The organism is Drancourtella sp. An12 (assembly GCF_002160935.1).
GTDB lineage: Bacteria > Bacillota > Clostridia > Lachnospirales > Lachnospiraceae > Sellimonas > Sellimonas catena.
Genome location: NZ_NFLO01000003.1, coordinates 173,014 through 288,356, shown reverse-complemented (window position 1 = coordinate 288,356; position 115,343 = coordinate 173,014). Strand labels below are relative to the sequence as shown.

Annotated in this window: 102 protein-coding genes, 1 tRNA gene, 1 other RNA gene, 1 pseudogene and 2 other annotated features (1 of these 107 running past the window's edge); of the genes and pseudogenes, 88 read left to right on the top strand and 17 right to left on the bottom strand. The window is 46.2% G+C overall.

The annotated features are described in order from the left end of the window. The first annotated feature begins 183 nt into the window (after positions 1-183). The 4 genes from ftsH to B5E64_RS05395 all read left to right on the top strand — a co-directional run bounded on the left by ftsH (position 184) and on the right by B5E64_RS05395 (position 6,099). Complete coding sequence (ftsH, locus tag B5E64_RS05410) at positions 184-2,253, top strand: ATP-dependent zinc metalloprotease FtsH (RefSeq protein ID WP_087167500.1); 2,070 nt, start codon at positions 184-186, stop codon at positions 2,251-2,253. Positions 2,254-2,330: 77 nt separating this feature from the next. Then, positions 2,331-4,175 (top strand): excinuclease ABC subunit UvrC, encoded by a 1,845-nt coding sequence (uvrC, locus tag B5E64_RS05405; RefSeq protein ID WP_087167499.1) that lies wholly within the window; start codon positions 2,331-2,333, stop codon positions 4,173-4,175. 54 nt (positions 4,176-4,229) lie between these two features. Then, positions 4,230-5,147: an HPr(Ser) kinase/phosphatase gene (gene hprK / locus B5E64_RS05400; RefSeq protein ID WP_087167498.1), complete on the top strand. Its 918-nt coding sequence runs from the start codon at positions 4,230-4,232 to the stop codon at positions 5,145-5,147. A gap of 19 nt (positions 5,148-5,166) precedes the next feature. Further along, entirely contained in the window at positions 5,167-6,099 is a 933-nt protein-coding gene (locus tag B5E64_RS05395; RefSeq protein ID WP_087167497.1) for an ROK family glucokinase, read from the top strand. Positions 6,100-6,189: 90 nt separating this feature from the next. Here B5E64_RS05395 and B5E64_RS05390 read toward each other — a convergent pair whose 3' ends face one another. Further along, positions 6,190-8,781 (bottom strand): PBP1A family penicillin-binding protein, encoded by a 2,592-nt coding sequence (locus B5E64_RS05390; RefSeq protein WP_087167496.1) that lies wholly within the window; start codon positions 8,779-8,781, stop codon positions 6,190-6,192. A gap of 162 nt (positions 8,782-8,943) precedes the next feature. Between B5E64_RS05390 and B5E64_RS05385 the strand changes: the two genes are divergently transcribed. Next, positions 8,944-9,600, top strand: coding sequence for a YigZ family protein (locus tag B5E64_RS05385; RefSeq protein ID WP_087167495.1), 657 nt, complete (start codon positions 8,944-8,946; stop codon positions 9,598-9,600). 39 nt (positions 9,601-9,639) lie between these two features. On the opposite strand, the gene raiA is transcribed toward B5E64_RS05385, so the two are convergent. The 3 genes from raiA to typA all read right to left on the bottom strand — a co-directional run bounded on the left by raiA (position 9,640) and on the right by typA (position 13,122). Next, on the bottom strand, positions 9,640-10,179 hold the full coding sequence (raiA, locus tag B5E64_RS05380; protein ID WP_087167494.1) for a ribosome-associated translation inhibitor RaiA: 540 nt from the start codon (positions 10,177-10,179) through the stop codon (positions 9,640-9,642). Between the two features lie 209 nt (positions 10,180-10,388). Beyond that, on the bottom strand, positions 10,389-11,267 hold the full coding sequence (locus B5E64_RS05375; RefSeq protein ID WP_087167493.1) for a phosphatase PAP2 family protein: 879 nt from the start codon (positions 11,265-11,267) through the stop codon (positions 10,389-10,391). 25 nt (positions 11,268-11,292) lie between these two features. Continuing rightward, on the bottom strand, positions 11,293-13,122 hold the full coding sequence (typA, locus tag B5E64_RS05370) for a translational GTPase TypA (RefSeq protein ID WP_087167492.1): 1,830 nt from the start codon (positions 13,120-13,122) through the stop codon (positions 11,293-11,295). A gap of 212 nt (positions 13,123-13,334) precedes the next feature. Between typA and B5E64_RS05365 the strand changes: the two genes are divergently transcribed. The 11 genes from B5E64_RS05365 (at position 13,335) to B5E64_RS05315 (ending at position 25,012) form a co-directional block, all read left to right on the top strand. Further along, positions 13,335-13,970, top strand: a complete 636-nt coding sequence (locus B5E64_RS05365; RefSeq protein WP_087167491.1) for a single-stranded DNA-binding protein — start codon at positions 13,335-13,337, stop codon at positions 13,968-13,970. 128 nt (positions 13,971-14,098) lie between these two features. Beyond that, on the top strand, positions 14,099-14,986 hold the full coding sequence (gene dapA / locus B5E64_RS05360) for a 4-hydroxy-tetrahydrodipicolinate synthase (protein WP_087167490.1): 888 nt from the start codon (positions 14,099-14,101) through the stop codon (positions 14,984-14,986). A 70-nt stretch (positions 14,987-15,056) separates the two neighbouring features. After that, entirely contained in the window at positions 15,057-15,815 is a 759-nt protein-coding gene (dapB, locus tag B5E64_RS05355; protein WP_087167489.1) for a 4-hydroxy-tetrahydrodipicolinate reductase, read from the top strand. A gap of 72 nt (positions 15,816-15,887) precedes the next feature. After that, complete coding sequence (locus B5E64_RS05350) at positions 15,888-16,157, top strand: hypothetical protein (protein WP_087167488.1); 270 nt, start codon at positions 15,888-15,890, stop codon at positions 16,155-16,157. Between the two features lie 129 nt (positions 16,158-16,286). Next, complete coding sequence (gene hisA / locus B5E64_RS05345) at positions 16,287-17,072, top strand: phosphoribosylformimino-5-aminoimidazole carboxamide ribotide isomerase (RefSeq protein ID WP_087167487.1); 786 nt, start codon at positions 16,287-16,289, stop codon at positions 17,070-17,072. Positions 17,073-17,191: 119 nt separating this feature from the next. Further along, positions 17,192-19,762, top strand: coding sequence for a preprotein translocase subunit SecA (gene secA, locus B5E64_RS05340; protein ID WP_087167486.1), 2,571 nt, complete (start codon positions 17,192-17,194; stop codon positions 19,760-19,762). Positions 19,763-19,785: 23 nt separating this feature from the next. Then, positions 19,786-20,896, top strand: a protein-coding gene (gene prfB / locus B5E64_RS05335) for a peptide chain release factor 2 (RefSeq protein ID WP_118637721.1) whose coding sequence is annotated in 2 segments (ribosomal slippage) — positions 19,786-19,860 and positions 19,862-20,896 — 1,110 coding nt in all. Because the reading frame shifts where the segments join, the coding sequence is not laid out codon by codon here. Then, a complete protein-coding gene (locus B5E64_RS05330) occupies positions 20,889-21,329 on the top strand; it encodes an ACT domain-containing protein (protein ID WP_087167484.1) in 441 nt (146 codons plus the stop codon). Before prfB ends, B5E64_RS05330 begins: the two co-directional genes overlap by 8 nt. 2 nt (positions 21,330-21,331) lie before the next feature. After that, on the top strand, positions 21,332-22,549 hold the full coding sequence (locus tag B5E64_RS05325; RefSeq protein ID WP_087167483.1) for a homoserine dehydrogenase: 1,218 nt from the start codon (positions 21,332-21,334) through the stop codon (positions 22,547-22,549). A 39-nt stretch (positions 22,550-22,588) separates the two neighbouring features. Then, a complete protein-coding gene (locus tag B5E64_RS05320) occupies positions 22,589-23,794 on the top strand; it encodes a cofactor-independent phosphoglycerate mutase (RefSeq protein ID WP_087167482.1) in 1,206 nt (401 codons plus the stop codon). 9 nt (positions 23,795-23,803) lie between these two features. Next, positions 23,804-25,012 carry an aspartate kinase gene (locus B5E64_RS05315; RefSeq protein WP_087167481.1) on the top strand — a complete coding sequence of 403 codons (1,209 nt, stop codon included), beginning with the start codon at positions 23,804-23,806 and terminating at the stop codon, positions 25,010-25,012. A gap of 47 nt (positions 25,013-25,059) precedes the next feature. Here the strand turns inward: B5E64_RS05315 and B5E64_RS05310 are convergent, their stop codons facing one another. After that, entirely contained in the window at positions 25,060-25,440 is a 381-nt protein-coding gene (locus tag B5E64_RS05310) for a helix-turn-helix transcriptional regulator (protein WP_087167480.1), read from the bottom strand. Between the two features lie 103 nt (positions 25,441-25,543). Then, the gene (locus B5E64_RS05305; RefSeq protein WP_087167479.1) at positions 25,544-25,987 is read right to left on the bottom strand and encodes a CYTH domain-containing protein; all 444 of its coding nucleotides are present in this window, start codon (positions 25,985-25,987) and stop codon (positions 25,544-25,546) included. 139 nt (positions 25,988-26,126) lie between these two features. On the opposite strand from B5E64_RS05305, the gene B5E64_RS05300 reads away from it, so the two are divergent. The 22 genes from B5E64_RS05300 to B5E64_RS05195 all read left to right on the top strand — a co-directional run bounded on the left by B5E64_RS05300 (position 26,127) and on the right by B5E64_RS05195 (position 52,942). Continuing rightward, complete coding sequence (locus B5E64_RS05300) at positions 26,127-26,801, top strand: HAMP domain-containing histidine kinase (RefSeq protein ID WP_087167478.1); 675 nt, start codon at positions 26,127-26,129, stop codon at positions 26,799-26,801. 162 nt (positions 26,802-26,963) lie between these two features. Next, entirely contained in the window at positions 26,964-28,250 is a 1,287-nt protein-coding gene (tig, locus tag B5E64_RS05295; RefSeq protein ID WP_087167477.1) for a trigger factor, read from the top strand. Positions 28,251-28,279: 29 nt separating this feature from the next. Beyond that, positions 28,280-28,861 carry an ATP-dependent Clp endopeptidase proteolytic subunit ClpP gene (gene clpP / locus B5E64_RS05290; RefSeq protein ID WP_087167476.1) on the top strand — a complete coding sequence of 194 codons (582 nt, stop codon included), beginning with the start codon at positions 28,280-28,282 and terminating at the stop codon, positions 28,859-28,861. A 91-nt stretch (positions 28,862-28,952) separates the two neighbouring features. Next, entirely contained in the window at positions 28,953-30,203 is a 1,251-nt protein-coding gene (gene clpX, locus B5E64_RS05285; protein WP_087167475.1) for an ATP-dependent Clp protease ATP-binding subunit ClpX, read from the top strand. A gap of 63 nt (positions 30,204-30,266) precedes the next feature. Next, on the top strand, positions 30,267-32,615 hold the full coding sequence (gene lon / locus B5E64_RS05280; protein WP_087167474.1) for an endopeptidase La: 2,349 nt from the start codon (positions 30,267-30,269) through the stop codon (positions 32,613-32,615). Beyond that, a complete protein-coding gene (yihA, locus tag B5E64_RS05275) occupies positions 32,609-33,214 on the top strand; it encodes a ribosome biogenesis GTP-binding protein YihA/YsxC (RefSeq protein ID WP_087167473.1) in 606 nt (201 codons plus the stop codon). The genes lon and yihA overlap by 7 nt, the downstream gene beginning before the upstream one ends. Position 33,215: 1 nt before the next feature. Next, complete coding sequence (gene ytvI / locus B5E64_RS05270) at positions 33,216-34,361, top strand: sporulation integral membrane protein YtvI (protein WP_242959064.1); 1,146 nt, start codon at positions 33,216-33,218, stop codon at positions 34,359-34,361. Between the two features lie 179 nt (positions 34,362-34,540). Then, positions 34,541-36,148 (top strand): FGGY-family carbohydrate kinase, encoded by a 1,608-nt coding sequence (locus tag B5E64_RS05265; RefSeq protein ID WP_087167472.1) that lies wholly within the window; start codon positions 34,541-34,543, stop codon positions 36,146-36,148. Positions 36,149-36,195: 47 nt separating this feature from the next. Next, complete coding sequence (locus tag B5E64_RS05260) at positions 36,196-36,699, top strand: 8-oxo-dGTP diphosphatase (protein ID WP_087167471.1); 504 nt, start codon at positions 36,196-36,198, stop codon at positions 36,697-36,699. Between the two features lie 167 nt (positions 36,700-36,866). Further along, a complete protein-coding gene (locus tag B5E64_RS05255) occupies positions 36,867-37,943 on the top strand; it encodes a GntR family transcriptional regulator (protein WP_087167470.1) in 1,077 nt (358 codons plus the stop codon). 28 nt (positions 37,944-37,971) lie between these two features. Beyond that, complete coding sequence (gene araA, locus B5E64_RS05250) at positions 37,972-39,471, top strand: L-arabinose isomerase (RefSeq protein ID WP_087167469.1); 1,500 nt, start codon at positions 37,972-37,974, stop codon at positions 39,469-39,471. A gap of 156 nt (positions 39,472-39,627) precedes the next feature. Continuing rightward, a complete protein-coding gene (locus tag B5E64_RS05245; protein WP_087167468.1) occupies positions 39,628-41,247 on the top strand; it encodes a response regulator in 1,620 nt (539 codons plus the stop codon). Continuing rightward, complete coding sequence (locus B5E64_RS05240; RefSeq protein ID WP_087167467.1) at positions 41,244-42,731, top strand: sensor histidine kinase; 1,488 nt, start codon at positions 41,244-41,246, stop codon at positions 42,729-42,731. The genes B5E64_RS05245 and B5E64_RS05240 overlap by 4 nt, the downstream gene beginning before the upstream one ends. A gap of 143 nt (positions 42,732-42,874) precedes the next feature. Then, positions 42,875-43,972, top strand: a complete 1,098-nt coding sequence (locus tag B5E64_RS05235; protein ID WP_182466579.1) for an ABC transporter substrate-binding protein — start codon at positions 42,875-42,877, stop codon at positions 43,970-43,972. A gap of 125 nt (positions 43,973-44,097) precedes the next feature. After that, entirely contained in the window at positions 44,098-45,615 is a 1,518-nt protein-coding gene (locus B5E64_RS05230) for a sugar ABC transporter ATP-binding protein (protein ID WP_087167466.1), read from the top strand. Beyond that, on the top strand, positions 45,608-46,672 hold the full coding sequence (locus B5E64_RS05225) for an ABC transporter permease (protein WP_087167465.1): 1,065 nt from the start codon (positions 45,608-45,610) through the stop codon (positions 46,670-46,672). Before B5E64_RS05230 ends, B5E64_RS05225 begins: the two co-directional genes overlap by 8 nt. Positions 46,673-46,680: 8 nt before the next feature. Next, positions 46,681-47,712, top strand: coding sequence for a sugar ABC transporter permease YjfF (locus B5E64_RS05220; protein ID WP_087167525.1), 1,032 nt, complete (start codon positions 46,681-46,683; stop codon positions 47,710-47,712). A gap of 134 nt (positions 47,713-47,846) precedes the next feature. After that, a complete protein-coding gene (locus tag B5E64_RS05215) occupies positions 47,847-48,887 on the top strand; it encodes an aldose epimerase family protein (protein WP_087167464.1) in 1,041 nt (346 codons plus the stop codon). Between the two features lie 110 nt (positions 48,888-48,997). Then, positions 48,998-49,441, top strand: coding sequence for a DUF6465 family protein (locus B5E64_RS05210; protein WP_087167463.1), 444 nt, complete (start codon positions 48,998-49,000; stop codon positions 49,439-49,441). A gap of 435 nt (positions 49,442-49,876) precedes the next feature. Next, positions 49,877-50,596 (top strand): hypothetical protein, encoded by a 720-nt coding sequence (locus tag B5E64_RS05205; RefSeq protein WP_087167462.1) that lies wholly within the window; start codon positions 49,877-49,879, stop codon positions 50,594-50,596. Between the two features lie 113 nt (positions 50,597-50,709). After that, positions 50,710-51,561 carry a PHP domain-containing protein gene (locus tag B5E64_RS05200; protein WP_087167461.1) on the top strand — a complete coding sequence of 284 codons (852 nt, stop codon included), beginning with the start codon at positions 50,710-50,712 and terminating at the stop codon, positions 51,559-51,561. 16 nt (positions 51,562-51,577) lie between these two features. Further along, entirely contained in the window at positions 51,578-52,942 is a 1,365-nt protein-coding gene (locus tag B5E64_RS05195) for an aldehyde dehydrogenase (protein WP_087167460.1), read from the top strand. A 66-nt stretch (positions 52,943-53,008) separates the two neighbouring features. On the opposite strand, the gene feoB is transcribed toward B5E64_RS05195, so the two are convergent. Together feoB and B5E64_RS05185 are read right to left on the bottom strand one after the other, a co-directional pair. After that, positions 53,009-55,057, bottom strand: coding sequence for a ferrous iron transport protein B (gene feoB / locus B5E64_RS05190; protein ID WP_087167459.1), 2,049 nt, complete (start codon positions 55,055-55,057; stop codon positions 53,009-53,011). Beyond that, the gene (locus B5E64_RS05185) at positions 55,057-55,281 is read right to left on the bottom strand and encodes a FeoA family protein (protein WP_087167458.1); all 225 of its coding nucleotides are present in this window, start codon (positions 55,279-55,281) and stop codon (positions 55,057-55,059) included. Before B5E64_RS05185 ends, feoB begins: the two co-directional genes overlap by 1 nt. A gap of 247 nt (positions 55,282-55,528) precedes the next feature. Here B5E64_RS05185 and leuC point away from each other — a divergent pair, with 247 nt between their 5' ends. From leuC to queA, 15 genes are all read left to right on the top strand, one after another. Further along, positions 55,529-56,800: a 3-isopropylmalate dehydratase large subunit gene (leuC, locus tag B5E64_RS05180; protein ID WP_087167457.1), complete on the top strand. Its 1,272-nt coding sequence runs from the start codon at positions 55,529-55,531 to the stop codon at positions 56,798-56,800. Between the two features lie 3 nt (positions 56,801-56,803). Further along, positions 56,804-57,298, top strand: coding sequence for a 3-isopropylmalate dehydratase small subunit (gene leuD / locus B5E64_RS05175; protein ID WP_087167456.1), 495 nt, complete (start codon positions 56,804-56,806; stop codon positions 57,296-57,298). A gap of 119 nt (positions 57,299-57,417) precedes the next feature. Beyond that, entirely contained in the window at positions 57,418-58,725 is a 1,308-nt protein-coding gene (locus tag B5E64_RS05170; protein WP_087167455.1) for a Na+/H+ antiporter NhaC family protein, read from the top strand. A gap of 67 nt (positions 58,726-58,792) precedes the next feature. After that, positions 58,793-60,286: a threonine synthase gene (thrC, locus tag B5E64_RS05165; protein ID WP_087167454.1), complete on the top strand. Its 1,494-nt coding sequence runs from the start codon at positions 58,793-58,795 to the stop codon at positions 60,284-60,286. A 5-nt stretch (positions 60,287-60,291) separates the two neighbouring features. Then, positions 60,292-60,633, top strand: coding sequence for a hypothetical protein (locus B5E64_RS05160; protein WP_138372741.1), 342 nt, complete (start codon positions 60,292-60,294; stop codon positions 60,631-60,633). Between the two features lie 123 nt (positions 60,634-60,756). Then, entirely contained in the window at positions 60,757-61,719 is a 963-nt protein-coding gene (locus B5E64_RS05155) for a MoxR family ATPase (protein WP_242960092.1), read from the top strand. Beyond that, on the top strand, positions 61,716-62,783 hold the full coding sequence (locus B5E64_RS05150; protein ID WP_087167452.1) for a DUF58 domain-containing protein: 1,068 nt from the start codon (positions 61,716-61,718) through the stop codon (positions 62,781-62,783). Before B5E64_RS05155 ends, B5E64_RS05150 begins: the two co-directional genes overlap by 4 nt. Before the next feature lie 13 nt (positions 62,784-62,796). Continuing rightward, the gene (locus tag B5E64_RS05145) at positions 62,797-65,028 is read left to right on the top strand and encodes a transglutaminase-like domain-containing protein (protein ID WP_087167451.1); all 2,232 of its coding nucleotides are present in this window, start codon (positions 62,797-62,799) and stop codon (positions 65,026-65,028) included. Between the two features lie 39 nt (positions 65,029-65,067). After that, positions 65,068-65,250: non-coding RNA, 6S RNA (ssrS, locus tag B5E64_RS05140), on the top strand. Positions 65,251-65,521: 271 nt separating this feature from the next. Then, positions 65,522-66,781: a SpoIID/LytB domain-containing protein gene (locus tag B5E64_RS05135; RefSeq protein WP_242960091.1), complete on the top strand. Its 1,260-nt coding sequence runs from the start codon at positions 65,522-65,524 to the stop codon at positions 66,779-66,781. Positions 66,782-66,821: 40 nt separating this feature from the next. Further along, the gene (locus B5E64_RS05130) at positions 66,822-67,652 is read left to right on the top strand and encodes a YihY/virulence factor BrkB family protein (RefSeq protein ID WP_087167449.1); all 831 of its coding nucleotides are present in this window, start codon (positions 66,822-66,824) and stop codon (positions 67,650-67,652) included. A gap of 352 nt (positions 67,653-68,004) precedes the next feature. Further along, positions 68,005-69,558, top strand: a complete 1,554-nt coding sequence (gene abc-f / locus B5E64_RS05125; protein WP_087167448.1) for a ribosomal protection-like ABC-F family protein — start codon at positions 68,005-68,007, stop codon at positions 69,556-69,558. Between the two features lie 15 nt (positions 69,559-69,573). After that, positions 69,574-69,800: a binding site (T-box leader), on the top strand. Positions 69,801-69,906: 106 nt separating this feature from the next. Next, the gene (gene pheS / locus B5E64_RS05120) at positions 69,907-70,926 is read left to right on the top strand and encodes a phenylalanine--tRNA ligase subunit alpha (RefSeq protein WP_087167447.1); all 1,020 of its coding nucleotides are present in this window, start codon (positions 69,907-69,909) and stop codon (positions 70,924-70,926) included. A gap of 21 nt (positions 70,927-70,947) precedes the next feature. Continuing rightward, a complete protein-coding gene (gene pheT, locus B5E64_RS05115; RefSeq protein WP_087167446.1) occupies positions 70,948-73,365 on the top strand; it encodes a phenylalanine--tRNA ligase subunit beta in 2,418 nt (805 codons plus the stop codon). Between the two features lie 18 nt (positions 73,366-73,383). Further along, positions 73,384-74,409, top strand: coding sequence for a tRNA preQ1(34) S-adenosylmethionine ribosyltransferase-isomerase QueA (gene queA, locus B5E64_RS05110; RefSeq protein WP_087167523.1), 1,026 nt, complete (start codon positions 73,384-73,386; stop codon positions 74,407-74,409). A 226-nt stretch (positions 74,410-74,635) separates the two neighbouring features. On the opposite strand, the gene B5E64_RS05105 is transcribed toward queA, so the two are convergent. Together B5E64_RS05105 and B5E64_RS05100 are read right to left on the bottom strand one after the other, a co-directional pair. Further along, positions 74,636-75,478 carry a YitT family protein gene (locus B5E64_RS05105; RefSeq protein ID WP_087167445.1) on the bottom strand — a complete coding sequence of 281 codons (843 nt, stop codon included), beginning with the start codon at positions 75,476-75,478 and terminating at the stop codon, positions 74,636-74,638. A 139-nt stretch (positions 75,479-75,617) separates the two neighbouring features. Beyond that, positions 75,618-75,704 (bottom strand) — tRNA-Ser (locus B5E64_RS05100). 256 nt (positions 75,705-75,960) lie between these two features. On the opposite strand from B5E64_RS05100, the gene tdh reads away from it, so the two are divergent. From tdh to B5E64_RS05080, 4 genes are all read left to right on the top strand, one after another. Continuing rightward, positions 75,961-76,998: an L-threonine 3-dehydrogenase gene (gene tdh, locus B5E64_RS05095; RefSeq protein WP_343215524.1), complete on the top strand. Its 1,038-nt coding sequence runs from the start codon at positions 75,961-75,963 to the stop codon at positions 76,996-76,998. A gap of 37 nt (positions 76,999-77,035) precedes the next feature. Beyond that, positions 77,036-78,238: a glycine C-acetyltransferase gene (locus B5E64_RS05090; RefSeq protein WP_087167443.1), complete on the top strand. Its 1,203-nt coding sequence runs from the start codon at positions 77,036-77,038 to the stop codon at positions 78,236-78,238. A gap of 185 nt (positions 78,239-78,423) precedes the next feature. Then, entirely contained in the window at positions 78,424-79,782 is a 1,359-nt protein-coding gene (gene trkA / locus B5E64_RS05085; RefSeq protein ID WP_087167442.1) for a Trk system potassium transporter TrkA, read from the top strand. A 33-nt stretch (positions 79,783-79,815) separates the two neighbouring features. Beyond that, positions 79,816-81,255, top strand: coding sequence for a TrkH family potassium uptake protein (locus tag B5E64_RS05080; RefSeq protein ID WP_087167441.1), 1,440 nt, complete (start codon positions 79,816-79,818; stop codon positions 81,253-81,255). A 7-nt stretch (positions 81,256-81,262) separates the two neighbouring features. On the opposite strand, the gene B5E64_RS05075 is transcribed toward B5E64_RS05080, so the two are convergent. Genes B5E64_RS05075 through B5E64_RS05060 form a run of 4 tightly spaced genes read right to left on the bottom strand, consistent with a single transcriptional unit; the run spans position 81,263 to position 85,318 of the window. Continuing rightward, positions 81,263-81,967: a DUF5714 domain-containing protein gene (locus B5E64_RS05075; RefSeq protein WP_087167440.1), complete on the bottom strand. Its 705-nt coding sequence runs from the start codon at positions 81,965-81,967 to the stop codon at positions 81,263-81,265. A 32-nt stretch (positions 81,968-81,999) separates the two neighbouring features. After that, positions 82,000-82,869, bottom strand: coding sequence for a radical SAM protein (locus tag B5E64_RS05070; RefSeq protein ID WP_242960090.1), 870 nt, complete (start codon positions 82,867-82,869; stop codon positions 82,000-82,002). A 25-nt stretch (positions 82,870-82,894) separates the two neighbouring features. Further along, positions 82,895-84,196, bottom strand: a complete 1,302-nt coding sequence (gene aroA, locus B5E64_RS05065; RefSeq protein ID WP_087167438.1) for a 3-phosphoshikimate 1-carboxyvinyltransferase — start codon at positions 84,194-84,196, stop codon at positions 82,895-82,897. Between the two features lie 30 nt (positions 84,197-84,226). Further along, entirely contained in the window at positions 84,227-85,318 is a 1,092-nt protein-coding gene (locus tag B5E64_RS05060) for a prephenate dehydrogenase (RefSeq protein WP_087167437.1), read from the bottom strand. Between the two features lie 409 nt (positions 85,319-85,727). On the opposite strand from B5E64_RS05060, the gene B5E64_RS05055 reads away from it, so the two are divergent. Together B5E64_RS05055 and B5E64_RS05050 are read left to right on the top strand one after the other, a co-directional pair. Continuing rightward, positions 85,728-87,803 (top strand): elongation factor G, encoded by a 2,076-nt coding sequence (locus tag B5E64_RS05055; protein ID WP_087167436.1) that lies wholly within the window; start codon positions 85,728-85,730, stop codon positions 87,801-87,803. 139 nt (positions 87,804-87,942) lie between these two features. Continuing rightward, positions 87,943-89,622: a hypothetical protein gene (locus B5E64_RS05050; protein WP_087167435.1), complete on the top strand. Its 1,680-nt coding sequence runs from the start codon at positions 87,943-87,945 to the stop codon at positions 89,620-89,622. 110 nt (positions 89,623-89,732) lie between these two features. Here B5E64_RS05050 and B5E64_RS05045 read toward each other — a convergent pair whose 3' ends face one another. Beyond that, positions 89,733-90,155 carry a hypothetical protein gene (locus tag B5E64_RS05045; protein ID WP_087167434.1) on the bottom strand — a complete coding sequence of 141 codons (423 nt, stop codon included), beginning with the start codon at positions 90,153-90,155 and terminating at the stop codon, positions 89,733-89,735. Between the two features lie 120 nt (positions 90,156-90,275). Between B5E64_RS05045 and B5E64_RS17970 the strand changes: the two genes are divergently transcribed. The 11 genes from B5E64_RS17970 to B5E64_RS04990 all read left to right on the top strand — a co-directional run bounded on the left by B5E64_RS17970 (position 90,276) and on the right by B5E64_RS04990 (position 100,439). Beyond that, positions 90,276-90,428, top strand: a complete 153-nt coding sequence (locus B5E64_RS17970; RefSeq protein ID WP_158099245.1) for a hypothetical protein — start codon at positions 90,276-90,278, stop codon at positions 90,426-90,428. Continuing rightward, positions 90,405-90,625, top strand: a binding site (T-box leader). It overlaps the preceding gene by 24 nt. Before the next feature lie 122 nt (positions 90,626-90,747). Then, complete coding sequence (gene leuS / locus B5E64_RS05035) at positions 90,748-93,171, top strand: leucine--tRNA ligase (protein ID WP_087167432.1); 2,424 nt, start codon at positions 90,748-90,750, stop codon at positions 93,169-93,171. A 251-nt stretch (positions 93,172-93,422) separates the two neighbouring features. Continuing rightward, entirely contained in the window at positions 93,423-94,073 is a 651-nt protein-coding gene (locus B5E64_RS05030; protein WP_087167431.1) for a sugar O-acetyltransferase, read from the top strand. Positions 94,074-94,351: 278 nt separating this feature from the next. Continuing rightward, positions 94,352-95,242 carry a proline iminopeptidase-family hydrolase gene (locus B5E64_RS05025; RefSeq protein ID WP_087167430.1) on the top strand — a complete coding sequence of 297 codons (891 nt, stop codon included), beginning with the start codon at positions 94,352-94,354 and terminating at the stop codon, positions 95,240-95,242. Positions 95,243-95,513: 271 nt separating this feature from the next. Continuing rightward, positions 95,514-95,669, top strand: a complete 156-nt coding sequence (locus B5E64_RS18735) for a hypothetical protein (protein WP_330677587.1) — start codon at positions 95,514-95,516, stop codon at positions 95,667-95,669. A 31-nt stretch (positions 95,670-95,700) separates the two neighbouring features. Then, on the top strand, positions 95,701-96,600 hold the full coding sequence (locus tag B5E64_RS05015) for an NAD-dependent epimerase/dehydratase family protein (RefSeq protein ID WP_087167429.1): 900 nt from the start codon (positions 95,701-95,703) through the stop codon (positions 96,598-96,600). Between the two features lie 122 nt (positions 96,601-96,722). Beyond that, complete coding sequence (locus B5E64_RS05010; protein WP_087167428.1) at positions 96,723-97,385, top strand: aldo/keto reductase; 663 nt, start codon at positions 96,723-96,725, stop codon at positions 97,383-97,385. Between the two features lie 52 nt (positions 97,386-97,437). Beyond that, positions 97,438-97,623, top strand: a complete 186-nt coding sequence (locus B5E64_RS05005) for a hypothetical protein (RefSeq protein WP_087167427.1) — start codon at positions 97,438-97,440, stop codon at positions 97,621-97,623. Continuing rightward, positions 97,596-98,186, top strand: a complete 591-nt coding sequence (locus B5E64_RS05000; protein WP_140398823.1) for a hypothetical protein — start codon at positions 97,596-97,598, stop codon at positions 98,184-98,186. Before B5E64_RS05005 ends, B5E64_RS05000 begins: the two co-directional genes overlap by 28 nt. A gap of 123 nt (positions 98,187-98,309) precedes the next feature. Continuing rightward, positions 98,310-99,227 (top strand): LysR family transcriptional regulator, encoded by a 918-nt coding sequence (locus tag B5E64_RS04995; RefSeq protein WP_087167425.1) that lies wholly within the window; start codon positions 98,310-98,312, stop codon positions 99,225-99,227. Between the two features lie 108 nt (positions 99,228-99,335). Next, on the top strand, positions 99,336-100,439 hold the full coding sequence (locus B5E64_RS04990; RefSeq protein WP_087167522.1) for a 5-methyltetrahydropteroyltriglutamate--homocysteine S-methyltransferase: 1,104 nt from the start codon (positions 99,336-99,338) through the stop codon (positions 100,437-100,439). Positions 100,440-100,502: 63 nt separating this feature from the next. Here B5E64_RS04990 and B5E64_RS04985 read toward each other — a convergent pair whose 3' ends face one another. Then, the gene (locus B5E64_RS04985) at positions 100,503-100,955 is read right to left on the bottom strand and encodes a GNAT family N-acetyltransferase (RefSeq protein ID WP_087167424.1); all 453 of its coding nucleotides are present in this window, start codon (positions 100,953-100,955) and stop codon (positions 100,503-100,505) included. A 165-nt stretch (positions 100,956-101,120) separates the two neighbouring features. On the opposite strand from B5E64_RS04985, the gene B5E64_RS04980 reads away from it, so the two are divergent. The 18 genes and pseudogenes from B5E64_RS04980 to B5E64_RS04900 all read left to right on the top strand — a co-directional run bounded on the left by B5E64_RS04980 (position 101,121) and on the right by B5E64_RS04900 (position 114,550). Next, entirely contained in the window at positions 101,121-101,309 is a 189-nt protein-coding gene (locus tag B5E64_RS04980; protein WP_087167423.1) for a DUF6472 family protein, read from the top strand. 50 nt (positions 101,310-101,359) lie between these two features. Then, a complete protein-coding gene (locus B5E64_RS04975; RefSeq protein WP_087167422.1) occupies positions 101,360-101,893 on the top strand; it encodes a putative ABC transporter permease in 534 nt (177 codons plus the stop codon). A gap of 127 nt (positions 101,894-102,020) precedes the next feature. Then, positions 102,021-102,551 carry an N-acetyltransferase gene (locus tag B5E64_RS04970; RefSeq protein WP_343284046.1) on the top strand — a complete coding sequence of 177 codons (531 nt, stop codon included), beginning with the start codon at positions 102,021-102,023 and terminating at the stop codon, positions 102,549-102,551. A 27-nt stretch (positions 102,552-102,578) separates the two neighbouring features. Further along, positions 102,579-103,262 carry a 4Fe-4S double cluster binding domain-containing protein gene (locus tag B5E64_RS04965; RefSeq protein WP_087167421.1) on the top strand — a complete coding sequence of 228 codons (684 nt, stop codon included), beginning with the start codon at positions 102,579-102,581 and terminating at the stop codon, positions 103,260-103,262. Positions 103,263-103,310: 48 nt separating this feature from the next. Further along, complete coding sequence (locus B5E64_RS04960; RefSeq protein ID WP_242960089.1) at positions 103,311-103,754, top strand: GNAT family N-acetyltransferase; 444 nt, start codon at positions 103,311-103,313, stop codon at positions 103,752-103,754. A 129-nt stretch (positions 103,755-103,883) separates the two neighbouring features. Continuing rightward, entirely contained in the window at positions 103,884-104,270 is a 387-nt protein-coding gene (locus B5E64_RS04955; RefSeq protein WP_087167419.1) for a type II toxin-antitoxin system MqsR family toxin, read from the top strand. A gap of 25 nt (positions 104,271-104,295) precedes the next feature. Then, positions 104,296-105,303, top strand: a complete 1,008-nt coding sequence (locus B5E64_RS04950; RefSeq protein WP_087167418.1) for a type II toxin-antitoxin system antitoxin SocA domain-containing protein — start codon at positions 104,296-104,298, stop codon at positions 105,301-105,303. A gap of 32 nt (positions 105,304-105,335) precedes the next feature. Next, complete coding sequence (locus B5E64_RS04945) at positions 105,336-105,935, top strand: DNA-3-methyladenine glycosylase I (RefSeq protein WP_087167417.1); 600 nt, start codon at positions 105,336-105,338, stop codon at positions 105,933-105,935. A 19-nt stretch (positions 105,936-105,954) separates the two neighbouring features. Next, on the top strand, positions 105,955-106,191 hold the full coding sequence (locus B5E64_RS04940) for a hypothetical protein (protein ID WP_087167416.1): 237 nt from the start codon (positions 105,955-105,957) through the stop codon (positions 106,189-106,191). Between the two features lie 110 nt (positions 106,192-106,301). Continuing rightward, positions 106,302-107,693, top strand: coding sequence for an asparagine--tRNA ligase (gene asnS, locus B5E64_RS04935; protein ID WP_087167415.1), 1,392 nt, complete (start codon positions 106,302-106,304; stop codon positions 107,691-107,693). Positions 107,694-107,724: 31 nt separating this feature from the next. Beyond that, positions 107,725-108,387 (top strand): annotated as a pseudogene (locus B5E64_RS18345) (HAD family hydrolase); the annotation flags it as partial. A gap of 78 nt (positions 108,388-108,465) precedes the next feature. Beyond that, positions 108,466-108,921, top strand: a complete 456-nt coding sequence (locus B5E64_RS18340) for a GNAT family N-acetyltransferase (RefSeq protein WP_343284047.1) — start codon at positions 108,466-108,468, stop codon at positions 108,919-108,921. Between the two features lie 12 nt (positions 108,922-108,933). Further along, on the top strand, positions 108,934-109,404 hold the full coding sequence (locus B5E64_RS04925) for an LURP-one-related family protein (RefSeq protein WP_087167413.1): 471 nt from the start codon (positions 108,934-108,936) through the stop codon (positions 109,402-109,404). Positions 109,405-109,436: 32 nt separating this feature from the next. Further along, on the top strand, positions 109,437-109,892 hold the full coding sequence (locus B5E64_RS04920) for a YrvL family regulatory protein (protein WP_087167412.1): 456 nt from the start codon (positions 109,437-109,439) through the stop codon (positions 109,890-109,892). Then, positions 109,879-110,670, top strand: coding sequence for a nitroreductase family protein (locus B5E64_RS04915; protein ID WP_087167411.1), 792 nt, complete (start codon positions 109,879-109,881; stop codon positions 110,668-110,670). The genes B5E64_RS04920 and B5E64_RS04915 overlap by 14 nt, the downstream gene beginning before the upstream one ends. A 213-nt stretch (positions 110,671-110,883) precedes the next feature. Beyond that, entirely contained in the window at positions 110,884-111,303 is a 420-nt protein-coding gene (locus tag B5E64_RS04910) for a hypothetical protein (protein WP_087167410.1), read from the top strand. A 232-nt stretch (positions 111,304-111,535) separates the two neighbouring features. Beyond that, positions 111,536-113,701, top strand: coding sequence for a PTS transporter subunit IIABC (locus tag B5E64_RS04905; RefSeq protein ID WP_087167409.1), 2,166 nt, complete (start codon positions 111,536-111,538; stop codon positions 113,699-113,701). 21 nt (positions 113,702-113,722) lie between these two features. Continuing rightward, positions 113,723-114,550, top strand: a complete 828-nt coding sequence (locus B5E64_RS04900) for a PRD domain-containing protein (protein ID WP_087167408.1) — start codon at positions 113,723-113,725, stop codon at positions 114,548-114,550. A gap of 105 nt (positions 114,551-114,655) precedes the next feature. Here the strand turns inward: B5E64_RS04900 and B5E64_RS04895 are convergent, their stop codons facing one another. Next, positions 114,656-115,343, bottom strand: partial view of an ABC-F family ATP-binding cassette domain-containing protein gene (locus tag B5E64_RS04895; RefSeq protein ID WP_087167407.1) — the end only. Its footprint extends 869 nt past the window's final position; only the last 688 of its 1,557 coding nucleotides appear in the window; the start codon falls outside the window, past its right edge; the stop codon is at positions 114,656-114,658.

Sequence of the window (115,343 nt, the reverse complement as noted above, 5' to 3'; positions counted from 1 at the left end):
ATTTATTTCTTGTCCTATATTTTGAAAATACTACCTGAATAGTATACTACAATTTACGGGAATTTTACAATATTTAATATGTAGAAAAGGAAGCTGGATCCTCACTAAAATTTCACAATGTTTTTATTGATTTGTATGAAGATCAAACTTATAATAAAATAGATAGCATGTAGGAGGAAAAGAATGGACAATCAGAATAATAAAAAGAACGATAACAATAATCGGCAGAATTATGGGATTATTATTATAACCACAATAATTGCTGCTGTTTTTGTCATGTTTCTCTATCAGCTCATGCAGGACACGCCATCTCAGGAGATTTCCTATACGAAATTTATGGATATGGTGGAACAGGGCGAAGTCAGGGAAGTCACTATTGACTCGGAAAAGATTACGATCATACCGAAAACGGAAGCGGAAAAGCAGCAGGATTCCCAGTCGGGAAGCAGTGACGGACAGGATACACTCACTCAGGGCAGTAACTGGTTTACACAGTTTAATACCGGATCTCAGGTAGAGTATTATACCGGGATTGTAGATGATCCGGAAATGTACAATAAGCTGGAGAAAGCGGGAGTTGAGGTCAGCAGGACGATTCCGGATTCGACATCCATGATGATTTTAAATCTTGTATTCAGTGTCATTCTTCCGTTTGCGCTAGTATTTATTCTGCTCAGTTTCCTGATGCGGCGAGTATCCAAAAGCAGCGGGGGCATGATGGGGATTGGAAAGAGCAATGCCAAGATGTATGTGGAAAAGACCACGGGCGTAACATTTCGTGATGTGGCCGGTCAGGATGAGGCGAAAGAGTCTCTGCAGGAAGTGGTAGATTTCCTTCACAATCCGGGCAAATACACGGGAGTCGGAGCGAAGCTTCCGAAAGGAGCGCTTCTGGTAGGCCCTCCGGGAACAGGTAAGACGCTGCTTGCAAAGGCAGTGGCAGGAGAGGCGAATGTGCCGTTTTTCTCTCTGTCGGGTTCTGCGTTTGTGGAAATGTATGTCGGAGTCGGAGCATCCCGTGTAAGGGATCTGTTTAAACAGGCACAGCAGATGGCGCCGTGTATTATTTTTATCGATGAGATCGATGCCATCGGAAAAAGCAGGGATTCGCAGCTCGGGGGAAACGATGAGCGTGAACAGACACTGAATCAGCTGCTGGCGGAGATGGATGGATTTGATACAAACAAAGGTCTTCTTCTACTGGCAGCAACGAACCGTCCGGAGATTCTGGACCCGGCTCTGTTAAGACCGGGACGGTTTGACCGCCGGATTATTGTGGAAAGACCGGATCTGAAAGGCCGTGTTGATATCCTGAAAGTACATGCAAAGGATGTGCGGATGGATGAGAGCGTTAATCTGGAGGAGATCGCACTTGCGACGAGCGGCGCGGTAGGATCAGATCTTGCGAATATGATCAATGAAGCGGCGATTAATGCAGTAAAGCATGGACGTCACGCGGTGAGTCAGTCCGACCTTTTTGAGGCCGTGGAAGTGGTTCTTGTAGGAAAGGAAAAGAAAGACCGGATCATGAGCCAGGAAGAGCGCAGGATTGTTTCCTACCATGAGGTGGGACATGCACTTGTGAGTGCGCTTCAGAAGGATTCCGAGCCGGTTCAGAAGATCACGATTGTTCCGCGTACGATGGGTGCGCTTGGATATGTCATGCAGACACCGGAGGAAGAGAAATTCCTCAACACCAAGAAGGAACTTGAGGCGATGCTGGTAGGGCTTCTTGCCGGACGTGCTGCGGAGGAGATCGTATTTGATACAGTTACGACAGGAGCTTCCAATGATATCGAGAAGGCGACCAAGGTTGCCAGAGCGATGATTACCCAGTATGGTATGTCCGAGAAGTTCGGTCTGATCGGACTGGAATCCATCCAGAACCGGTACCTTGACGGAAGGGCAGTCATGAACTGCGGTGAGGCGACAGCGGCTGAGATTGACTCTGAGGTCATGCAGATGCTGAAGGTTGCCTACGATGAAGCAAAACGTCTTCTGATGGAGAACAGGGAAGCACTTGACAAGATTGCAGCGTTCCTGATCGAGAAAGAGACGATTACCGGAAAAGAGTTTATGAAGATCTTCCACGAGGTCAAAGGAGTGTCCGAAGGGGAAGTCAAAAAAGAGGAACGGATCGCAATGAAGCCGGTAGAATTTCCGGATCATCCGGAGATCGAAGAAACTGTTCAGGCACCGGAGGAGACTGCAAACGAGGAAGAAAGCACAGGCTTTGGACCGACAGAAGAATAAAGACAGGAATTCAGCGTATGGGGATTGTCCATACGCTGTTCTTTTGCTAAAATAGATGGGGTTAAAGAGGTGAAGCGATGTTTGTAATTGAAGAAGAACTGAAAAAACTGCCGGCAAAGCCTGGAGTTTATCTGATGCATGATGAGAAGGACGAGATCATCTACGTGGGAAAAGCCATCAGCCTGAAAAACCGGGTGAGGCAGTATTTTCAGAGCAGCAGAAATAAGGGCGTCAAGATCGAACAGATGGTCACGCACATCCGGCGGTTTGAATACATTGTCACAGATTCGGAACTGGAAGCTCTGGTACTGGAATGTAATCTGATCAAGGAACACAGGCCGAAGTACAATACCATGCTGATGGACGATAAGACATATCCCTTTATCAAGGTGACCGTCCAGGAACCGTTCCCGCGGATTATGATGGTGCGCAGGCAGGCAAAGGATAAGGCAAAGTATTTTGGACCGTTTACGAGTTCTCAGGCGGTGAAGGATATCATTGATATGGTAAGAAAGCTGTATCATTTAAGAAGCTGCAGCAGAAATCTGCCGAGAGATATCGGGAAAGAACGTCCGTGTCTGTACTACCACATCAAACAGTGTGATGCTCCGTGCCAGGGATATATTTCCAGCGAACAGTACAGGGAGTCCATTGACGAGGTCGTGAAATTTTTATCCGGGCATTATGACGGGATTCTGAAAGAACTGGAAGAAAAGATGATGGAAGCATCCGGGCAGATGGAGTTTGAAAAGGCAATCGAGTACCGGGAGCTGATCGGAAGTGTCAAGAAGATTTCGGAAAAGCAGAAGATCACCGATGCGGGAAAACCGGGAGAAGACCGGGATGTTCTGGCGGTTGCAAGGGAAGAGGGGGATGCTGTGGTACAGGTCTTCTTCATACGTGGAGGCCGCCTGATCGGACGGGATCATTTTTATCTGCGGACCGATCCGGACGAAACGAAGGCGGAGATCCTGACGAGCTTTATCAAGCAGTTTTATGCCGGGACACCGTATATTCCAAGAGAACTGCTGCTTCCGTACGAACTGGATGAAGCAGATATACTGATGGAATGGATGACTCGCAGAAGAGGACACAAAGTAACCTTTACAGTGCCGAAAAAGGGCGAGAAGGAAAAACTTTGTGAACTGGCGCAGAAAAATGCGGCGATGGTACTTGCAAAAGATAAAGAACACCTGATCCGGGAAGCCAACAGAACTACAGGAGCAGTCCGGGAACTGGAGGGAATTATCGGTGTTACCGGAATCCGCAGGATGGAGGCGTTTGACATCTCCAATACGAACGGGTTTGCATCGGTTGGTTCCATGGTAGTCTACGAGGATGGAAAACCGAAGAGAAGCGACTACCGGAAGTTCCGTATCAAGGGCGTAGTGGGAGCGGACGATTACGCAAGTATGCGGGAAGTGCTGACAAGGCGGTTCACACATGGACTGCAGGAAAAAGAAGAAGGAAAAGAGTTCGGAAGTTTTACTGTCTTTCCTGATCTGATTCTGATGGACGGCGGCAAGGGACAGGTGCATATCGCGGAGGAAGTGCTGGAGGAGCTGCATATCAGCATACCGGTCTGCGGCATGGTGAAGGATGACAGGCACCGCACGAGAGGACTTTATTACCACGATGAAGAACTCCCAATCCGGGCAGATTCAGAGGCGTTTAAACTGATTACACGTGTACAGGATGAGGCTCACCGGTTTGCCATCGAATTTCACCGGAAACTGCGGGGACAGGGGCAGGTTCACTCGATTCTGGATGATATTCCGGGAGTGGGACCGAAGCGGAGAAAAGATCTGATGAAACATTTTCAGAGTCTGGATGCGATCCGGCAGGCGGAAATCGAAGATCTGAAAAAACTTCCTACCATGAATGAAAAATCTGCCAGAGACGTGTACAATTTTTTCCACTGATATGATATACTATTCACAAAATGATTTTAACTGAGAAAATAAAGGAGAACAAATATGGGTGTGAAGCTTGAAAAACTAATTGAGAAGATGAACCTGAAGAATCTGACTCCGGATCTGGACCTGACCCAGTCGGAAATTCAGGTTCCGGATATCAACCGTCCGGCATTGCAGCTGACGGGATATTTTGACCATTTTGATTCTGAGCGTGTCCAGATTATCGGATATGTGGAGTATACGTATCTGGAAACACTGTCAGATGAGAAGAAGAAAGAGATGTATGCGCAGCTTCTCTCCTATGGAATTCCATGTATTGTATACTGCCGGAATATGGAGCCGGATGCGATGTTTCTTGAGATGGCCAATGAAATGAAAGTGCCGATTTTTCAGTCCTGTAAACAGACCTCTGCCTTTACTGCGGAAGTGATCCGTTGGCTGAATGTGGAACTGGCTCCATGCATTTCTATTCACGGGGTACTGGTTGATGTATATGGAGTTGGTGTTCTGATGATGGGTGAGAGCGGTATCGGAAAGAGTGAAGCAGCACTGGAACTGATTAACCGCGGCCATCGTCTTGTGACAGACGATGTTGTTGAAATCCGGAAAGTCAGCGATGATACTCTGGTTGGAAAAGCTCCCGATATCACCAGACATTTTATCGAGCTTCGCGGAATCGGTATTGTCGATGTCAAGAGTCTGTTTGGTGTACAGAGCGTCAGAGAGACACAGACGATCGATCTCGTGATCAATATGGAAGAGTGGGACAAGAACCGGGAGTACGACCGTCTTGGACTGAAAGAGGAATATACAGAATTTCTCGGAAATAAAGTCGTATGCCATTCGATTCCGATCCGTCCGGGAAGAAATCTGGCGATCATTGTGGAATCAGCGGCTGTCAACCACAGACAGAAACAGATGGGGTATAATGCGGCAGAAGAGTTATACAGACGTGTACAGGAAAGTCTGGCAAAATAAGAGGAAGGAAAGAACAGAGATGAATTATTGTTTTGGAGTTGATATAGGAGGTACCACCGTCAAGATCGGATTATTTCAGGAAGACGGAAACATTCGGGAAAAATGGGAGATAAAAACCAGAACGGAAGAGAAAGGCTGCAGGATTCTTCCGGATATTGCCAAATCTCTTTTGAACAGTCTGGAAAAGAATGGAATTCCGAAAGAGAATGTGGCCGGAATCGGAATCGGGGTCCCGGCTCCGATTACAGAAGACGGAGTTGTAAAGGCAACGGCAAATCTTGGATGGGAATATAAAAATGTGAAAGAAGAGATGGAGGAGCTGACAGGAATCCGTACTGCTACAGGCAATGACGCCAATGTGGCAGCACTTGGAGAAATGTGGCTCGGCGGCGGACGAGGCTGTAAAAATATGATTATGGTCACGCTGGGAACCGGTGTCGGAGGAGGAATCCTGATTAATGGAAAGATCCTGACAGGGGAACATGGAGCCGGCGGTGAGATCGGTCATCTCTGTGTCAACTACGAGGAAACGGACAGCTGTGGATGCGGAAATCATGGATGTCTGGAGCAGTACGCATCTGCGACAGGAATTACACGTCTTGCAAAGAAAAAGCTGGATTCCACTGACAGGGAGACTTTGTTGAGAAAAGGACCGGTCAACGCAAAGACCGTCTTTGATGCGGTAAAAGCAGGAGATGAAGTTGCCGATGAGATTGCTGTGGAGTTTGGAACATATCTGGGATATGCGCTCGCAAATCTTGCGGCTGCAGTAGATCCGGCTGCCATCGTGATCGGAGGCGGGGTATCCAAGGCAGGAGAAGTGCTTCTCCCGTACATCAAAAAGCCATATCAGGAGAGAGCGTTTTTTGCTGACCGCGACGTGAAATTTACACTTGCGGAGCTTGAAAATGATGCGGGGATCTGCGGAGCGGCAAAACTCGTTTTAGATTAATCATCTGAATAACAGAACATAAAGAAGGCCTCTGCGGCAGATAATATCTGCTGCAGGGGCCTTAATGCTGCGTTTTTTGTCCGGAACTATCTACTCGGAAGCGCTGTCTCCGCCGGAATCATCACTCTGAGCTCCTCCACTGTTTGAATCGGAGGAAGTATTGTCAGATCCCTGAGTGCTGTCAGAGGAACTGCTGTTTCCGCTGTCGGAAGAGGATTCACTGTCCGAAGAATTACTGCTGTCGGAACTTTCGGAAGACTGGCTGTCTTCTGACTGATCAGAACTGTCTGAGCTTTCAGAATTACTGCTCGTAGAACGCCGTGTGGTTCTGTGTCCGGAACAGCTTTCGGTAGGTGCGGTATCTTTGTCAAAATATTCTGTCACAGAAGGACATCCGGATACAGCAAGTTTACCGGTGCTTGTGCAGACAGTCCGCTCAACAACAGAGTCCGGTGTTTCGAAGTCTGTGTAGGAAAGACCTTTTGTTGTATTGATCTGATCCATGATCTTTTTCCACATTCTTAGATGATAATTCCACTCCTGATCTGCGAGCGGGGTATTGTCATCATAACCGGTCCAGATCGTACAGGTATAATATGGAGTGTAACCTGCAAACCAGAGATCAACGTTGTTGGATGTTGTACCGGTCTTACCGGCAGCTGCCATATTGGAAAGACGGGCCGGAGTACCGGTTCCTTCTGTCAGAACGCCTTCCATTGCGCTTGTCAGAAGATATGCGGTGGATTCTTTCAGGACAGTACGCTTTTCCTGTGTCTGAGTACGGTCGAGCAGGACATTGCCGTCATGATCCAGAATCTTGGTGTACATGATCGGCTCCTGGTAAACACCGCCGTTTGCGATTGCGGCGTATGCCGCACACATTTCGTAGTTATACACACCGTCTGTGATACCGCCAAGGGCAAGAGACTGGTGAATATCTGTAAATACCTGACCCTCATCTGTAGTCCGGCTTTCAACCAGAGTGGAGAGTCCAAAGTTCTGACAGTAGGTAAAGCCAAGCTGCGGCGTAATCTCTGTCAGTGTCTTGACAGCGCAGATATTGGCGGACTGCTCAATCGCCTCCCGCATGGTCATATCACCGCGGTAATAATCGCCCCACCAGTTGGATACCGGAGTACCATCCGCGTATTCATAAGGTTCATCCTTGATGATTGTTGCCAGTGTTTCACCGGCGCTGTCAAGGGCAGGAGCGTAGGTAGACAGAATCTTAAAACAGGAACCAGGCTGTCTTGTAGATCCGGTGTATGCACGGTTCAGACTCATGCTGGAGGACTTGGTTCCACGGCCGCCGACCATGGCCTTGATCTGTCCGGTAGCCTGATCAATGACGGTCACTGATGCCTGAGGCTGCGGTGACAGATCGATTACTTCATCATATGTGTCCCCCTCCTGAGCAATAGAAGCCTTAAATTCTTCGATCACCTGGTACGCTTCTTCCTCCGAATCAAAAGTCAGTCCGTATTTCATATTCCGGAACTGCTTGATATGTCCGGAACTGTAGTTTTCCTGTGTCCCATCGGCACGGGTAACAGTCAGAGCATAGGACAGTCCATACTCTATGTTGGAAGGATAATTGCTGTCATCGTTGACGATCTGGTCACAGATTCCCTGGATTTCCAGATCCTGTGTGGAATAAATACTCAATCCGCCTTTATATAATGTATTGTAGGCCTGAGTTTCGCTGTAGCCAAGTCCGATATCCGGATCTTCCAGATCATTCAGAATCTGTTCTGTCAAAGCGTCCACAAAATAGCTCTGGGGAGTGGTGCTCTGTGTGATGTTCGTATTGACATTCTGAATACGGGAATATACATCATCCGCCAGTGCTTCATCATGCGCCTCCTGGGAAATATATCCCTGATCAAGCATGTTGTCGAGAACCTGCTCGCGGCGTTTCGCATTGTTGTCAGGATGTGTAATAGGATTGTAATAACTTGGACTCTGGGTAATCGCAGCGATGACCGCGCATTCCGAAAGAGTCAGCTGAGACACATCCTTGTTAAAGTACCGCTGGGAAGCAGCCTGTACCCCGAGTGTATTCTGGCCAAGGTTGATGGTATTCAGATAGTTTTCCATGATTTCGCTTTTTGACATCTGCTTTTCAAGCTTGAGTGCAAGATACTGTTCCTGAATTTTACGTTCCAGTCTGTCAAAGAACGTATCTTCCGACATGAAGTCAAAAATATTATTTTTGATCAGCTGCTGTGTCAGGGTCGATGCGCCTTGAGAAAAATCTCCGGTGGTGATACCGATGATTCCTGCACGGATGATACCTTTTGGATCGATACCGTTATGCTCATAAAAACGCTCGTCCTCGATTGCAACAAAAGCATGCTGAAGATCCTTTGGAATCTCGTCGATTGTCTTATAAACACGGTTGGAACCGGCTGAGGTCAGCCGCTCGGTTTCGGTCTTATTATCCGACGCGTAAATAACGGAAGTATATCCTGTTGGCTTTACGTCTTCCGGGGTGACATCCGGGGCATCATTGATGACTTTTTTGATAAAAATTCCGCCGCCCACACATCCGGCTACGACAAGAAGCAGGAGCGTCAGAAGAACTCCTTTGAAGATCCGTACGCCGAGACGTTTCTTTTTCAGTTTTGATTTTGAGGTAATGTCTTTTCGTTTCTTAGCAGCCTTTTTTCTACCATAGTTCATGAGCATATGCCTCCTTTTATACCAAACCATTATAGCAAATTTCAATATTGAAATAAAGAAAAAAATGCAATCTTCAGTATTCGCTGATAAAAATTTAAGAAAAAGTTTTGAAAATGTTGAAATTCCTGTTATAGTAGAAAAGAAGATACAGGAGGAACGAACATGGTCGAAGAATACAGGACAGTGCTTGAAAACGGGGAAGCGGAAATTGTTGAAAAGAGATCTCGTTTTCTGGCGGCGGTTTCCCATATTGACACGGAGGAAGAGGCGCTGGAATTTATAGAGAGCATCCGGAAAAAGCATTACAATGCTACGCACAACTGCTATGCCTATGTTCTGGGAGAGCGGTTTGAACTGCAGCGTTTCAGTGATGATGGAGAGCCGGGAGGAACCGCCGGGAAGCCGATTCTCGATGTATTGACAGGAGAGGACATCCATGACTCCGTGATTGTCGTGACCCGTTATTTTGGAGGAACGCTTCTTGGAACCGGCGGGCTTGTCAGGGCCTACTCCGGAGCAGCAAAAGAGGGACTTCTTGCAAGTGCTATTATTACCAGAAAACGAGGGATTAAACTGAAAATCCGGACTGAATATACCGGACTGGGGAAGATCCAGTACATCCTTGCCCAGAATGGGATTCATGTTCTGGACACCCGGTATACGGAAGCTGTCTGCATGGAGTGTCTGATTCCTTACAGAGAAAAGGGAAAAATGGAAAAAGAGCTGACAGAAGGGACAAACGGACAGGCGAAACTGGAGTGGGGCGAAGAGTGCTTTTTCGCAGTGCATAAGGGAGAAACGATGCTGTTTGAGAAATAGGGAAGGGGCTGTGTTTTACAGCCCCTTGCTTTTATAATACTACTGGAATTCCGGTTCGATCAAACCGTAAGTATTATTCTTTCTCTTGTATACAACATTGACTTCATCTGTCTCAGCGTTGGTAAATACATAGAAATTATGACCGAGAAGTTCCATCTGAATGCATGCGTCTTCCGGAAACATTGGTTTGATACCAAAGCGTTTTGTACGGATAATCTGAATAGAATCGTCTTCCACGCTGTCGTGATCATGATCTTCCACAAATGATTTGCTGAAATCCACACCAGCCTGATGTTTTTCAACCAGCTTGTTTTTATATTTGCGGAGCTGACGTTCGATGATCTCTTCGACAAGGTCGATAGAAACATACATATCGTTGCTGGACTGTTCGGAGCGGATAATATTTCCCTTGAGAGGGATAGTGACTTCAATTTTCTGCTCTTCCCTTTCCACACTGAGTGTAACGTGTATCTCGGTTTCAGGAGTGAAATATCTTTCCAACTTTCCAAGTTTGTGCTCGATTGTTTCCTTTAAAGCAGGCGTCACATCGATATTTTTTCCTCTGATAATAAATTTCATAAGCCCAACTCCTTTTTCCTGTATTTTCTGCCCGGCTGCGAAAGCAGTTCAATCTGGCAGAAGATCTGTTTTCAAATCATAGATTTGAATTCCTGCCCTTATTATACTACGAAGACTTTGGACATGCAATTATAAATAACTAAAAAAAATATTAAAAGTAATAAGTTTACTGACAAAATCTGAGAAGTACAAACAATAGAATGAAAAAACTATGCTTTTTTCTGGACGAATACAAAGAGGGCAGGATATAAAAACAGAATCCAGAAAACGAGGAAAGCGTAAACAAATGCTTTCCAGAGCAGGGCGGAGCCAAGGCCCGAGAGGAACAGCTTGAACAGGAGTGTGGAAAAAAGACCTGCAAGCAGTTTTATGGCCTGTGCGGTACGGGTGCGTGCCGCGGTGGAAAACCGGAGTCGTGTCTGTTCCAGATAAAGTCCTGCGGCGAAACCAAGTCCGGCTCCGGCGGCTTTGATACAGTCTGCGGCATATCTGACAGCCAGCCGGTCAAGGTGCATTAGAAGACAGGCGTAAAGAAGCACTGCAAAAGCACAGATGGCCAGGACGATACACAGTGTCCGGATATGGTCAAAAAGCCTGGAAGAAAATCTGGAGAAAAACCAGGAAAAGGCAAGGGAAACTGTCAGGGCAGCAAGCACATCCTTGGGTGTATGGACGCCCAGGTACATTCTTGAAAAACCGATCAGAAGAAATGCTGCGGTAAATAACACTTTCAGAATCCTGTTTCCGGCTTTCATTGCAAGGGGAGCAAACAGACAGGTGCCGCCTTGCGTGTGACCGCTTGGAAACGAATAACCGGTGGCATGGGAAACGGCACTCTTTACCGGCGGAAAATCCGGGTCCAAAACCCAGGGACGCGGAATCCGAAACGTAATCTTCATACTCTGTACGAAAAGCCCGGATGAAAAATAGGTCAGGCCCAGCTGACAGGCGAATGTTTTATTATCGCACCAGTAAAAGCAGCAGATTAATGCAAGAAGAAAGGTTTCCTGACCAAAACAGGTAACGAACTGAAAGAATTCGTTACCTGCAGGAGTCCGGATGCCTTCTAAAAACCATAAAAAATCCATATAGACACCTCAGAATAATTCACTTTTATTTTTTCGCGCTGTCACGTCTGCGCATTCTGGAATCCAGAATCTTTTTACGGATCCGGAGACTCTTCGGAGTCACTTCCAGAAGTTCATCTGTATCAATGAAATCCAGCGCCTCCTCCAGACTCAGGATACGCGGAGGAGAGAGTTTTAATGCGTCATCAGAACCGGAAGCACGAGTGTTGGTCAGGTGCTTCGCCCGGCAGACATTGATTTCGATATCATCGGTCTTTGCATTCTGGCCGACTACCATTCCGGCATAGACACGTTCCCCCGGAGTGATAAATAATGTTCCGCGTTCCTGGGCATTGAAAAGACCGTAGGTCAGAGCCTCGCCTGTCTCGAAAGCGATCAGAGAACCGTTTTTACGATACTGAATTTCGCCTTTGTACGGAGCGTAGCCGTCAAAGGCAGTGTTCATGATTCCGTTCCCCTTTGTATCGGTCAGAAAGTCGCCGCGGTATCCGATCAGGCCCCGGGACGGGATGGAAAATTCCAGTCTGGTGTAGGCACCGTTTGACATTCCCATATTCCGGAGTTCGCCCTTTCTCTGGCTCAGCTTGTCGATGACGGTTCCGGTAAACTCGTCCGGAACATCGATGTAGACAAGCTCCATCGGCTCTAACAGTTTTCCGTTTTCGTCTTCTTTATAAAGAACCTCTGCCTTGCTGACAGCAAATTCGTAGCCTTCGCGTCGCATGTTCTCGATCAGGACGGAAAGATGGAGCTCGCCTCGTCCGGACACTTTGAAGCTGTCCATGTCATCGGTATCTTCCACGCGGAGACTGACATCCGTATTCAGTTCACGGAACAGACGGTCGCGGAGATGACGGGAAGTTACAAATTTTCCTTCCTGCCCTGCAAACGGGCTGTCGTTAACCTTGAACTGCATGGAGATCGTAGGCTCGGAAATTTTCTGGAACGGGATCGGATCCGGATGTTCAGGGGAGCAGATCGTATCTCCGATGGAAATATCAGCGATACCGGAAATGGCAACAATAGAACCGATTCCAGCCTCTTTGACCTCGATTTTGTTCAAACCGTCAAACTCATAGAGCTTGCTGATTTTTACCCGTTTCTGTTTGTCCGGCTCATGATGGTTGACAACGACGACATCCTGATTGACACGGATTGTTCCGTTGTCAACTTTTCCTACACCGATACGTCCCACATATTCATTATAATCGATTGTACTGATGAGCACCTGGGTGGCGGCGTCCGGATCTCCTTCCGGGGCAGGGATGTATTCCAGAATCGTCTCGAAAAGCGGGATCATATTTTCCGGTTTGTCATCCAGCTCCAGAATCGCGTACCCGCCTTTGGCAGAAGCATACACAAACGGGCAGTCCAGCTGGCTGTCATCTGCGTCCAGATCCATAAAGAGCTCCAGTGTCTCGTCAATCACTGCATCCGGACGTGCTTCCGGACGGTCGATTTTGTTGATGCAGACAATGACCGGCAGCTTTAATTCCAGCGCTTTTTTCAGAACGAATTTGGTCTGCGGCATCGGCCCTTCAAAGGCGTCCACAACAAGGACAACACCGTTTACCATTTTGAGGACACGTTCTACCTCGCCGCCAAAATCGGCATGTCCCGGTGTATCAATAATATTGATTTTCGTATTTTTGTAGTGTACGGCTGTATTTTTTGAAAGAATGGTGATGCCGCGCTCACGCTCGATGTCATTGGAGTCCATGACACGCTCTTCAACTTCCTGATTCTCACGGAAGACGCCGCTCTGTTTTAAAAGCTCGTCAACCAGAGTTGTTTTCCCGTGGTCTACATGGGCGATAATGGCAATATTACGAATATCTTCACGTTTTATTTTCATATCGTTATATCCTTCTTTCTACTTATATAATGTAGCAACTTATATAGTCTACCATATTTTTTGGATTTTACAAGCATTTCTATCCATATTTATCGGAATATGTCGATCGAAATTTATGGAAAATCTTCCGGAATGGTCATATCCTTTCAAGGAGGGGCATAAAGTATTAAAGATAAAAAACTACGTATCAGAGGAAGGGAGAATTACATTTCATGTCAGATAAGATCATTGAAAACAACCAGGTAACGATTATGGGACAGGTGGCGACAACATTCGAATTCAGCCACGAAGTATTTGGAGAGGGCTTCTACACGATGGAAGTGCTTGTGAAGCGCCTGAGCAACTCGGAGGACCGGATCCCGGTCATGATCTCTGAGCGTCTGATCGATGTGACCCAGGATTATGTGGGAGAGTATATTATCGTTCAGGGACAGTTCCGGTCCTATAATCGGCATGAGGAACAGAAAAACAGACTTGTGCTGTCCGTCTTCGCAAGGGAAGTGTCCTTTGTGGAGAGCGATGAGGATATGGACGGTGTCAAGACAAACAGCATTTTTCTGGACGGCTATATCTGTAAAGCACCGGTATACAGAAAGACTCCGCTTGGAAGGGAAATTGCGGACCTTCTGCTGGCCGTCAACCGACCGTACGGGAAATCAGACTATATTCCATGTATCTGCTGGGGACGTAACGCAAGGTTTGCCTCCTCGTTTGAAGTCGGCGCGCATGTACATATTCTCGGACGGGTACAGAGCCGGGAATATATAAAAAAATTATCGGAGACGGAGACAGAGAAAAGAACCGCTTATGAAGTGTCGGTAAGCAAGCTGGAATGCCAGGAAGAATAAGGACCCAATGCTGGCAGGACTCGTTGAATTGATGTTTGACACATGTTGGGAATAGTGATAAACTTTCAGTAATGACGATTTAATGTTCTAAAGTGTGAAAAGGAAACAAACGAGTTGGAGGTAATATTATGTCGATATTTACAGGGTCAGGTGTAGCGATTGTGACACCATTTTTACCGGATGGTTCCGTAAACTATGATAAGCTCGATGAACTGATTGAGTATCATATTGATCATAAGACGGATGCGATTATTATCTGTGGTACGACCGGTGAGTCATCCACGTTGACAGAAGAAGAGCATATGGAGTGCATCAAATTTACGATTCAGCAGGTGAAAAAGAGAGTCCCGGTCATTGCAGGAACGGGGTCAAATGCGACATTTACGACAATCGAAATGTCAAGAGAAGCGGTTGAGTACGGCGCGGATGCTCTGCTTCTTGTAACGCCTTACTATAACAAGGCGACACAGAAAGGACTGGTTGCCCATTACAAGGCGGTAGCCGATGAGGCGAAGGCACCGATTATTCTCTACAGTGTAGCAAGCCGGACCGGTCTGAATATTGCACCGGAGACGGCAGCAGAGCTTGCCAAAATCGATAACATCGTGGCAATCAAAGAAGCATCAGGAAATATTTCCCAGATTGCGAAAATCATGCAGCTGACGGACGGAAAGCTGGATCTGTATTCGGGCAATGACGACCAGATCGTCCCGCTTCTGTCTCTTGGAGGCAAGGGAGTCATCTCCGTTCTTGCCAATATTGCACCGGAGTACACCCATGACATCTGCCGGAAGTTCTTTGACGGCGATCTGAAAGGAAGTCTGAAGATGCAGCTGGATGCGTTGCCGCTGATCGACAAGCTGTTCTGCGAGGTCAATCCGATTCCGGTAAAGACGGCGATGAATCTGCTTGGAAAAGAAGTTGGAGGTCTGAGAATGCCGCTTTCCCCGATGGAGGAGGCTCACAAACAGGCTCTTGCAGAAGAGATGAAAAAGTTTGGAATGAAACTGGCTTAACAGAATCAGGAAAAGAAAAGAGGGAGCCGAAAGGCGCCCTCTTTGGATATGCGAAAGGAGAAGAGCGAAGATGGTAAGAATAATTATGCATGGCTGTAATGGGAAAATGGGACAGGTGATCACCCGGCTCGCGGCAGAAGACGGCAATTGTCAGATTGTGGCAGGAATTGATACATTCCGCGGGATTGAAAATACCTATCCGGTATTTGACAATCTGAAAGACTGTGATGTGGAAGCAGATGTTGTGATCGATTTTTCAAACGCAAAAGCGGTGGACGGGCTTTTGGAAGCCTGCTGCGAAAAGAAACTTCCGGTAGTGCTTTGTACGACCGGTCTTTCCGAAGAGCAGCTTCAGAAAGTGGAAGACGCGGCAAAAGAGACGGCTGTTCTTAAATCTGCCAATATGTCTCTCGGCATCAATCTGCTGATGCGTCTTTTGAAGGATGCTGCCAAAGTCCTTGCCCCGGCAGGATATGATATTGAAATTGTTGAAAAGCATCATAATAAAAAGGTAGACGCGCCAAGCGGAACAGCGCTTGCACTTGCCGATGCCATCAATGAGACCCAGGATCCACAGTACGCATACTGTTTTGACAGAAGTCAGGAGAGAAAGCCAAGGGAAAAAAGAGAGATCGGAATCTCGGCTGTCCGCGGCGGAACGATCGTCGGGGAACACGAGGTGCTCTTTGCGGGAGAGGATGAAGTGATTGAGTTTAAGCATACCGCTTATTCCAAAGCGGTGTTCGGAAAAGGAGCACTGGAAGCGGCAAAATTCCTGGCAGGGAAGCCGGCAGGAAGATATGAAATGAGCGATGTGATTTCATTTTAATTCTTACATGAATAAAATCTGATTTTCTGCAGATAGTAAGTAGTGCAAATTCTATTTGCAGGAGGGAAAAAGATGAAATCTTGGAAACGAGCCGCTCTTGTTCTGCTGAGTGTGTTCATGCTTGGCTGCATGACTGCATGTTCAGGAGAAAACCGTGTCAATGATGCGACAAACGGAAGTAATACCGGGAACACGCTGGAGGAAGATATCAATAATGGAGCTGACGCCCTGGAAGACGGTGCCGAGGACTTAAAAGACGGTGTCGAAGACGGTGCCCGGGATATCAAAGATGGCGTGGAAGATGCGCTGGATGGAAACAGCAGAACAGATATGGACAGATAAGAGAGCCTTTTTGGCTCTCTTATCTGCGATTATGGAGGAGATATTTGGCTTGACGGAAGAGAGGAACCTGTGTTAATGTAAGAAAATAAATTGACGTGGTAAAGTAAAAAAGTGTTGGGAGGTAAAAAGATGCGGTTCCGTCCTTGTATTGATATACATAATGGCAAAGTAAAACAGATTGTAGGCGGAAGCCTCACCGACCGGGGGGACAGGGCCAGCACCAATTTTGTGGCGGATAAACCGGCAGACTGGTTTGCGGGCAGATATCAGGAGGACGGCCTTTATGGAGGTCATGTTATTCTTCTGAATCCGGCATCGTCTCCGTATTTTGAGGAGACAAAAAAGCAGGCACTTCGGGCCCTTCAGGCATTCCCCGGAGGACTTCAGATCGGAGGCGGTATCCGGGCGGATAATGCCGGAGATTATTTAGATGAGGGAGCGAGTCATGTCATTGTTACATCTTATGTTTTTTCCGACGGCCGGATCCGGTGGGATCATCTGGAACAGCTGAAAGATGCCGTGGGAAAGGAGCGGATTGTTCTGGATTTAAGCTGCAGAAAACGAGATGGAAAATATCTGGTTGTCACAGACCGGTGGCAGAAATTTACGGACACTGAAGTGACCCGGGAACTTTTGAATATGCTGGCCGGTTTCTGTGCCGAGTTTCTGATTCACGGTGTTGACGTGGAGGGACGCTCTGCGGGAATCGATCAGGAGCTTGCCGGAATCCTTGGAACATGGGAGAAAGCCGGCGAAATACCTGTGACGTACGCCGGCGGAATTGCATCCATGGAGGATATAAGGATATTGCAGGAAGCAGGAAAAGACAGGGTGGATTTTACCGTGGGAAGTGCTCTGGATCTTTTCGGAGGAGAGCTAAGCTACGATGAAATCAGACAGAAGTATCATGGCTAACGTTTGTGAACACGGTGGAAAGAGTTTGTGAACACTTTAGAAACAGGTTGAACAAGCCCGTGGATAGTGTTAAAATGAGGAATGGATTAATTTTTTAGAACGATAAGGAGCAGTAAAAAATGGGACTGATACAGAAAGTGTTTGGTACACACAGCCAGCATGAGTTAAAGAGAATCTATCCGATCGTAGATCATATCGAAGCTTTGGAACCTGAGATGCAGAAGCTTTCTGATGAAGAATTAAGAGATAAAACGAGAGAATATAAGGAACGGTACGCAAAGGGAGAAACTCTGGATGACCTGCTTCCTGAGGCATTTGCCACAGTAAGAGAGGCAGCAGTAAGATCCATCGGAATGAAACATTACCGTGTACAGCTGATCGGCGGTATTGTCCTTCATCAGGGACGTATTTCCGAGATGAAGACCGGTGAAGGAAAGACACTTGTATCCACACTGCCGGCTTACTTGAATGCCCTCACGGGAGAAGGTGTTCATATCGTTACTGTCAACGACTATCTGGCAAAGCGTGACGCCGAGTGGATGGGAAAAGTACACGAATTTCTGGGACTGAAAGTCGGAGTCGTATTAAACGATATGGACAATGACCAGAGAAGAGCGGCCTATGCCTGTGATATTACATACGTCACCAACAATGAACTTGGATTTGATTATCTGAGAGATAACATGGTGATCTATAAAGAGCAGCTTGTACAAAGGGGACTGAAATACGCCATCATCGATGAGGTCGACTCCGTTCTGATCGACGAGGCAAGAACCCCTCTGATTATTTCCGGCCAGAGCAGTAAGTCCACAAAGCTCTACGAGGCGTGTGATATTCTTGCGCAACAGATGGAGCGTGGAGAAGCAAGCGGTGAATTCTCTAAGATGAATGCAATTCTTGGTGAAGAGATTGAAGAAACCGGGGACTTCATCGTCAACGAAAAAGAGAAGGCCATCAACCTGACGGAAGACGGTGTAAAGAAGGTTGAAAACTTCTTCCATATTGAAAATCTGGCAGATCCGGAAAATCTGGAGATCCAGCATAATATCATCCTGGCCCTGAGAGCACACAACCTGATGTTCCGTGACAAGGATTATGTAGTAAAAGACAACGAAGTGCTGATCGTCGATGAGTTTACAGGACGTATCATGCCGGGAAGAAGGTATTCCGACGGACTTCATCAGGCAATCGAGGCAAAAGAGCATGTAAAAGTCAACCGGGAGAGTAAAACACTTGCAACGGTTACCTTCCAGAACTTCTTTAATAAGTATGAAAAGAAATGTGGTATGACAGGTACCGCCCTGACAGAAGAAAAAGAGTTCCGCGATATCTACGGAATGGATGTTGTGGAAATTCCGACCAACAAACCGGTTATCCGGAAGGATCTGGACGATGCTGTTTACAAGACCAAGAAAGAGAAGTTTAACGCAGTATGCGATGCTATTGAGGAAGCACATGCAAAGGGGCAGCCGGTTCTGGTTGGTACGATTACCATTGAGACCAGTGAGCTTTTAAGCAAAATGCTCAGAAAACGAGGTATCCGCCATAATGTCCTGAATGCCAAGTTCCATGAGCTGGAAGCACAGATCGTAGCTGAGGCCGGACAGCACGGCGCGGTTACGATTGCGACCAATATGGCGGGCCGTGGTACCGATATCAAGCTGGATGAAAAAGCAAGAGAAGCCGGCGGCTTAAAGATCATCGGTACAGAGCGTCATGAATCCAGACGAATTGACAACCAGCTCCGCGGACGTTCCGGACGTCAGGGCGATCCGGGTGAATCCCGTTTCTACCTTTCTCTGGAAGACGACCTGCTCCGCCTGTTCGGCTCTGAAAAGCTGATGTCCGTATTCAATGCGCTGGGCGTGGAAGACGGAGAACAGATTGAACACAAGATGCTTTCAGGAGCGATTGAAAAGGCGCAGAAGAAGATCGAGTTCAACAACTATGGTATCCGTAAGAATCTTCTGGAATATGACCAGGTTATGAATGAACAAAGAGAGATTATCTACGAAGAACGCCGCCGTGTGCTTGACGGGGAAAGCATGAGAGATTCCATCTATCATATGATTACAGAATATGTGGAAGATCTTGTTGACAGATATGCTCCGGCTGACAGATCCGGTGATGAGTGGGATCTGGAAGGCATGGATGTGGCGCTTCATGAGACCATTCCGATGATTCAGGCTGTGACCGGGGAAGATGTGAAGAAAAAGCAGCAGAAAGAGCTGAAGCATCTTCTGAAAGAACGTGCTGTCAAAGCATACGAGGCAAAGGAAGCAGAATTCCCGGAACCGGAACATTTAAGAGAAGTAGAGCGTGTCGTACTGCTCAGAGCGATTGATGGCAGATGGATGGATCATATCGACGATATGGACCAGCTTCGTCAGGGAATCGGTCTTCAGGCATATGGGCAGAAAGATCCGCTCGTGGAATACAAGATGCTTGGATACGACATGTTCGGTGAGATGACAAAGGCTATTGAGGCGGATACGATCCGTGTGCTCTTCCATGTCAAGATGGAACAGAAAGTGGAAAGAGAACAGGTTGTAAAAGTAACAGGAACAAACAAGGACGACTCGGCATCCCATGCGCCGAAAGTCCGCACAGAAAAGAAAGTTTACCCGAATGATCCGTGTCCATGCGGAAGCGGCCTGAAATACAAACAGTGCTGCGGGAAAAAGAAATAATAAAAATAAAAGAGGTGAGAACAGTGGTTGAGCTTGAACAGCTGAGACTGGAACTGCAGGCATTCGAGGAACCTCTTAAGGAAGTAAGGGATTCACTTTGACCTGCCGGGCAAAGAAAAAAGAGTAGAAGAACTGGAACGTAAAATGGAAGAACCGGATTTCTGGGAGGATACGGAAGGCTCCCAGAAAGTCATGAAAGAACTCAAAATGCTGAAAGATACACTGAAAACGGCGGAAGAGCTGAATCAGCAGTATGAAGATACCGGAGTCCTTCTGGAAATGGCAGAAGAAGAACAGGATGAAAGTCTTATCGGAGAGATCCGTGACGGAGTCAAAAGGCTGGATGAGCACCTGGAGGAGGTACGGATCAGTACGCTCCTCGGGGGAGAGTATGATAATTGTGATGCGATCGTGACACTCCATGCCGGAGCAGGAGGCACGGAGGCCTGTGACTGGAACCAGATGCTTTACCGGATGTATTCCCGGTTTGTGGAGCGTCATGGATTTTCGATGGAGGTTCTGGATTATATTGACGGTGACATTGCGGGAATCAAAAACGTGACCTTTGAAGTTCACGGGGAAAATGCGTATGGATTTCTGAAATCCGAGAAAGGGATACATCGTCTGGTACGGATTTCACCGTTCAATTCGGCGGGAAAACGTCAGACATCTTTTGCGTCCTGTGATGTGATTCCGGATATTGACAAAGAGATCGATATCGAGATCAATGAAGATGATCTGAAGATCGATACCTACCGGTCAAGCGGGGCAGGAGGACAGCACATTAACAAGACGTCCTCCGCAGTCCGGATCACGCATCTTCCGACCGGGATTGTCGTACAGTGCCAGAATGAGCGCTCGCAGCATCATAATAAGGATAAAGCGATGCAGATGTTAAAGGCAAAACTGTATTTGATGAAAGAACAGGAACAGGCGGAGAAGATGTCCGGTATCCGCGGAGAGGTCAAGGATATCGGATTTGGAAATCAGATCCGCTCTTATGTTATGCATCCATACAGTCTTGTCAAGGATCACAGGACAAACGAAGAATCCAGTAATGTAGGAGCAGTGATGGACGGCGAGATTGACAGATTCATCAATGCATATCTGAAACAGGAGAGTGTACATGGATAAGACGAAATACTATGTGCTGAACAGAAAAGCGGTTCCGGAAGTCCTGTTGAAAGTTGTGGAGGTCAAGCATCTGCTTGCGACACAGAAGGGACTTACGATCGGCGAAGCGGCAGAACAGGCAGGAATCAGCAGAAGTTCCTTTTATAAATACAAAGATGATATTTTCCCGTTTCATGAAAATGAAAAGGGACAGACTATTACCATGGTCCTGCAGATGGAAGATATTCCAGGGCTTTTGGCAGAGATTTTGGGTGAAGTTGCACAGTGCAGGGCAAACATTCTGACTATTCACCAAAGTATTCCGCTCAATGGAGTGGCAACGCTTACCATGAGTGTGGAAGTCCTTTCCACAACAGGAAATCTCTCGGAAATGGTTGCGAAAATCGAAGAAAAAAACGGAGTTCATTATCTGAAAATAGTAGGGAGGGAATAAAAATGATAAGTGTTGCGGTACTGGGCTATGGTACAGTCGGATCCGGAGTAGTGGAAGTGTTCCGGCAAAATCAGGAGAAGATTGACCGGTGCGCAGGAGATCAGGTGCGGATCAAATATGTTCTGGATCTGCGTGATTTCCCGGAGGATCCGGTGCAGGAACTGATTGTGCATGATTTTGAAAAAATTGTCAGTGATGAAAGTGTGGATATTGTCGTAGAGGTAATGGGCGGTCTGGAACCTGCTTACACCTTTGTGAAGAGAAGTCTGGAAGCCGGGAAAAATGTGGTAACCTCCAATAAGGCGCTTGTGGCTGCGCATGGAGCGGAGCTGTTGAAGACCGCAAAAGAGAACCATGTCAACTACCTCTTTGAGGCGAGTGTGGGAGGCGGTATTCCGATTATCCGTCCGCTTGTCTCTTCGCTTACGGCGGATGAGATTGAAGAGATTACGGGAATCCTGAATGGGACAACGAACTATATGATGACGAAGATGTTTTATGAGGGAGCCGATTACGATGAAGTATTGAAAGAAGCACAGGCAAATGGATTTGCAGAACGGAATCCGGAGGCGGACGTGGAAGGTATGGATGCCTGCAGGAAAATAGCGATTCTGTCTTCCATTGTGTCCGGAAAGCAGGTGGATTTCCGCGATATTTATACAGAAGGCATCACGAAGATTACTGTCCAGGATATGCGCTACGCAAAACAGATGAATGCGGTAATCAAACTGCTTGCTACGATGAAGCGGGACGAAGAGAAGCTTGAGGCGGTTGTAGCCCCGTTCATACTTCCGGCAGAGCATCCGCTTGCAAGTGTGAATGGAGTGTTCAATGCGATTTTCGTGCATGGCAACGCTTTGGGGGATGCAATGTTCTATGGAAGCGGCGCAGGAAAGATGCCGACGGCCAGCGCAGTAGCGGCAGATATCGTGGAAGCTGCGAAATACAGAAACGAGACAATCTGCGAATACTGGTCCGGAGAGCGTCTGGAACTTGAAAGCCGCCTGGATGTAAAAAGAAAGTTTTTTGTCCGGATGTCCGGAAGCAGGGCAGCATATGAAGAACGGATCAGAGATACTTTTGGCAAGGTTGAATTCGTGGAGGCTGATGGCTGCGAAGGAGAATTCGGATTTATTACAGATGTCATGAAAGAAGGGGAATACGAAGACGCGGCTGCAAGGTTTGACAATGTCATTCACATGATCCGTGCAGCATCATAAGATAGATTATAAGACGAAAACAGAAGGGAATGATTGCGGATGAAATATATTATCATTCTTGGGGACGGTATGGCAGGAGAGCCGCTGGAGTGTATTGGGGGAAAGACGACGCTGGAACAGGCTTTGACGCCTGAGATGGATCGCCTTGCAAAGATGAGCGAAATCGGGCTCGTCTCAATGGTGCCGGAGGGGATGGCACCTGGAAGTGATACGGCCAACCTGTCGGTCCTTGGCTATAATCCCGAAGTATATTATACCGGAAGGTCGCCTCTTGAGGCGCTCAGTATCGGAGTAGGGATGGAAGAGGATGATGTATCGTTCCGCTGCAATCTGGTCACGCTGACCGAGGATGCATCACTCTCTTATGAAGATCAGAGAATTGTGGACCACAGCTCGGATGAAATTAATACCAGAGATGCAGGTGTCCTTCTGGAGGTTCTGAAGGAGGAAGTGTTAAAACCGGGATTTGAGCTGTACCGCGGGACATCCTACCGCCATCTTCTGCTTTGGAAGAATGGACACGAAATGGAACTGACGCCGCCCCATGATATTCTGACAAATCAGATCCGGGAATATCTTCCGGGGGATCCGATGCTTTTGGCAATGATGAAAGAAAGCTATCGAGTTTTAAAAGAGCATCCGGTTAATCTAAAACGGAAAGCCCAGGGGCTTCGACCGGCCAATTCCGCCTGGTTCTGGGGAGCGGGAAAAAGGCCAAAACTGCCGGATTTTCAGGAAAAGACCGGAAAAAGAGGCGTGATGATTTCGGCGGTGGATCTCCTGAAAGGGATTGCCGCCGGAAGCGGAATGAAAATTGTTCATGTAGAAGGAGCGGACGGCGGCCTTCATACGAATTATGAAGGAAAGGCACAGGCGGCAGTCCGTGCGCTGCTTGATGAAGGCTACGATTTCGCCTATATCCATGTGGAAGCGCCGGATGAAATGGGACATCAGGGCAGCGTGGAAAAGAAGGTCCGGGCAATCGAATTTCTGGATCAGAGGCTGATCCGGATTGTCAGGGAGGCGATGGATGCATCGGGAGAACCGTACAGACTGCTGATTCTGCCGGATCATCCGACACCGATTGCTGCCAGAACACATACCGCGGATCCGGTTCCCTATCTTCTCTACGACAGAAAAAGACCTGAAAACGGGGCAGAGAGCTACTGTGAAAGGACGGCTGTGCAGTCAGGAAGATGGGAAAAAAATGGATATCATCTGATCGAACACTTATTTGAATACTAGGAGGAAATTATGCTGATAGTAAAGAAATTCGGGGGAAGCTCTGTCGCAAACAGAGAAAGAATCTTCAATGTGGCAAGGCGCTGCATTGAGGATTATAAAAAAGGGAATGATGTAATTGTAGTACTTTCAGCTATGGGAGATACAACAGACGAACTTCTGGAACTGGCGCAGAGCATCAATCCAAACGCGCCGAAAAGGGAGCTGGATATGCTCCTGACTACGGGAGAGCAGGTATCCGTTGCGCTGATGGCGATGGCATTTCACTCATATGATGTCCCGGCAATCTCTTTGAACGCTTTTCAGGTGCGGATGCACTGTACGGCAAGATATGGAAATGCAAGATTCAAACGGATCGATACTGAGCGGATCCAGCATGAACTGGAAGCGAGAAAGATTGTAATTGTGACCGGATTCCAGGGAATTAACAAATACGATGATTACTCTACCCTGGGACGAGGCGGTTCCGATACTACTGCGGTTGCGCTTGCGGCAGCACTTCATGCTGACAAGTGCGAAATCTATACCGATGTGGACGGTGTCTACACGGCAGATCCGAGAATTGTAAAAAATGCAAGAAAAATTGACGAGATTATTTACGATGAAATGCTGGAACTTGCGACTTCGGGAGCAAAGGTGCTTCATAACCGGTCCGTTGAGATGGCGAAGAAGTATGGCGTCGAGCTGGTTGTACGCTCCAGTCTTACATCAGAAGAGGGAACCGTAGTCAAGGAGGTAGTAAAAATGGAAAAAATGTTAATCACCGGTGTGGCGGCTGACAGAAATACAGTAAGAATTTCTGCGATTGGAGTAAAAGATGAGCCGGGAATCGCGTTCAAAATCTTTAATACACTTGCGAAAAACAACATCAATGTGGATATCATCCTGCAGTCTGTAGGAAGAAACGGAACAAAGGATATTTCTTTTACCGTATCCGAGGAAGATCTGAAAGAAGCACTTGCTATTCTTGAAGAGAAAAAAGAAGTTCTTACGATCAAAGAGCTTACATACAGCACCGATGTGGCAAAGGTATCCATTGTAGGAGCCGGTATGCTCAGCAATCCGGGAGTTGCGGCAAAGATGTTTGAATCTCTGTTTAACTCCAACATCAATATCAACATGATTTCCACATCTGAAATCCGTATCACTGTTCTGATCGATGAAAAAGATACAGAAAAAGCAATGATTGCAATCCATGACGGATTTGGACTGAATGATTAAAAAACAGAAAAATAAGAAATCCCCTTTCCGTTAGTACGGTTAGGGGATTATTTGTCTTTCAGAAATCCACGAACAATCTGACGGTCATTTTCAGAGGAGTACCGGTATTTCATAATAAGGTCGATTTCCGGATCCGTTAAGCAGATTGAGTGTTTCTGATCTTCTGTTTCGCAAAGATGATACTGATAGACCGGAAAGGATTCTTGAATCTGATCGGCATCAATGACACCGGCGACCAGTTCATCAAGCGTGATTTTATAAAAATCAGAAAAACGGATCAAAGTAGACAGGTCCGGTTCTCTGAGCGCCTGTTCGTAGTGAGAGTACGCCTGTCTGGTAAAGTTCAGGATAGAGCTGAGTTGTTTTTGTGTGTAGTTGTATTTTTTGCGAAGAGTCCTGAGATTCTTTGCAAGCTGTACATTTGCCATGGCATACCTCCATTTTTAGAAACAGTATATCAGTTTCTATGTAAAAATTCAGATAATGCCACAAAATGTATCTATGGAAAGAAAAGCAACAAAACGTTGCTATTTATAATTTACTTAATGTGCTGTTGTGATAAAGAACAGAAAACGTTACATCTTCTGAAAACCAGGAGGGCGGAGTAAAGGAATCGGCCATCTCTACAGAAGGAAATTCTACTTCTGCCAGCATAAGCGGAGCCAGGTCTCCCTTAAAACAGTCGAGTTCGATTGTCAGTCCGCATTCGAGAGGAATCAGATAACGTCTTTTCTGAATCAGTCTTCCGTCAATTTTGGTAAGAAGATGTTCATAGGCCTCCTTTGTAAGAGGAAGGTTATATTCTTCGCGGACCATCAGGCCTTTGGATTTATAGGTCAATGTATAATCCTCGTCCGACCGGCGGATACGAACAACGGGACTGGTATTCAGATAGCCCTGCTCCATCTCATGATATGGAAAATCTTCCAGAGGCAGAGGGCAGGATTCGATGAGGTATTTACGTTCAATTTCCACAAATGTTTCCTCCTTGTAATAGTATGATCTGTTCTTTCAGTATAAATGTACTGCGGAAGGAAAACAAGGGAAAACGGACTTAGGTTGCTTTTTTTTATAGAGTCTGATAGAATCAAAAACGAACAAGGAGGAGAAAATCATGAGAAAAAAAGCCTGTGCTTTGGCGGCTGCGGTCCTTGCCGGCATGATGGCCTTTGCCGGATGCGGTGGAGACTTTGATGCAGCAGGGTATGTACAAGCCGTACTCGATGAGAGACTCCAGGGGGAATTTACGGAGGCGTCCAGAATCATGGATACATCCGAATATGAACTGAAACAGGATTATGAGGCGGCTGTCGATCAGTTTGTCTATGATTATCTGACATCCGGTTATGATGAACTCAGTGATTATACATTGTATGAGTACGAAACACTTGTAAAAGAGATTTTCAGTGTGATGAAATATGATGTGCAGAAAGCGGAGAAGACAGATTCAAAAGAGTACGAAGTATCTGTGGAGATTCAGCCGGTAGATCTGTTTGTCAATTACGTACCTGCGCTGCAGGAGGCATCAAAGGAAATTGAACAGTCCGCGCAGAACGGAGGATATGAAGGAACAGAAGAAGAAATTCAGGAGATGATGCAGTATGATTATTTATTCAGAGCATATGATCTTCTGGAAGAAGCGTACCTGAATATGCAGTACTCCGATCCGGAGACCGTGATTGTGAAAGTGGAGGCAGATGACGGAAACACCTATTCGGTCAGTGAGGAAGAATACCAGACACTTCTGGAACAGTTTTTCCGAATGGACGAAGTCGGCAGCACGGACTAAGAGTCAAAATGCGGCTTCCGGCAGAAAACGGCGAAAATATGAGGAAAAGTAAAGGTAAGACTGGAAATTCGAATAAGAATATGGTATACTCATACAATCAGTGTAATGTAGATAAGTCTGCCGACTTTTCGCATATACGATAAGATTTAGGAGGAAATGTAAATGAGTTTACAAGTAGAGAAACTGGAACACAACATGGCGAAACTGACGATCGAAGTTTCTGCCGAAGAACTGGAAAAAGCACTCCAGGGAGCTTACAACAAGCAGAAGAAAAACATCAGCATCCCAGGATTCCGTAAAGGAAAAGTGCCGCGCCAGATGATCGAAAAAATGTACGGACCGGAAGTTTTCTATGATGACGCTGCAAACCAGCTGATTCCGGAAGCATACGGAAAAGTATATGATGAAGAGGATCTTGAGATCGTATCACAGCCGAAGATTGATATCGTACAGATTGAAAAAGGCAAACCATTTATTTTTACAGCTGAGGTGGCTTTAAAGCCGGAAGTTACATTAGGAGAATACAAAGGATTAAAGGTTGAAAAGATTTCCAACCGTGTGACACAGAAAGAGATCGAAGCAAAACTTGTTGAAGAACAGGAAAAGAACGCAAGAACAGTTTCTGTGACAGACCGTCCGGTTCAGGATAAAGACGAAGTTGTACTTGACTTTGAAGGATTTGTAGACGGTGTTGCTTTTGAAGGCGGAAAAGGAGAAAACTACCCGCTGACAATCGGCTCCGGAGCATTCATCCCGGGATTTGAAGAGCAGCTGATCGGCGCAAACCTGGAAGAAGAAAAAGAAGTGAATGTAAAATTCCCGGAAGAGTACCATGCAAAAGACCTGGCAGGAAAAGAAGCAGTCTTCAAATGTACAGTGCATGAGATCAAAGTAAAAGAGCTTCCGGAACTGGATGACGAGTTCGCATCCGAAGTTTCCGAGTTTGAAACTCTGGACGCTTACAAAGCAGACATCAAGGCAAAGATCAAAGAGCAGAAGATCGCAGAAGGCAAGAGAAAACAGGAAGACAAAGCAGTAGAAGAAGCTGTTGCAAACGCGCAGATGGATATTCCGGATGCCATGGTTGACACAGAAGTAAGACAGATGGCAAATGATTTTGCTCAGAGATTACAGCAGCAGGGGCTGACTCTTGATCAGTACTTCCAGTTTACAGGAATGACAGCTGAGAAGATGACAGATGAGCTGAAACCGCAGGCATTAAAGAGAATTCAGACAAGACTTGTTCTGGAAGCGATCGTAAAAGCGGAAAACATCGAAATCAGCGATGAGAAAATCGACGAGGAAATCCAGAAGATGGCTGATGCTTACAAGATGGAAGCAGACAAGCTGAAAGAATTCATGGGAGAAAAAGAAAAAGAACAGATGAAACTGGACATGGCTGTTCAGGAAGCTGTTACATTCCTTGTTGATAATGCGGTAGAAGAATAAGAGACATAAATAATAAGGAGGCATATTGCATGAGTTTAGTACCTTATGTCATTGAGCAGACAAGCCGTGGAGAGCGTTCATACGACATCTACTCAAGACTTTTAAAAGACAGAATCATTTTTCTGGACGGTGAGGTAAATGATGCTTCAGCGAGTGTGATTGTTGCACAGCTCCTGTTCCTGGAAGCAGAGGATCCGGGAAAGGATATCAATTTATACATCAACAGTCCGGGCGGTTCTGTGACGGCAGGTCTGGCAATTTATGATACGATGCAGTACATCAAGTGTGATGTGTCTACGATCTGTATTGGAATGGCTGCAAGTATGGGATCTTTCCTTCTCTCCGGAGGGAAAAAAGGGAAGCGTCTTGCGCTTCCGAACGCTGAGATCATGATTCATCAGCCATCAGGTGGTGCACAGGGTCAGGCATCAGAGATACAGATTGCTGCAGAGCATATTCTGAAAACCCGCCGGAAATTGAATGAAATTCTGGCAGCGAATACCGGGCAGACACTGGAAACGATCAGCCGTGATACGGATCGTGACAATTTCATGTCTGCTGAGGAAGCAAAAGAATACGGTTTAATTGATGAGGTCATCACGAGCCGGTAAAGGGGAAACAAGGGGCTGTCCCATGTGCTTGGGGCATCCCCTTTCCGTGTTTCATAATACAATGCGGAAAGTATATAAATGAGGTGTGAGAATGGCTTTAAAAGAAGATGTGGTAAGATGTTCCTTCTGTAATAAGACACAGTCACAGGTGCGCAAGCTGATTGCGGGACCAAACGGTGCTTACATCTGTGATGAATGTATCGAGATCTGTGCCGAAATTATAGAGGAAGAATTCGAATATGAGAACGAAGACAACGGGCTTGGAGAGATTAATCTCTTGAAGCCGGAGGAAATAAAAAGCTTTCTGGATGACTATGTCATTGGTCAGGAGGAAGCAAAAAAGGTTCTTTCCGTTGCTGTATATAATCATTATAAACGGATTAAGGCGGAAAAAGATCTGGGAGTGGAACTGCAGAAAAGCAATATTCTTATGCTTGGACCGACCGGAAGCGGAAAGACGCTTCTTGCACAGACGCTTGCAAAAGTGCTGAATGTGCCGTTTGCGATTGCGGATGCCACGACGCTGACAGAAGCGGGATATGTCGGAGAAGATGTGGAAAACATTCTTTTGAAGATTATTCAGGCTGCTGACGGTGATATAGAAAGAGCAGAATACGGAATTATTTATATCGATGAGATTGACAAGATTACAAGAAAATCCGAAAATCCATCCATTACAAGAGATGTATCAGGAGAAGGGGTACAGCAGGCGCTTCTGAAAATCATTGAAGGTACGATTGCATCCGTGCCTCCGCAGGGCGGAAGAAAACATCCGCATCAGGAGCTGTATCAGATTGATACGTCCAATATCCTTTTCATTTGCGGCGGAGCGTTTGAGGGGATTGACAAGATCATCGAAAAGAGAATCGACCAGAAATCCATAGGATTTAATGCGGAAATTGCAACCAATCATGAAGACAATCTGGACAGACTGTTAAATCAGGTACTGCCGCAGGATCTTGTTAAATTCGGCCTTATTCCGGAATTCGTCGGACGTGTTCCGGTGATTGTCGCACTGGAATCTCTTGACAGAGAGGCACTGATTCAGATTTTGACAGAGCCAAAGAGCTCGATTGTGAAGCAGTATCAGAAACTGATGGAACTCGACGGAGTCAGCCTGCAGTTTGATAAAGATGCGCTTGAGGCGATTGCGGACCGTTCGATTGCAAGAAATACCGGAGCCAGAGGATTAAGAGCGATAATGGAAAACGTCATGATGGACATCATGTACAGGGCTCCATCGGATGAGACGCTGAAAACATGCATCATTACCAAAGATGCTGTTGAGGGAAAGAGCCTGCCAAAGACCGAGCATGAAGAACGTGAATCTGAAAGTGCATAATAGACAGAATGAGAGAGGTGCAGGTAATTATACCTGCACCTTTTGTAAAATACGGAGGAATTAATGACAGAACAGATCAATCATATACCAATGGTGCCGATCCGGGGCCTGACCGTCTTCCCGGGTATGGCAGTACATTTTGATGTTGTCAGGATCAAATCCATGGAAAGTGTTCAGCAGGCAATGCTTGCAGGACAGAAGGTGTTCCTGATCAGACAGAAAGAAGATAAAACTGAAGAGCCGCAGAAAGAGGAACTATGCCGTACCGGTGTGCTGGCGGAAGTCCGGCAGGTTGTACGGGTGCCTCAAAAGGGTCTCAGAGTGATGGTTTACGGTGAAAAGAGGGCAGTGTTAAGAGAGATGCGTGAGGTGGAAGGATACTGGGAGGCAGATATTTCCATTTGTCAGGAAAAGCGTCCGGACCTTCCGGAAGGGGTATCTCTGGAGGGAATGAAAAAAATTCTGACAGATGCCCTGAAGATTTATGTAAAAAAGACACGGCGTGTTCCGGAAGGAGTGATCCGGGATATCCTGAAGCTTGATGATGTCTATGAAATGGCAGGAGAAGCGGCGGCAGGGATCGGACTGGATTCCGTTGTACTTCAGAAACTGCTGGATGAAGATGATCTTCTGGAACGCTACTATACGCTTGTAGCCAGGATCGAGGAAGATACACGGGCGGCAGATATTACCGCAGAAATTGAAAAGAAAGTCAGAGAGCGGATCGACAAAGGCCAGCGGGAATACATTCTGAGAGAACAGTTAAAATATATCCGTGAAGAGCTGGGAGAGGACGGAACATTGTCCGACGCGGAAGAATTCGAAAAAGCAGAAAAGAAAATGCAGGCTCCGGAGGAAGTACACGAGAAAGTGGCAAAAGAAATACGCCGGTTTAAAAATACAGTAAACAACCCGACCGAGGCAGGAGTCATCCGTACCTATCTTGAGACAATGCTGGAGATGCCCTGGGATAAAAGGGCGGAGGAATATACCGATATGAAACATGCCAAGGAGATTCTTGAGGCAGAGCATTATGGTCTGAAAGAAGTCAAAGAACGGGTGCTTGAATATCTGGCGGTCAGAGAACTGACAAAACGCAGCGGATCTTCTATTTTGTGTCTTGTGGGACCTCCGGGAACTGGAAAAACATCCATTGCGAAATCCCTTGCGGAGTCCATGAAAAAGCCTTATGTAAGAATCTCTCTCGGAGGTGTCAGAGATGAGGCGGAGATCCGGGGACACAGAAAGACCTATGTAGGAGCGATGCCGGGAAGAATCGCGGATGGGCTTCGGAAAGCGGGGGTCAAAAATCCCGTGATGCTTTTGGACGAGATTGACAAGGTGAGCACTGATTATAATAAAGGGGATACCTTTTCCGCGCTTCTGGAGGTTCTGGATTCGGAACAGAATAAAAAATTCCGGGATCATTATCTGGAAGTACCGCTGGATCTCTCGGAAGTTGTCTTTGTGACAACCGCCAACACCCTTCAGACGATTCCAAGACCGCTTCTTGACAGAATGGAAGTGATTTCGGTCTCCAGCTATACGGAAAATGAAAAGATGCACATTGCGAAAGAGCATCTGATGAAGAAACAGCTGGAGCGTCACGGGCTGGAAGGTGGACTTCTCAGTATTTCGGATGGAGCATTGTGGAAAATCATCCGCAATTACACGAAAGAGGCCGGTGTCCGTACCTTGGAGCGAACCATTGGGGAGCTTTGCAGAAAGGCGGCCAAGGAGATTCTGGAGTCGGGAAAAAAGCGGGTACGTATCACGGAACGGAATCTGGGACAGTATCTTGGAAAAGAAAAATACCACTATCATATGGCAAACAGCCAGGATGAGGTGGGAATTGTGACAGGTCTTGCATGGACAAGTGTCGGAGGGGACACACTTCAGATTGAGGTCAATGTTCTTTCTGGAAAGGGGAATCTCCTGCTGACAGGACAGATGGGTGACGTCATGAAAGAGTCTGCGCAGGCCGGAATCAGTTATATCCGTTCCATCAGCGGCCGCTGTGGAATCGAAGAAGACTTTTTTGAGAAGCATGACATTCATGTACATATTCCGGAAGGGGCAGTGCCGAAGGATGGACCATCTGCGGGCATTACGATGGCCACGGCGATCCTTTCCGCGGTGACCGGGAAAAAAGTCCGTGCGGATGTGGCGATGACCGGAGAAATTACGCTTCGCGGAAGGGTGCTTCCGATTGGAGGATTAAAAGAAAAACTGCTGGCAGCGAAAAACGCAGGCGTGCGTTGTGTGCTTGTACCGGCTGAAAATCAGGCGGATGTGGAAGAAATTTCCAGGGAAATCACAAAAGGACTGGAGATCCGGTTCGTTTCACGGATGGAAGAAGTACTAAATACGGCACTTGCAGAAAAAATAGAACAGGAGGGAGAACAATGGTAATTAAAGAGGTTGCTCTGGAGACAGTGTGTGGAATTACCAGTAAACTTCCGGTCAATGACAAGCCGGAGATTGCATTTGCAGGCAAATCCAATGTAGGGAAATCCTCCCTGATCAATGCTTTGATGAACCGGAAGTCTCTGGCCCGGATTTCGGCTACGCCCGGAAAAACACAGACGATTAATTTTTATAATATCAATGGGGAAATGTATCTGGTTGACCTTCCGGGATATGGATACGCCAAGGTTTCCGAGAAAGAAAAGGAAGCGTGGGGAAAGATGATTGAGCGCTATCTGCATCAGTCTGCCATGCTTAAGGCGGTGTTCCTTCTGATTGATATCCGGCACGAACCGTCAAAAAATGATAAAATGATGTATGACTGGATTTTACATCAGGGATATGAACCGGTAATTATTGCTACGAAGCTTGATAAAATCAAGAAAAGTCAGCTGTCAAAACAGCTCAAGGTGATCAGAGAAGGGCTGAATCTGGTAAGCGGCACAAAGGTGATTCCATTTTCCGCAAAAACAAAGCAGGGGAGAGAGGAAATCTGGGAGTTTGCCGAGACCAGAATGTTCGGGGCTGACAGTAAGGAGGAGTAGGATGCAGGAAGACGCAGATGGAATGAAAACAGATAAAAGGCCGTACTGGAAAGTTGCCGCAAGTCTTTTTTTCAGTCTTCTGGGGACGATCTTGTTTATTGTGATCGGTGTACGGGCAATCGGATTTTTCATGCCATTTGTTATCGGGTGGTTTATTGCGTATCTGGCGTATCCGCTTGTGGGGTGGCTGGAGAGCAGAGTGAAGATCAAGAAAAAACTGGGATCTGCCCTGATTATCATTCTGGTGATCGCTATTGTGGCAGGACTCGGATATCTGGGAATCGTAAAGCTGGCCCGGGAAATACAGATGGCGCTTAACAATGCTCCGGATCTTTATCAAGATCTGGAAGCGGGATTTCGGGAGATTGGAGAACGGTTTCAGGGAGTTTACAGGATGCTGCCCGAGAATATTCAAAACGGCTGGAACAGTCTGATTCAGAATATGGATGAAAGAGTAGGCGGTGTGATCGCAGGGATAGGAAACCCGGCGGTGGAAGCGACGGGAAATGTAGTCAAACGGATTCCGGGGATTCTTGTGTCTGTTATTGTAGCACTTGTATCGGCTTACTTTTTTACAGCCCAGAGGGAGGAAATCATACAGTGGAGTAAAAAAGTGGCACCCAAAGCGATTGAAGCAAGAATGTCAATGGTTATGTACAATCTGAAGTATGCGGTCGGAGGTTATTTTAAAGCGCAGTTTAAAATTATGGCGGTTGTAGGACTGATTCTATTGTGCGGCTTTCTGATTCTTGGTGTGGATTATGCTTTCTTACTTGCGATTTTAATCGCCTTTCTGGATTTCCTTCCGTTTTTCGGAACCGGAACCGCTCTGATCCCGTGGGCTGTATATAAGTTTTTTGTAATGGATATTAAAATAGCGATAGCACTTTTGATCATTTATGGAATTACACAGCTGGTGAGACAGATCATACAGCCAAAACTGGTCGGTGACAGCATCGGACTCAGTCCGCTTCTTACGTTGATTCTTTTATATGTCGGATACCGGGTAGGGAGTCTGCTTGGCATGATTCTGGCAGTTCCGATCGGAATGATTATTCTAAATCTGTACAAAGCAGGAGCCTTTGATTATATTCTGGATGATGTCAGAATTCTGATGCGGGGAATTGCATCACTGAAAGAACCTTAGTCCGGCAGAAATAGACGAAAGAGTAAGACAGGAGTTTTTCAGTACAACTTGAAAACCTCCTGTCTCTTTTTTCGGCATTTATCCGAATTTGGGCAGGATGCACAAGTTTCATTGCTGGGGAGAATTCGGAATGATATAATAGTACAAAATGGAAGTGATTCTTGAAGGAGGAAAGGCATATGGCATTCGATGCTCAAAATACAAAACAGATGATTGAAGACGGAAAGGCGGTGCTTGGAATCGAATTTGGATCGACACGGATCAAGGCGATTCTGATTAATGAAAAAAATGAACCGGTGGCATCCGGGAGCCACGACTGGGAAAACCGTTATGATCATGGGATCTGGACCTATACGCTGGAGGATATCTGGACAGGACTGCAGGACAGTTACCGGAGCATGACGCAGGACGTATCAGAAAAATACGGAACAAAGATCACAAATCTTGCTGCAATCGGATTCAGCGGTATGATGCATGGATATATGGCATTTGATAAAGAAGGGGAACTTCTCGTGCCGTTCCGCACCTGGAGAAACACAATCACAGCGGATGCATCGGAAAAGCTGACGGAGCTGTTCCGGTACCACATTCCTCAAAGATGGAGCATCGCCCACCTTTACCAGGCGGTTTTAAACGGGGAAGAACATGTAAAAGACGTAGCGTTTTTTACAACGCTTGCAGGATATGTTCACTGGAAACTGACCGGTAAAAAAGTACTTGGAGTCGGGGAAGCGTCTGGCATGTTCCCGATTGATGTCAAAGAAAAGCAGTTTCATAAAGGAATGATCGACACATTTGATGCCCTTGTTGCGGAGAAAGGATATCCGTGGAAATTAAGCGGAATTCTTCCGGATGTACTGCTGGCAGGCGAGGATGCAGGCGCTCTGACAGAAGAGGGGGCAAAGCTGCTGGATCCGTCGGGGAACCTGAAGGCAGGAGTACCGCTCTGCCCGCCGGAAGGAGATGCCGGCACGGGAATGGTGGCAACAAACAGTGTAGCGCCAAGGACAGGAAATGTATCGGCAGGAACCTCCGTTTTTGCCATGGTAGTACTGGAAAAAGAACTTTCCAAAGTATATCCGGAGATTGATCTTGTGACCACCCCGTCCGGAGATCCGGTGGGAATGGTACACTGCAACAACTGTACTTCTGACCTGAATGCATGGGTATCTGTATTTAAAGAGTTCGCAGAGACTTTTGGAATGGAAATTGGCATGGATGATCTCTATGGAACCCTGTATCGCAAAGCAATGGAAGGGAACAAAGACTGCGGAGGACTTCTCGCATACAATTATTTCTCAGGAGAACATATTACAAACTTTGAAGAAGGGCGCCCGCTATTTGTCCGGACACCTCAGAGCAGCTTTAATCTCGCAAACTTCATGAGAGTACATCTTTACACCTCTCTTGGAGCATTGAAAGTCGGAATGGACATCATGCTTAAAGAAGAGCATGTAGAACTTGACCGGATTCTGGGACATGGCGGACTTTTCAAGACAAAAGGAGTCGGTCAGAGTATTCTGGCCGGAGCAATTGACACACCGGTTTCCGTTATGGAAACCGCGGGAGAAGGCGGAGCCTGGGGAATTGCCCTGCTCGCATCCTATATGGCGCATCGTGAGGAAGATGAAAATCTGGCAGATTTCCTGGCAGAAAAAGTATTTGCAGGAGAAACAGGAATTGAGATGCAGGCGGATCCGGAAGATGTGGCAGGTTTTAATACCTTTATTGAACGGTACAAAGAAGGGTTCCCGATTGAACGAGCGGCAGTAGACCATCTGAAATAGACGTGCTATACTATCGGTAAAAAAGAAAGAAGGACAAAAAGAACGACATGCCGAAAGTACAGATGACAACACTGGGATATATCGAAAAAGAGGATGCCTATCTCATGCTTCACCGCGTAAAAAAGGAGCAGGACGTAAATGAAGGCAAATGGATCGGGATAGGAGGAAAATTTGAATACGGAGAAAGCCCGGAAGACTGTATGAAGAGGGAGACAGAAGAAGAGACCGGCCTGACCGTGACATCCATGAAATTCCGGGGAATTTTAACCTTTATCTGTGATAAACAGGATCCGGAATACATCTGTCTTTACACGATAGACGGATTTAGAGGGCAGATCCGGGATTGTGACGAAGGCGTACTGAAGTGGGTTCCAAAAGACGAGATTTCCCGCCTGAATCTCTGGGAAGGAGATAGGATTTTCTTTGACCTGATTCAAAAAGATGCACCGTTTTTCTCTCTGAAACTTCGTTATGAAGGGGATCAGCTCATGGAAGCAGTCCTGAATGGCGAAAAAGATCTTGTACATATTTTTGGGGACGTGTTCCGATGATCCGGAACACGTCCCCTTTGACAAATTTGTACTGAAAACAGGAGATTTCAATAGTACAAATCTTGGATTTTGTATAAATTGTGCGTGACATGTTTGGATAATACTCCAACTTGTATTGTACAGGTGAATGGGTTATAGTGGTAGTATAATGAAAGAGAGGATTTGGAATGCAGAAGAAGTACGAAGAAGTGGTTGCGTGGATCAGAGGAGAGCTGCGTGAGGGCAGGCTGAAGCAGGGGGATAAGCTTCCGTCCGAGAATACGCTGCAGGTGAGGTTTGGTGTGAGTCGTCAGACGATCAGGAAGGCGCTTTCAGTGCTGGAGGAGGAACAGATTGTGCGGAGTGTCCGAGGAAGCGGGACATATATTGAGATCGGAAAGCAGAAAAGACAGCGTTCCATGAGGATTGCGGTGATGACGACCTATGTGGATGTCTATATTTTTCCGTTGATTGTAAAGGAGATTGAACGGGTATTGTCGGATGAGGGATATTTTCTTCAGCTTGCCGTGTCTAATAATGCGATTGAGAAGGAGCGGATGATTCTGAAGGATTTTATTCGGGAGAGATCAATCGACGGGCTGATTGCGGAGACAACAAAGAGCGGGATTCCGAATCCGAATCTGAAGCTATACAAGGAGCTGGAGCGGATGGGTGTTCCGATTTTGTTTATTAACAGTTTTTATCCGGAGCTTGATATTGCGCATGTGAGCCTGAATGACAGAGCGGCCGGGCGGATGGTGACGCAGCATCTTCTTGACTGCGGGCATATCAATATAGCGGGGATTTTCAAGGCGGACGATGGTCAGGGGCACCAGAGGTATGCGGGATATGTGGATGCGCTGATGGATGCGGATATCAAGGTCAAAGGAAAGCAGGTTGTATGGATCGACTCGGATGAGATCGCGGAGATGCGGGACGACTGCAGTAGAATTCTGAAGCGGATCAAGGGCTGCACGGCCTGTGTCTGCTATAACGATGAGGTCGCAAACAAGCTGGTTGGTATCTGTATGGATCAGGGAATCCGGATACCGGATGATCTTTCCATTGTGGGAATTGACAATTCCGATCTTTCGAGATTCTGTGAGATCCCGTTTACGTCGGCCGATAATCCGGTGCAGGAGCTTGGAAAGATTGCGGCTGAGATGATGATTGATAAGATACAGGGAATCGGAGACATTGAGACGGTGGAGCTTATGCCGGATCTGGTTATGCGAAATTCCGTGAAAGTGATTACACATATATAATAAATCAATATAACAGGAGGAGAAAACAATGTTAAAGCAGAAAAACTACAAGTTCTGGTTCTGTACAGGATCGCAGGATCTTTACGGAGACGAGTGTCTGGCTCATGTGGCAGAGCATGCGCAGAAGATCGTGGAGGCGCTGAATGCATCCGGAGTTCTTCCGTATGAGATTGTCTGGAAACCGACGCTGATCACAAACGAGCTGATCAGAAAGACCTTTAATGAGGCAAACACAGATGAGGAATGTGCAGGTGTCATCACGTGGATGCATACGTTCTCACCGGCAAAATCCTGGATTCTAGGACTTCAGGAATACAGGAAGCCGCTTCTTCACCTGCACACTCAGTTCAATCAGGAAATTCCATATGATACCATTGATATGGATTTCATGAACGAAAACCAGTCTGCACATGGAGGCCGTGAGTTCGGCCATATCTTTACCAGGATGGGAATCGAGAGAAAAATTGTTGTGGGACACTGGTCTGACAGACAGGTACAGGAAAAAATTGCATCCTGGATGCGTACAGCTGTGGGTGTGATCGAAAGCAGCCATGTACGTGTCATGAGGGTGGCCGATAATATGAGAAATGTAGCCGTAACGGATGGAGACAAGGTAGAGGCACAGATTAAATTTGGATGGGAAGTAGATGCTTATCCGGTTAACGAAATCGCGGAAGCGGTCGAAGATGTAAAAGAAGGAGAAGTAAGTTCTCTGTTAGAGGAATATTATGATAAATATGATATTCTTCTGGAAGGAAGAGATCCGGAAGAATTCCGGAAACATGTTGCCGTACAGGCACAGATCGAAATTGGATTTGAACGGTTCCTGGAAGAGAAGAACTATCAGGCAATTGTGACTCATTTTGGTGATCTTGGAAGTTTAAAGCAACTTCCGGGGCTTGCAATCCAGAGACTGATGGAAAAAGGTTACGGATTTGGCGCAGAAGGAGACTGGAAGACTGCAGCCATGCTTCGGATTATGAAAATCATGACGGAAGGAATGAAAGACGCAAAGGGAACTTCCTTTATGGAAGATTATACCTACAATCTGGTTCCTGGAAAAGAAGGCATTCTTCAGGCTCATATGCTGGAGGTCTGCCCGACCATTGCGGACGGTCCGATCAGTATCAAAGTGCAGCCGCTCAGCATGGGTGACAGAGAAGATCCGGCACGTCTCGTATTCACGGCAAAGGAAGGTCCGGCGATTGCAACTTCTCTCATTGATCTTGGAGACAGGTTCCGCCTGATTATCAACAATGTCAATTGTAAAAAAACGGAAAAACCGATGCCGAAACTTCCGGTTGCAACCGCGTTCTGGACACCGGAACCAAATCTGCAGACCGGCGCAGAGGCATGGATCCTCTGTGGAGGAGCGCACCACACGGCATTCTCCTATGACATTACCGCGGAACAGATGGGAGACTGGGCGGATGCAATGGGTATTGAGGCGGTTTATATCGATAAAGACACCAATATCCGGAATCTGAAAAATGAACTCAGATGGAATGCAGCAGCATATCGTAAATAAGGAAGAATAGAAAATACAGGCCGTATCTTTGTATTCGGCCTGTATTTTTTTTGTTGCATTCTACAAAAAACAAGAAAAAATATTAAAATTTTTGTGGAGAATAACAAGAAAGTGGTGTATGATAAAAAAGCCATATAAAGGAGATGAGCGCGGCAAATGATAAAAATTTTTCTGGTAGAGGATGAAATGATTATCCGTAGAGGAATCAAAAACAGTATAGAATGGGAAAAAGAAGGATATCAGTTCGCAGGAGAAGCGAGTGATGGAGAACTGGCGCTTCCAATGATTTTGCGTGAAAAACCGGATATTGTACTGACGGATATAAAGATGCCTTTTATGGACGGGCTGGAATTAAGCCGTCTTATCAGAAAAGAACTTCCGGAGACAAAAATCCTGATTTTAAGCGGATATGATGAATTTGAGTATGCGAAAGAGGCGATCCGGATCGGAATTACAGATTATCTGCTGAAGCCGGTCTCATCCACGCGCCTTCTGGAGGCTCTGGACGATGTCCGGAGAAAAATAGAACAGGAAAAAGAAGAAAAGGCACTCCTGATACAGTATCAAAAAGAAATGCAGGAAAATATGGAACATGAGAAGGAAAAGTTTCTGAATGTTCTTCTGAACGGAACCATGTCTGTAGGAGATGCAATCCGGCAGGCGTCCCAGTACCGGCTGAATCTGACTGCGGGCATGTACAATTTTTTGTTGTTTAAAATCTGGACAGACGACAGGCAGGAGGATGAGAGCTCCGGTATTGTGGATGCGTTTAACAATATTGAAACGGCTGCCGATCATATGCCCGGGATCTGCCGGTTCCAGAGAGGAATTGAGGGCTGGGCGTTTCTGTTGACCGGGGAAGACATGGAAGAACTCACACAGAAGGAAGAAATACTGACTGCGAAGCTGAAAGAAACCATGAGCCGGTATCCGGGGCTGGAGTATTTCGGCGGAATAGGCCGGCAGGTACAGCGGATGCGGGAGCTTCAGACTTCATTCCGGACGGCGGAATATGCGTTTTCAAGAAGATTTGTGGAGGAGCCGGATCAGATTCTGAGAAAAGAAGATCAGACAAGGAGAAACAGCGGGCTGGAAGGAATTACAGATCTTGGAAGCATGGAGAGAAACCGCGGCATGCTGGAAAAGTATCTGAGAAATGGTACACAGGAAGAGCTTGGAAGTTTCCTTCAGACTTATTTTGAATCCATACCTGCGTCAAATATGAATTCTATTCTGATGCGGCAGTACATTGCGATGGATTTTTATGTGATAACAGCAGCATTCAGTGAGAAAATGAATCTCTCGCGGGAAAAGCTGAAGGAAAAGTCTGAAAGATTAAAGTGTGCAATTTCCGAGACGGCACCTGTGGAAAAGATCAAACAGCTGATCTATGACTATGTCTGGTGCATCCTTTCTCTTCGGGATCAGGCAGGCGGCCGGCAGTATTCGGATATTATCCGTGCGGCCAAACACTATATTGAGGAAAATTATATGTCGGAAGAAGTTTCACTGAATACGGTATCAGCAAGTGTCAATATGAGCCCGAGCTACTTCAGCTCGGTATTCAGCAAAGAATCCGGAAAAACATTTGTGGAATATCTTACGGAAGTACGAATGGAAAAGGCGAAAGAGATGCTGATGTGCTCATCCCTGAAGACATCGGAGATCGGCTATGAGGTCGGATATAAAGACCCGCACTATTTCAGTTATATTTTCAAGAAAACCCAGGGATGTTCCCCGAAGGAATACAGGCAGAGAAGGAAGGCGCAGATATGAAACGGCATTTCAGACTGTCGCTGAAAAAGAGACTTCGGCTGATTTCGGTTACCGCCATTTTTCCGATGATTTGTCTTGTGGTTGTACTCCTGGTATCCCTCGGAAGAGCCACACATGCTTATTCTGGAATCACAAGAAGTGTTTCCTATGCCAACAAGTATGTTAAAGAATTTAAAGAGCGGATCGATTACAGCATGTATCTGGCAGTGATCGGGAATAAAAGTGTAAAAGATCTGGAAAATGAGGAGACGACTGTCAATGGAATCAAGACGGTTAATCCCTATAAATATATTCAGAAAATGATGAATGCCTGCGATGATCTCGCAGATATGGCAACGGTGGACAGTAATAGAAACCAGATCAGCATGCTGAAAAGCAGCCTGAAATATTTGCGGAGTTATATTGCCACTTTGGAAAGCAATATTGAAAAAAAGGTGTCTTACGATGCCAATATGGCGTACCTCGACGATAATATCCGAAACCTGACAAGCCTGATCCAGGAAGGGATCCAGGACTATATTTACGCTGAGACAATGAATTTTGACAATGTACGGGCGCAGCTGGATGAGCAGAACACGCGGACATTAAAGATCAGTATTCTGATCTCTGTTATTACGGCAATAGTATCCTGGCTGTTTACCGGAGCGGCATCGAAAAATGTAATCGGACCGATTCAGAAGCTCTGTAAACAGACAAGCAGGGTTGCGGAAGGTGATTTTACCGTCAATACGAAAATCCAGTCCGATGATGAGATTGCTGTGCTGACGGAGAGTTTCAATGATATGACAAAAGAAATCGGCGTGCTTGTAGATGATATCAAAAAGCAGCAGGTCAATTTGAGGATTACGGAAATCAAGCTTCTTCAGGCTCAGATCAACCCGCATTTTCTGTACAATACACTGGATGCGATTGTATGGCTTGCGGAAGAAAAAAAGACGGCTGAAGTGGTGTCCATGGTGACCTCCCTTTCAGAATTTTTCAGGACAACCCTGAGTGCCGGACGGGATTTTATTACGGTGAAAGAAGAGGAGTCACACATAAAAAGTTATCTGAAGATCCAGCAGTTCAGGTATGAGGATATTCTGGAGTACGAAGTCAGTATTCAGCCTGAAATTTATGAATATAAAATTCCAAAACTGACTTTGCAGCCACTGGTGGAAAATGCACTCTACCATGGAATTAAAAATAAAAGAGGAAAAGGGAAAATCTGTATCACCGGGAAAAAAGAAAGAGAAACACTCGTCTTTCAGGTGATTGACAATGGAAAAGGAATGGATGCCGGAACATTAATGTATTTGAGAAACAAGATGGAAAAAGAAGAGCGGTTTGACAGAAAAGACAGCGGATTTGGTCTTGCGAATGTCAATCAGCGGATCCGTCAGTATTACGGAAAAGAATACGGTCTCTGGTTTGAAAGCGAGGAAAATCAGGGAACAACGGCAACAGTTGTCATTGCAGCAAAAAAAATCGAACCTTTTTCGTAAAAAATCAAACAGGAAATAAAAAATCAAAAAATTTACTACTTTCTGAGAATGATCGTCTGTTTCAAAAAAAGTTACATTCCTTTATGATGAGTACAGGATGAACAAGAGATCGAAATCTCGACAACTAAAAGGAGGAATTTAGGATGAAAAAGAAAGTACTGGCAGCATTTGTATGCATGGCAATGGCAGCAACACTGGTAGTTGGATGCGGCGGAAGCGGCGGCAGCGGTGACGGTGGAAGCAGCGACGGCGGCGGAAGCGACAGCGGTTCTGATTTAATTACAGTCGGATTTTCACAGGTCGGCGCTGAATCTGACTGGCGTACAGCAAACTCAGAATCCATGAAAGAGACATTTACAGAAGAGAACGGATACAAGCTGATCTTTGATGATGCGCAGCAGAAACAGGACAACCAGATTACAGCAATTCGTAACTTTATCAATCAGGAAGTAGATTATATTCTTTTAGCTCCTGTAACTGAAACAGGATGGGATACCGTACTTCAGGAAGCAAAGAATGCAAAGATCCCGGTTATCATCATTGACCGTATGGTAGATGTATCCGATGACAGCTTATATACAACATGGATCGGAACCGATGCACTCTGCGAAGGACGGAAAGCAGCAGAATGGCTCAATGCATACGCAACTGCAAAAGGATGGGATGCAAGCGAGCTTAATATTGTAGATATTCAGGGAACAATCGGATCTACAGCTCAGATCGGACGTACACAGGGACTGGAAGAAGGCGTTGAGAAATACGGATGGAATCTTCTGGCTCAGCAGTGCGGCGAATTCACACAGGCAAAAGGACAGGAAGTTATGGAATCCCTGTTGAAACAGCACGACAATATCAATGTTGTTTACTGTGAGAACGACAACGAAGCATTTGGAGCAATCGACGCGATCGAAGCAGCAGGAAAGAAAGTCGGAACAGATATCAAGAACGGAGAAATCCTTGTGATCTCTTTCGATACAACAAGACAGGGCCTGACAGATACTCTGGATGGAAAAATCGTATGTGATGTAGAATGTAACCCGCTTCACGGTCCGCGTGCTCAGGAACTTATTGAGAAACTGGAAGCAGGCGAAGATGTTGAAAAACTCAACTATGTAGATGAAGAAATCTTTACACATGATGATACCGTCGCAAGTGTAACAGCTGTAAACAGTATGGATGAAGAACAGGAATATGCAGTTACACCGATTACACAGGAAATCATCGACGGACGTGCATACTAAAAAATAAAAAGAAAGAGCTTTAAGCGAAAGGCGTGGCAGGAAGGACGAAAGACACCAATGCTGCCACGCTCTCTTTTTGACAAAAACACGGGAAAAATCAGAAAAGAAAGCAGGTGAGCCTTGAGATGAGTGAATCTATTGTATTGTCAATGAAAGATATATCGAAAACATTTCCGGGAGTGAAGGCTCTTTCGCATGTAGATTTCACCTTGAGAAAAGGAGAAATCCATGCGCTGATGGGCGAAAACGGAGCCGGAAAATCCACACTGATCAAGGTGCTGACAGGTGTACATGAGTTTGAAAACGGAACCATCCACATTGACGGAATCAGCGAGGCGATTGTCAATAAATCTCCTCAGGATGCACAGTCCAGGGGAATCAGCACCGTGTATCAGGAAGTAAATCTCTGCCCGAACCTGACCGTGGCGGAGAATCTGTTTATCGGTCATGAACCGAGGAAACTTGGCATGATCGACTGGAGAACAATGAACAAAAAATCAGCAGAACTTTTGGAGTCTCTGGGAATTGAGGTCGTTCCTGCAAGACTGCTATCAGAATGTTCAATTGCCACGCAGCAGATGATTGCGATCGCAAGGGCAGTCAACATGAAGTGTAAAGTACTGATCCTGGATGAACCAACTTCTTCTCTGGATGACGATGAAGTAGAAAAGCTGTTCGTTTTGATGAGAAGGCTTCGGGATGAGGGTGTAGGAATTATCTTTGTTACACATTTTCTGGAGCAGGTATACGCAGTGTGCGACCGGATTACCGTTCTGCGAAACGGGGAGCTGGTTGGAGAATTCAAGACAAAAGAACTGCCTCGGTTCCAGCTTGTCGCAAAGATGATGGGAAAAGATTTTGACGATCTTGCCGACATCAAGAGCGGGCACAAGATGATGGAGGACGGCGAACCTGTTATCGAGGCTGAAGGACTTGGACATAAAGGAACGATCCGCCCGTTTGATATTACAGTACATAAAGGCGAAGTGATCGGCCTTTCCGGACTTCTTGGTTCCGGACGTTCAGAACTGGTACGCGCTATTTACGGAGCGGACAAGGCGGACAGCGGAACGCTGAAAGTGAAAGGGAAAGAAGTGAAGATCAAATCACCGCTGGATGCCATGAAACTTGGCATGGCATATCTTCCGGAGGACCGGAAAAAGGACGGAATTCTTGCAGATCTTTCGGTACGTGAGAATATTATTATTGCTCTGCAGGCAAAACGGGGGATGTTCCATCCGATGAGCAGAAAAGAGATGAATGAAGCTGCGGATAAATATATCGAGATGCTGCAGATCAAGACGGCAAGCAGGGAGACACCGATCAAGAGCCTTTCCGGAGGAAACCAGCAGAAAGTGATTATTGGAAGATGGCTTCTGACAAATCCGGAATACCTGATTCTGGACGAGCCTACACGGGGAATCGACATCGGAACAAAGACCGAAATCCAGAAACTGGTACTTGATCTGGCAGAGCAGGGAATGGCCGTAACGTTTATTTCGTCCGAGGTCGAAGAAATGCTCCGGACATGTTCCAAAATGGGAATTCTCCGGGATGGAAGAAAAGTAGGAGAACTTTCCGGAAATGAATTGTCTCAGGACGGCATCATGAAAGCAATCGCAGGAGGTGACAGTAATGAATAAAACATCCGGTCTGAAAAAAATAACGGGGATGAAATTGTTTCTTCCTCTTGTATGCCTTCTGGCAGTGCTGATTGCCGGCGGAATCGTCATCCCGGATTTCTTTTCTGTTTCTGTGAAAAACGGAGTCCTTTCCGGTTATCTGATTGATATCATCAACCGGGCGTCCGAGCTTGTTATTCTGGCAATCGGTATGACACTTGTGACAGCTGCTTCAGGAGGACAGGATATCAGTGTCGGTGCTATTATGGCAGTAGCGGCAGCACTTTGCTGTCAGGTGCTTTCCGGCGGAGAAGTATCCGTAGAGAGTCTGCAGAATCCGTTTATTCTTGCCGTGCTGGCAGCTCTTGCAGGCTCTGCTCTCTGTGGAGTGTTCAACGGTTTTCTGGTGGCAAAACTGAAAGTACAGCCGATGGTTGCGACGCTGATTCTCTACACGGCAGGCCGCGGTATTGCCCAGCTTGTGACAAACGGGCAGATTACCTATATCCGTGTGGAATCGTACAAAGTGCTCGGTGGTTATATTTCCCACTGCCCGATTCCAACTCCGATTTTTGCGGCAATTATCATGGTCATTCTGGCCTATATTATATTGAAGAAGACAGCACTTGGTCTATATGTGGAAAGCGTTGGAATTAACGGGGAAGCATCGAGACTGGTCGGATTAAACTCGACCATGATCAAGTTTCTCACCTACGTAATCTGCGGTGTCCTTGCAGGTATTGCAGGACTTGTGGCATCCAGCCGAATCTATTCAGCGGATGCGAACAATATTGGGCTGAACCTGGAAATGGATGCCATTCTTGCTGTGGCACTTGGCGGAAACATGTTAAGCGGAGGCAAATTTACATTGATGGGATCCGTAATCGGTGCATACACTATTCAGGCTCTTACTACAGTACTCTATGGTATGAATGTTTCAGCGGACAGACTTCCGGTATACAAAGCGGTTGTCGTTATAGTCATCGTATTGATGCAAAGCCCTGTATTCAAGAGAATGGTGAACAATATGAAGCTGAAAAGACAGTCCCAGGAAACAGCGGAAGGAGGAAGCCACTGATGAAGAAAATGAAAGCGACAGGAAAAGCATTAAAACCGAAAAAGAATATGACCGGAAGCGGTTTCCTTCTGATTATCACCATCGCTCTTTTTGTGGTGATGTATGTGGCGGGTATGATCGTATTTGGGGATAAAGGTTTTGCGAAACCGCAGATGTTCTTTAACCTCTTTGTGTCCAACGCCGGACTGATTGTCATTGCCATGGGCGAGACTATCATCATGATTACGGCGGGAATCGACATTTCCGTAGGATCTGTCACCGCACTGGTATGTATGGTCATTGCAAACCAGATGGAAAATCACGGCGCAAGTGCCTACACAGCGGTTGCTATTTCTCTTGCAATCGGACTTGCATACGGTCTGATACAGGGAATCCTTGTATCATATTTTGAGATCCAGCCATTTATCGTCACACTGGCCGGAATGTTCTTCGGACGTGGTATGACAGCGGTAGTCAGCACGGACATGATCTCGATTACAAATGAGACATTCCTCTCCTGGGCACAGTTCCAGATCCCGCTTCCGATCGGATCGACCAACCGGCACGGGGCGTTTATTCCGGCTTATATTTATCCGACGGTTATCATAGCGGTTGTCATCGTTATTCTCGTTGCCGTTTTGATGAAGTTTACAAAATTCGGCCGTTCTGTTTACGCTATCGGAGGAAATGCTCAGAGCGCATTGATGATGGGACTGAATGTCAAAAGAACAAAATTAAAAGCCTATGTTCTTGGAGGCCTTCTCTCCGGATTCGGCGGATTTTTATTCTGCCTCAACAGCTGTGCCGGGTTCGTGGAACAGGCAAAAGGACTGGAAATGGATGCGATCTCGGCGGCGGTTATCGGAGGTACGCTTCTGAGCGGAGGTGTCGGAACACCGATCGGTACGCTGTTCGGAGTCCTGATTAAAGGTACGATTACAAGTCTGATTACTACTCAGGGGACCTTGTCGAGCTGGTGGGTAAGAATTGTTCTTTCCGCATTGTTATGCTTCTTTATTGTCCTTCAGTCCATACTTGGAAAAGTCAAAGAGAAGAAATAGCGGATCAGTCAGGAAGCATTACAAAGAAAATGAAACAGTCTTTGTAATGCTTCTTTTCATGCAGAGAAATTAGGTGTAAAATAAAAGGCAGAAATGTTTGAAAGAAAGGAAGCCGAAAGGCGTATGGTAGATGAATGAAAAAGGAAAATTTTGGACAGACCAGGGCAGGTGTGCAGGCATCGCTTTACACAATGGAAAATGAAAATGGAATGGAGCTGAAAGTAACCGACTATGGTGCAACCCTTGTAAACATTATGGTAGTGGACAAAAACAGCCGGAAAAGGGATGTAGTACTCGGATACGACGATGTGTCCGGATATGAGACAGGAGCAAGTTTCTTTGGCGCAACTGTCGGCAGAAACGCAAACAGAATTGCGGGAGCTTCTTTTGAACTTGGTGGAAAGACATTCCGCCTGGACGCAAATGAAAATGGAAACAACCTGCACAGCGGACTGAACTTTTATAACAAGAGACTGTGGGAAGTAAAGCAGTCGGATGCGCAGAGTATTACTTTTGCCCTGTTCAGTCCGGACGGGGATCAGGGCTATCCGGGAGATGTCAGAATTGAAGTTACTTATACTTTGACAGAGAACAATGAAGTGAAAATTTCCTACAGGGCAATTCCGGGTGAAGACACAATTCTGAACCTGACCAACCACAGTTATTTTAATTTAAACGGAGAAGGGGAAAATACGATTCTGAACCATGTCGTACGTCTTGACGCAGATGCGTTTACAGAGACAGACGATAAACTGATTCCGACCGGAAAGCTGATCGATGTGACAGGAACACCGATGGATTTCCGTCAGGCAAAAGCGATCGGGCAGGATATCGGGGCAGACTATGAGCCGTTGAAGCTTGCAGGAGGATATGATCATAATTGGGCTCTTGGCAATCAGGGAAATTGTGAGAAAGCAGCAGAGGTGTATTCACCGGAAACCGGTATTTCGATGGAAGTCCTGACGGACCTTCCGGGAATCCAGATGTATACGGGAAACGGTATTGAAAATGAAACAGGAAAAGGCGGAAAGCATTACGGAAAACATGCGGCAGTCTGCTTTGAGACACAGTACTTCCCGGATGCGGTACATCACGAAAACTTTGAGGCACCGGTGTGCAAGGCAGGGGAGACTTATCAGACAACAACAGTATATAAATTCAGGATTCATGAATAAAATGCTCTTTTCTTGCATTTTGAAAAATTTGTGCTATAATAATGGACAGCTGGCGTAGTAAGGCAGAAAAGAATGACAACAGGTGACAGTTTTCATTAGGAGGATTTATTATGGCAAGAAAACGCACATTGGCAAAGGTAACTGCAAAGACAGAAGCTGCAGCGGCAGAAACTGCAAAAGCGGCAGCAGAGAAAACAGAGGCTGTGAAAGAAGCGGCTGTGGAAAAGACAGAAGCTGTAAAAGAAGCAGTAGCTGAAAAAACAGAAGAAGTAAAAGAGGCTGTGAAAGAAGCAGCAGAAAAGACAGTAAAGACTGCAAAGAAGACAGCTGCAAAAAAAACTGCAAAGAAAGAAATCAAAGTAAGGACATTTGTTCAGTACTTCGGAAAAGAAGTAGAGGAAAAAGATATGATCGCTGCAGTCAAAAAAGACTGGACAAAGGCAAATGGAAAAAAAGTGGGCGATATCAAAGATATCACACTTTATGTAAAGCCGGAGGAAGCTGCAGTTTACTATGTGGTAAACGGGACAGATTCCGGAAAAGTTGCATACTAATGTACGGAAAAAGGCAGAGAAGATACCATATGGTCAGAGGACGGTATGGTATCTTTTTTTGTGTGCCGGGGCGCCTGAATCAACAGATAATTTAAAAGGAAATAATATAAAGAAAGAAAAAATAGATGGAAACAGAAAAATATATTGACAAAAATAAGAAGGGATGGTAATATTAGGACAAGAAAAAGAAATAGAAATCAGAAAGGATTTCAGAAAGGAAGGTACGGACCACCGAAAACACATTTATAACTCATATAATCTGAGAAAGGGAAGGTTAACGAATGACTGAAGAACCAACAAAGTGAGGATGGGCGTTGATGATCAGATAAGCATCGGCGTCCATCTTTCGTGTTGCGGGAATATCAGTTTTGTATTAAAATACAAGTAGGAGGGAAACGAAAAGAGTATCAAATAATATACAAAGGAGAGACAAAGATGGAAAGAGTATTTGAAGCAGCAGATCAGATAAGCCGGCTGCTCTTTGAAGATGGACTGAAGAACATGGATTTCTCGTGGATCTTTTCGGAAGGAGGAACAGTGGCAGCTGTTGTGGCTGGTGTGATCGCGCTGCTGATGGTTTTCTTTGGAGCGAAGTGTAAATATGTTCTGTTTGCTCTGCAGGGGCTTCTGCTTGGTGTGACTGCTGGACTGGCGGCGTCCTGGTATTTGAATCTGGACGGTTGGATCATGATCGGCGTATGCGCAGCAGCGGGAGTGCTTCTTGCAGCATTCGAGGCGGTATTCCGCAAATTCGGGGCATTCGTATTTTCGTTTGTGGCCATTTTTGTAAGTGCCCTGGCACTTGCGGGCGGCAGAGGCTACATTGCACTTGGCATTGCGGCAGCGGCAGCACTGTTATTTGCGATTCTGGCAGCCGTTTTCGGTGATCCGATGATTATACCGGTCATGGGAATCGGCGGAGGTGTTCTCGGCGGTATTGTAGCATCCCGCTACCTGCCGTTTGACAGTACAATTGCATTCTACGGAGTGAGCATTGCTCTGGCAGTTCTTGGAATCTGCATCCAGTATGCTCTGAAGTCAAGTAAGATTGCAAAGATCGAGCGCAGTAAAGCAAAAGAAATTCGGGAAAAGAAATCGGTAGAATCCGAAATTGAAATGGCGAGAAACATTCTGGATTCTGATGAGAACGAATAAACGAAAATGAATAAGGGAGAAAATCTGACTGTGGAAATCAGAAAATGCGGACATTATTACTGCCTTTCTGAAAAAAGGGTATAATAAGCCTGTAAGCAAAAGGGGGCTTGTGTATGAAGCTGGATATGCATTGTCATGTAAAAGAAGGATCGATTGACAGCAAAGTAGGCATTGAAGAATATATCGAAAAGCTGATCGATAATGGATATGATGGAATGGTTGTTACCGACCACGATACTTACAATGGATACCGATACTGGAAAAATGAGTTGAAAGGGAAAAAGTACCAGGATTTTATGGTATTTAAGGGGATCGAATACGACACGAGAGATGCGGGGCATTTTCTTGTCATTATGCCGGAGGGGCGGAAAATGCGTCTTCTGGAGATGCGCGGGCTGCCGCTTGCCATGTTGATTGATCTGGTACACAAAAATGGAGGTGTGCTTGGACCGGCCCATCCATGTGGTGAAAAATATCTGAGTTTTACAAATACAAAGCGGTTTTATAAATCCCCGGAGCTGATTAAGCGGTTTGATTTTATTGAGGTATTTAATGCGTGCGAGTCTGAGGAGTCAAATGAAGGCGCGGCAAGACTTGCAAAGAAATATAATAAACCGGGAACCGGAGGCAGCGATGCCCATAAGATCGAATGTGTAAGTACCGCGTATACAGAATTTGCGGGAACAGCCACATGTGAAACCGAACTGATCAATCTGATCCGTCAGAATCAGATTGTAAAAGCCGGCGGAAGATTTTATAACAAAACGGTGAAAGATAAGATGGGGAAGGCAAATAAGCTTCTCGCATACAGTTTCTGGTTCTACAACAAAGGTGGAGAGCTTTTGAAACGCAGGAGCAGACAGAAAAAGATGAAGGTAGAAAGTCCGGTAGATCCGATTGATCCGATCGAGATTCCTTACCTGCGGGAGGCAAAAAAAGAAAAAATGCAGAAATTAAGAGACTAGCTGGAAAGGAGAAGGAATGGAGTACAAAGGATTGGTAAGACGGCAGAAAGAGTTTTTTAAGACAGGGAAAACGAAGAAAACGGGATTCAGGGTATTTTATCTTGGCAGACTTCTGAAATGGATGGATGAGAATGAGGCACGGATTCTGGATGCCCTCAATAAGGATCTCGGAAAATCCGGCACGGAAGGATATATGACTGAGATCGGAATGGTAAAAGAGGAAATCAGGTTTGCCATGAAACATCTGACACTTTGGGCGAAGCCAAGAAGAGTCAGGACGCCGGTATCTCAGTTCCCGTCTGCCTCTTTTATTTACAGAGAGCCTTATGGTGTCGTACTTATTATGGCTCCGTGGAATTATCCTTTTCAGCTTACGGTGGCACCTCTGATTGGCGCGGTCAGTGCAGGAAACTGTGCAGTCCTTAAGCCGTCTTCCTACTCGGTGCATACATCTGCGATGATTCAGGAGATGATTCGGGAAGTGTTTCCATCCTGCTATGTCACAGTTGTGACAGGCGGCCGGGAGGAGAACGAGGCGCTCCTCAATGAAAAGTTTGACTATATTTTCTTTACGGGAAGTCCGAAAGTAGGAAAATCCGTGATGGAGAAGGCAGCCAGACATCTGACTCCTGTCAGCCTGGAGCTTGGGGGAAAGAGCCCTTGCATTGTTGATGAGACAGCGGATTTAAGAACTGCGGCAAAACGGATTGTCTGGGGGAAGTTTTTGAATGCCGGACAGACCTGTGTGGCACCGGATTATGTACTGGTGCAGCACAGTGTAAAGAAAAGGCTGATTCATTATATTATCAGACAGATTCAGAAGATGTACGGCCAGGAACCGCTGGAAAATGAGGAGTATCCGGCGATTATCAACCAGAGGCACTTCAAACGTATCAGTGGACTGATCAATGAAAATAAAGTCATTTACGGCGGAAAGACCGACAGTACCACGCTTCGGATTGAGCCGACAGTGATGGACGGCATCACCTGGGATGACGCTGTGATGAAAGAAGAGATATTCGGGCCGGTTCTGCCGATCATGTCCTACTATGATCTGCGGGAAGCGGCGGCTGCCATTGAAGCGCAGTCAAGCCCGCTGGCGCTGTATCTGTTTACGAGGGACAAAAAAAGGGAGTCCTACATTCTTGAAAAGCTATCCTACGGAGGAGGTTGTATCAATGATACGGTAGTCCATCTGGCAACACCATATCTGCCGTTTGGAGGAGTAGGGCAGTCCGGAATGGGAAAATATCATGGGAAGGCAAGTTTTGATACCTTTACGCATGAGAAAAGTATCCTCAAAAAATCGGTTCTTGTAGACATTCCTTTCCGGTACCCGCCGTTTCGGGATCATCTTAATTTGATAAAAAAGTTTATGTAAAAAGACCCTTTCCGGGCGGCCTGTAATCAGCCGGAGACCGGAAAGGGTCTTTGTTTTCTCTCTTATTTAAAACAGCAGTCCGATATGGTAGAAAATCACTGCGAAAATCCATGCAATGACAAGCTGGAAGCAGGCGAACGCGACAGTGATACTTGTCTTTCCCACTTCTCTGTGGATCGTTCCGATCGTTGCCATACATGGAACATAGAGAAGACAGAAAACCATCATTGCGTAGGCGTTGGCTGCGCCAAATCCCATGGAAGCAAGGACAGATACCATGCTGTCCATACCTGCGGAAGTCGTAATATTGGCGATGCCAAAAAGAACGCTGCAGCTGGAAACAACGACTTCTTTTGCAGCAATACCGGAGATCAGAGCAACGGCGATCTGCCAGTACCCAAGTCCCGCCGGAGCAAGTAAAGGGACAAGGGCCTTTCCGATGATTGCCCCGAAACTCTCGGAAATATCGGATACAAAGCCATGCGGTCCAAGGTTCATGACACCCCACATTATAATGGAGGCGATGAAGATGACGGTACCTGCTTTGGAGAGATAGTCCTTTACCTTTTCCCATACATAGATGGCAATCGTGTGAGCATTTGGAGTCTTGTACTCCGGAAGTTCAATGAGCAGTGCGTGTTCCGCTTTACTACCGTCAAATTTTGAAATGACGAAAGTCGCCGTGATGGCCACCACAATACCAAGCAGATACATGGAGTAGCATACGAGCATGCTGTATTTTCCAAAAAACATGGAAGAGAACAGGACATAAATTGGAAGCCTTGCACTGCAGGACATAAACGGTGTAACAAGAATGGTCTTCAGCCGGTCTTTTCGGTGTTCCAGAGCACGGGATGCCATGACAGCGGGAACCGAACATCCGAATCCAAGAAGGAGCGGGATGAAAGCACGGCCGGAGAGTCCGAGACGGCTCATCAGATCATCCATGACGTATGCGACACGTGACATATACCCACTGTCTTCCAGAAAAGCAAGTGCCAGAAACAGGATGAAAATATTCGGCAGGAAAGTCAGAATGCCGCCTACACCGGAGATAATTCCATCCACGACAAGAGACTGAATCAGTGGATTCGTATGGACTGCGGAAAGTCCGCCGGTCACCAGATCCGAGAACCAGACAAGAGCCAGCTCAAAATATCCTTTCAGCCAGTCACCGACTGTAAACGTTACAAAAAATACAAAAGCCATAATCAGAAGAAAAATCGGAAGGCCAAGATAGCGGCTTGTCAGATAGCGATCAATTTTTTCTGTCATTTCTGCTTTTGCGCTTTTGTTGACGAGAACCTCCTGAATAATTTCTTCTATAAAATCATATTTCTGATTGATGATATCTTTTTCCAGACTTTCAGAAGCTACATCATCCAGCATGACAGGATGATTTTTCATGACGACAGGGTCATGCTCCAAAAGCTTGATGGCATGCCATCTTTTATTTGAAAGATCAGGATCCTGTGCGGAGAGCCGTTCGATAAGTATATCGATTTTATCTTCGATTTCATCGCTGTATACCATGGCATATTCCGCATGATGGTTGTGGCGGTGGGAAGAACTTGCCTCTTTTTCCTGGTGGTGGTGGATCAGTGGATCCTGGCCGGTCAGCCCTTCGTGGTGTTTGACCGCATGCATCAGGATGGAAAGACCGGTCCGTTTTCTCGCAGAAACCGGTATCGCAGGGATACCAAGCATTTCCGGAAGACGGTGAAGGTCGATTTCCATGCCCCGTTCTTCTACGATGTCCATCATATTCAGTGCAAGAACGACAGGTTTTCCAAGCTCGATCAGCTGGAGAGTCAGATAAAGGTTGCGCTCCAGAGACGAGGCGTCCACAACGTCAACGATGACATCGACGTCATCACTCATAATACATTCTCTTGATACGGTTTCTTCCATTGTATAAGAAGTCAGACTGTAGATTCCAGGAAGGTCGATCAATTTGAAACGATCCCCTTCGTACTCGGTCATTCCCTCTTTTTTTTCGACTGTTACGCCCGGCCAGTTTGCCACTTTCAGATTAGCCCCTGTATAGGCGTTAAACAGAGTTGTTTTTCCACAGTTTGGATTACCTATGAATCCCACATTGATGATATCACCCATTATTCTGCCTCCTCCACTTCAATATGGTCAGCAATCCGCTTACCGAGGGCAAATCTTGTCCCACGGAACCGAACAGTCATAGCTCCCTTTTTATCATTATTCAAAATGGTAATCAAAGCCCCCTCGGTAAGACCGAGAGATTCGAGCCTGCGTTCCAGCGAAAGCTCCAGCTGAATGGATCTGACAATATAGGTGTGCTGGTTTTCCCCCATTTTTAATGTCATATTCATTCTCCTTTAATCGACAAATTATACATGCATTTTATATTATATAATAAATTTCGCAAGGCGTAAATAAAAAAGATCGGATGTGTTTCTTTCAAAAGGAAATTTCCTACATTTAACTGCCGGTGATCAACAGGGTAAAACTCAAAAAACAGATCGCACTCTGATTTTTTCTTGCACATCTGTAGATATCTATGATAGAATATGAGGAAAGGCAGAAGCCAGAAAAAGAGGAGGCGCAAAAGACATGGGAATGACAATGACGCAGAAGATCCTTGCAGCGCATGCAGGATTGGACAGGGTGGCGGCAGGACAGCTGATTGAGGCGAAGCTTGACGTTGTAATGGCAAATGATATTACCGGTCCGATGGCTGTACCGGTATTCAGGCAGATGGCGGACAAGGTATTTGATAAGGACAAAGTTGTACTGGTACCGGATCATTTTACTCCAAATAAAGACATCAAATCAGCGGAAAATTCCAAATCAATCCGGGAATTTGCAAAAGAGCAGGGACTGACGCACTATTATGAGATTGGACAGATGGGGATTGAGCACGCGCTCCTTCCGGAAAAAGGAATCACGGTAGCAGGGGAGTGTATCATCGGAGCGGATTCCCACACCTGTACATACGGCGCGCTGGGAGCATTTTCCACCGGTGTTGGAACAACGGATATCGCGACAGGAATGGCGACCGGAGAGCTCTGGTTCAAGGTGCCATCCGCAATTCAGTTCGTACTGAAGGGAAAACCTGGAAAATATGTTAGCGGAAAAGACATTATTCTCCATATCATCGGAAAGATCGGTGTGGATGGAGCATTGTATAAATCCATGGAGTTCGTAGGAGAAGGACTTTCCGAACTTTCCATGGATGACCGTTTCACCATGGCAAATATGGCCATCGAAGCAGGGGCGAAGAACGGAATCTTCCTTGTGGATGAGAAGGCAGAAGCGTATATGAAAGAGCATTCGGACAAAGAATATAAGATCTACACTCCGGATGAGGATGCAGTGTACGATGAAGTGATCGAGATTGATCTTTCCGAAGTAAGACCGACGGTTGCATTTCCGCATCTTCCGGGCAATGCGCACACAATTGATGAGATCGAGACTATGGAGCCGATCAAGATCGACCAGGTTGTAATCGGATCCTGTACGAACGGAAGAATGGAAGACATGAGAAGAGCGGCGGCGATCCTCAAAGGTCATAAAGTACATCCGGATGTGCGTGTGATTGTAATTCCGGGTACGCAGGCGATCTATAAGGAATGTCTGAAAGAAGGCATAGCGGAGATTTTCGTGGATGCAGGATGCGCATTTTCCACGCCGAGCTGCGGACCGTGCATGGGGGGACACATGGGCGTTCTGGCAGCAGGTGAAAAGTGTGTTTCCACAACAAACAGAAATTTTGTGGGACGTATGGGACATGTGGACTCTTTGATTTACCTTGCTTCTCCGGAGACGGCTGCGGCAAGTGCCATCAAAGGTTATATCGCAAATCCAGAGAAAGCAGGTGAATAGAACATGGAAGCAAAAGGACATGTATTTAAATACGGAGACAATGTGGATACGGATGTTATCATTCCTGCAAGATATCTGAATTCGTTTGACCCGCAGGAACTGGCATCCCACGCGATGGTAGATATTGATCCGGAGTTTGCAGGCAAGGTTCAGCCGGGAGATATCATTGTTGCAAGAAAGAATTTCGGATGTGGTTCTTCAAGAGAACATGCTCCGCTCTGTCTGAAAACAGCGGGAGTCAGCTGCATTATTGCAGAAACATTCGCACGGATTTTTTTCCGGAATTCCATTAATATCGGACTTCCGATTATTGAGTGCAAAGAAGCGGCCGAGGAGATTGAAGCGGGGGATGAAGTGGAGATCGACTTTGACAGTGGGAAAATTTTTGACCGGACAAAAGGGACTGAATATCAGGGACAGCCGTTCCCGGAATTCATGCAGAAAATCATTTCAGCCGGAGGCCTTGTAAATTACACAAATCAGAAGCTGAATGGATAAATCCGGTTTAACATATGGAAAATGGATGGTGAAAAGGGCGGCAGCACTTTTGGAAGGCATGCCGCCCTTTTCCCGTCAGACTCTGTAACGAACAAAATCTAAAGTAGAGAGGGAAACGAATGACAGAAAGAACAGAAAAGGGGAGTGCGCTGGCACTTCTTCCAATTGGGGTATTTCTGATACTATTTCTTGGGTCCGGTTTTATCAGCGGTGATTTTTATGCAATGCCTGCTGTGCTTGCATTTCTGCTGGCGCTGTTTGTAGCTTTTGTGCAGGACCGGAAACATGATTTTAACGAAAAAATTCATATTATCGCAAAGGGAGTGGGGGAGGACAACATTATCACCATGAGTCTGATTTTCCTTTGCGCAGGCGGATTTTCCGGTGCGGTAACAGCTGCCGGAGGGGCGGACAGCGCGGTAAATTTTGGACTGTCCATCCTGCCGTCCCAGGTGGCGGTTGCAGGACTGTTCGTGATCGGATGCTTTATTTCGGTTTCCATGGGAACATCCATGGGAACGATTGCGGCTCTTGCTCCGATCGCAGCGGGTATCAGCGAAAAGACCGGATATGATGCAGCCATCTGTATCGGTGCGGTCGTATGCGGAGCCATGTTTGGAGATAACCTTTCCATGATTTCCGACACAACGATCGCGGCTGTCAAGACACAGGGATGTGAGATGAAAGATAAATTCCGTGAGAATTTTCTGATTGTACTGCCGGCGGCAGTAGTCACGATCGGGATATTCTTCGTTTTGACATCCGGGCAGGATTTTCAGATGGAGGAGGAACTGATATACAGTATCTGGAAGATTATTCCGTATCTGGTAGTTCTGGTAGGCGCCTTGATCGGCGTGAATGTGTTTCTTGTGCTGATGACGGGAACTGTACTATCTCTTGCTGTGGGAGTATTATCCGGAGAGATTGCGGTCTCCGAGATGTTCCAGGTTGTAGCGCAGGGACCGGATGGAAGCGGCGGAATCATGGGGATGTATGACATAACGGTGATTTCCATTGTCGTGGCCTGCATTGTTTCCCTTGTACGGGAGATGGGAGGAATTACCTTTCTGCTGCAGATGATTAAAAGCAGAATCAAGAAAAAACGCGGCGCAGAGCTTGGTATTGCAGGTCTTGCCTTTCTGGTGGACCTGTGCACGGCAAACAATACGGTTGCTATTGTCATGACCGGCCCGATCGCAAAGGATATCAGTGATGAGTACGGCATTGAGCCAAGACGTTCCGCCTCACTTCTTGATATTTTTACTTCCGTTGGACAGGGGATCATCCCATACGGTGCCCAGCTTCTGTCGGCAGCAAGTCTTACGAAGCTGACTCCGTTTGAAATTATGCCGTATCTGTACTATCCGGTTCTGATGGCACTGAGCGCAGTGCTCTTTATCCTGTTCCGGAAAAGGAAAATCGATTGAATGTTCCAATAGTTTATGGTATAATTTCTGAAAATTGCAGATCAGAAAAGGACAAGGAGGAAACGCCATGGAGTTGTTTTATAGAAGTACGAGAAACGAAAATGTCATGCTGACTGCTTCGGAGGCAATCTTAAAAGGACTCTCCGATGAAGGAGGGCTCTTTGTGCCGGAATATATTCCGAAGCTTCCTGTTCCGCTTGCGGATCTTGCCGGGATGGACTATCAGGAAACTGCCTATGTCGTGATGAAGCAGTTTCTTACCGACTTTACGGAAGAGGAACTTAGAGGATGTATCCGTGCAGCCTACGATGACAAGTTTGATAACGAAGAGATTGCACCGATTGCGAAGGTGGACGGAGTCTATTATCTGGAACTGTTCCACGGTCCGACGATCGCGTTCAAAGATATGGCGCTTTCCATTTTGCCGCACCTGATGACAACAGCTGCCAGAAAGCATCACGTCACTGACGAAATCGTGATTCTGACTGCCACGTCCGGAGATACAGGAAAGGCAGCCCTTGCCGGATTTGCAGATGTGGAGGGAACGAGAATCATCGTCTTTTATCCAAAGGGAGGAGTCAGTGATGTGCAGCGGCTCCAGATGGTGACACAGAAAGGAAACAATACGGCGGTCGTTGCCATTCACGGAAATTTTGATGAAGCACAAAGCGGTGTGAAAAAGATGTTTGAAGATGAGAGACTCAAAGCAGAGCTTCAGAAAGCAGGCTTCCGGTTCTCGTCTGCAAATTCCATCAATATCGGACGGCTTGTCCCGCAGATTGTCTACTATGTCCATGCTTACGGGTGTCTCCTGAAACATGAAGAGATTCAGGAAGGAGAAGCGGTCAATGTCGTTGTTCCGACTGGAAATTTCGGAAATATTCTTGCCGCCTATTTTGCAAAACAGATGGGCGTTCCGATTGCGAAGCTGATCTGCGCCTCCAATGAAAATAAAGTGCTCTTTGACTTTTTCGAGACCGGAACCTATGATAAAAACCGGGAATTTATCCTGACAGAATCTCCATCTATGGATATTTTGATTTCCAGTAATCTGGAACGGCTGATTTACCTGATTTCCGGAAGAAATGAGGCGAAAAACCGTGAGTTGATGAAGGAATTAAACGAAAACGGACGTTACGGAATTACCGGAAAGATGAAAGCAGAGCTGTCCGATTTTGCTGCCGGGTATGCATCGGCGGACGAGATGAAGAAAGCCATCCGCGACACCTACGAGAATACAGGATATGTGATGGATACTCATACAGCGGTTGCTGCCGCGGTGTACGAAGCGTATCGCAGAGACAGCAACGATCCGGCAAAGACGATCATCGCATCAACGGCAAGTCCATACAAGTTTGCGGAAAGCGTTCTTAACGCCATACGGCCAGGCGAATATGAAGGTCAGGAAGGCATTGCCCTTGCCGATGAACTGAGCCGGCTTTCCGGGACAGAGATCCCGAAGGCGGTAGAGGAGATCAGAAATGCCGAAATCCGCCATACGAGAGAGTGCGATGCACAGGAGATGGAAGCGGCAGTAAAAGAAATTTTAGGACTGAGGTGACAGGGATGGATTCGATCTGGGGACTGATTGCCCTGGCCTGCGGACTGTATTGTATGGCCGGGTATTGGAAAATGATAAAAAAAGGAGAGATTTTTCAAAGTGTTCTGCTTCCGAAGGAAGTGAACCTGAAAAAATGTAAAGACACCAAGGCATACATAAAAGAGGCGGCACCGAAAGTGATGATTTTGGGGATCGTAGTGACCCTCTGGGGGATCTGTGATCTGGCCTGCACCAGTCTTGGTGTCGACAATATGGCCATTTTCTGGGGCACCTTTGTAATTGTGATGGTTGTGCTTGTGTGGTTTGGAATTACAACAGGAAAACTACGGAAAAAATATTTTTCATAAACGAATCATGTGAAAGACTTTGCGAAAACATTCCGCAGAGTCTTTTTTTGTTAAATCTGTATGGGAGATAGTGTGATGGACCACGGATATGATATAATGGAAAAAAAGCTAAGGGGACAGGGTATGGAGAAAACATATGGAATGATGGCGGCCGCTTCTGTGATCGAGGAGGTGCAGAAGGCTGTCATCGGAAAACAGGATTGTATCAAAAAGGTAATGGCCGCAATTCTGGCGGGCGGACATGTCCTGATCGAGGACATTCCGGGAGTCGGGAAGACGACGATGGCGGTCGCATTTTCAAAAAGTATGGGCCTGGACCGTCACAGGGTGCAGTTTACTCCGGATGTGCTGCCGGCGGATATTGTCGGCTTTTCTCTTTATGACAGGCAGACCCAGCAGTTTGTCTATCAGCCGGGAGCGGTGATGTGTAACCTGCTTCTGGCGGATGAGATCAACCGGACGTCACCGAAAACACAGTCAGCGCTTCTGGAAGTTATGGAGGAGGGGCAGGTGACGGTGGATCAGAAGACATACCCGGTGCCGGATCCGTTTATTGTGATCGCGACGGAAAATCCGTTTGGTTCTGCGGGGACACAGATGCTGCCGGAGTCACAGCTGGACCGGTTCATGATCTGTATTTCCATGGGCTATCCGGATATCCAGGCAGAGATTGAGATCGTAAAGGGCAGTCAGAAAGGGAATCCGGCAGATGCGGTCAAGGCGGTAGTCGGAACGGAGATGCTTCTTGAGATGCGCGCGGAAGTGGAACAGGTCTATGTGCATGATGCGGTTTATGAGTATATCGGACGGCTTGTGGAGGCAACCAGAAACCATCAGATGGTCAGGCTTGGAATCAGTCCGAGGGGTACGATTGCGCTTGCAAAAGTGGCGAAGGCGTATGCCTATCTGGAAGGACGGACTTTCTGTATTCCACAGGATGTGGCGAAGGTGTTCCCGGATGTGGCGGTTCACAGGCTGTTTTTAAGTGCCAGGGCCAGGGCGGCCAGGATGGAATCTTCCCAGGTGATCGAGGAGATTCTTGCCATGATCACGCAGCCAAAGGCCGGAAAAGGGAGAAGAGAATGAAAAAATGGTTGTATCTGGCTGCCGTTCTCGCAACAATTTATCTGAATCTCGTTTACGAGTGGCCGGACGGTAGATATATACTTGCGGTAGAACTTGTATTTCCGGTTATTTTGTGCCTTCAGGCCAGAATGATGGGAGCGAAGATCCGGATCTGCCCGCAGGGGGATTTTCAGATGGCGGAAGAAGGAGAAACGCTGAATATTCCTTTTGTAGTGGAAAACTGCGGAGTGTTTCGGATCCCGTTTCTCAGAGTACAGATTGAACATAAAAAGCAGACGGTGCGGAACCTGAAAAAAGGGGAGAAGCATACCTTTCTGTTTCCATATGAGGCCAGCGCTTGTGGAAAGCATGAAGTCAAAGTGAAAAAAGCGGTGACGACCGATGCTTCCGGTATGTTCAGGATCCGGATCCGGAAGTTGCAGTCTGTCCCTGCGGAGATTCACATTGTGCCGAAGGCGTATCCGGTGCTTGCCGAGATCAGCGAAGCGGTCCGCCTGTTTGTGACAGAAGGCGAAGAGTACGCAAAAGACCGGGGCGGGGACGATACGTCCGAGGTGTTTGACGTCCATGAATATCAGCCGGGAGACAGAATTGCCCAGATTCACTGGAAGCTGAGCGCGAGAACAGATGAGCTGTACATGAAGGAATTCAGTTTTCCTCTAGGAGCGGCTGTCATTCTTCTTCTGGATCCGGGTGAGTCGAAAATGACAGAAGAGGCGGGCAATGTGTTTTTGAATCTGGCGGCTTCAGCCGGACGGGCGATGGTAGAGGAATCCTGCCGGTTCTATGCAGTCTGGAAAGAAAGCAGGACACAGGTTTTTAAAAGGTTTCTGGTGAAGAACGAGGAGACTTTTTACGACTGGCTTTTAGCGCTTTCTTCCACGCAGATTTCCGAACTTGACAGACTTGACGAAGATCTGTACCGGCACGAATTTTTTGAACCGTACTTGAAAGCGGTGCGTATTGGCGGAGATCTGTCTATTCAGTGCGGAGAGGAGATGCCGGTTTTCTTTCACGAGAAAACATTTGTAGAAGAATTAAACAGGACGGTATTGGAAATATAGGTGGTCAGGGAGTATGAACACAAAAAAGATAGATAGTAATCGATGGGAAAAAATCTGGATTCTTCTGTCTGCGGCAGCAGGAAGTAGCGGTGTATACTTTGCTTTCGGATCGGTATTCGATCCGGCAGCTGATATCCGCATGTTCGGAATCGGAATGCTGATGTTTGTGATCTGCTGGTTTCCGTATGTGTGGATGGAAAAATATGTATGGGCAGGATGTGCTGTGGGAATTCTTCCTGTGGTATGGTTCTGGTTTGTGCAAAGAGAGGCCATACAGGAGGGGCTGAAAGAAGAGGTCATCGGAAATTCCGTGCTGCAGATTCAGCAGTATTTCAGGGAAATACAAAGTACAGTACGGGTCCAGGCGGACGAAAAGACCATGGCAGCGGGGATGCTGGCACTTTGCGGCCTGTTTCTGGCAGTCTGCGTTCTGGCAGGATCTGTCCGGAAGCTACGCATGGTTGTGATTCTTCTCTATGCGGCAGTATTTTCCTTTCCGTTTTTTACCGGAATGACAATCAGGGCGGAGGGAGCGGCGCTGCTTGGATGTGCGGTTCTCTGCCTTGTGATGGCAAGTCCGGTCAGCGCAAAACGCCCGCTTGTCATTGCGGCCGCTGCTGCACTGGCAACCGGTGTGCTGATTCCGAAACAGCAGATGGAAACCTTTTTTGCGGATCCGGCAGCATGGCAGGACCGGATCGAGGACTTCTTTACGCGGGCTGCATACGGCGGCGTGTCGGACGGGAAACTGGGAACTTTTGATGAAATGGTGGAAAGCGGTGAACTTCAGCTTGAGGTAACCCTTTCAGAACGGCCGGAGCAGGACGTTTATTTTCAGGGATATATCGGAACGGATTACCGTGACAGCCGGTGGGTAAAATCAAAGGAAACAGGAGGACTTTCCGAAGAAGAGATCAGCAGAGCACGAAATGCAGAGTATGAGACAGTGCGGGAAAACAGTGGACAGCTCGGATATCAAAGTGTGACAGCTGAAATTACAAGAAGAGGGGCAAGCAGAGCGTACCGGTACCTTCCGTATAAAAACAGCCAGACAGATGATTTTTATGGAGATACCTATGTGGAAGGCCGGGGAAGAAGCTATACGGTGGAAGCTGTTCTGGCAGGCGATATCGGAGAGTTGAAAAGCAGTCCGGAAAATGTGGCATATGAGCAGACAGAAGATAGAGAAGCCTATACAGACTTTGTAAACGAAACCTATCTGCAGGTGCCTGAAGAATTCCGTGAAAAGTGGGAGGATACGGCACGGATTCTTCGAGGAAGAACACTTCGCAGCACAGTCCGGGAGGTGGCGGATTATCTTGGAACAGTTGCAGATTATACAAAAAGCCCGGGGAGAACACCCGATGGAGAGGATTTCGTTGAATATTTTCTTGGAGAAAGCCGCGAGGGATACTGCGTTCATTTTGCTTCAGCAGGTGTGCTGTTTCTGAGAATGAATGAAATCCCTGCACGCTTTGTATCCGGATATATCGCAAGACCGTCAGAGTTTGAAGAGACAGAAGACGGAATGTATCTGGCTGAACTCGATGACAGTACGGCACATGCCTGGGCGGAGGTTTACGTAGAAGGCTGCGGATGGCTTCCGGCAGAAATGACGCCGGCATACCGGCAGAATTCTGCGGGAGGAACATCAGAGCCGGACGGGCCTGTAAGTGTAGTGGGGGAGACGGATCCGCAGACAGAAGAACCGCAGACACCGGAGCAGGATTCTACGTCTCAGCAGGAACCACAGCCGGATACGCAGACAGATGTACAGGACGGGACAGGACAGTCATCAGAAAATCAGAACGGAGCTGGAACGAGAGAGGAGATGTTTTCCGGAAGAATCTGGATAATCCCGGTATCTGCCGCCCTGGCAGCGCTTTGTTTACTTCTTTTTGCACGAAGAAGAAAATGGAGAAGCGTCCGGATGCAGAAAGACTTGCGGAACAAATATCTCAGGCTGTACCGGATTCTTTATCAGATGATGGAGTATGACAGGAAGAAACCGATTCCGGAGGACGAGGAAGAGCTTTGCCGGATCCTGAAAGAAACCTATCACATTTCCAACAAGAGGAGCAGGAAGATCATCATCCGGTTGCTGGAAACAGCTTTTGGAAACAGAAATCCGGAGAAAAGAGATTTCAAAGAACTGGAAAAACTCTGTATTTCTGTACGGGAGAAAAGTATGGCGTCCAAAAATCTCTTCCAGAAATTTCTGTTTGTGTTTGGAAAAGGATTCTAAATAAATATTGAAAGATGAAAGCGGATACGGTATAATAAATCTAACCTGAAATGTTCGATAACTCTTGTAATTTTGAACCTACAAAACTTTAAACGGGATTCCTATTATCTCTGTAATATGTCAGGCCTCATTACATCAGTGGAAGGCAGAAAAGCAGATGCGGTTGCCCACCTAGCGGACTGCTAGGAGTCAAAATACAGGAGCCGGCATTTTGGGGGTGCGTACGAAAGAGAAAGAGCAGTCGTGATACGGCTGCTTTTTACTTTATAGCGGAAGTTTTCCGAAAAGGACGGCTTTTTTCGACATGTCTTTGAGGAGGTGTTTTGGAAAGGATGCCGCTTCGGAAACATACATATAAAAAACAGATGAGACATACATTAGGATAAATGCGGCGGACAAGGTGCGTAAGATGAAAAAACACTGGAACGGTAATTTTTTATATTATTTTGGCGGGATTATACTGAGTCTTTTTTTGTGCGTAGGATTGGTGCATATGGTTTCGGGCGGATATGAAGCGGAGACTGGAAAGAAAGCGGTTTCCAAGAAAGAAGAAACAAAAGAGAAGAAGACGCCGGAGGAGCAAAAAGGAAAAGAGGAGCAGGAGCAGCCCGTCATACGGGTCCTTTTAAAGACCGGAGGGTATACGGATGAAGTACATCCAAATGTAGCCGTATCGGCAGGGGGAGGACTTCTTCTCGAAGGAGCCGGAGGAAAGCGGGAAGCCAAAGAGGGCGAGACCGTGACGATTGCCCCGGATGATCCGTTGTTTGAGGGCGGAACCATCCGTGTAAAAACAAAAAAAGAGGGAGATAAGATTACGATTTCCAGTCTGAAGAGAGGATACGGAGTGCCTTCCTACAGGGGAGAACTGGAGTTGTTTTCTACCGCTCAGGGAATTGCTGTCATCAACGAGCTTCCTCTGGAAGAATACCTGTATGCAGTAGTGCCGAGTGAGATGCCGGCTTCCTATGAAGAAGAGGCACTAAAGGCACAGGCAGTCTGCGCAAGAAGCTATGCCTACTGTCATATGGAAGGGCAGGCGTATCCGGAATATAAAGCCAATGTGGACGACAGTACAGCTTATCAGGTCTATGGAAATTCTGCCGAGCAGGAAAAGACGATTGCCGCGGTGGACGCAACAATGGGAGAGAAGCTGAAGTATCATGACACTGTGGTGAAAGCGTATTATTTTTCCACTTCCTGTGGAAGAACCACCAATGTAGAGGCGTGGGGCACGAAAGTTTCAGATGCTAATTCATACCTGAAGGGGACCAGGGTGGAGGAAAACGGAACCTGCTATGAAAAAGATCTGCCGTGGTTTTCCTGGAGCTGTGATATCCCGGTTGAGACCGTTTCCAATCTCTTTGGACTGAATACCGGACAGGATGTCGGTACGATTTCGCAGATCGAAATTACAAAAAGGGGGGAAGGAGATGTGGCACTTGAAATGAAAGTAACAGGATCCAAAGGAAGCGCTGCGATCCGGACGGAAAATAAAATCCGTAGCGCACTTGGTGGAAACGGGTATAAAATCCAGAAACAGGACGGCACAGAGGCAGCATCTGCTAAACTGCTGCCGAGTGCATTTTTTACAGTAGAAAAGCGGGGGGAAAGTTTTCACATTAAAGGAGGCGGCTATGGACACGGAATCGGAATGAGCCAGAATGGGGCGAATGAAATGGCAAAAAAAGGGAAAGATTATATAACAATCCTTGGAATGTTTTATGATGGTGTGGAAATTACAGCGGATTGATGGTATGATAACAGGAAAAAAGGACAGAATGAGGTAGAATATGATCAAAAAACAGTGGGACCGGATCATGAGAATATTGGATCGAGCGGCACAAAGCCATGTCGGGGCGTATGCTGCTCAGTCTGCGTTTTTCTTTGTCCTGTCACTGATTCCGATTATACTGCTTCTAATGACAATGGTACAGTATACGCCGCTTACAAGAGGCGATGTGATGACGGCGGTTACGGAGGTATTCCCGAAGACTGTCACGCCCTTCCTGATATCCATTATCAATGAAGTATACAGCCAGTCCACAGCAATCATTCCAGTGACGATCCTTGTCGCATTGTGGTCGGCTGGAAGAGGGGTGCTTGCGATAACGTCCGGACTCAACTGTATTTATCAGAGCAAGGAGACGAGAAACTATTTCTATCTGAGACTTAGAGCATCCGTTTACACGGTGCTGTTTCTTCTGGTTATAATTTCCTGCCTTCTCCTTGCCGTATTCGGAAACCGGATCAGCATTTTCGTAGAAATAAACGCTCCGGTGCTGCAAAAGGCAGTCGACTTTTTGATCCGAATCCGAACCTCTTTGACAGTCGGAGTAATGATGCTGTTCTGTATGCTTTTGTACCGCTTTCTGCCGGACGTAAAAATCAGAACCAAATGGAAGCATCAGATACCAGGATCTGTTTTCAGCGCAATTGGCTGGCAGATTATTTCCCTGATTTTCTCTGTCTATCTGGACATTTTTGAGGGATTTTCCACTATGTACGGGAGTTTGACGACCATTGTCCTTGTCATGCTCTGGCTGTACTTCTGTATGTACATGATTTTGCTTGGCGGCGTGATCAATATTACCATTTTCAAAGATAATCTGGATAAGGCTTGACAGACAGCGGCAGCACACCGTATACTGGAAAGGCAAAGAAATAAGAAATGAGGTGAAAGGATGATCATTACTTCCTGTAAATGTTAAGACAATGAAACATAACGTACACAGAAGACGCCGGAGGCGGATTCTGCCCGTACACATTGCAGGAAGAGACATTCTTTTTTCATTATAGAAACAAGAGGAAAAGATGACCAGAAGAGTCATGAAAAGAAGAACTGTTCTTTTCATGACTCTTTTTCTTTTGGCGATGTTCGGGGACGTGTTCCGATGCACCGGAACACGTCCCCGGTATAGCCTAAGTTAAAGTCGGGCTTTTTGCAGTGTGTGCATGGTGAAAGGGGATGATGGGATGTCGCAGATACAGATTATAGATCTTACTTTTTCGTATGATACGCATTTTGAGTCGATTTTTGAGCATGTGAGTGTGCTTTTGGATACGGACTGGAGGACGGGGCTGATTGGTCGGAATGGGACCGGAAAGACGACGTTTTTGAAGCTGTTATCGGGTGCGTATCCGTACCGGGGAAGGATCCGCATGTCGGAGACGGCGGAGTATTTTCCGGTGGATATCCGGGATGTGAGGAAGTCTTCTTTGGAGGTCCTGGAGGAAATTGATCCGGATTATGAGTTCTGGAGAGTTTTAAGAGAGATGGAATGGATGGGAATGGATTCGGCCATCCTGGAGCGGCCTTATGGGACGCTTAGTCCGGGAGAGCGGATCCGGCTACAGCTTGCGGTGCTGTTTGCCAAGGAGCATGCGTTCCTTCTGATTGATGAGCCGACAAATCATCTGGATGAGGAGGGGAGGCAGATGCTGGCCTCTTATCTGAGCAGGAAGAAGGGATTCCTTCTTGTTTCCCATGACCGGAGGCTTCTGGATGCCTGTACGGATCATACGATGGCGATTGAGCGCAGCAGCATCCGGATCTACAAGGGAAGTTTCCAGACATGGCAGAGAGAAAAGAGTCTGCGGGATCAGGCGGAGTTGGAGCAGAATCAGAAGCTGAAAAAGGAGATCCGCCATCTGGAGGCGGCGGCAAGGGAGGCCGGAAGATGGGCAGGTAATAAGGAGAAAGAAAAGATCGGTCATAAAGTGGGAGGACTGAAGCCGGACCGGGGTGCAATCGGCCATAAGGCGGCGAAGATGATGAAGCGGTCCAAGGTGCTGGAGCACCGGATGGAGAAGGCGGCTAAAGAAAAGGCAGGGCTTTTAAAGGACATCGAGACGGTGGAGGAACTGAAAATGTTTCCACTGGATTATGAGAAGGAGCGTCTTGTTTCCGTGGAAGGGATTTCGTTTGCCCGCGGGGACCGTCAGATTTTGAAAGACTTTTCGTTGGAAATCCGGCGGGGAGACCGGATTGCTTTGAAAGGGCCGAATGGCTGCGGGAAGACGACGATTCTGAAGCTGACTGCAGGGATCTATCAGCCGGATGAGGGAAGAATTCAGACCGGAAGCGGCCTGAAGATTTCGGTTGTCAGCCAGGATTCTTCTGAAATGAGAGGAACGCTGGCGGAGCTGGAAGAGGAGGCGGGACTTGATAAAACGCTGTTCCGGGCTGTTTTGAGGAAGCTTGATTTTTCCAGAGACCAGTTTGACAAGCGTCTGGAGGAGTACAGCGAGGGTCAGCGTAAAAAGGTGCTTCTTGCAAAGAGCCTCTGCGAGCCGTCCCATCTATATATCTGGGACGAGCCGTTAAACTACATTGATATATTCACAAGAATTCAGATTGAGAATCTGATTCTTGAGCGGAAACCATCCATGATCTTTGTAGAACACGACAGTGTATTTACCGAACGGATTGCAAAGAGCGCTGTACGTTTCGAAAAAGATCCTCAAAGCGCCGGATTTAAAGCAGTTTTCGAGAGTTCCGGACTTGACAAAGAGCAGGGGGATGTTTAAAATAAAGAAGATACAGTAAAGGCTGTGAATGTGTCAGTAGGATATCTGATCTCCGACAGAGAGAAGGAGCCGCAGGCTGGAAGCTCCTTTCGATTTGACAGATATGCCGAATTTCCCACAGGAGCTGCATTTCTGAACAGAGAGTAAGAAATGACGTGTAGTGCACGTTACGCATACAAGAGAGCCTGCCTTTTGACGGCAGGAATCAGGGTGGTACCGCGGATTGATTCTCCGTCCCTTTTTGGGGCGGAGTTTTTTTGTTTACCGGAAAGGAGTGGACTTTCCTGAATACGAAAAGCCTTCTGTTCGGTACAGGCTGCCTTGGTTGATGAGTAAAGGAGGAAAATCATGAAAGAAAAGCTTCAGAGCATCAGAGAAGAAGCATTAAAGCAGATCCAGTCTGCAGATGTGCCGGAAAAATTAAATGATGTACGTGTCAGGTTTTTAGGTAAAAAAGGAGAACTGACAGCAGTTCTCAAAGGAATGAAAGATGTAGCGGCAGAAGAACGTCCGAAAGTCGGACAGATGGTCAATGAAGTCCGCCAGGAAATCGAAGGTATTCTGGATGAGACAAAGAAAAAGATGGATGCAAAGATCCGGGAAGAAAAATTAAAAGCTGAAGTGATCGATGTTACGCTTCCATCCAAAAAGAATGTAGTGGGACACCGTCATCCGAACACTATTGCCCAGGAAGAGGTAGAGCGGATCTTCATCGGTATGGGATATGAAGTAGTCGAAGGACCGGAGATCGAATACGATCTCTATAACTTTGAGAAGCTCAACATCCCGGCAGATCATCCGGCAAAAGATGAACAGGATACATTCTATATCAATAAGGATATCGTGCTCAGAACCCAGACTTCCCCGGTACAGGCTCGTGTCATGGAGCAGGGGAAACTTCCTATCCGTATGATCTCTCCTGGACGGGTATTTCGTTCTGACGAGGTGGATGCAACGCATTCTCCGTCTTTCCATCAGATCGAAGGACTTGTAGTAGATAAAAATATTTCTTTTGCGGATCTGAAAGGAACGCTGGAAGTTTTCGCAAAAGAGCTGTTCGGACCGGAGACAAAGACAAAATTCCGTCCGCATCATTTCCCGTTCACAGAGCCAAGCGCCGAGGTGGATGTGACATGCTTCAAATGTGGCGGAAAGGGCTGCCGTTTCTGTAAGGGATCCGGATGGATCGAGATCCTTGGCTGCGGAATGGTACACCCGCACGTGCTGGAAATGTGCGGAATTGACCCGGATGAATATACCGGTTTCGCATTCGGTGTAGGGCTTGAGAGAATTGCCCTTCTGAAATATGAGATCGACGACATGAGACTGCTGTACGAAAACGACATCAGATTCTTAAAGCAGTTCTAGGATAAGGGAGGAAAAAAGATCATGAATACATCATTATCATGGATTAAAGCATATGTCCCGGATCTGGACGTGACAGAGCAGGAATACACAGACGCCATGACACTGTCCGGTACCAAGGTGGAGGGATATGAAAAGATGGATGAAGATCTGGACAAGATCGTGGTAGGGCAGATTGAGAAGATCGAAAAGCATCCGGATGCGGATAAGCTTGTAATCTGCCAGGTGAATATCGGAAGCGAGACAATTCAGATCGTAACCGGAGCACCGAATGTGGAAGAAGGACAGAAAATTCCGGTTGTTCTCGTGGGAGGCCGTGTAGCAGGCGGACACGACGGAAGTAAAACGAAAGGCGGAATTGAAATCAAGGCCGGAAAACTGCGCGGAGTGGACAGCTACGGCATGATGTGCTCCATCGAAGAGCTTGGTTCTACAAAAGAAATGTATCCGGAAGCACCGGAAAACGGAATCTATATTTTCCCGGATGATGTGGAAGTCGGTGCAGACGCCATTGAAGTACTTGGACTTCATGATGCGGTATTTGAATATGAAGTCACATCCAACCGTGTGGACTGCTTCAGCGTGATCGGAATCGCAAGAGAAGCAGCGGCGACATTCGGAAAGAGCTTCCATCCGCCGGTTGTTAAAGAGACCGGAAATGAGGAGAATGCTTCTGACTATATCAAAGTGACTGTCAAGAATCAGGATCTTTGCTCCAGATACTGCGCAAGAGTCGTAAAAAATATTAAAATCGGACCGTCTCCAAAGTGGATGCAGAGAAGACTTGCATCTGTCGGAATCCGCCCGATCAACAATCTTGTTGATATCACAAACTACGTGATGGAAGAATACGGACAGCCGATGCACGCTTACGATCTGGATACCATCGCAGGAAAAGAAATCATTGTCAGAAATGCAGAAGACGGTGAGACATTCACGACACTGGACGGTCAGGAGAGACACCTTGACAAAGACGTACTGATGATCTGCGACGGCGAAAAATCCATCGGAATCGCCGGAATCATGGGAGGCGAAAATTCCATGATCACAGATCACGTGCACACTGTTCTGTTTGAGGCAGCATGCTTTGACGGGACAAATATCCGTAAGTCCAGCAAACGTGTAGGACTGCGTACCGATGCATCCGGAAAATTTGAAAAAGGACTGGATCCGAACAATGCAAAGGCAGCGATCGACCGTGCATGCCAACTCGTAGAAGAGATGGGCGCAGGTGAAGTAGTCGGAGGAACTGTAGATGTATATGGAAAGGTAAAAGAGCCTGTTCGTGTTCCGTTTGATGCAGATGCCATCAACCGTCTTCTTGGAACAGATATTTCTAAAGAAGAGATGATCGGATACCTTGCAAAAGTAGAACTTGCCTACGATGAAGAGACAAACGAAATCGTGGCTCCGACCTTCCGCCATGACATTTTCCGCCTTGCGGACCTGGCAGAGGAAGTGGCAAGATTTTACGGCTATGACAATATTCCGACTACCCTTCCGAAGGGAGAAGCGACAACAGGAAAGCTTTCCTTCAAGCAGAGAATCGAAGCTTCCGCAAGAGAAATCGCGGAGTTCTGCGGATTCAGCCAGGGTATGACATATTCCTTCGAGAGTCCGAAAGTATTTGATAAACTCCTGCTTCCTAAGGATGCACCGGAACGTCAGGCAATCCAGATTTCCAATCCGCTTGGAGAGGACTACAGCATTATGCGTACCATTTCCCTGAACGGAATGCTGACTTCCCTTGCAACGAACTATAACCGGAGAAACAAAGATGTAAGACTCTATGAGCTTGGAAATATTTATCTTCCGAAATCACTGCCGCTTACCGAACTTCCGGAAGAGAGGATGCAGTTTACACTTGGAATGTACGGAGAAGGCGATTTCTTCAGCATGAAAGGTGTTGTGGAAGAATTCTTTGAAAAGATCGGCATGCGCAAAAAAGAACAGTACGATCCGAACGCGGGCAAATCCTTCCTGCATCCGGGACGTCAGGCAAATATTGTTTATGAAGGAACCGTTGTCGGTTATCTTGGAGAAGTTCATCCGGAAGTTGCGGACAATTATGGCATTGGCGGACGTGCATACGTTGCAGTCATCGATATGCCGGAAGTGGTTGCACGCGCAACATTTGACCGGAAATACAGCGGAATCGCAAAATTCCCGGCTGTGACAAGAGATATCAGTATGGTAGTTCCAAAAGAGATCCTTGCAGGGCAGATCGAGGCGATGATTGAGCAGAGAGGCGGAGACATTCTGGAAAGCTACAATCTGTTTGACCTTTATGAAGGCGCTCAGATCAAAGAAGGATACAAATCCATCGCATATTCGATTGTATTCCGTGCGAAAGACAGAACACTTGAGGAATCAGACGTGACGAAAGCCATGAAAAAGATTCTCAACGGTCTGGAGAGCATGGGCATCGAACTGAGACAGTAAAGAGGAATCGTCATCATGATGAAAAAAGAAGACTTTTATTTTGAACTGCCGCAGGAACTGATCGCGCAGGACCCGCTGGAGGACCGCTCCGGCTCGAGACTCCTTGTCCTTGACAAGGAGTCCGGTGAGATTGAGCACAGAACCTTCCGGGACATCAAAGAGTATCTGGAGCCGGGAGACTGTCTGGTGATCAATGATACCAAAGTCATTCCGGCCCGGCTGATCGGGTCCAAAGTGGGAACAAATGCAAAGATCGAGATTCTGCTTTTAAAGAGAAAAGAAAATGACATCTGGGAAACCCTTGTAAAACCCGGAAAAAAGGCAAAGCCCGGGACGAAAATCAGCTTTGGCGAAGGGCTTCTCATCGGAGAAGTGCTGGACGTGGTGGATGAAGGAAACCGCCTGATTCAGTTTTCCTACGAAGGAATCTTTGAGGAGATTCTGGATCAGCTTGGACAGATGCCGCTCCCGCCGTATATCACCCATCAGCTGGAGGATAAAAACCGCTATCAGACCGTGTATGCAAAACACAGCGGATCCGCGGCAGCTCCGACGGCAGGCCTGCATTTCACGCCGGAGCTTCTGGAAGAAATCAAAGAAAGCGGTGTCGAGATCGCTCATGTGACACTTCATGTCGGGCTTGGCACCTTCCGCCCGGTGAAAGTGGAGAATATTCAGGAACACCATATGCACTCGGAGTTTTACCGGATTGAGGCTTCTGAAGCAGAAAAGATCAATCGTGCAAAACGGGAAGGACACCGGGTGATCTGTGTCGGAACGACAAGCTGCCGCACGGTGGAGTCGGCGGCAAAACCTGACGGAACACTCTCAGAATGCAGCGGATGGACAGAGATTTTCATCTATCCGGGATATCGATTTAAAGTACTGGACTGCCTTCTGACGAATTTCCATCTCCCGGAATCGACTCTGATTATGCTGGTCAGCGCACTGGCAGGAAGGGAGCATGTGCTTCATGCATATGAGGAAGCAGTAAAAGAACGCTACCGTTTCTTCAGCTTTGGGGATGCCATGCTGATCCGGTAACAGACAGTATAAAAAAAGAAAACTGGAAGCAGAAATCTATGGGCTTTGGATTCTGCTTCCAGTTTTTTTCTTTTGAGGGTTGGAAGGTTTATGTTTGGTTTCATAGTTAAATAACTATTACAATACATACTATACCGGAAAAATATGAAAGGAATGTGTACGCCGGATAAAAGGATTCTTAAAAAACGAAAGAAACTCTTAAAAAAGTCTTTACGATCCGGAAATACTATCTGGATATAGTAAAACCACGGCCTCCAACGTAGTTGACGTTGTCGATGACAGTAAAAGCAGTAGGATCAATCGTATAAATCATCTTTTTTACATCGTTGATCTTCCGGTACGGCAGAATGGTAAGGATCACCTTGGATGGATCCAGATGATATCCGCCCTCTGCCTGAAGGAAAGTCAGACCAAGATCAAAGGTATGAAGAAGTTCCTGACGGATCTTTTCATGCTCGGAAGAAAAAATCAGAAGCTGGACTTCTGAACGGCCGTAGGTGATGACCTTATTAACCATGATACTGGTAACAAGTATGACAATAATTCCGTAAACTGTCTGAAGAAGTGGCTTTGAGACTGCCTGCAGAAGAATCACGGTGCAGTCGCACACATACATGACAACAGAGACAGGAATGCGAAACTTCTTATTGAGAACAACACCGAGAATGTCAAATCCGCCGCTGGAACCATTTGCCCGCAGGATAATGCCACTTCCGATTCCAAGAAGACATCCGGCAAGAAGGCTGCTCAGAAAAGGATCCTGAGATAACGGAAGAAACAGGTCGATCTGGGAGAAGACATCCAGAAGGACCGGAAACAGGAAAGTCATAATCAATGTTTTAAAAATGAATTCCTTCCCGGCAAACAGCCATCCGACAAGAAACAAAAGGATATTGATACAAAGTACAATCGCAGACAGAGGGAGCGGAAGCAGGTTCTGCAGAATAACAGACAGACCTGTCACACCTCCTGCCACAAAATTCTGAGGCAGTACGAAGAGACCAAATGCGGCAGCCGTCATGGTGCCTCCTACTACGATCAGGAGATAAGACAAGAGTTTTTTCTTCATAATATAGTACCTCCAGGGATTTGATAAGTTTCGATCTGTACTATATGGTACAATCTGAAAGCACGGAACGTCAAGTTAATGCGTTGAACTGAAAAAAGCTCCCGGGCAGGACTGTAACTGCCGGAGAGCTTTTTGAAAGCGGAGATGGTGGGAGTCGAACCCACGCGCCCTTGCGGACCTATCGCATTTCGAGTGCGACCTCTTACGACCACTTGAGTACATCTCCATAGTCGCTGATAGAATCAGCTTATATATTATATCAAAAGATCTATAAAAAGAAAAGAGAAAATCCGGAAAAAAATCAACTTGCCTTTTGTAGAAAGACAACTGTCTTTGTATGCGAGAAAAAGACAAGTGAGATTAAAATGTTTGTCAGAGACGGAAAAAATGCTTGAAATTTTACAAAGGAGGGAGTATTATTAAGATAGAAATTAGGCAGTTTGTCAAAAGAACGGAGGAATTCAAAAATGAGCGATAACATGATGTGGGCATTGGTAAAAGAGAAACCGGAAGCAGGTTTATGGATGAAAAGAGTACCGATTCCGGAAGTAGGACCAAATGATGTAAAGATCAAAATCCACAAAACGGCTATCTGCGGTACAGACGTACATATTTATCAGTGGAATGAATGGGCACAGCATACGATTCCGATCGGACTGACAGCAGGTCATGAGTATGTCGGAGAAGTCGTAGAAGTAGGTCCTGGAGTACAGGGATTCAAGATCGGAGATCTCGTATCCGGTGAAGGACATATCACATGCGGCAAATGCCGGAACTGCCTGGAAGGACACAAGGAAAACTGCAAAGATGCAAAAGGTGTTGGCGTTAACAGAAATGGTGCATTTGCAGAATATCTTGTAATTCCGGCTTCCAATGTATGGCCGTGCAATCCGAATATCCCGGAAGAGATGTATGCGATTTTTGATCCGTTCGGAAACGCTACACATACAGCTCTTTCCTATGATATGCTGGGAGAGGATGTTCTGATTACAGGCGCAGGCCCGATCGGAATTATGGCAGCGGCAATCGCAAAATTTGCAGGAGCAAGACACGTTGTTGTTACAGACCTGAACCAGTATCGCCTGGATCTTGCAACAAAACTTGGGGCAACAAGAACAGTAAACTTAAAAGAAGAAAAACTGACAGACGTCATGAAAGAAATTGGTATGACAGAGGGGTTTGACGTAGGTCTTGAAATGTCCGGAAGCCCGGCAGGACTTTCTGATATGATTCACAATATGAAACACGGCGGAAAGATCGCGCTTCTCGGACTTCAGGGAACAGAAACGAAAGTCGATCTGGAGACAGTAATCTTCAATGGTCTGAATATCCGCGGTATCTATGGAAGAAAAGTATGGGATACCTGGTACAAGATGTCCACAATGCTTCAGGCAGGACTTGATATTTCCCCGATCATTACACACCGCTTCGACATCAAAGATTACGAAAAAGGATTCGAGGCAATGATCTCCGGAAATTCAGGAAAAGTAGTACTTGACTGGTCTCATATCAATGACTAGGCAAGCGATCGAAAATAAGAAAGGAAGATAGATTCAAATGGCACGTAAAAATGATATTTTAAGCATTTATACAAAAACAGTAGATGAAATCAAAGAAGCAGGCCTTTTCAAAGGGGAAGCTCCGATCTGCTCTCCTCAGGGAGCAAAAGTAGTTCTGGAAGATGGAAAAGAGTACCTCAACATGTGTGCAAACAACTATCTGGGACTTGGTAACAACCAGAGACTGATCGACGCTGCAAAGCGTACTTATGATGAAAGAGGATTCGGTGTTGCTTCAGTACGTTTCATCTGCGGAACACAGGACATTCATAAACAGCTGGAGAAAAAGATCTCTGATTTCCTTGGAACAGACGATACTATCCTTTACTCCTCCTGCTTTGATGCAAACGGCGGTCTGTTTGAGACAATTCTGAAAGCAGAAGACGCAGTCATCAGTGATGAACTGAACCATGCTTCCATTATCGATGGAGTACGTCTCTGCAAAGCAAAGAGATATCGTTACAAAAACAATGATATGGAAGATCTGGAAGCAAAATTAAAAGAGGCAGATGAAGCCGGAGCAAGAATCAAACTGATCGCTACAGACGGTGTATTCTCCATGGACGGTATCATCGCAAACCTGAAAGGTATCTGTGATCTTGCTGACAAATACAATGCACTTGTTATGGTAGATGACAGCCACGCAGTTGGATTTGTAGGCAAAAAAGGCCGTGGTACAGCAGAATACTGTGGAGTAGAAGGCCGTGTAGATATTATCACGGGAACACTTGGAAAAGCCCTGGGCGGAGCATCAGGCGGATACACATCCGGACGTCAGGAAATTATTGACCTGCTTCGTCAGCAGAGCCGTCCGTATCTGTTCTCCAACTCTCTTGCACCGGCAATTGTCGGAGCAAGCATGGAACTGTTTGATATGTTAAGCGAAAGCACAGAACTCCGTGACCATCTGGAGGAAGTTACTACTTACTACCGCCAGAAACTGGATGAAAATGGATTTGACGTTATTCCGGGAACACATCCATGTGTGCCGGTTATGATCTACGATGAGAAGACAGCTGCTGAATTCGCTAAGAGAATGATGGAAAAAGGTGTTTATGTCGTAGCATTCTCCTATCCGGTAGTACCGAAGGGAAAAGCAAGAATCCGTACACAGGTATGTGCAAGCCATACAAAAGAAGATATCGATTTCATCGTAAAATGCTTCATCGAAGTGCGTGAAGAAATGGGACTGAACAAATAACATTATATTGTGTAGCCATGATAGCAGAAAGACGCCGGAAGGCGTCTTTTTGCATGAAAAGAAAAGTACGGTCCGGGTCAATGTAAAATCTTGGAGAAAGATATTGCTTTTCTGCGGAAAAGGAGTATAATGATTAAGATTTCATAAAAATTATATAAAATTTTTTTGTTTACGCAGGAGGAATCATGAATATCATTATTGTAGGAGCTGGAAAAGTAGGAACAACAATTGCAGACCAGCTTAGCTCTGAAAATCATAATATTACGATTATTGACCTGAATCAAAAGAAAGTGGAAGAGGCGGAAGAAGAGTTTGATGCGATGGGGATTGTGGGAAACGGTGCCAGCCATCAGGTACAGGTGGAGGCCGGTGTCATGGATGCGGAACTTCTGATCGCAGTTACCGGTTCAGACGAATTGAATCTTCTTTGCTGCCTGATCGCGAAGAAGACGGGAAAGTGCCAGACAATCGCGAGAGTAAGAAATCCGATTTACAGCAAGGAAGTAAACTTCATCAAGCGCCAGATGGGCCTGTCGGTTGTTATCAATCCGGAGCTGACGGCCGCTCAGGAGATTTCCCAGCTGCTTCGTCTTCCGTACGCCAAGAAGGTTGATACATTTGCAAGAGGAAGGGTGGAAATGATCAAATTCCGGATGAATCCGGAACTCCATATGGATGGACTTCAGGTCGCGGATATTATTTCCAAAATGAAGTGTGACATTATGATCTGCGGCGTGGAGAGACAGGGACAGGTTGTGATCCCGAACGGAGATTTTGTTCTGAAGAACAACGATATGGTATCCATGATGGCAGTGCCGAAGGAGACGGCAAAGTTCTTCCGCAAAATGGGGATTCCGACCCATCAGGCAAAAAGTACACTGATTGTAGGCGGGGGCACGATAGCATACTATCTTGCAAAGCAGCTTCTCGAAATGAGGGTGGATGTCAGAATTATAGAACAGAATAAAGAGCGGTGTGAGATGCTCAGTGAACAGCTGCCGGAAGCTACGATTCTTCAGGGAGACGGAACTGACAAGGAATTTCTCCTGGAAGAGGGTCTGATGCATGCGGATTCCTTTGTGGCGCTGACCAATATGGATGAGGAAAACCTGATGCTTGCACTGCTTGCACGAAAATACTCGAACGCAAAACTGATTGCCAAGGTCAACCGGATTCACTTCGAGGAAGTAGTGGATGAACTGGATATTGACAGCGTTATCTATCCGAAAAACCTTGCGGCGGATCACATTGTCCGCTATACAAGAGCGATGCAGAATTCCCTTGGAAGCAATGTGGAGACTCTTTACAAAATCCTGGACGGACAGGCGGAAGCGCTGGAGTTTGTCATCCGGGAAGATTCCAGTGTCACAAATCAGAGGCTTATGGATCTTCCGTTAAAGGATCATCTGCTTGTATGTTATATCAGCAGATATGGAAAACTGAAGATGGCCCGTGGACAGGACATGCTGAAAGTAGGGGATTCCGTGATTATCGTGACAACTCACAAGGGTCTTCACGACATTGCGGATATTCTGAAATATTAATGAGAGACCAGACGGGGAAAAGGAGTAAAGACTATGAATTATTCTATGGTAATGTATATCGTAGGGTGGATACTGAATTTTGAAGCAGCGTTTATGCTTCCTTCCTGTCTTGTGGCGGTGATTTATCAGGAAAAATGCGGAATTTCTTTTTTGATTACAATGGCAGCTGCACTGGTAATCGGAATACCGCTGACGGTTCGGAAACCCAAAAACAAAGACTTCCATTCCAGGGAAGGATTTGCCAGCGTTGCCCTTGGATGGATTGTACTGAGCATCGTGGGGGCGGTACCATTTGTGATAAGCGGAGTGATTCCAAATCCGGTGGAAGCGTTGTTTGAGGCAGTATCCGGATTTACAACCACCGGATCCAGCGTTCTGACGAATGTGGAGGTAGTGCCGCGCTGTATTCTCTTTTGGAGAAGTTTTACCCACTGGATCGGCGGAATGGGAGTACTCGTTTTCATTATGGCGATTCTGCCGCTGAGCGGAGGAAAAAATATCAATCTGATGCGGGCGGAAAGTCCGGGACCGTCCGTCACAAAAATGACTTCCAAAATCAAGAGTACGGCAAAAGTTCTGTATCAGATCTATATTGTCATGACAATCATTCAGATCATACTTCTTCTGATCGGGAAGATGCCTTTGTTTGACGCACTTACCATCACATTTGGAACGGCCGGGACCGGCGGCTTTGGAATTAAGAACGACAGTCTTGCCGGATATTCGCCGTATCTGCAGTATGTAGTGACAACTTTCATGATTTTGTTCGGTGTTAATTTTAATTTTTATTTCCTTCTGCTTCTGAAAAAACCGATAGAAGCATTAAAAAGCGAGGAGGTCAGATGGTATTTTGGGATCATTGCGGCGGCCGTGCTTGTGATCTTTTTGTATATCCGGTCTTCCTATCCGACCGCAGAAGAGGCTTTCCGGCATTCTGCTTTTCAGGTGGGATCTATTATTACAACGACCGGGTATGCAACGACAGACTTTAACCTCTGGGCACAGGTGCCCCGGACCATTCTGGTCATGCTGATGTTTGTAGGGGCATGTGCGGGAAGTACCGGAGGAGGAATCAAGGTATCCCGTATTCTGATTCTCGGAAAGACCATCAGAAAAGAACTGAACCAGCTTGTACATCCTACCGGAGTCAAGAAACTTCAGATGGACGGACGGCTGATTTCACACGAAGTACTCAGGGCTGCAAATGTCTATATGATTATTTATATTCTGATTTTTGCGTTTTCGGTACTGCTGGTTGGAATTGATGATTTCGATCTGGTAACAAATTTTACAGCAGTAGCAACGACATTAAATAATGTCGGCCCTGGACTTGAAATGGTCGGGCCGACAGGAAATTTCAGTGCGTTCAGCAATGGAACGACACTCGTTATGATCTTTGACATGCTCGCCGGAAGGCTGGAACTGTTTCCGCTTCTTTTATTATTCCATCCGGGAGCATGGAAAAAGTTTTGATTACATATCAGGAAAGTGGATAGAACGGGCAGAGGGTTTTCAGACACTGTCCGTTTTCTTCATGGAAAGAACAGCGGATGCTGCAGGAAACCGGGAGTTCCACCTGAAAATGCTCTTTTGTAAATTCTACTGCACTTAAAATAGCAAGGAATGAATCCCGTTTGCAGCATCTTGGACCGCCGTGAGTTCCAATGTTTTCCAGAGACCTGGAGGTCATTTGATTGGAAAGCCCCCAGGAAGTACCGGCAAGAGGAGTTGTCTTTGAGAGGATGGAGCAGTATATTCCAGTGCTGACTCCGGCACCGCAGCATCCCCAGAAGCCGCAGACACCGCCAGGCACCTGTTTGCCACGTTCTTCCATTAAAGAGAGTGCTTCCTCAAGATCGATACTGCCTCCACAGTTTTTATAAGCGGTCAGAAGGGCGGAGCCGACGAGGATATGGTGTTCAGGTCCATGCATATAGATAAAAGGATTCTGCATGAGCTGCTGTGCGATCTGAATCGGATCTTTCAGATCCGTGGAAAGGCAGAAGTCCCGGATGGCTTCAAGTCCCTTTGCTTCGTGACAGGAATCGCAGACAAAATGTCCATCTTCACAGCAGGCATTGGATAAAAACGTCTGATGACAGATGGAACATTCCATTTCCTTTGCGTGTTCTGTATAAATCAATTCTTTGCCGCAGATTAAGCAGGCGTTTGGATTCCGTTTCATGTGTTTATTCTCCCTGGTTTTCATTTTTACATTTAAAATCCACAGGATGCCAGAAGCATATCGATCGCATCCAGAAGAGAAGCTTTTTCTTCCGGAAGGCGTCCCTGGATGGTATAGGTATTGAGGACGGTAGTGTCATGGAACATGCAGTCTTTGACGGTCAGATTTTCCAGCATGATCCGTTCCTCCCAGAGCATCTCGGCATCGTTCATCATGTCGAAGTGCCCTTTCTTTGCATCCTTATAAAGCGGGGTGTCCGGCCAGAGTTTCAGCTTCAGACACCAGATATCCGCCGGGTGCAGCTGGTTTAGCAGCCGGGCGGTGGCAAGGGCATGGTGGACGGAAAAACGGCGCCCGCCAAGTCCAAGAATAATGGTGACATAATATTCGATTCCCACAGCCTCCAGCCTTCGAAGCTGTACAAGCATATCCATGGAGGTGACTCCTTTATTCTGCTCAAGCAGGATGGAATCACTTCCGCTTTCCAGTCCGATGTGGAGGGTGGAAAGTCCCATCTTATGGAGCATCCGAAGCTCTTCATCCGTTTTCCGTGCAATGTCGTCTATGCGGGAATACATGGAAAATTCGTGAATATTCGGCATATACTGATCTGTCATATCAAAAATCTGGCAAAGCTTCTGATAATCGAGAACAAAGGCGTTTTCTCCCAGCAGAAAGAGCCGGTACGCATCCGGGCGGAAACGGCCCAGGATCTGCATGTTCCGCCGGATCTGTTCCATGGAATGAATCTGGAACGGGTCCTTTGCAAAGTCGCAGAACCGGCATTTCGCGTGGCTGCATCCAAGGGCAACCTCCAAGGCCGCGCAGTCCTGTTCGCTTGGCGGCAGATAGATCGTATCGTGCGTATAGATGGAGGCGAATAATTCTTCATTGGTCATCATAAGACACCCCTTTCTTTTCGAAAGATTATACGGTAAGTGTGTGCAGAGCTTCAAAAAATCCCGGATAGGAGACATCGACACACTGTTCTTCCAGAATCGTTGTTTCCCCTTCAGAGGCAAGTCCTGCCACAGCAAATGCCATGGCGATACGGTGGTCCATGTAAGGGTGGATTTCGGCACCGTGGAGCGGTTTCCCGCCCTGAATAATCATGCCGTCGTCGGTTGGAGTGACATCTGCGCCCATGGCCTTCAGATTTTCCGTTACGGTCCGGATCCGGTCGGTTTCTTTCACTTTCAGCTCTGCCGCATCGCGGATGATGGTCTGGCCCTTGGCAAATGCGGCAAGGACGGCGATCATCGGAATTTCATCGATCAGCGTCGGGATTACCGTTCCCTCGATGCAGACGCCGTGAAGACTGGAACTGCGTACGAGAAGATCTGCGGTCGGTTCTCCCGCACCCTGATTCTGATTGAGATAGGTAATATCGGCCCCCATATCTTTGCAGACCTTTAAAATTCCAGCACGGGTTTCGTTGATCCCCACGTTTTTAATCAGAACTTCTGATCCCGGTACCAAGAGGGCGGCAGCGATAAAATAGGCCGCGGAGGAAATATCGCCCGGTACAAGAATGTCCTGGGCGTAAAGCTCTTCACATGGAGAAATCCGGATTTCGGCGGAGCCGTCTTTTAGGATCTCTGTATGAAGATCGGCTCCAAACTGGGAGAGCATCAGCTCGGTATGGTTTCTGGAAAGAGCCGGCTCATGGACAGAAGTCTCTCTGTCAGCATACAGCCCTGCAAGGAGGATGGCCGATTTGACCTGGGCGGAGGCTACCGGAGAATCGTAGTGGATTCCGTGAAGATCCATGCGACCGTCGATCTGAAGTGGGGCACAGTCATTTCCGCGGAGACTTTTGATCTGTGCGCCCATCATGGAAAGCGGGTGGATGATCCGTCCCATAGGTCTGGAATTTAATGACGCATCTCCGGAAAGTACAGAAGTAAAATTCTGGGCGCTTAGGATTCCGGAAATCAGTCTTGTAGTTGTACCGCTGTTTCCCACATCCAGTGTGGCGGCAGGAGCGGTAAGCCCGCGGATTCCTTTGCCGTGGACGAGAATCCGGCCGTCAGATTCTTTTTGGATTTCAATTCCCATCTGACGGAAGCATCCGATGGTAGAAAGGCAGTCCGCACCCTCCAGAAAGTGGCGGACGGAGGTCACGCCCTTTGCAAGGGCTCCGAACATAATGCTTCTGTGGGAGATGGATTTATCTCCCGGTATGGTAATCTCTCCTTTCAGAGGAGAGGATGATTTGATCTGTCTCATAAATAATCTCCCTTATATCATTTTCGGCTATCAGGAACGCTCATAGACCGTATAGCGGTGTCTGCGGAGAACCTGGGCTGCCTTTTCCTGAGCGGCACCTTCATAAAATTCAATTCTGAGAACACCTTCTTCGAACTCGCGGTTGTGAATGATCCCGATATTTTTAATACTGATATTATTGGAGGCAAGGATGGTTGCGATGGTGGCAATCCCGCCCGCCTCATCGATGATATCACAGTAGATGGCAAAAAGCTTTTTGATCGGTCCGGCGGAAATATCCGGAACAGAATTCCGGTAGTTCCGTGAAGTGTCGAAGAAATTGTAGATTCCCTGGGAATCGCCCGCATCAATCAGCTTTTTGACGTCCTCCAGTGTCTTGATGTAGTTTCCGAGAATTTCGGAGACATTTTCCCGGTTTGTCATAAGGACGTGTTCCCACATCGTCGGGGAAGAGGATGCAATCCTTGTGATATCCTTAAAACCGCCGGCGGCTAATAGTTTCATCAGTTCATCCGTCGTATCATGATCCCGGACGAAATTGACAAGGCCGGAGGCGATTACATGCGGCAGATGACTGATCGTTCCTGTGATGTAATCGTGCGTCCTGCAGTCCAGTGTGACCGGAATCGCACGGATTGCCTGAATAAACTCTGTGAAGGCCTGTATTTTTTCCTTCTGTTCAGGTCTGGACGGAGAGAGAATATAGTAGGCATTCTCAATCAGAACCGCCTTGGAATTCACATATCCGGATTTTTCTGATCCTGCCATCGGGTGTCCTCCGATAAAAAAGTCGGAGAGCCCAAGTTTTTCCACCTCCTGATGGATCGGCGTCTTGACGCTGCCGACATCGGTCAGGATCGTTTTCTCTGAGAGAAACGGCTTTATCTGGCTTAAATAGGCAGAATTGTAAATGACCGGTGTGCACAGAAACAGATAGTCACACCCTTTGAAATTTTCGTCAATGACTGTTACCGCCGTATTGATGACCGATTCGGCAGTTGCAAGGGCCAGTGTTTCCCGGCTTTTATCAAAAGCGACGATCTCACTTTCCGGAAAATACTGGCGGATGGCCTTTGCGATCGAACCACCGATCAATCCAAGCCCGATAAATCCTGTTTTCATAATTAAGTCCTCATCTTTCCTGATCTTGTTATTTCTTCCATTTTAGAAGATTTTCAGATGTTTGTCAAAATACATCTGATAGAATCCATATTCAAAATGTTCAAGTAATAGTCAACTATTCAGCCATGCAGCTTAGATTCGCAGCTCGCGCTGCTTTTCGCTGCTTACGCAGCTGAATCTTCGCTTATGGCTAAACGCCATATGTCCTGAAACAACTCAAACCTTCTGCAAGCAAGCTTGCGCCAGGTTTTCATTGTTACAGGCCGCATGGCTGAATAGTTATAGAAACATTGTGAAAATTCAATAAAAGAGTTGTAAAATTACGAAAAATTTAGTACAATATACCCATGATTACTGTTAAAACAAGAACGGTAAAATTTGAGCTAGAAAATCAAGGAGGCAGCACTATATGAAAGTTTACAGGACGGATGAAATCAGAAACGTTGTTTTGTTAGGTCATGGCGGATGCGGAAAGACAAGTCTTGCAGAAGCGATGGCCTATGTATCAGGCGCGGTAAACAGGATGGGAAAAGTAGGGGACGGAAATACCATCAGCGATTTCGATAAAGAGGAACAGAAACGCGGATTTTCTATCGGCACGAGCCTGATCCCGATCGAATGGGAAAAAGCGAAAATTAATGTGCTGGATACACCGGGATACTTCGACTTTGTAGGTGAAGTGGAAGAAGCTGTCAGTGTTGCGGATGCAGCAGTCATTGTTGTTTCCGGAAAAGCGGGCGTAGAGGTCGGAACGGAAAAAGCATGGGAACTCTGCGACAAATACAATCTGCCGCGTATGGTTTACGTGACAGAGATGGATGTGGACGACGCAAGTTTTCGTCAGGTTGTGGAGACACTCCGTGAAAAATACGGGAAGGTGATCGCACCGCACTTCATGCCGATCCGTGAAAACGAGAAGCTCGTCGGATACGTTAACATTATCAAGAATGCGGGACGCCGCTACACAGAGATTGGAAAGAGGGAAGAATGTGAGATCCCGGATTACTGTATGGAATATCTCCAGCAGTACAGAGAAGCATTGATGGAATCAGTGGCAGAGACCAGTGAGGAATTCCTGGACCGCTATCTTTCCGGAGAGGAGTTTTCCATTGAGGAGATCCGTTCCGCGATGCGTACGGAAGTAATGGATGGAGATATCGTTCCGGTAGCAATGGGATCTAATCTTCAGGCACAGGGGGTTGCAAACCTTCTTTCTGATATCGTACGGTTCTTCCCAAGCCCGGCAAACCGTGAATGTGTCGGCATGAACCGGAAAACAAATGCCATCTATGAGGCAAATTATGATTTTGCGAAAGCAAAGAGTGCATATGTATATAAGACCATGGTGGATCCGTTTATCGGAAAATATTCTTTCATCAAAGTGTGCTCCGGCGTTATCAAAGGTGATGACGTGCTGTACAATGCAGACACAGATGCAGAGGCAAAGCCGGGCAAGATTTACACGATGCTTGGAAATAAGCCGATTGAAGTATCAGAGCTGTTTGCAGGAGATATTGGGGCCATTGCAAAACTGACCACTACGAAGACAGGAGATACACTTTCTACAAAGAACACACAGATTGCATACGCAAAAACCGAGTATTCCCAGCCTTATACCTACATGAAATATACGACCAAGACCAAGGGAGATGAAGATAAGGTATCCCAGGCACTTTCCAGAATGATGGCAGAAGATGTGACGATGAAGGTTGTCAATGATACAGAAAACAGACAGATTCTTCTGTACGGTATGGGAGACCAGCATCTGGAAATTATTGCAAGCAAACTCGCCTCCAGATATAAAGTAGAGATTACTCTTGAGAAACCAAAGGTAGCATTCCGCGAGACGATCCGGAAGAAATCCGATATTGATTCCAAATATAAGAAACAGTCAGGAGGACACGGACAGTATGGTCATGTCAAGATGACATTCGAGCCGTCCGGTGATCTGGAAGAGCCATTCGTATTTGAAGAAAAAGTCGTAGGAGGAGCGGTTCCGAAGAACTACTTCCCGGCTGTGGAAAAAGGTCTCCAGGAAGCTGTACAGAAAGGACCTCTTGCCGGATATCCGGTAGTCGGAGTGAAAGCAACGCTGTACGATGGTTCCTATCATCCGGTAGACTCTTCTGAAATGGCATTTAAGACCGCAACGATCCAGGCATTCAAGAAAGGAATCATGGAAGCATCTCCGGTACTTCTTGAACCAATCGCATCCCTGAAGGTAACAGTTCCGGATGAATATACCGGTGACGTTATGGGTGATCTGAACAAGCGCCGCGGCCGTGTGCTTGGCATGAATCCGGTCAACGGAGGAAAACAGGCAATTGAAGCCGATGTTCCGATGATGGAGCTTTACGGATACTGCACGAACCTCCGTTCCATGACAGGAGGACGCGGTACTTATGAATATCAGTTTGCAAGATATGAGCAGGCTCCGTCCGACGTTCAGGAAAAAGAGATTGCAAACAGAGCAGCAGAGGAATAATCGTACCTTGAAAGAACGTACATAAGAGAGGGTCCGGCTATGCGGGAAAGAGCGTATGGCCGGACCCTTGTTTTCGTAAGAAAAGAGTGTTATAATTGCTTACCATAACCAGTCAATGAAATAAAGAAGAGGAGAAGCTATGAAAAAGACAAAAATGAAAGTTCTGACTGTAATTGGCCTGATTCTGCTTGCCGGTATTTATTACTATGTGAAGCTTCCGGCTATCAATATCCATGCTGCGGGATTCTGGACTTTCCTGCTTGTGGTGATTGCGGCTCTTGCGGTTATCTACATTGGAAAGAAAAAACTGTTCCGAAAAGAGGAGATCAAACAGTCCGGGATCGCAAAAGGTCTGATCGGTCTTTTTGTGCTGATCGGTGTTATTTATCTTGGAGGAACACTCCTTTCTTCACCGATCATCAACGCGAAAAAGTATCAGAAGCTCCTGACTGTGGAGGAAGGGGATTTTCAGACAGATATCAAGGAACTTTCCTTTGACCAGATTCCGCTTCTGGACCGGGAGTCTGCAACCCTTCTTGGAAACAGAAAGATGGGAAGCATGGTGGACATGGTGTCCCAGTTTGAAGTGGATGAGCTCTACAGCCAGATCAACTATCAGGACAAGCCGGTCCGGGTATCGCCGCTTCGCTATGCGAATGTAATCAAGTGGTTTACGAATCAGTCTGAAGGAATTCCGGCCTATATCCGGATCGATATGACAACACAGTCTACAGAACTCGTTATGCTCGATGAAGGAATGAAATATTCCACCAGCGAATATTTTAACCGGAATATCCACAGACATCTCCGTTTCCGGTATCCGACCTATATTTTCGGAGAACTGAGTTTTGAGATTGATGATGAAGGTGTGCCGTACTGGGTTGCTCCGGTGAAGAAATTCAATATCGGGTTGTTTGGAGGCGAGACGGTAGGACGGGTTGTGCTTTGCAACGCGATTACCGGAGAGACGACAGACTATGCCATCGATGAAGTGCCGGAGTGGATTGACCACGCTTATGATCCGGATCTTCTGATCCAGCTCTACGACTATTACGGAACGCTCAAACATGGATTCTTTAACAGTATTCTGAGCCAGAAAGACTGCCTGAAGACAACAGACGGATATAACTATCTGGCCATTGATGACGATGTCTGGGTATATACCGGAGTGACATCGGTCAATGAAGACCAGTCCAACGTTGGATTTGTCCTGATGAATCAAAGGACGATGGAGACGAAGTTCTATGAAGTGGAAGGAGCGACGGAGAATTCTGCCATGTCCTCGGCGGAAGGCCAGGTACAGAATCTCCATTATACGGCGACATTTCCGCTGCTTTTGAATATTTCCGGTGAGCCGACATACTTCATCGCGCTCAAAGATGACGCGGGCCTTGTGAAAAAATATGCCATGGTCAATGTTCAGAAATATCAGGTCGTGGCGATCGGGGACACCGTCAGCAAGTGCGAGGAAAACTATCTTGAACTGATGAGGGAGAACGGGATCGAGACAGATGACAGTGCCGCAGCAAAAGAAACAAAAACCATTACCGGTACGATTACCAGAATCGCTCAGGGCGTTGTGGAAGGAGATTCCCACTTCTACGTGATGGTAGAAGGTTCGGATGAGATCTTTGATGTTTCGGTCGTTGATTTTATTGATATCATCAAATATGATGTTGGACAGGAAGTGACGATGGAATACCGGGAGGGTGAAAAGACCAATGTGGTACTTTCCCTCAACGGCGAAGAAAAGAATCCGATTGAAGAGGAGACCGAAGAAACAGACAATAATAGCGGGACTGCTTTGCAGGAAGAATAAAAGCAATAAAACAAGGAGACGCGATATCGACCGTCTCCTTGTTTTTAAAAACGAACTGCTGTCTGATCAGGTAAGGACTCTTTGTGGCAGCAGTTCGTCAGCCGGCATTATCAGTTCAGATAAGTACAGCCCTCAGCGTCTACAAGATGGAGATCATCTTTTCCTGCACTGATGCTTACATAAAAATCAAGATCACACTCTTTTGAAATTTTCTTCAGCTTTTCAACAAATTCCGGGATATCATCAAGAGAGATATGTGCATGTTTCAAAATAGCGTCGATAAAAATCGCCTTAATATCGTGATCTGCACTTGTCATGCCATAAATAAATCCAAGATAGGCATCAATATTGTCGATCGCTTCATAGTCATCCATGCAGATCGCACGGATATCAAAAGATAAGCTGTATGTATCGCGGTGGCTTTTTTTGATAAAGAATACGTGTCCGTCGGACTCCTTTGCCGCTTTGTTGGCAAGTTCAATCATCTGCTGTGTTTTTCCGCTCCCTTTCGGGCCTGTCAATAAATTAACCATATGCATTATCTCCTTTAGCTATATATTTTTCGTACTGAAATGACTTGTGATTATTATACACCTATCAGGGATTTTAAACAATCCTTTTTTGTCAAATTCCACAAAAGAAACTCGAAAAGAATGAAAATAACGAAAAACATTCCAATAAATCCAGAAAAAATCAAATATGGAAAAATTATAGGAAAAAAGGTGGAAATCTTGACAAAGGGAGATGATATGAGTAAAATGAACAGGTATAAAAAAGTACAGAGAAAAACGTCAGATGAGGAATAGTAAGAGCCGATGTTTTTTCAGAGAGCTGCCGTATGGTGCGAGGCAGCAGGACAGACACTCCCAACTCGCCTCGGAGTTCTTCTGGTGAACTCTAGTAGCCGGAAGCGGGTATTCCCGTTACAGATGAGAGTGCGCCGGTCTGCGGACGGGCGAAGAAGAGTGGTACCGCGTGGGCTTTCATGGCTTTCGTCTCTTGGATATGTTCAGAGACGGAAGTTTTTTTATTCTATAGATAATCTAATGGATCTGTCAGGAAGCTTTTGCGGGTATAAAAGAAAGCATAAAATGGTTACTATATTATGTAAGGAGGAAATCAAAGATGCCGACACCTTATAATCACAAGGCAATCGAGAAAAAGTGGCGTGCACACTGGGAAGAGCATCCGGTGAATGTGCAGGAAGATGAGAGAGGAAAACATGAGAAATATTACTGCCTCGACATGTTCCCGTATCCGTCAGGAAACGGTCTGCATGTCGGACACTGGAGAGGATATGTCATCTCCGATGTATGGAGCCGTTACAAACTGCTTCAGGGATACTATATCATTCATCCGATGGGATGGGATGCATTCGGACTTCCGGCAGAAAACTACGCGATCAAAATGGGCGTTCATCCGGCAAAGTCCACAGCGGAAAATGTAAAGAATATCAAGAGACAGATCAATGAGATCGCGGCTCTTTACGACTGGGACAGAGAGGTCAACACGACAGACCCGAACTTCTACAAATGGACTCAGTGGATTTTTGTAAAGATGTTTAAGGCCGGCCTTGCTTACGAGAAAGAGTTCCCGATCAACTGGTGCCCGTCCTGTAAGACCGGACTTGCAAACGAGGAAGTTGTCAATGGAAAATGTGAGCGCTGCGGTACGGAAGTAACAAAGAAGAACCTCCGTCAGTGGATGCTCAAGATTACCAAATATGCAGAGAGACTTCTGAACGACCTGGACAAACTGGACTGGCCGGAGAAGGTTAAGAAGATGCAGACAGACTGGATCGGTAAATCCTACGGTGCCGAGGTAGAGTTCCCGGTGGATGGAAGAGATGAAAAGATCACTGTCTACACAACAAGACCGGATACACTTTACGGCGCAACCTTTATGGTACTGGCTCCGGAGCATGCTCTTGCAAAAGAACTTGCAACCGATGAGACAAGAGAAGCAGTGGAGAAATATATCTACGACGCTTCCATGAAGTCTAATGTTGACCGCCTTCAGGATAAGGAAAAAACCGGAGTTTTCACAGGAAGCTACGCGGTCAATCCGATCAACGGAGCAAAGGTGCCGATCTGGCTGTCTGATTATGTACTGGCTGACTACGGTACCGGAGCAATCATGTGCGTACCGGCACATGATGACCGTGACTTTGCATTTGCAACAAAATTCAACATTCCGATCATTCAGGTTATCGCCAAAGACGGAAAAGAAATTGAAAATATGACAGAAGCCTACACAGAGGCATCCGGAACCATGATCAATTCCGGAGAATGGAACGGCATGGAATCCGCTGTTCTGAAAAAGGAAGCTCCGGTGATGATCGAAGAGCGCGGTATCGGAAGAAAGACCGTCAACTACAAACTGCGTGACTGGGTATTCTCCCGCCAGAGATACTGGGGAGAACCGATCCCGATTGTACACTGCCCGGACTGCGGCGCTGTACCGGTGCCGGAGGATCAGCTTCCACTGACACTGCCGGATGTAGAGTCCTACGAGCCGACAGGAACAGGAGAATCTCCGCTTGCTGCGATTGATTCCTGGGTTAACACAACCTGTCCGGTCTGTGGAAAGCCGGCCAAGAGAGAGACCAACACCATGCCTCAGTGGGCAGGTTCCTCCTGGTACTTCCTGCGTTATGTAGATCCGCACAATGATAAAGAACTGGTTTCCAGAGAAAAAGCTGACGCTATGCTTCCGGTTGATATGTATATCGGCGGTGTGGAACATGCGGTACTTCATCTTCTGTACTCCCGTTTCTATACGAAGTTCCTGTGTGACATCGGCGTGATCGATTTTGATGAGCCGTTTATCAAGCTCTTCAACCAGGGTATGATTACCGGAAAGAACGGAATCAAGATGAGTAAGTCCAAAGGAAACGTCGTATCTCCGGACGATCTTGTAAGAGATTACGGATGCGACTCCCTGAGAATGTACGAACTCTTCGTTGGACCGCCGGAACTGGATGCGGAGTGGGATGACAGAGGAATCGACGGGGTATACCGTTTCCTGAACAAGCTCTGGAATCTTGTAATGGACAACAAAGACAAAGACGTAACACCATCCAAGGAGATGCTCAAACTCCGTAACAAGATGGTATACGATATTACAACACGTCTGGAAAGCTTCAGCCTGAATACGGTAATTTCCGGATTCATGGAATACAACAACAAGTTTATCGATCTTGCCAAGAAAGAAGGCGGAATTGATAAAGAGACACTTTCCACGATCGCAGTACTGCTTGCACCGTTCGCACCGCACATGGGCGAAGAACTCTGGGAGCAGCTGGGACACGCAGGAAGCGTATTCCATGCAGGATGGCCGACCTATGATGAAGAAGCGATGAAAGACGATGAAATCGAAGTGGCTGTACAGATCAACGGCAAGACAAGAGCTGTTGTAACAATCTCCGCAGAAGCAGGAAAAGACGAAGCGATTGCTGCCGGCAAGGAAGCAATTAAAGAAAAACTGACCGGAAATATCGTAAAAGAAATCTATGTACCGGGAAGAATCATCAATATTGTAATGAAATAAGCAGGAAAGAGCCAGGAACCCTTGCAGACAGGGGCCTGGCTCTTTTCTCGCTTGACGGAATATGGGAGAAAATGCCGAAATTCTTTACCGGCCATTTAAAACGTTGAGACCGGGAGACGAGAGAAGCGGTTAAGGAATCTTACATCAAAGACAGGAATTGTAGGAGAGAAAATCAGCGGATGTAATATTGTAGAAGTTTGGAGGACTTTCTGCTAATATAAGAATTAGTAAAAAAGAAATGAGGAAGGTATATGAAAGAGGAAGAGAAAATTTTTGCGGGGAAAATGTTTGATCCAAGAAAACAGGAGCTGAAGGATATCAAGCACAAAGCTCATGCTGCATGTCAGAAATATAATATGATGGACGAGTTTGATTCCGACAGAAATGAAGTGATTCGCGATATTCTGGGAAAAGTGGGAAATGTGTTTTATTTTCAGGGCCCTGTGCAGTTTAATTATGGATGTCATACTTTTATCGGGGAAAATTTTTTTGCTAATTTTAATCTGACGGTTATGGATGATGGAAAAATTTTCATTGGTGACAATGTCTGTTTTGGCCCGAATGTTTCTTTGATGGCTACTTCTCATCCTCTTATTGCTCAGGAGAGGATGGGGCTGGACGAAGATGGAAAGACAACGATGGCAGAATATGCGGACGAAATTCATATCGGTAATAATGTCTGGATTGCATGTAATACGGTTGTAATAGGGGGCGTGCATATAGGAAATAATGTCGTGATTGGCGCAGGCAGTGTTGTGACAAAAGATATTCCGGATAATTATCTTGCATTTGGTAATCCGTGCAGACCGGTAAGGCCAATTACAGAAAAGGACAGCAAGAAGGAGTTGATTCTTCCGGAAGATAGAGAGCATTTTTCGTACAATTTGAACTGTATAATCTGATCAGAGGTGGTTCTATTGAGTGAAAAATAATCAGGCAGTCTTAATGTTTCACTTGACAAAAAAATATCCATCAGGGCAGCATAAAGCAGAAAAAGATATTTGCTTTATAGAAATCACCTATAAATACACCAATTCATATTCGGTTATCTTGTATGGTACAGGGATATGATTTTGGATAATATTAACAAAATTCAAAAAAATTACAAAAAAGGGTTCATTTTTTCGCAAAATGTATTATACTTAAAGATAGTGAAAAAAATGTCAGAAAGGGGATAATCATGGCAAAAATTACAGAAGGCTACATGCCGTACTTAGGTTATCAGACTTATTACAGAATTGTTGGGGAAAGAAAAGATAATGGAAAGGCACCATTGATTTGTCTTCACGGAGGACCGGGGTCTACTCATAACTATTTCGAAGTTCTGGACAATGTTGCAGACGATGATGATCGTATGATCGTTATGTACGACCAGATCGGATGCGGAAATTCTTATCTGGACGGACATCCGGAACTTTGGAACCAGAAAGTATGGTTAGACGAGCTGGAAGCTCTGAGAAAACATCTTGACTTAGATGTTTGCCACATCATCGGACAGTCCTGGGGCGGAATGATGCAGATCGCATATGCAGTTGACTATGATCCGAAGGGTGTTAAGAGTTTCATCATTTCAAGTGGTCACCCAAGCAGCTCTCTTTGGGAAAGAGAAGGTCTGCGCCGGATCAAAATGATGCCGCAGGATATGCAGGATGCAATTAACCATGCTCTTGAAACAGGTGATTTCACAGGAGAGGCTTACGATGCTGCAGTTGCAGAATACATGGATAGATATTGCAACTACTGGATTGGAGAAGATGCTCCGGAGTGCTGTACAAGACCGAAAAAATCAGGTTCTGAGTCTTATGTTGAAGGATGGGGACCAAACGAATTCGCACCTACAGGAACACTGAAAGACTTTGAATACATTGACAAACTTGACCAGATCAAGATTCCTTCTCTGATCTGCAGTGGTATTTCAGATCTTTGTTCTCCGCTTGTAGCTAAGACCATGGCAGACAGAATCCCGAATTCTAAATGGATCCTTTGGGAACGTGCAAGACATACATGTTTTGTTGACAGACATGATGATTACTGCGTAGAACTCATCAAATGGATGAATCAGTACGACTAATCTGGTTGAATGTATGAAGTAAATAAAGGGCGCTGCTCTATCATCTGAAAAGTGACAGGGCGGTGCCCTTGTCTTATAAATAATACTCTTGTGTCCAGAACATGCCTGTGATAGGATAGTAAAAATAATCACCTTCCTACTGGGCGGATGTTCCGGGGCAGTTTAAAGTCTTTATCGACAGATGTACGCCATGGTGTAATACACACGAACCTCATGCGTCTGTCCGGGCGGGAAAAAAGGCTATGCAGTTGTATTAAGAACGGGACCAAATATGAAGGAATGCGAACGGATTATTAAAACACTCGAACACTTCTATGGACATCTGGAAATTGAGTGCTGCGGAAGCCTTGGACTATGCTCCGTAGAATGTAAAGAGGATGCGAAGAAAAGGAAAGAGGAAATTATAGAATTTTGCAGCCGGATTTAACCCGGCTTTACATAAGAAAAATGGAGGATGTATGAAAAAAGTACTTGTAACAGGGGGAACCGCATTTGTAAGCAGATACATTGCAGAGTACTATGTTGGGAAAGGATATGATGTCAGTGTACTGAACAGAAACACGAAGAAACAGTCTGACGGCGTGCGGCTGATCGAGGCGGACCGGTATCATCTGGGGGATCGTCTTCGTGATCTTCATTTTGATGTTGTGATTGATACGGGCTATACGGCAAAAGAAGTGGAGCTGCTTCTGGATGCGCTTGGAAGTTATGAAAATTATGTTTTCATCAGTTCCAGCGCAGTTTATCCGGACAATCTCCCGCAGCCGTTTGCGGAAGAAACGCCGCTTGCTGAGAATACATACTGGAGAAAATATGGCACAGACAAGATCGAGGCAGAAGCAGTGCTGCAAAAGAGAGATCCGGATGCATTTATTATAAGGCCGCCGTACTTATACGGGCCGATGAATGATATCTACCGGGAAGCCTTTGTATTTGACTGTGCGATGGCAGACCGGCCGTTTTATCTGCCGGGAGACGGCAGTCTGAAACTGCAGTTTTTCCACATTCAGGATCTGTGCAGATTTCTGGATATTCTACTGGAGAGAAAACCGGAACAGCATATTTTTAATGTGGGAAATCCGGAAATGATTTCTGTCCGGGACTGGGCCGGGCTCTGTTACCGTGCTGCGGGAAAAACGGCTGAATTTGTAAATGTTCAGGAAGCGGTTGAACAGAGAAATTATTTCAGTTTCTGCGAGTATGAATACCAGCTGGATGTGACCAGACAGTGTGCACTCATGCCGGATGCAAAACCATTGGAGGAAGGACTTTCGGAAGCCTTTGCGTGGTACAGACAGAATCAGGATCAGGTGGAGAAGAAGCCGTTTTTTGATTACATTGACATGTATCTGAAATAGAAGAAACCTTTCGGTATATACTGCCAAACCAAAAGATACTTCTGATGTGGAGATCCGGGATTTATAATAAAATCGAAAGCAACAGATTGATCTCAGCATAAAAGGCAGTAAGGGACAGCGGAATTCCGAGAGAAGAAATTTTTATCACAAGCAAGCTCTGGCTTCAGGATTATGGATATGAAGCAGCAAAGAAAGGATTGGAGACTTCTCTGGAAAAACTGGGTATGGACTATATTGACCTGTATCTTCTGCACCAGCCGTACGGAGATGTGGCAGGAGCCTGGAAGGCTCTTGAGGAAGCAAAGGAAGATGGTGTCCTGAAATCCATCGGCGTAAGCAACATGACTCCGAAGATCTGGAAAGAATTTCTGCCGCAGGCATCCACCATTCCGGCAGTTAATCAGGTGGAATGCAACCCGTTTTTCCAGCAGAAAGAATTAAAAGCATTACTTGCAGAACATGATGTGAAAATTGAAGCATATCAGCCGTTGGGAAGTGGAAATGCTGCAATGCTTTCTCATCCGGCAGTGACAAAGATTGCAGAAAAATACGGCAAAAATGCCGGACAGATTGTTCTTCGTTTTGAACTTCAGGAAGGTCTGATTATTCTTCCGAGATCCACAAATCCGGAACGAATTGCGGGAAATATCGATCTTTTTGATTTTGAACTGACAGAAGAAGAGATGAACGCAATCCGTGCAATGGATACCGGAAAGGGAAAACACGATCCGGAAGCACCTGGAATTGCAGAGATGCTGCTTGCAAACTATAAGATTCACGATTGATTTTTGAGAACAAAAATAGTGAATCAAAAAGAGGCAGGAGGCTGAAATTGCGATGAAAAAGAGCAAAGTACTGGTCGGACTTCTGGCAGCGCTGATGCTTCTGGCAGGATGTGAGCAGGAACAAAGCGATACGGTGGATGGAGCAACGAGACGACCTATCTGGGAACGCCGGACCGGCCGAATGATTTTAAAAATGTGCTGGACAATGCCATGGCAGACGGGAAAATCGAGCCGATGATTGTGGTCTGCCCGACTTACAATAATGAAAGTGAAGAGGACAGTGCCGATTATTCTCTGGCACTTCAGCTGACCGAGAATTATCACAATGAGCTGGTTAACGATCTGATTCCGGCTGTCGAGGGGACTTACAGTACTTATGCGGAGGAAACTTCGCTGGAAGGGCTGCGGGCTTCGAGAGACCACCGGGCATTTTGCGGATTCTCCATGGGATCTGTAGCAACATGGAGGACATTTGAGTACTGTCTGGATTATTTCCGCTACTTCATGCCGTCCAGCGGAAGCCTTACGAACGATGGAGAAGTTATGGCGTCGATGGTACAGGATTCTGGACATGACTGGGATGATTTCTTTATTTTTGCGGCATCCGGTACGGATGATTTTGCCTATTCCTCTTTCAAAAACCAGATTGAGGCAATGGCAGGCGAAAGCAGCGGAACATTCCGTTATGCGGACAATGAAGGGGAAGGCAACCTTTATTTCCTCGAACAGGAAGGCGGCACTCATAACGGGGAGTATGCGATGGAATATTTTTATAACGGATTGTGCTGGATCTGGAAGTAAGAATCCAGAGAAGGCAAATTGACAAAATCTTATCTTTCCTATATACTTTTAAGCCAGGGGCAGCGATTGACGCTGCCCTTTTAATCAGGGAAATGTACCCGGACAGAAAGCAGGTAACGGAAGATGACATTACAGCAGTTAAGATATATTGTGACCGTGGCGGAGACAGGAAATATTACAGAGGCGGCAAGGCAGCTATTTGTTTCGCAGCCAAGTCTCACCAATGCCATCCGGGAACTGGAAAAGGAGATGCAGATCACGATTTTTCACCGCACCAACAAGGGCGTGACGATTTCCAATGAGGGTGATGAATTTCTCGCATATGCAAGACAGGTTCTGGAGCAGACCAGCCTTCTGGAAGAGCGCTTTTTGAACAAGAAAGAACGGCGTTCCAGATTTTCCGTCTCCTGTCAGCATTATTCTTTCGCGGTCAACGCCTTTGTGGATGTGATACGTGAATTTGGCGGGAAAAAGTACGATTTTACGCTGAGAGAAACCCAGACCTATGAGATTATCGAGGATGTCAGCCGGCTGAAAAGTGAGATCGGAATCCTCTATACTTCCTCCAAAAATGAAGAAATCATTCAGAAGATGATCCGGATGAACGGACTGGTATTCCGTGAACTATTTGTGGCAAAACCCCATGTGTTTCTGTCAGCAGAGCACCCGCTGGCAGGGGAGGAGATGGTAACGCTTGACGATCTGGCGGACTATCCGTATCTTTCCTTTGAGCAGGGAGAATACAATTCCTTCTATTTTTCGGAAGAGATTTTAAGCACGCTGGACCGCAGGAAAAACATCAAAGTCCGGGACCGGGCAACATTGTTTAATCTGGTGATCGGACTTAACGGATATACGGTCAGTTCCGGAGTGATCAGTAAAGAGCTGAACGGGGAAAATATCATTGCACGGCCTCTGGATGTGGATGAGAAGATGCGGATCGGCACCATCACGCAGAAAAACATGCCGCTGAGCCGTTACGGGAAAGCATATATGGAAGCTTTAAAACAGCATATTCCACACAGACAGCGTCTGTCATAGTTTTACGCTATGGCGGAACGCTGTTTTTTTGTATTTTTCAAATGGATGGAGAAGCGGTATACTGAAACCCATCAGAAAACTGACAGGAAAAGAATGGAGGAAGACATCATGGCAAAACAACATGCACCGTTTCGATATGATTATGTAGGAAGCTTTTTACGCCCGGAAAAATTAAAGGAGGCAAGGAAAGCACTGGAAGAAGGAAAAATTACAGCAGAGGAATTAAAGGCTGTGGAGGATGAGGCGATCCGGGATCTGGTAAAGAAGCAGAAAGAGGCAGGATATCATGTGATTACAGATGGAGAATTCCGCCGATCCACATGGCATCTGGACTTTATGTGGGGATTTGAGGGAGTGGCTCATAAAAAGACAGAACAGGGCATCGCTTTTCAGGGAGAAGATGCAATGCTCGATGATACCTGGCTGACCGGAAAAATCCGGGTGGGCACACATCCGTTTGTAGAGCATTTCCGGTTTGTCAAAGCGCTGGAAGATGAGCATACCGTGGCAAAACAGACGATTCCGGCACCGGCCCAGTTTTTTGCCCAGATGCTGATTCCGGGAAATCTGGAACAGACAAGAAAGGTTTATAAGACGGACGAGGAACTGATGGAGGATATCGCAGAAGGTTACCGGAAAGTGATCAGGGATCTGTATGATGCGGGATGCCGGAATCTTCAGCTTGACGACTGTACCTGGGGACTTCTTGTGGCGGAAGGATTTGCCGGAAGCAGGGAAGAAATCCAGGAAAGTGCAGAGAAATTTGTAAAAGTCAACAATCTGGCCATCCAGAATCAGCCGGAGGATCTGGTGATTACAACACATGTCTGCAGGGGGAATTATCATTCCGCATACTTCAGCAGCGGAGCTTACGATCCGATTGCAAAACCGCTGTTCGGAGAAGAACAGGTAGACGCATTCTATCTGGAATATGACGATGAGCGTTCCGGAAGCTTTGCACCGCTTGCAGAAGTGACCGGAGAGAAAAAGGTAGTACTTGGACTGATTACAACAAAGTCACCGGTTCTGGAAGAGAAAGAAGAAGTGAAAAAACGGATTTATGAGGCGGCAAAATACATTCCTCTTGACCGGCTGTATTTAAGCCCGCAGTGTGGATTCGCTTCCTGCGAGATCGGGAATAAGCTGACTGAGGAAGAACAGTGGGCAAAACTTGCGCTTGTAAAAGAGATCGCGGAAGAAGTATGGGGGTAAAAAAAGAAAAAACAGGGTCTGTTTTGGGACAGGCTCTGTTTTTTTATGCATGAAGATTGTTTCTCATGACAAATCTTTTCGGTAGACTCTGGACATGACACCAACAGCATTTTCCATCATCTGATAAAAGGAATATCCGTATGTTTCATACAGCCCGGTTTCTCCGGTAGCGATGAACACTTCTCCAGCGCCGTCCTCTTTTGCAGTCCTGCACGCATGATCCAGAAGAAGTCCCATATACCGGTGGCCTCTGTACTGCGGGAAGGTATAGACAAATCCGATCCAGGGACCAAGGTCTGTATTTTTGATGTCATCGATGTCTGATAAGGTGCAGAATGAGACCAGCTTTTTGCCTTCTGTCAGAAGAAAAAGTCTCACATGATTACCGCAGAATTCATGGATCTCATTCTTGCTCAACAGTTCATAGAGAAACTGACCTGCGCTCCAGTCGCTTTGCCTGATTTCCTCAAGCCAGTGTGCCTGATATTTTGTGCTGAAATATTCTTTGATTTCCATTGTTCCCTCCTGATCTCCGCCTGTTTTTTTCTATTTTACAAGGAGTCAGAGAAAAAAGAAAGAGATATGGAAGAAAATGAGAAACGGAATGTTTCCTTGCTTTTCTTAAAAGCCCTGATATGATACACTGATAGCAGAAATGACAGAGAAGAGGAGGGAACGTCAATGGGAAATCAATCTGCACAGAGCTGTAGCAGCTGTGCTTACTATATTTATGATGAAGAGTATGACGAATATGTCTGTGATGCCGCGATGGATGAAGACGATTATGTCCGGCTGCGTATGGAGCCGCATTATTCCTGTCCGTATTATCGGAACGGGGATGAATACCGGGTTGTGCGAAAGCAGATGTAAAGGAAGAGACCGTAAAAGATGACAAAAGGAGAAAACGAAAGGGGACGGTTATGAAAAGAAAAGTACAGGAATATTTTTTCTATTTTATGCTTTATTCTATGATTGGATGGATTTATGAGGTGTTTTTGGAAGTCGTTGTGTACCGCTGGGGCTTCTCCAACAGAGGAGTGCTGTTTGGCCCGTATTGTGTGATCTACGGCTTCGGAGCACTGATTTTGATTTTTACACTGGGAGGTCTTCAGAAAAAGAAGATTTATCTGGGGAAGATTCTGGTGACGCCGCTTCTGGTATTTGTGGGAATTGTTGTGATTACCACGGTGGTAGAATTGATCGGAAGTTATATTATGGAATTTACTTCCGGCGGCTGGATGTGGGATTATACCCGGTTTGCCTTTAACTTTCAGGGGCGGATCGCGCTGAATCCAAGTATCCGTTTTGGTATTGGAGGAATGATTTTTCTGTATGTGCTGCAGCCGCTGTTTGTCAGGCTGACAAAGAAAATTCCGGAGAAGGCATTTTCTGTGCTGACCGGAGTTCTGGCAGTGCTGTTTATCATCGATGTTGCGGCATTGATTTTACAATAAGTTCGAGGTGAAAACGATGGAAATGTTGAAAATCAGAAAAGAGGAAAAACAGGACTATAAAGAGGTGGAAAATCTGATCCGGAAAGCATTCTGGAATGTGTATGTTCCGGGATGCTCGTAGCATTATGTGGCACATGAACTCAGAGCTCATGAGGACTTTGTGCCGGAACTGGATCTGGTTGCCGAGCTGGACGGCCGGATCGTGGCAAATGTCATGTATACGATTGCAAGGCTGACAGATGAATCGGGCGAGGAAAAGAAAGTGCTGACATTCGGCCCGCTCAGTGTCCTTCCTGAGTACCAGAGAAAAGGAATCGGGAAACAGCTCCTGGAAGCTTCCTTTGAGATTGCGGAAAAAATGGGCTATGATGTGATTGTCATTATGGGAGATCCGAATAATTACGTGGCTCGTGGATTTAAGAGCTGTAAACGGTTTTCTGTCTGTCTGGAAGGCGGGATCTTCCCGACCGGAATGATGGTAAAAGAGTTAAAACCGGGAGTGCTGGATGGAAGAACATGGTACTACAGAGAAAGTCCGGCTTTTGAAATTGATATGGATAAATTTGAAGAGTTCGACCGGATGTTTGAACTAAAAGAGAAAAAAGTTCAGCCAAGCCAGGAGGCATTTTATATAATCAGTAATTCTACCCTAAACTAACTGATCCGGCACAGGAAGGTGAGAGCTATGAATATCACAGAACAGGTGAAACAGGTGCTTTATGAACAGGGAGCAGCGCTGGTCGGAATCGGGGATATGCGCCCGGTTCAGGTGTGCCGTTTTCCGGCAGGGATTTCAGTTGCGGTTCCCATCCCGAAGCATGTCATTGAGGATTTAAAAACAGCTCCGACAAAAGAATATTATGAGCTGTATGGAAGCTTAAATGCGAAATTAAATACGATTGTAACAGCGGGGGAAACATTTCTGAAAGAACAGGGGTATCATGCCTGGGCGCAGACAACAGACCGGGTAAAAGTAGATGAAGAAAACCGTTCTGAGATTCCGCATAAAACAGTGGCCGTCCGGGCGGGGCTTGGATGGATCGGGAAAAACTGCCTGCTGGTGACGCCGGAATATGGTTCAGCTATCAGGATTTCCTCCCTTTTGACGGATGCGCCTTTAGAATGTGCACAGCCGATGGAGAAATCCAGATGCGGCGGATGTTCACTTTGTGTTCAGCACTGTCCGGCAGGAGCACTGAAAGGAACCCTCTGGAGTGCAGGAATGGAGCGGGAAAAGATTGTTGATGTCAACCGATGCTATCAGAAGCAGAAAGAGATTATGTACGCCAGCACCGGAATTGATACAGACCTGTGCGGGAAATGCTTTGCCGTTTGTGCATACACGCAAAACTATCTGAAAAAACAATAGAAGTAAAGTGAAACATGGGAGAGAAAAACGATGTGTGAGTACCATATCATGAATTTAAGAGAAAAACCGCAGTGGAAGCAGAAGGCAGCACAGTGGTTTCATGAAAAATGGAATGTTCCGGTGGATGCATATCTGGAAAGCATAGAAGAAAGTCTGAACAGTGAAAATCCGGTGCCGCAGTGGTATCTGGCTGTAAAAGAAGAACAGATCATCGGTGGAATCGGAGTGATTGAAAATGATTTCCATGATAGAAAAGATCTGACGCCAAATGTCTGCGCGGTATACGTGGAAGAAGAATTTCGATGCCGCGGGATTGCAGGAAAGATGCTGGAGACTGTCTGCCGGGACATGAAAGAAAAAGGTATCGATACGCTCTATCTCATCACAGACCATGACTCCTTTTATGAACGGTATGGATGGGAATTCTACTGCATGGTGCAGGGAGACGGGGAAGAAGAAATGACGAGGATGTATGTACATCGGGAGAGATAGGAAACGAAAAGGATTCTGGACTTCAGAGTCCTTTTTCGGTGATGGGATATTGACAAAAACCGATCATAGATGTAATCTAATGATAGAATAAATGAAAAAATCAATCATTAAAATGAGGGGAGTTTTAGATTGAATATAGGGAGAAAGGAAATAGATTGTTATCTTTCCGAGGTAAAAAAGGCAGTCAAAAACGGGAAATACCGACTGGAAAGAAATGATAGAAGACAGGATAATCAGGATTTGTTTTTTAACTATGTGTTAGATGAACAGAAAGTCAGGAAGATTATACTGGATTTATCAGTGGAAGATTTTTCGGAGGTTCTCCAAAATAAACATAAAGGATATGAATATGAGAGACTTTATGTTTTTGGAAAAGATGTTACTCTATTAGAACGGTTTGGGAGCAGAGAAAAAACAGTATCTTTGTATATCAAGTTTAATAAGCTGGAGAATTGTTTTGTGATTGTGGTTTCATTTCATGAGCAACGCTATCCGATTAAATATTACTTCAAATAAAGATTCCGGGTCAGGAGGTAAGAATATGTCAAAGAAGGGTAGAATCGATTTCTGCGTTGAATGCAGAAGAGAAACAGAGTATGTTTTATGTAAAAAAACTGTTGTAAGGAAAATCAGAGATAAAGAATATCAGTTTACGATTACGACAGCGATTTGCAGCGAGTGTGGAAAAGAAATGAGTATTCCGGGGCTTCTTGATAGGAATATACAGGAGATGGATGAGCAGTATCGAAAGACAGAAGGAATTGTGTCAACAGAGGAAATTAAGAAGCTGATGCAGCTTTATAATCTTGGAAAGGCGCCGCTATCTCTTGCATTGGGGTTTGGCGAGGTGACAATAACGAGGTATCTTTCAGGACAGATTCCATCAAAAGAATACTCAGATATCATCAGAGCTGCTTTAACTTCACCCTCATATATGAAGAACCGTTTGAAAGAAAATCGTTCGAAAATTGCGTCAACTGCTTATAATAAGGCCGTTGTGGCAGCGGATTCTCTGGAAAATCTGTTTTCTGTATCGGATAAAATGCTTCAGGCAATTGCATATATTTTTGAAAGTTTGGAAGAGGTTACACCTTTGATGCTTCAAAAGCTTCTTTATTTCATTCAGAGTATTTACTATGTGCTCTTCGGAGATCCATTATTCGAGGAAGACTGCGAAGCATGGGCACACGGCCCGGTATATCCGGAAGTTTATAATCTGTTTAGAGATTTTAAATATAATCCGGTTGATGATGTACGATTTGCAGTCCTTAATGGTATATCAGATGATCTTGCAGAGAATGAAAAGCATGTGATCGATCTTGTGGTTAATACATTTGGCTTATATGGGGGGAAAGTGTTGGAACAGATCACGCATAGTGAAGAGCCATGGAAAGATGCCCGTAAAGGATACGAGGAGCAGATTCAGTCTCAAGAAACGATGTCAAAAGAACGTATGAAAAAATATTATGAATTCATAAATAGCAAATATCCGATTTCCTCAGAGATTGGATTGAAAAGATATATTCAGGATATTCTGATGAATGTTTAATGACAGAAGAAAACGAATGAGAGGTGAATGGCATGGAGCGTTGCGGCTGGTGTATGTGCAATGAGAAAATGATGAAGTATCACGATGAAGAATGGGGTGTCCCGCTCCGGGATGACCAGAAGCAGTTTGAGTTTTTGATGATGGAAGTCATGCAGTGCGGACTGAACTGGAATATGATGATTCAGAAGCGGGAAATTTTCCGTGCCTGCTTTGATTCCTTTGATTTTGATAAAGTGGCAGAATACGGAGAGGCAGATATCGAAAGGATTATGGGAACCGAAGGTATGATACGCTCCCGGAGAAAGATCGAGGCGGTGATCCATAATGCCAAATGCTTTCAGAAGATCAGGGGAGAGTTCGGCACTTTTTCTGATTATATCTGGAGTTTCACAAAAGGGAAAACATATCTGTATACCGGGCATCAGAAAGGAGAGGTTCCAGCCAGAAACGGCTTATCTGACAGGATCAGTAAAGAGCTGAAAAAGCGGGGATTAAAATATATGGGTTCGGTGACTGTTTACTCCCATCTGCAGGCATGCGGCATCATCAATGACCATAAGGAAACGTGTTTCCGGTATCAGGAACTGTTAGAAATGTCGGATGCAGTACATAAAAGAAGAGATAAAGAGTAATAGAAACGGGGCGGATAAAATGATCAAGTATCAGGATATTGTTTTGTTAAATGGTATATTGGAAGAGAGCGGTACACGGTTTCATTTGGGGTATAAAAATGAGGAGACCGCCTGCGTCATTCCGCCGGGAGAATGTTGCCTGACAGAGGAAGCAAGAGAGAATGCGGAAAAATGTATTCAGGAATACTATGAATCAAAGGGAGAAGAAGTACGCTTTTCGGAAGATGGATACTATTTTTTCTGTTCTGAGATTTAGTAGCTTTTGGGAGAAATGGTAATCATCTTAAAAAGGCACCTTGACTTTTCAAAAAAGTGTGTATATAATATCTACATTTACACACAAAACAAGAAAAGAGGGTGAAAAAGATGAAGCATATTGACATCAAAAAACTATTGACAGACGCCGAAAGCTATGTTGATACTTCGGTTACAGTCTGCGGGTGGGTGAGAACTGCCAGAAATTCCAAAAGCGTTTCCTTTATTGAATTGAACGATGGTACTTGTCTGAATAATATCCAGTTGGTGATTGACAAGAATGAAGTGGAAGTAAATAAAAATGCGTTCAATGTGGGAGCAGCGTTAAAGGCAGTCGGTTCTTTTGTCAGATCCGAGCGCAACGGTTATGAAATTCAGATTCAGACGATTGAGGTGCTTGGTAATTGCCCGTCTGATTTTCCTCTTCAGAAAAAGCGTCACACGGTAGAGTTTTTGAGGACGATTCCGCACCTTCGTGTGCGCACGAGATATTTTGAGGCATTATTTGCGGTTCGTGATCAGCTGTCCTATGCGGTTCACGACTATTTTCATAAAAACGGATATAAATATGTTCATACTCCGATTATTACGGGAAGCGACTGTGAAGGAGCAGGGGAAATGTTCCGTGTTACCACACAGCCGTGGGATGCGAGGGCAGAAAACGGAAGCGCCTATCTGGATGAAGAAAGCTATTTTAAAGACGACTTTTTCGGAACGAAGGCAGGACTGACGGTTTCCGCACAGCTTGAAGGCGAAATGGCGGCCATGGGTCTTGGAAGAATTTATACGTTTGGTCCGACTTTCCGCGCGGAGCACAGCAATACGACACGTCATGCGGCGGAATTCTGGCAGGTGGAGCCGGAAGTCTGTTTTGCTGATATCGATGATATTATCGAGATTGGCGAAGACTTTATTAAATCGATTATCAGGGATGTTATGGAGCACTGCCCGGATGAAATTCAGTTTTTCAACCAGTGGGTGGATAAAGGGCTGATCGAGAAGCTGAACCTTGTGCTTGAAAGTGATTTTGGGCGGATGACCTACACGGAGGCGGTGGAAATTCTGCAGAAATCGGGAAAAGAATTCCAGTATCCGGTGGAATGGGGATGCGACCTTCAGACCGAGCATGAGAAATACCTGACGGAAGAATATTTAAAGAAGCCGGTGTTTGTAGTAGACTATCCGGCTGATATCAAAGCCTTTTATATGAAACAGAATCCGGACGGGAAAACAGTTGCCGCAACGGATCTGCTCGTTCCGGGGATCGGAGAGATCATCGGATGCAGCGAGAGGGAAGCGGATATGGGAAAACTTGTTGCTGCGATGGAAAAGCGCGGAATGCCGCTGGAAGAATATCAGGCATATCTGGATACAAGAAAATACGGAAGTGTACCGCACAGCGGATTCGGCCTTGGATTTGACCGGATGCTGATGTATGTGACGGGAGTATCCAACATCCGGGATACCCTGTTGTTCCCAAGAACAGTGGGAAATCTGTTCTAACAGCAAAACAGATGATAAAGAGGGAAGAATAATGTATCAGACTTATATTTTTGACTTATACGGAACATTGGTTGACATTCATACGGATGAGACTAAAATAGAAGTGTGGGAAAAAATGGCTCTATTTTACGGGTATTATGGAGCATATTATACGGCTGAAGAACTTCGGCAAACATACCGGGAGTTGACCTTGGAAGCGGAAAAAGAGGCATTGCGCCACGACAGCCATGAAAGCTTTCCAGAGCTTCAGATCGAGGACGTCTTTCTGGAATTATTCCGCCGGAAAGGGGCAGACGTCCTAAAAGAGACTGCGGTGTATGCCGGTCAGTTTTTCCGGGTTCTTACGACAGAGTATATCCGGCTTTATGATGGGACACGGGAACTTCTGGAGGCTTTAAAAGCCTCCGGAGGGTTCCTCTATCTATTGTCCAATGCTCAGAGGATATTCACAGCGTATGAGATGAAGGCACTTGATATTTTCCGGTATTTTGACGGGATTTATATTTCTTCCTCCTATGGAGTCAAAAAGCCGGACCGACGCTTTTTTGAGCTCCTCCTCGAAAAGGAAAAGATCAAAAGAGAAGAGGCTGTCATGATTGGAAATGACGGGATCTGCGATATCCAAGGCGCAAAAGATGCCGGCATCGACACGTTTTATATCCGGTCTAATATTTCCCCAAAAGAGGAGACACCGGATGCGGACTTTGTACTGGAAGAAATGAATCAGAGCCGGGTTAAGGAAATGCTGCTTTCCGGTAAGAAAAAGAAAGCCCTGCGGCTTCGCCCTTACCGGGAGGAAGATGCCAAAGCGCTGGCACAGCTTTTCTATGATACAGTACATACGGTCAATGCGGCTGATTATACAAAGGAACAGCTGGATGTGTGGGCTCCGAAAGAGCGTGATCTTTATACATGGAACCAATCCTTTTTTCTGCATCGGACGATAGTTGCGGAACAGGACGGCAGAATTGCCGGCTTTGGAGATATGGACGAGACCGGATATCTGGACCGTCTGTATGTGCACAAGGAGTTTCAGAGGCATGGGATTGCTGCGGCGATCTGCGATGCTCTGGAAGGAGGATCGGAAGCAGAAGAGTTTGAGACCCATGCTTCGATTACGGCCCGGCCATTTTTTGAGGCCAGAGGCTATGAGATGATCCGTGCCCAGAAGGTGGAAAAACAGGGGATTTTGCTGACTAATTATGTAATGCGAAAAAGAAGACAGTAGAGGAGAAAAGGGATGAAACTGTTAATCAAACAAAGAGTATTTTCATGGACGGATACCTATGATATTTATGATGAATACGGGAATGTCCGTTATTTTGTGAAAGGAGATTTTTTCTCGATTGGACACCGGCTCAGAGTTTATGATGCCACTCAAAATGAGATCGGTATGGTTCAGGAGAAACTGCTGCATCTCCTCCCGACCTTTGAAATCTATGCAGGAGGACAGTTTTATGGTACTGTTGCAAAGAAACTGACGTTGCTCCGTCCTAAATATATGGTGGATTATAAAGGATGGCAGGTCGAGGGAAACATGATGGGCTGGGAATACGATGCCTTTGCAGGCGGTGTTCTGGTGATGCATATTTCCAAAGAGATTTTCCACTGGGGAGATACTTATGTGATTGACATTGCAGATTCTGCAGATGAAATTATGGCACTGATGCTGGTGCTTGCGATTGACGCGGCAAACTGTGCATCTAATTAAGCAGAGAGGGAAACTGAGAAATACGAAATCCTATGAAAAAGTCAAAAATTGTATCGATTTTGATCGGAGCGGCATTGTTTCTGGCAGTGGCGCTTCCGGTCGTTTTTCTGGAAGCCGTGATCGGCGGTTTTATTATGAAGCTATTCGGATTCCACTATAACTCTATGAAAAGTGTTTTTCTGTTTTTTCTGGTGGCAGCTGTAGCAGATGCACCTTTGGAGATTCTGGCAAAAGCACTTCCAAAAGCGATGATGAGCCTTGGATGGATCCGAAAATCCAGAAGATTCTTTCTGTGGTATGTGTTGGATATGCTGTTTGAGATGATGACGCTGGCGGGAGCAGACCTGTTTATGGACAGCGTCCGTGCGGAGGCGGCGGGAATTCTGGTTGTGTCCGCACTTTCGTCTGCAATTACTGTCTGGCTGGACAGAAAAGATGAGGATTCGCCCGGAAATGAGATAAAGGAGAATAAGCATGGTAAAGATTGAGGAAGAACAATGTATTGGATGTGGAAAATGTGTTCAGGACTGTGTAGGACATGCCCTGAAGCTGGAAGACGGAAAGGCGGCAGTAAAACGGGAATGTATTCTTTGCGGACACTGCGCCGCGATCTGTCCGATGGATGCGGTGAAGATTACGGAATATGAAAGTGATGAGATGATTCCGTATGAAAAAGAGCGTTTTCAGCTGGATCCGGAAGTATATGCAAATGCAGTGAAATTCAGAAGAAGTGTCCGGAATTATAAAGAACAGCCGGTGGAAATAGAGAAAATCCGGAAGATTCTGGATGTGGCGGCACATACGGCAACGGCAAAGAATGAACGTAAAATGAAATTCGTGATTGTACAGGACAGGCTGGATGAATTCAAAGAGATGGTCTTTGAAGGAATCGGTGAGGAGCTGGAACTGCACAAAGGGGAAAAGAGTCCGGTGACAGCGCTGCTTTACAGCTTTTATAAAGGGAGAACACGGGATCCGAAGGAGGAATTTCTCTTCCGGAACGCACCGGCGGTACTTTACATTATGGGAGAACGCCTGGATGACGCAGGACTTGCAGCCCAGAATATCGAAATGATGGCTCAGGCGCTTGGCCTTGGCGTGCTGTATAATGGCTATCTGAAGGCGGCAACGATGTGCTCTGAAAAGGTAAGAAACTTTCTGGACAAAGAGGGAAGGCCGGTGGCAGTCTGCATGCTGATCGGATATCCGGCGGTAACCTACAGAAGAACTGCGCCGAGAAAAGAAGCGGAATACGAAATCTTGTAAAATCGGATTGACAAGTAAATTTGAATGTGTTATATTCGTTCCAAGCAATGGAAAGGGAGTAGCTTAAACCTTCTTCGGAAGGTCGATTTGTAATCGTCAGCCGGTATCGAGAGGTACCCGTAGCAAATGAGATAGCAAGACTTTTATTGTGGCAGATGTCATGATAGGAGTCTTTTTTATTTGGTATGAAATTCAGAAGGAGAGGAAAATGAGATGGAAGCAGTAATGATGAGAGAGGATCTGAAGTGTGCAGAAGAAGCAGGAGTACAGGCGCTTGAAAGCCTGTATACAGTCAGAGAAAAGTTAAACAGTGCAAAAAAATGGGGAATTCTGGACGTTTTTGGGGGAAGCATGATCAGCACCTATATGAAACATTCCCGAATCAATGAGGTAGAAGGAATGATCGAGCAGGCGAGAATCAGGCTGACAGATTTTCAGAAAGCATTGCGGAAAGTAGAAGTATCACCGAAACTTCAGACTGAAATCAGCGGATTTCTTACCTTTGCGGATTTCGCATTTGACAATCCGATTACAGATTATCTGGTGCAGACAAAGCTTCAGAGCCTGGGCGAAGAAGTGGAAGACACGATTCAGCTGACAGAAGAGCTTCTTGCACATATCAGAACACAGTAGGAGGGACGAACAGCGAGGAAAAGTTTATAGAATTTTTAGAAAATGATTGACACAGCCTTAAATCATAGTATATACTGACAGTAGAAAACAGCATATGATAGCGTGTTACTGAATTTCAGGCATGAACTATCCTTACACATTCCGCACAGTAGCCGGAGTGTATGATGGGAGAAGTTCATGCTTTTTTGTTTTCAGAAAATACTGCTGTCAGATCAAAGAGAGGAGAGAAACTATGAAAGACAAAATTTTTGGTGTTCTTCAGAGGATTGGACGAAGCTTCATGCTTCCGATCGCCATTCTTCCGGTTGCCGGCCTGCTGCTTGGAATCGGAAGCTCGCTGACGAATGCGACGACGATTGAGACATATCATCTGGCAGGAATCCTTGGAGAAGGAACAGTGCTGAACGCATTATTCACGATTATGACAAAAGCGGGAAATGCGATTTTTGACAACCTGCCGATTATATTTGCCGTAGGTGTGGCAATCGGTATGGCAAAGAAGGAAAAGGAAGTAGCAGCGCTTTCTGCGATGATTGCGTTTCTTGTTATGAATGTTACCATTAATGCAATGCTTCAGATTGACGGGACCATCCTGGCGGACGGCACGGTTGCTTCTGATGTACTCAGCGGTACGGTGGCAAGTGTCCTTGGTATTCAGACATTGCAGATGGGTGTGTTTGGAGGTATCATTGTAGGACTTGGTGTGGCGGCGCTTCACAACAGATTCCATAAGATTGTGCTCCCGAATGCGTTGTCATTCTTCGGCGGTTCCAGATTTGTGCCGATTATTTCCACCATCGTTTATGTGGGTGTCGGTATTCTTCTGTTCTTCGTATGGCCGTTCGTACAGAATGGAATTTACGCGCTTGGAGGACTGGTAACAGGAACCGGTTATGTCGGTACTTTGATTTTTGGTATTATCAAACGTGCACTGATCCCGTTTGGACTGCATCACGTATTTTACCTTCCGTTCTGGCAGACCGCAGTGGGCGGAACGATGGAAGTGGCAGGACAGCTTGTACAGGGCGGACAGAATATATTCTTCGCACAGCTTGCTGATCCGAGCACCGTGCACTTCAGTGCAGACGCGACGAGATATTTCTCCGGAGAATTCATTTTCATGATCTTCGGACTTCCGGGAGCAGCCCTTGCAATGTACCATTGTGCAAAGAAAGAGAAGAAAAAACAGGCCGGCGGTCTTTTGCTTTCCGCAGCACTGACCTGTATGCTGACAGGTATCACAGAGCCTCTGGAATTTTCCTTCCTGTTTGTGGCTCCACTGCTTTTTGTAGTTCAGGTGATTCTGGCAGGTGCGGCATATATGATTGCGCACATCCTGAATATTGCTGTGGGACTGACGTTCTCCGGAGGATTTATCGACCTGTTCATCTTCGGTATTTTACAGGGCAACGACAAGACAAACTGGATGCGGATCATCCCGGTAGGTATTATTTACTTTATTCTTTACTATGTGATTTTCCGATTCCTGATCCAGAAATTCAATTTGAAGACACCGGGGCGTGAGGATGACGATGCTGAGACCAAACTGTATACGAAAGCGGACTACAAGGCAAAACAGGGTGCAAAGGATCAGAATGGTTCTGTGTCAGGAGGAGATGAGAGAAGTATTCTTATCACTCAGGGACTTGGAGGAAAGAAAAATATTTCCGATGTGGACTGCTGTGCAACAAGATTGCGCTGCACGGTTGTGAAACCGGAACTGGTAAATGATCAGATTCTGAAACAGACCGGTCCGTCCGGAATTGTGAAGAAGGGACAGGGAATCCAGATTATCTACGGACCGTCTGTCACCGTTGTAAAATCCAATCTGGAAGACTACCTTGTGAATGCTCCGGATGAAGAGTACATCGCACAGGAGACAGCTCCGGAACCGGAAGAAGAAAAGAAAGAAGAAACGAAAAATACAGTAGAAAAGACAACGAAAAAGGTGCTTTGCTCACCGTTTACAGGGGAGGCGCATCCGATCACAGATACTCCTGACGAAGCGTTTGCAGGAAAGATGATGGGAGACGGCTATATGGTCATGCCGGAAGAAGGAGTTGTCTATGCACCGGAAGACAGTACAGTCAGCTTCGTATTCCCGACCAATCATGCGATCGGCCTGACAACAGAGGACGGCGTAGAATATCTGCTTCATATCGGTGTAGATACGGTAAAACTGGAAGGAAAAGGCTTCGAGATGTTTGTAAATAACGGAGATTTCGTAAAAAAGGGAGACAAACTGATGGCTTTTGATATACAATATATAAAAGAGCATGCGAAATCCGAAGCCTGCATTGCAGTATTTACCGGACTGACAGAAGAGGAAGAAATTGTAATGAAGGCATCCGGGCATGTAAATGCACAGGAGGATATTGCGGAGATCGTGAGCTGCTGATTGTAAAGGAGCTTATGTCAGATGTATCGAATTATCAAAGTATTGAATAACAATGCCATTCTTGCCCTGGACCGTGAGAAGAAGCGGGAGATCATTCTGCTCGGAAACGGGATCGGCTTCGGGAAACATCCGGGCGAAGAGATGAAAATGATCAAAAACGCCAAGATTTACACGCTGGTGACGAAGAAGAAGCAGGTCTCCGCATTGAAAGTGGTCAACGGCATCAAGCCGGTATATATTGAGGCCACCGGACGAATTCTGGAGGAAGCGGAGAAGGTATTTGAGCATGTCAGTCATGACTCTCTGCTCCCTCTGGCAGACCATATCGCGCTTGCGGCAAAGCGGGCGGAAGAGAAGAGGCAGATACCAAATCCGTTTACGCCGGACATCAAGGTACTGTTTGAAAAAGAGTACGAGGTTGCCCTGAAAGGGCGGGAAATCATCCGTGAGATGACTGGTTCCGAGATCTCTGATGATGAGGTCGGATTTATCTCTCTGCATATTCATTCGGCCCGTACGGATGAGAAGGTTTCCGAGACACTGGATAATACCCGGATCATTAATGAAGGAATCAGGATGATTGAAGAGCAGTTTCAGATTGATGTGGAACCGGATTCTCTTGCGTATAACCGTATGATGAGCCATATTTACTACATGCTTGTACGGACACGCAAAGGCGAGCAGGTGAAAGCGGACTTAAATGAATTCGTACAGCTGAAATATCCGAAAGAGTTTGAGGTGGCAGTGAAGATCTGTGCCTGGATGGAAAAAGAACTGAAGACGGAAGTGAAACGGGAAGAAATCGGATTTCTGGCGATCCATATTTTACGGATTGTAGACCGGGAATAGATAGAGCAGAAAATGTTTCAAAAAGAGATCCCTGCAGGAATCAAGGGGCGGCCGTAAGGCCCGGATTCCTGCGGGGATCTTTTGCGTCTGTTCCGGTTTTACAGATTAGATGATTTTGGTTGTCCACTTTGTGCAGTCCCACACTTCGGATACCACATCCCGGTAGAACTCCGGTTCGTGGCAGATCAGAAGGAGACTTCCACGGTATTCCAGAAGTGCTTTTTTCAGTGCTTCCTTGGCATCCACATCCAGATGGTTGGTCGGCTCGTCCAGAAGCAGGATATTCGTGTCACGGTTTACAAGTTTACATAACCGGACTTTCGCCTGCTCGCCTCCGCTTAATACCCGGATCTGGCTTTCGATATGCTTGGTAGTCAGGCCGCATTTTGCAAGGGCAGACCGCACTTCGTACTGATTGAAGGATGGAAATTCATCCCAGATTTCATCGATGCAGGTGGCGGTGTTTTCGCCTTTGACTTCCTGCTCGAAATATCCGATCTGGAGATTTTCTCCCAGCTCACAGCTTCCGCTCAGCGATGGAATCAGCCCGAGGATGCTCTTTAAAAGCGTTGTTTTCCCGATTCCGTTTGCTCCGGTGAGCGCAATCTTCTGGCCGCGTTCCATGGAGATGGAAAGAGGCTTGGAGAGAGGCTCGTTGTATCCGATCACCAGATCCTTTGTCTCAAAGAGAATCCGGCCCGGTGTCCGCCCGTAGCGGAAGTGGAATTCCGGTTTCGGACGTTCCGCTGCAAGTTCGATTTTCTCCATCTTGTCCAGCTTTTTCTGACGGGAC

Coding starts and splice junctions, on each gene's coding strand:
- B5E64_RS05235 (WP_182466579.1), top strand. CDS start 42,875: ATGAAAAAGAAAGTACTGGCAGCATTTGTATGCATGGCAATGGCAGCA.
- B5E64_RS05230 (WP_087167466.1), top strand. CDS start 44,098: ATGAGTGAATCTATTGTATTGTCAATGAAAGATATATCGAAAACATTT.
- B5E64_RS18735 (WP_330677587.1), top strand. CDS start 95,514: ATGAAGGAATGCGAACGGATTATTAAAACACTCGAACACTTCTATGGA.
- B5E64_RS05330 (WP_087167484.1), top strand. CDS start 20,889: ATGGATAAGACGAAATACTATGTGCTGAACAGAAAAGCGGTTCCGGAA.
- B5E64_RS05030 (WP_087167431.1), top strand. CDS start 93,423: ATGAAAGAGGAAGAGAAAATTTTTGCGGGGAAAATGTTTGATCCAAGA.
- abc-f (WP_087167448.1), top strand. CDS start 68,005: ATGTCGCAGATACAGATTATAGATCTTACTTTTTCGTATGATACGCAT.
- dapA (WP_087167490.1), top strand. CDS start 14,099: ATGTCGATATTTACAGGGTCAGGTGTAGCGATTGTGACACCATTTTTA.
- B5E64_RS05390 (WP_087167496.1), bottom strand. CDS start 8,781: ATGAACTATGGTAGAAAAAAGGCTGCTAAGAAACGAAAAGACATTACC.
- B5E64_RS05145 (WP_087167451.1), top strand. CDS start 62,797: ATGAACACAAAAAAGATAGATAGTAATCGATGGGAAAAAATCTGGATT.
- B5E64_RS05310 (WP_087167480.1), bottom strand. CDS start 25,440: ATGGCAAATGTACAGCTTGCAAAGAATCTCAGGACTCTTCGCAAAAAA.
- B5E64_RS05375 (WP_087167493.1), bottom strand. CDS start 11,267: ATGGATTTTTTATGGTTTTTAGAAGGCATCCGGACTCCTGCAGGTAAC.
- B5E64_RS05185 (WP_087167458.1), bottom strand. CDS start 55,281: ATGACATTAAAAATGGGGGAAAACCAGCACACCTATATTGTCAGATCC.
- leuD (WP_087167456.1), top strand. CDS start 56,804: ATGGAAGCAAAAGGACATGTATTTAAATACGGAGACAATGTGGATACG.
- ytvI (WP_242959064.1), top strand. CDS start 33,216: ATGCAGGAAGACGCAGATGGAATGAAAACAGATAAAAGGCCGTACTGG.
- B5E64_RS05325 (WP_087167483.1), top strand. CDS start 21,332: ATGATAAGTGTTGCGGTACTGGGCTATGGTACAGTCGGATCCGGAGTA.
- B5E64_RS04915 (WP_087167411.1), top strand. CDS start 109,879: ATGGTAAAGATTGAGGAAGAACAATGTATTGGATGTGGAAAATGTGTT.
- secA (WP_087167486.1), top strand. CDS start 17,192: ATGGGACTGATACAGAAAGTGTTTGGTACACACAGCCAGCATGAGTTA.
- B5E64_RS05320 (WP_087167482.1), top strand. CDS start 22,589: ATGAAATATATTATCATTCTTGGGGACGGTATGGCAGGAGAGCCGCTG.
- hprK (WP_087167498.1), top strand. CDS start 4,230: ATGGGTGTGAAGCTTGAAAAACTAATTGAGAAGATGAACCTGAAGAAT.
- leuS (WP_087167432.1), top strand. CDS start 90,748: ATGCCGACACCTTATAATCACAAGGCAATCGAGAAAAAGTGGCGTGCA.
- B5E64_RS05045 (WP_087167434.1), bottom strand. CDS start 90,155: ATGGTTAATTTATTGACAGGCCCGAAAGGGAGCGGAAAAACACAGCAG.
- B5E64_RS05025 (WP_087167430.1), top strand. CDS start 94,352: ATGGCAAAAATTACAGAAGGCTACATGCCGTACTTAGGTTATCAGACT.
- asnS (WP_087167415.1), top strand. CDS start 106,302: ATGAAGCATATTGACATCAAAAAACTATTGACAGACGCCGAAAGCTAT.
- B5E64_RS05080 (WP_087167441.1), top strand. CDS start 79,816: ATGAATTATTCTATGGTAATGTATATCGTAGGGTGGATACTGAATTTT.
- hisA (WP_087167487.1), top strand. CDS start 16,287: ATGCGGTTCCGTCCTTGTATTGATATACATAATGGCAAAGTAAAACAG.
- B5E64_RS05075 (WP_087167440.1), bottom strand. CDS start 81,967: ATGAAACGGAATCCAAACGCCTGCTTAATCTGCGGCAAAGAATTGATT.
- B5E64_RS05005 (WP_087167427.1), top strand. CDS start 97,438: ATGAAAAAGAGCAAAGTACTGGTCGGACTTCTGGCAGCGCTGATGCTT.
- B5E64_RS05160 (WP_138372741.1), top strand. CDS start 60,292: ATGGATTCGATCTGGGGACTGATTGCCCTGGCCTGCGGACTGTATTGT.
- thrC (WP_087167454.1), top strand. CDS start 58,793: ATGGAGTTGTTTTATAGAAGTACGAGAAACGAAAATGTCATGCTGACT.
- B5E64_RS05050 (WP_087167435.1), top strand. CDS start 87,943: ATGAAAAAGACAAAAATGAAAGTTCTGACTGTAATTGGCCTGATTCTG.
- B5E64_RS04990 (WP_087167522.1), top strand. CDS start 99,336: ATGGCAAAACAACATGCACCGTTTCGATATGATTATGTAGGAAGCTTT.
- uvrC (WP_087167499.1), top strand. CDS start 2,331: ATGTTTGTAATTGAAGAAGAACTGAAAAAACTGCCGGCAAAGCCTGGA.
- B5E64_RS05210 (WP_087167463.1), top strand. CDS start 48,998: ATGGCAAGAAAACGCACATTGGCAAAGGTAACTGCAAAGACAGAAGCT.
- B5E64_RS05155 (WP_242960092.1), top strand. CDS start 60,757: ATGGAGAAAACATATGGAATGATGGCGGCCGCTTCTGTGATCGAGGAG.
- tig (WP_087167477.1), top strand. CDS start 26,964: ATGAGTTTACAAGTAGAGAAACTGGAACACAACATGGCGAAACTGACG.
- B5E64_RS05070 (WP_242960090.1), bottom strand. CDS start 82,869: ATGATGACCAATGAAGAATTATTCGCCTCCATCTATACGCACGATACG.
- B5E64_RS05225 (WP_087167465.1), top strand. CDS start 45,608: ATGAATAAAACATCCGGTCTGAAAAAAATAACGGGGATGAAATTGTTT.
- pheT (WP_087167446.1), top strand. CDS start 70,948: ATGAATACATCATTATCATGGATTAAAGCATATGTCCCGGATCTGGAC.
- B5E64_RS04985 (WP_087167424.1), bottom strand. CDS start 100,955: ATGGAAATCAAAGAATATTTCAGCACAAAATATCAGGCACACTGGCTT.
- yihA (WP_087167473.1), top strand. CDS start 32,609: ATGGTAATTAAAGAGGTTGCTCTGGAGACAGTGTGTGGAATTACCAGT.
- B5E64_RS05350 (WP_087167488.1), top strand. CDS start 15,888: ATGAAATCTTGGAAACGAGCCGCTCTTGTTCTGCTGAGTGTGTTCATG.
- clpX (WP_087167475.1), top strand. CDS start 28,953: ATGGCTTTAAAAGAAGATGTGGTAAGATGTTCCTTCTGTAATAAGACA.
- typA (WP_087167492.1), bottom strand. CDS start 13,122: ATGAAAATAAAACGTGAAGATATTCGTAATATTGCCATTATCGCCCAT.
- B5E64_RS05060 (WP_087167437.1), bottom strand. CDS start 85,318: ATGAAAACAGGATTTATCGGGCTTGGATTGATCGGTGGTTCGATCGCA.
- B5E64_RS04910 (WP_087167410.1), top strand. CDS start 110,884: ATGGAAGCAGTAATGATGAGAGAGGATCTGAAGTGTGCAGAAGAAGCA.
- trkA (WP_087167442.1), top strand. CDS start 78,424: ATGAATATCATTATTGTAGGAGCTGGAAAAGTAGGAACAACAATTGCA.
- queA (WP_087167523.1), top strand. CDS start 73,384: ATGAAAAAAGAAGACTTTTATTTTGAACTGCCGCAGGAACTGATCGCG.
- B5E64_RS04960 (WP_242960089.1), top strand. CDS start 103,311: ATGAATTTAAGAGAAAAACCGCAGTGGAAGCAGAAGGCAGCACAGTGG.
- B5E64_RS05105 (WP_087167445.1), bottom strand. CDS start 75,478: ATGAAGAAAAAACTCTTGTCTTATCTCCTGATCGTAGTAGGAGGCACC.
- feoB (WP_087167459.1), bottom strand. CDS start 55,057: ATGGGTGATATCATCAATGTGGGATTCATAGGTAATCCAAACTGTGGA.
- B5E64_RS17970 (WP_158099245.1), top strand. CDS start 90,276: ATGAAAATAACGAAAAACATTCCAATAAATCCAGAAAAAATCAAATAT.
- B5E64_RS05215 (WP_087167464.1), top strand. CDS start 47,847: ATGAAAAAGGAAAATTTTGGACAGACCAGGGCAGGTGTGCAGGCATCG.
- B5E64_RS05265 (WP_087167472.1), top strand. CDS start 34,541: ATGGCATTCGATGCTCAAAATACAAAACAGATGATTGAAGACGGAAAG.
- B5E64_RS05150 (WP_087167452.1), top strand. CDS start 61,716: ATGAAAAAATGGTTGTATCTGGCTGCCGTTCTCGCAACAATTTATCTG.
- B5E64_RS05170 (WP_087167455.1), top strand. CDS start 57,418: ATGACAGAAAGAACAGAAAAGGGGAGTGCGCTGGCACTTCTTCCAATT.
- dapB (WP_087167489.1), top strand. CDS start 15,057: ATGGTAAGAATAATTATGCATGGCTGTAATGGGAAAATGGGACAGGTG.
- B5E64_RS05385 (WP_087167495.1), top strand. CDS start 8,944: ATGGTCGAAGAATACAGGACAGTGCTTGAAAACGGGGAAGCGGAAATT.
- B5E64_RS05260 (WP_087167471.1), top strand. CDS start 36,196: ATGCCGAAAGTACAGATGACAACACTGGGATATATCGAAAAAGAGGAT.
- B5E64_RS05205 (WP_087167462.1), top strand. CDS start 49,877: ATGGAAAGAGTATTTGAAGCAGCAGATCAGATAAGCCGGCTGCTCTTT.
- pheS (WP_087167447.1), top strand. CDS start 69,907: ATGAAAGAAAAGCTTCAGAGCATCAGAGAAGAAGCATTAAAGCAGATC.
- B5E64_RS05000 (WP_140398823.1), top strand. CDS start 97,596: ATGGCAGACGGGAAAATCGAGCCGATGATTGTGGTCTGCCCGACTTAC.
- B5E64_RS04975 (WP_087167422.1), top strand. CDS start 101,360: ATGAAAAGAAAAGTACAGGAATATTTTTTCTATTTTATGCTTTATTCT.
- B5E64_RS05200 (WP_087167461.1), top strand. CDS start 50,710: ATGAAGCTGGATATGCATTGTCATGTAAAAGAAGGATCGATTGACAGC.
- B5E64_RS04980 (WP_087167423.1), top strand. CDS start 101,121: ATGGGAAATCAATCTGCACAGAGCTGTAGCAGCTGTGCTTACTATATT.
- clpP (WP_087167476.1), top strand. CDS start 28,280: ATGAGTTTAGTACCTTATGTCATTGAGCAGACAAGCCGTGGAGAGCGT.
- B5E64_RS05240 (WP_087167467.1), top strand. CDS start 41,244: ATGAAACGGCATTTCAGACTGTCGCTGAAAAAGAGACTTCGGCTGATT.
- B5E64_RS05315 (WP_087167481.1), top strand. CDS start 23,804: ATGCTGATAGTAAAGAAATTCGGGGGAAGCTCTGTCGCAAACAGAGAA.
- B5E64_RS05135 (WP_242960091.1), top strand. CDS start 65,522: ATGGTTTCGGGCGGATATGAAGCGGAGACTGGAAAGAAAGCGGTTTCC.
- B5E64_RS05130 (WP_087167449.1), top strand. CDS start 66,822: ATGATCAAAAAACAGTGGGACCGGATCATGAGAATATTGGATCGAGCG.
- aroA (WP_087167438.1), bottom strand. CDS start 84,196: ATGAGACAGATCAAATCATCCTCTCCTCTGAAAGGAGAGATTACCATA.
- B5E64_RS04900 (WP_087167408.1), top strand. CDS start 113,723: ATGTATCGAATTATCAAAGTATTGAATAACAATGCCATTCTTGCCCTG.
- B5E64_RS05055 (WP_087167436.1), top strand. CDS start 85,728: ATGAAAGTTTACAGGACGGATGAAATCAGAAACGTTGTTTTGTTAGGT.
- B5E64_RS05220 (WP_087167525.1), top strand. CDS start 46,681: ATGAAAGCGACAGGAAAAGCATTAAAACCGAAAAAGAATATGACCGGA.
- lon (WP_087167474.1), top strand. CDS start 30,267: ATGACAGAACAGATCAATCATATACCAATGGTGCCGATCCGGGGCCTG.
- B5E64_RS05365 (WP_087167491.1), top strand. CDS start 13,335: ATGTCAGATAAGATCATTGAAAACAACCAGGTAACGATTATGGGACAG.
- B5E64_RS04945 (WP_087167417.1), top strand. CDS start 105,336: ATGGAGCGTTGCGGCTGGTGTATGTGCAATGAGAAAATGATGAAGTAT.
- B5E64_RS04920 (WP_087167412.1), top strand. CDS start 109,437: ATGAAAAAGTCAAAAATTGTATCGATTTTGATCGGAGCGGCATTGTTT.
- tdh (WP_343215524.1), top strand. CDS start 75,961: ATGTGGGCATTGGTAAAAGAGAAACCGGAAGCAGGTTTATGGATGAAA.
- B5E64_RS04950 (WP_087167418.1), top strand. CDS start 104,296: ATGTCAAAGAAGGGTAGAATCGATTTCTGCGTTGAATGCAGAAGAGAA.
- ftsH (WP_087167500.1), top strand. CDS start 184: ATGGACAATCAGAATAATAAAAAGAACGATAACAATAATCGGCAGAAT.
- B5E64_RS05245 (WP_087167468.1), top strand. CDS start 39,628: ATGATAAAAATTTTTCTGGTAGAGGATGAAATGATTATCCGTAGAGGA.
- B5E64_RS04995 (WP_087167425.1), top strand. CDS start 98,310: ATGACATTACAGCAGTTAAGATATATTGTGACCGTGGCGGAGACAGGA.
- B5E64_RS05195 (WP_087167460.1), top strand. CDS start 51,578: ATGGAGTACAAAGGATTGGTAAGACGGCAGAAAGAGTTTTTTAAGACA.
- araA (WP_087167469.1), top strand. CDS start 37,972: ATGTTAAAGCAGAAAAACTACAAGTTCTGGTTCTGTACAGGATCGCAG.
- B5E64_RS05090 (WP_087167443.1), top strand. CDS start 77,036: ATGGCACGTAAAAATGATATTTTAAGCATTTATACAAAAACAGTAGAT.
- B5E64_RS04905 (WP_087167409.1), top strand. CDS start 111,536: ATGAAAGACAAAATTTTTGGTGTTCTTCAGAGGATTGGACGAAGCTTC.
- B5E64_RS05015 (WP_087167429.1), top strand. CDS start 95,701: ATGAAAAAAGTACTTGTAACAGGGGGAACCGCATTTGTAAGCAGATAC.
- B5E64_RS04925 (WP_087167413.1), top strand. CDS start 108,934: ATGAAACTGTTAATCAAACAAAGAGTATTTTCATGGACGGATACCTAT.
- raiA (WP_087167494.1), bottom strand. CDS start 10,179: ATGAAATTTATTATCAGAGGAAAAAATATCGATGTGACGCCTGCTTTA.
- B5E64_RS05395 (WP_087167497.1), top strand. CDS start 5,167: ATGAATTATTGTTTTGGAGTTGATATAGGAGGTACCACCGTCAAGATC.
- B5E64_RS04940 (WP_087167416.1), top strand. CDS start 105,955: ATGATCAAGTATCAGGATATTGTTTTGTTAAATGGTATATTGGAAGAG.
- B5E64_RS04965 (WP_087167421.1), top strand. CDS start 102,579: ATGAATATCACAGAACAGGTGAAACAGGTGCTTTATGAACAGGGAGCA.
- B5E64_RS05300 (WP_087167478.1), top strand. CDS start 26,127: ATGAGAAAAAAAGCCTGTGCTTTGGCGGCTGCGGTCCTTGCCGGCATG.
- leuC (WP_087167457.1), top strand. CDS start 55,529: ATGGGAATGACAATGACGCAGAAGATCCTTGCAGCGCATGCAGGATTG.
- B5E64_RS05255 (WP_087167470.1), top strand. CDS start 36,867: ATGCAGAAGAAGTACGAAGAAGTGGTTGCGTGGATCAGAGGAGAGCTG.